The 115,343-nt window shown below is 62.9% G+C and carries 102 protein-coding genes and 3 tRNA genes (2 of these 105 running past the window's edge); 73 read left to right on the top strand and 32 right to left on the bottom strand.

The window, feature by feature from the left end; translation table 11 throughout:
- Positions 1-538: the start of a tRNA (N6-isopentenyl adenosine(37)-C2)-methylthiotransferase MiaB gene (gene miaB, locus C8C92_RS24680; protein ID WP_116745517.1), read on the bottom strand. 830 nt of this gene lie to the left of the window's left edge; the window shows 538 of its 1,368 coding nt (coding positions 1-538); it begins with the start codon at positions 536-538; the stop codon falls past the left edge of the window.
- A gap of 664 nt (positions 539-1,202) precedes the next feature.
- Between miaB and C8C92_RS24675 the strand changes: the two genes are divergently transcribed.
- A complete protein-coding gene (locus C8C92_RS24675; RefSeq protein WP_034746769.1) occupies positions 1,203-1,529 on the top strand; it encodes a hypothetical protein in 327 nt (108 codons plus the stop codon).
- A gap of 141 nt (positions 1,530-1,670) precedes the next feature.
- Here the strand turns inward: C8C92_RS24675 and C8C92_RS24670 are convergent, their stop codons facing one another.
- Both C8C92_RS24670 and C8C92_RS24665 read right to left on the bottom strand, forming a co-directional pair.
- Entirely contained in the window at positions 1,671-2,516 is an 846-nt protein-coding gene (locus C8C92_RS24670) for an HDOD domain-containing protein (RefSeq protein ID WP_116745516.1), read from the bottom strand.
- The gene (locus C8C92_RS24665) at positions 2,513-2,851 is read right to left on the bottom strand and encodes a hypothetical protein (protein ID WP_243420349.1); all 339 of its coding nucleotides are present in this window, start codon (positions 2,849-2,851) and stop codon (positions 2,513-2,515) included. Before C8C92_RS24665 ends, C8C92_RS24670 begins: the two co-directional genes overlap by 4 nt.
- 207 nt (positions 2,852-3,058) lie before the next feature.
- Here C8C92_RS24665 and C8C92_RS24660 point away from each other — a divergent pair, with 207 nt between their 5' ends.
- Genes C8C92_RS24660 through C8C92_RS24650 form a run of 3 tightly spaced genes read left to right on the top strand, consistent with a single transcriptional unit; the run spans position 3,059 to position 5,420 of the window.
- Positions 3,059-4,624 (top strand): HAMP domain-containing sensor histidine kinase, encoded by a 1,566-nt coding sequence (locus C8C92_RS24660; protein ID WP_099762195.1) that lies wholly within the window; start codon positions 3,059-3,061, stop codon positions 4,622-4,624.
- 15 nt (positions 4,625-4,639) lie between these two features.
- Positions 4,640-5,221, top strand: coding sequence for a DUF1697 domain-containing protein (locus tag C8C92_RS24655; RefSeq protein ID WP_099762196.1), 582 nt, complete (start codon positions 4,640-4,642; stop codon positions 5,219-5,221).
- A 19-nt stretch (positions 5,222-5,240) separates the two neighbouring features.
- Positions 5,241-5,420 (top strand): hypothetical protein, encoded by a 180-nt coding sequence (locus C8C92_RS24650; RefSeq protein WP_099762197.1) that lies wholly within the window; start codon positions 5,241-5,243, stop codon positions 5,418-5,420.
- A gap of 59 nt (positions 5,421-5,479) precedes the next feature.
- Here the strand turns inward: C8C92_RS24650 and C8C92_RS24645 are convergent, their stop codons facing one another.
- Positions 5,480-5,863 (bottom strand): hypothetical protein, encoded by a 384-nt coding sequence (locus C8C92_RS24645; protein WP_116745514.1) that lies wholly within the window; start codon positions 5,861-5,863, stop codon positions 5,480-5,482.
- A 331-nt stretch (positions 5,864-6,194) separates the two neighbouring features.
- Here C8C92_RS24645 and C8C92_RS24640 point away from each other — a divergent pair, with 331 nt between their 5' ends.
- From C8C92_RS24640 to C8C92_RS24625, 4 genes are read left to right on the top strand one after another with little or no spacing between them, the layout of a single operon-like run.
- Positions 6,195-6,548 (top strand): metalloregulator ArsR/SmtB family transcription factor, encoded by a 354-nt coding sequence (locus tag C8C92_RS24640; protein ID WP_116745513.1) that lies wholly within the window; start codon positions 6,195-6,197, stop codon positions 6,546-6,548.
- An 8-nt stretch (positions 6,549-6,556) separates the two neighbouring features.
- Positions 6,557-6,982: a YeeE/YedE family protein gene (locus C8C92_RS24635; protein ID WP_116745512.1), complete on the top strand. Its 426-nt coding sequence runs from the start codon at positions 6,557-6,559 to the stop codon at positions 6,980-6,982.
- Entirely contained in the window at positions 6,979-7,410 is a 432-nt protein-coding gene (locus tag C8C92_RS24630; RefSeq protein WP_116745511.1) for a DUF6691 family protein, read from the top strand. Before C8C92_RS24635 ends, C8C92_RS24630 begins: the two co-directional genes overlap by 4 nt.
- A gap of 42 nt (positions 7,411-7,452) precedes the next feature.
- Positions 7,453-8,310, top strand: coding sequence for a ChaN family lipoprotein (locus C8C92_RS24625; RefSeq protein ID WP_116745510.1), 858 nt, complete (start codon positions 7,453-7,455; stop codon positions 8,308-8,310).
- Positions 8,311-8,326: 16 nt separating this feature from the next.
- Here the strand turns inward: C8C92_RS24625 and C8C92_RS24620 are convergent, their stop codons facing one another.
- Positions 8,327-9,154 (bottom strand): IclR family transcriptional regulator C-terminal domain-containing protein, encoded by an 828-nt coding sequence (locus tag C8C92_RS24620; protein WP_116745509.1) that lies wholly within the window; start codon positions 9,152-9,154, stop codon positions 8,327-8,329.
- A gap of 165 nt (positions 9,155-9,319) precedes the next feature.
- Between C8C92_RS24620 and C8C92_RS24615 the strand changes: the two genes are divergently transcribed.
- The 6 genes from C8C92_RS24615 (at position 9,320) to C8C92_RS24590 (ending at position 14,913) form a co-directional block, all read left to right on the top strand.
- Entirely contained in the window at positions 9,320-10,018 is a 699-nt protein-coding gene (locus C8C92_RS24615; protein ID WP_099762204.1) for a 3-oxoacid CoA-transferase subunit A, read from the top strand.
- Between the two features lie 10 nt (positions 10,019-10,028).
- On the top strand, positions 10,029-10,670 hold the full coding sequence (locus C8C92_RS24610) for a 3-oxoacid CoA-transferase subunit B (RefSeq protein ID WP_279340949.1): 642 nt from the start codon (positions 10,029-10,031) through the stop codon (positions 10,668-10,670).
- Between the two features lie 34 nt (positions 10,671-10,704).
- Positions 10,705-11,907: a 3-oxoadipyl-CoA thiolase gene (pcaF, locus tag C8C92_RS24605; protein WP_116745507.1), complete on the top strand. Its 1,203-nt coding sequence runs from the start codon at positions 10,705-10,707 to the stop codon at positions 11,905-11,907.
- Positions 11,908-11,997: 90 nt separating this feature from the next.
- On the top strand, positions 11,998-12,693 hold the full coding sequence (locus C8C92_RS24600; RefSeq protein WP_116745506.1) for a fumarylacetoacetate hydrolase family protein: 696 nt from the start codon (positions 11,998-12,000) through the stop codon (positions 12,691-12,693).
- A gap of 18 nt (positions 12,694-12,711) precedes the next feature.
- Positions 12,712-13,035, top strand: a complete 324-nt coding sequence (locus tag C8C92_RS24595) for a thioredoxin family protein (RefSeq protein ID WP_116745505.1) — start codon at positions 12,712-12,714, stop codon at positions 13,033-13,035.
- Between the two features lie 579 nt (positions 13,036-13,614).
- Positions 13,615-14,913 (top strand): MFS transporter, encoded by a 1,299-nt coding sequence (locus C8C92_RS24590; RefSeq protein WP_116745504.1) that lies wholly within the window; start codon positions 13,615-13,617, stop codon positions 14,911-14,913.
- Between the two features lie 108 nt (positions 14,914-15,021).
- Here the strand turns inward: C8C92_RS24590 and C8C92_RS24585 are convergent, their stop codons facing one another.
- From C8C92_RS24585 to C8C92_RS24550, 8 genes are all read right to left on the bottom strand, one after another.
- Positions 15,022-17,499: a TonB-dependent receptor gene (locus C8C92_RS24585; RefSeq protein ID WP_116745503.1), complete on the bottom strand. Its 2,478-nt coding sequence runs from the start codon at positions 17,497-17,499 to the stop codon at positions 15,022-15,024.
- An 83-nt stretch (positions 17,500-17,582) separates the two neighbouring features.
- Positions 17,583-18,575 (bottom strand): FecR domain-containing protein, encoded by a 993-nt coding sequence (locus C8C92_RS24580; RefSeq protein WP_116745502.1) that lies wholly within the window; start codon positions 18,573-18,575, stop codon positions 17,583-17,585.
- A complete protein-coding gene (locus C8C92_RS24575) occupies positions 18,572-19,099 on the bottom strand; it encodes a sigma-70 family RNA polymerase sigma factor (RefSeq protein ID WP_207781045.1) in 528 nt (175 codons plus the stop codon). The genes C8C92_RS24580 and C8C92_RS24575 overlap by 4 nt, the downstream gene beginning before the upstream one ends.
- Before the next feature lie 182 nt (positions 19,100-19,281).
- Positions 19,282-19,358 (bottom strand) — tRNA-Met (locus C8C92_RS24570).
- 60 nt (positions 19,359-19,418) lie between these two features.
- A tRNA-Met gene (locus C8C92_RS24565) sits at positions 19,419-19,495 on the bottom strand.
- A gap of 91 nt (positions 19,496-19,586) precedes the next feature.
- Positions 19,587-20,534, bottom strand: coding sequence for a tRNA (adenosine(37)-N6)-dimethylallyltransferase MiaA (miaA, locus tag C8C92_RS24560; protein ID WP_116745500.1), 948 nt, complete (start codon positions 20,532-20,534; stop codon positions 19,587-19,589).
- Positions 20,535-20,630: 96 nt separating this feature from the next.
- Positions 20,631-22,532 (bottom strand): DNA mismatch repair endonuclease MutL, encoded by a 1,902-nt coding sequence (gene mutL, locus C8C92_RS24555; RefSeq protein WP_116745499.1) that lies wholly within the window; start codon positions 22,530-22,532, stop codon positions 20,631-20,633.
- Between the two features lie 118 nt (positions 22,533-22,650).
- Entirely contained in the window at positions 22,651-23,589 is a 939-nt protein-coding gene (locus C8C92_RS24550; RefSeq protein ID WP_116745498.1) for a peptidylprolyl isomerase, read from the bottom strand.
- A gap of 248 nt (positions 23,590-23,837) precedes the next feature.
- Between C8C92_RS24550 and C8C92_RS24545 the strand changes: the two genes are divergently transcribed.
- Together C8C92_RS24545 and C8C92_RS24540 are read left to right on the top strand one after the other, a co-directional pair.
- Positions 23,838-24,488 (top strand): VTT domain-containing protein, encoded by a 651-nt coding sequence (locus C8C92_RS24545; RefSeq protein ID WP_071075583.1) that lies wholly within the window; start codon positions 23,838-23,840, stop codon positions 24,486-24,488.
- Positions 24,489-24,696: 208 nt separating this feature from the next.
- A complete protein-coding gene (locus tag C8C92_RS24540) occupies positions 24,697-25,689 on the top strand; it encodes a carbonic anhydrase family protein (RefSeq protein ID WP_243420348.1) in 993 nt (330 codons plus the stop codon).
- On the opposite strand, the gene C8C92_RS24535 is transcribed toward C8C92_RS24540, so the two are convergent.
- Genes C8C92_RS24535 through tsaE form a run of 3 tightly spaced genes read right to left on the bottom strand, consistent with a single transcriptional unit; the run spans position 25,686 to position 28,385 of the window.
- A complete protein-coding gene (locus C8C92_RS24535; protein WP_243420347.1) occupies positions 25,686-26,522 on the bottom strand; it encodes a D-hexose-6-phosphate mutarotase in 837 nt (278 codons plus the stop codon). The two genes, C8C92_RS24540 and C8C92_RS24535, sit on opposite strands and share 4 nt — an antisense overlap.
- Before the next feature lie 13 nt (positions 26,523-26,535).
- Positions 26,536-27,933 (bottom strand): N-acetylmuramoyl-L-alanine amidase, encoded by a 1,398-nt coding sequence (locus C8C92_RS24530; RefSeq protein ID WP_116745496.1) that lies wholly within the window; start codon positions 27,931-27,933, stop codon positions 26,536-26,538.
- Entirely contained in the window at positions 27,897-28,385 is a 489-nt protein-coding gene (gene tsaE / locus C8C92_RS24525; RefSeq protein ID WP_034780043.1) for a tRNA (adenosine(37)-N6)-threonylcarbamoyltransferase complex ATPase subunit type 1 TsaE, read from the bottom strand. Before tsaE ends, C8C92_RS24530 begins: the two co-directional genes overlap by 37 nt.
- A 78-nt stretch (positions 28,386-28,463) precedes the next feature.
- Between tsaE and queG the strand changes: the two genes are divergently transcribed.
- On the top strand, positions 28,464-29,555 hold the full coding sequence (gene queG / locus C8C92_RS24520) for a tRNA epoxyqueuosine(34) reductase QueG (RefSeq protein ID WP_116745495.1): 1,092 nt from the start codon (positions 28,464-28,466) through the stop codon (positions 29,553-29,555).
- Between the two features lie 7 nt (positions 29,556-29,562).
- On the opposite strand, the gene C8C92_RS24515 is transcribed toward queG, so the two are convergent.
- On the bottom strand, positions 29,563-29,907 hold the full coding sequence (locus C8C92_RS24515) for a DUF3052 family protein (RefSeq protein WP_165829540.1): 345 nt from the start codon (positions 29,905-29,907) through the stop codon (positions 29,563-29,565).
- 146 nt (positions 29,908-30,053) lie between these two features.
- Between C8C92_RS24515 and C8C92_RS24510 the strand changes: the two genes are divergently transcribed.
- Entirely contained in the window at positions 30,054-30,695 is a 642-nt protein-coding gene (locus C8C92_RS24510; protein WP_116745494.1) for a PadR family transcriptional regulator, read from the top strand.
- A 22-nt stretch (positions 30,696-30,717) separates the two neighbouring features.
- Entirely contained in the window at positions 30,718-31,545 is an 828-nt protein-coding gene (locus C8C92_RS24505) for a siderophore-interacting protein (protein ID WP_116745493.1), read from the top strand.
- Between the two features lie 203 nt (positions 31,546-31,748).
- Here C8C92_RS24505 and C8C92_RS24500 read toward each other — a convergent pair whose 3' ends face one another.
- Positions 31,749-32,333 (bottom strand): response regulator, encoded by a 585-nt coding sequence (locus C8C92_RS24500; protein ID WP_116745492.1) that lies wholly within the window; start codon positions 32,331-32,333, stop codon positions 31,749-31,751.
- An 18-nt stretch (positions 32,334-32,351) separates the two neighbouring features.
- Complete coding sequence (locus C8C92_RS24495) at positions 32,352-34,337, bottom strand: PAS domain S-box protein (RefSeq protein WP_099762238.1); 1,986 nt, start codon at positions 34,335-34,337, stop codon at positions 32,352-32,354.
- Between the two features lie 179 nt (positions 34,338-34,516).
- Between C8C92_RS24495 and C8C92_RS24490 the strand changes: the two genes are divergently transcribed.
- The 7 genes from C8C92_RS24490 to C8C92_RS24460 all read left to right on the top strand — a co-directional run bounded on the left by C8C92_RS24490 (position 34,517) and on the right by C8C92_RS24460 (position 41,057).
- Positions 34,517-35,515 carry a TRAP transporter substrate-binding protein gene (locus C8C92_RS24490; RefSeq protein WP_099762239.1) on the top strand — a complete coding sequence of 333 codons (999 nt, stop codon included), beginning with the start codon at positions 34,517-34,519 and terminating at the stop codon, positions 35,513-35,515.
- Positions 35,516-35,630: 115 nt separating this feature from the next.
- The gene (locus tag C8C92_RS24485) at positions 35,631-36,203 is read left to right on the top strand and encodes a TRAP transporter small permease (RefSeq protein ID WP_116745491.1); all 573 of its coding nucleotides are present in this window, start codon (positions 35,631-35,633) and stop codon (positions 36,201-36,203) included.
- Complete coding sequence (locus tag C8C92_RS24480; protein WP_116745490.1) at positions 36,200-37,480, top strand: TRAP transporter large permease subunit; 1,281 nt, start codon at positions 36,200-36,202, stop codon at positions 37,478-37,480. Before C8C92_RS24485 ends, C8C92_RS24480 begins: the two co-directional genes overlap by 4 nt.
- A 425-nt stretch (positions 37,481-37,905) precedes the next feature.
- A complete protein-coding gene (locus tag C8C92_RS24475; RefSeq protein ID WP_116745489.1) occupies positions 37,906-38,406 on the top strand; it encodes a methylated-DNA--[protein]-cysteine S-methyltransferase in 501 nt (166 codons plus the stop codon).
- Entirely contained in the window at positions 38,406-39,320 is a 915-nt protein-coding gene (xerD, locus tag C8C92_RS24470; protein WP_207781109.1) for a site-specific tyrosine recombinase XerD, read from the top strand. Before C8C92_RS24475 ends, xerD begins: the two co-directional genes overlap by 1 nt.
- Positions 39,321-39,400: 80 nt before the next feature.
- Complete coding sequence (locus tag C8C92_RS24465) at positions 39,401-39,613, top strand: hypothetical protein (RefSeq protein WP_099762243.1); 213 nt, start codon at positions 39,401-39,403, stop codon at positions 39,611-39,613.
- A gap of 289 nt (positions 39,614-39,902) precedes the next feature.
- Complete coding sequence (locus tag C8C92_RS24460; protein ID WP_116745488.1) at positions 39,903-41,057, top strand: acyltransferase; 1,155 nt, start codon at positions 39,903-39,905, stop codon at positions 41,055-41,057.
- A 137-nt stretch (positions 41,058-41,194) separates the two neighbouring features.
- On the opposite strand, the gene C8C92_RS24455 is transcribed toward C8C92_RS24460, so the two are convergent.
- The 3 genes from C8C92_RS24455 to C8C92_RS24445 are packed head-to-tail and all read right to left on the bottom strand — an operon-like array spanning position 41,195 to position 46,680.
- Positions 41,195-42,472 (bottom strand): TolC family protein, encoded by a 1,278-nt coding sequence (locus C8C92_RS24455; protein ID WP_116745487.1) that lies wholly within the window; start codon positions 42,470-42,472, stop codon positions 41,195-41,197.
- On the bottom strand, positions 42,459-45,563 hold the full coding sequence (locus C8C92_RS24450; RefSeq protein WP_116745486.1) for a CusA/CzcA family heavy metal efflux RND transporter: 3,105 nt from the start codon (positions 45,561-45,563) through the stop codon (positions 42,459-42,461). Before C8C92_RS24450 ends, C8C92_RS24455 begins: the two co-directional genes overlap by 14 nt.
- Positions 45,556-46,680, bottom strand: coding sequence for an efflux RND transporter periplasmic adaptor subunit (locus tag C8C92_RS24445; protein ID WP_116745485.1), 1,125 nt, complete (start codon positions 46,678-46,680; stop codon positions 45,556-45,558). The genes C8C92_RS24450 and C8C92_RS24445 overlap by 8 nt, the downstream gene beginning before the upstream one ends.
- A gap of 228 nt (positions 46,681-46,908) precedes the next feature.
- On the opposite strand from C8C92_RS24445, the gene C8C92_RS24440 reads away from it, so the two are divergent.
- Together C8C92_RS24440 and C8C92_RS24435 are read left to right on the top strand one after the other, a co-directional pair.
- A complete protein-coding gene (locus tag C8C92_RS24440; protein ID WP_099762248.1) occupies positions 46,909-47,589 on the top strand; it encodes a response regulator transcription factor in 681 nt (226 codons plus the stop codon).
- Positions 47,582-48,979 (top strand): ATP-binding protein, encoded by a 1,398-nt coding sequence (locus tag C8C92_RS24435; protein WP_116745484.1) that lies wholly within the window; start codon positions 47,582-47,584, stop codon positions 48,977-48,979. Before C8C92_RS24440 ends, C8C92_RS24435 begins: the two co-directional genes overlap by 8 nt.
- Here the strand turns inward: C8C92_RS24435 and C8C92_RS24430 are convergent.
- From C8C92_RS24430 to C8C92_RS24415, 4 genes are all read right to left on the bottom strand, one after another.
- Entirely contained in the window at positions 48,971-49,279 is a 309-nt protein-coding gene (locus C8C92_RS24430; protein WP_116745483.1) for a hypothetical protein, read from the bottom strand. The genes C8C92_RS24435 and C8C92_RS24430 overlap by 9 nt on opposite strands.
- A complete protein-coding gene (locus C8C92_RS24425) occupies positions 49,279-50,001 on the bottom strand; it encodes an MgtC/SapB family protein (protein WP_099762251.1) in 723 nt (240 codons plus the stop codon). The genes C8C92_RS24430 and C8C92_RS24425 overlap by 1 nt, the downstream gene beginning before the upstream one ends.
- 360 nt (positions 50,002-50,361) lie before the next feature.
- Positions 50,362-53,475, bottom strand: coding sequence for an efflux RND transporter permease subunit (locus tag C8C92_RS24420; protein WP_116745482.1), 3,114 nt, complete (start codon positions 53,473-53,475; stop codon positions 50,362-50,364).
- A 3-nt stretch (positions 53,476-53,478) separates the two neighbouring features.
- Complete coding sequence (locus tag C8C92_RS24415; RefSeq protein WP_116745481.1) at positions 53,479-54,711, bottom strand: efflux RND transporter periplasmic adaptor subunit; 1,233 nt, start codon at positions 54,709-54,711, stop codon at positions 53,479-53,481.
- A 395-nt stretch (positions 54,712-55,106) separates the two neighbouring features.
- Here C8C92_RS24415 and C8C92_RS24410 point away from each other — a divergent pair, with 395 nt between their 5' ends.
- Complete coding sequence (locus C8C92_RS24410; protein WP_116746111.1) at positions 55,107-57,641, top strand: EAL domain-containing protein; 2,535 nt, start codon at positions 55,107-55,109, stop codon at positions 57,639-57,641.
- A gap of 20 nt (positions 57,642-57,661) precedes the next feature.
- Here C8C92_RS24410 and C8C92_RS24405 read toward each other — a convergent pair whose 3' ends face one another.
- The gene (locus C8C92_RS24405; RefSeq protein WP_116745480.1) at positions 57,662-58,624 is read right to left on the bottom strand and encodes an endonuclease/exonuclease/phosphatase family protein; all 963 of its coding nucleotides are present in this window, start codon (positions 58,622-58,624) and stop codon (positions 57,662-57,664) included.
- A 37-nt stretch (positions 58,625-58,661) separates the two neighbouring features.
- Here C8C92_RS24405 and ybaK point away from each other — a divergent pair, with 37 nt between their 5' ends.
- The 22 genes from ybaK to C8C92_RS24295 all read left to right on the top strand — a co-directional run bounded on the left by ybaK (position 58,662) and on the right by C8C92_RS24295 (position 81,997).
- Positions 58,662-59,153, top strand: a complete 492-nt coding sequence (gene ybaK, locus C8C92_RS24400) for a Cys-tRNA(Pro) deacylase (RefSeq protein ID WP_116745479.1) — start codon at positions 58,662-58,664, stop codon at positions 59,151-59,153.
- Between the two features lie 97 nt (positions 59,154-59,250).
- Entirely contained in the window at positions 59,251-59,895 is a 645-nt protein-coding gene (gene plsY, locus C8C92_RS24395; protein ID WP_243420346.1) for a glycerol-3-phosphate 1-O-acyltransferase PlsY, read from the top strand.
- A gap of 90 nt (positions 59,896-59,985) precedes the next feature.
- Positions 59,986-60,666 (top strand): DsbA family oxidoreductase, encoded by a 681-nt coding sequence (locus C8C92_RS24390; RefSeq protein ID WP_116745478.1) that lies wholly within the window; start codon positions 59,986-59,988, stop codon positions 60,664-60,666.
- Between the two features lie 69 nt (positions 60,667-60,735).
- On the top strand, positions 60,736-61,026 hold the full coding sequence (locus C8C92_RS24385) for a DUF427 domain-containing protein (protein ID WP_116745477.1): 291 nt from the start codon (positions 60,736-60,738) through the stop codon (positions 61,024-61,026).
- Positions 61,027-61,063: 37 nt separating this feature from the next.
- Entirely contained in the window at positions 61,064-62,029 is a 966-nt protein-coding gene (locus tag C8C92_RS24380; RefSeq protein ID WP_116745476.1) for a DUF2157 domain-containing protein, read from the top strand.
- A complete protein-coding gene (locus tag C8C92_RS24375; protein WP_116745475.1) occupies positions 62,026-63,687 on the top strand; it encodes a GDYXXLXY domain-containing protein in 1,662 nt (553 codons plus the stop codon). Before C8C92_RS24380 ends, C8C92_RS24375 begins: the two co-directional genes overlap by 4 nt.
- A 102-nt stretch (positions 63,688-63,789) precedes the next feature.
- Positions 63,790-65,034: a metal-dependent hydrolase gene (locus C8C92_RS24370; RefSeq protein WP_116745474.1), complete on the top strand. Its 1,245-nt coding sequence runs from the start codon at positions 63,790-63,792 to the stop codon at positions 65,032-65,034.
- Between the two features lie 231 nt (positions 65,035-65,265).
- Positions 65,266-67,017, top strand: a complete 1,752-nt coding sequence (locus C8C92_RS24365) for a cation:proton antiporter (RefSeq protein WP_116745473.1) — start codon at positions 65,266-65,268, stop codon at positions 67,015-67,017.
- A 92-nt stretch (positions 67,018-67,109) separates the two neighbouring features.
- Positions 67,110-68,018 (top strand): ion transporter, encoded by a 909-nt coding sequence (locus tag C8C92_RS24360; RefSeq protein WP_071075614.1) that lies wholly within the window; start codon positions 67,110-67,112, stop codon positions 68,016-68,018.
- A 32-nt stretch (positions 68,019-68,050) separates the two neighbouring features.
- On the top strand, positions 68,051-69,031 hold the full coding sequence (locus C8C92_RS24355; protein ID WP_116745472.1) for a 3-oxoacyl-[acyl-carrier-protein] synthase III C-terminal domain-containing protein: 981 nt from the start codon (positions 68,051-68,053) through the stop codon (positions 69,029-69,031).
- A 10-nt stretch (positions 69,032-69,041) separates the two neighbouring features.
- Positions 69,042-70,079, top strand: a complete 1,038-nt coding sequence (locus tag C8C92_RS24350; RefSeq protein ID WP_099762264.1) for an SDR family NAD(P)-dependent oxidoreductase — start codon at positions 69,042-69,044, stop codon at positions 70,077-70,079.
- Positions 70,072-70,902 carry an MBL fold metallo-hydrolase gene (locus tag C8C92_RS24345; protein WP_116745471.1) on the top strand — a complete coding sequence of 277 codons (831 nt, stop codon included), beginning with the start codon at positions 70,072-70,074 and terminating at the stop codon, positions 70,900-70,902. The genes C8C92_RS24350 and C8C92_RS24345 overlap by 8 nt, the downstream gene beginning before the upstream one ends.
- Entirely contained in the window at positions 70,899-72,194 is a 1,296-nt protein-coding gene (locus C8C92_RS24340) for a F390 synthetase-related protein (protein ID WP_116745470.1), read from the top strand. Before C8C92_RS24345 ends, C8C92_RS24340 begins: the two co-directional genes overlap by 4 nt.
- A complete protein-coding gene (locus C8C92_RS24335; RefSeq protein ID WP_116745469.1) occupies positions 72,191-72,829 on the top strand; it encodes a phosphatase PAP2 family protein in 639 nt (212 codons plus the stop codon). The genes C8C92_RS24340 and C8C92_RS24335 overlap by 4 nt, the downstream gene beginning before the upstream one ends.
- Positions 72,826-73,941 (top strand): sterol desaturase family protein, encoded by a 1,116-nt coding sequence (locus C8C92_RS24330; protein WP_116745468.1) that lies wholly within the window; start codon positions 72,826-72,828, stop codon positions 73,939-73,941. The genes C8C92_RS24335 and C8C92_RS24330 overlap by 4 nt, the downstream gene beginning before the upstream one ends.
- Entirely contained in the window at positions 73,938-75,056 is a 1,119-nt protein-coding gene (locus C8C92_RS24325; RefSeq protein ID WP_243420345.1) for an acyl-CoA desaturase, read from the top strand. The genes C8C92_RS24330 and C8C92_RS24325 overlap by 4 nt, the downstream gene beginning before the upstream one ends.
- Before the next feature lie 67 nt (positions 75,057-75,123).
- On the top strand, positions 75,124-75,681 hold the full coding sequence (locus C8C92_RS24320) for a GbsR/MarR family transcriptional regulator (RefSeq protein WP_096237725.1): 558 nt from the start codon (positions 75,124-75,126) through the stop codon (positions 75,679-75,681).
- Positions 75,678-76,322 (top strand): DUF4166 domain-containing protein, encoded by a 645-nt coding sequence (locus tag C8C92_RS24315; RefSeq protein WP_116745466.1) that lies wholly within the window; start codon positions 75,678-75,680, stop codon positions 76,320-76,322. The genes C8C92_RS24320 and C8C92_RS24315 overlap by 4 nt, the downstream gene beginning before the upstream one ends.
- Positions 76,319-77,779, top strand: coding sequence for a TIGR01777 family oxidoreductase (locus C8C92_RS24310; protein ID WP_116745465.1), 1,461 nt, complete (start codon positions 76,319-76,321; stop codon positions 77,777-77,779). The genes C8C92_RS24315 and C8C92_RS24310 overlap by 4 nt, the downstream gene beginning before the upstream one ends.
- A 74-nt stretch (positions 77,780-77,853) precedes the next feature.
- Positions 77,854-79,248 carry an ethanolamine ammonia-lyase subunit EutB gene (locus C8C92_RS24305; RefSeq protein WP_116745464.1) on the top strand — a complete coding sequence of 465 codons (1,395 nt, stop codon included), beginning with the start codon at positions 77,854-77,856 and terminating at the stop codon, positions 79,246-79,248.
- Between the two features lie 62 nt (positions 79,249-79,310).
- Positions 79,311-80,753, top strand: a complete 1,443-nt coding sequence (locus C8C92_RS24300; protein WP_116745463.1) for a pyridoxal-dependent decarboxylase — start codon at positions 79,311-79,313, stop codon at positions 80,751-80,753.
- A gap of 11 nt (positions 80,754-80,764) precedes the next feature.
- Positions 80,765-81,997 (top strand): RimK family alpha-L-glutamate ligase, encoded by a 1,233-nt coding sequence (locus C8C92_RS24295; RefSeq protein ID WP_243420344.1) that lies wholly within the window; start codon positions 80,765-80,767, stop codon positions 81,995-81,997.
- Here the strand turns inward: C8C92_RS24295 and C8C92_RS24290 are convergent, their stop codons facing one another.
- On the bottom strand, positions 81,998-82,933 hold the full coding sequence (locus C8C92_RS24290) for a hypothetical protein (protein ID WP_116745462.1): 936 nt from the start codon (positions 82,931-82,933) through the stop codon (positions 81,998-82,000).
- An 83-nt stretch (positions 82,934-83,016) separates the two neighbouring features.
- Between C8C92_RS24290 and eutC the strand changes: the two genes are divergently transcribed.
- Positions 83,017-83,805: an ethanolamine ammonia-lyase subunit EutC gene (gene eutC, locus C8C92_RS24285; RefSeq protein WP_207781044.1), complete on the top strand. Its 789-nt coding sequence runs from the start codon at positions 83,017-83,019 to the stop codon at positions 83,803-83,805.
- A 108-nt stretch (positions 83,806-83,913) separates the two neighbouring features.
- Here the strand turns inward: eutC and tsaD are convergent, their stop codons facing one another.
- Positions 83,914-84,954, bottom strand: a complete 1,041-nt coding sequence (gene tsaD / locus C8C92_RS24280; RefSeq protein WP_099762275.1) for a tRNA (adenosine(37)-N6)-threonylcarbamoyltransferase complex transferase subunit TsaD — start codon at positions 84,952-84,954, stop codon at positions 83,914-83,916.
- A gap of 209 nt (positions 84,955-85,163) precedes the next feature.
- Here tsaD and C8C92_RS24275 point away from each other — a divergent pair, with 209 nt between their 5' ends.
- Positions 85,164-85,571, top strand: coding sequence for a nitrite reductase (NAD(P)H) small subunit (locus tag C8C92_RS24275; RefSeq protein ID WP_116745460.1), 408 nt, complete (start codon positions 85,164-85,166; stop codon positions 85,569-85,571).
- Between the two features lie 117 nt (positions 85,572-85,688).
- Here C8C92_RS24275 and C8C92_RS24270 read toward each other — a convergent pair whose 3' ends face one another.
- Positions 85,689-86,750 (bottom strand): 3-deoxy-7-phosphoheptulonate synthase, encoded by a 1,062-nt coding sequence (locus C8C92_RS24270; protein ID WP_071075628.1) that lies wholly within the window; start codon positions 86,748-86,750, stop codon positions 85,689-85,691.
- A 195-nt stretch (positions 86,751-86,945) separates the two neighbouring features.
- Here C8C92_RS24270 and ybiB point away from each other — a divergent pair, with 195 nt between their 5' ends.
- The 8 genes from ybiB (at position 86,946) to C8C92_RS24230 (ending at position 95,801) form a co-directional block, all read left to right on the top strand.
- Positions 86,946-87,938 carry a DNA-binding protein YbiB gene (gene ybiB, locus C8C92_RS24265; RefSeq protein WP_116745459.1) on the top strand — a complete coding sequence of 331 codons (993 nt, stop codon included), beginning with the start codon at positions 86,946-86,948 and terminating at the stop codon, positions 87,936-87,938.
- Between the two features lie 56 nt (positions 87,939-87,994).
- A complete protein-coding gene (locus C8C92_RS24260) occupies positions 87,995-89,209 on the top strand; it encodes an NAD(P)/FAD-dependent oxidoreductase (RefSeq protein ID WP_116745458.1) in 1,215 nt (404 codons plus the stop codon).
- Between the two features lie 150 nt (positions 89,210-89,359).
- Positions 89,360-89,965, top strand: coding sequence for an FxDxF family PEP-CTERM protein (locus tag C8C92_RS24255; RefSeq protein ID WP_099762279.1), 606 nt, complete (start codon positions 89,360-89,362; stop codon positions 89,963-89,965).
- A gap of 155 nt (positions 89,966-90,120) precedes the next feature.
- On the top strand, positions 90,121-90,333 hold the full coding sequence (gene rpsU, locus C8C92_RS24250; protein WP_008451879.1) for a 30S ribosomal protein S21: 213 nt from the start codon (positions 90,121-90,123) through the stop codon (positions 90,331-90,333).
- Positions 90,334-90,527: 194 nt separating this feature from the next.
- Positions 90,528-90,980 (top strand): GatB/YqeY domain-containing protein, encoded by a 453-nt coding sequence (locus tag C8C92_RS24245; protein ID WP_099762280.1) that lies wholly within the window; start codon positions 90,528-90,530, stop codon positions 90,978-90,980.
- Between the two features lie 129 nt (positions 90,981-91,109).
- A complete protein-coding gene (dnaG, locus tag C8C92_RS24240; RefSeq protein ID WP_096237713.1) occupies positions 91,110-92,906 on the top strand; it encodes a DNA primase in 1,797 nt (598 codons plus the stop codon).
- A gap of 464 nt (positions 92,907-93,370) precedes the next feature.
- On the top strand, positions 93,371-95,611 hold the full coding sequence (rpoD, locus tag C8C92_RS24235; RefSeq protein WP_099762281.1) for an RNA polymerase sigma factor RpoD: 2,241 nt from the start codon (positions 93,371-93,373) through the stop codon (positions 95,609-95,611).
- 111 nt (positions 95,612-95,722) lie between these two features.
- Positions 95,723-95,801: transfer RNA gene (locus tag C8C92_RS24230), tRNA-Ile, on the top strand.
- Positions 95,802-95,915: 114 nt separating this feature from the next.
- Here C8C92_RS24230 and C8C92_RS24225 read toward each other — a convergent pair.
- A complete protein-coding gene (locus C8C92_RS24225; protein ID WP_116745457.1) occupies positions 95,916-97,121 on the bottom strand; it encodes a site-specific integrase in 1,206 nt (401 codons plus the stop codon).
- Positions 97,122-97,128: 7 nt separating this feature from the next.
- A complete protein-coding gene (locus C8C92_RS24220) occupies positions 97,129-97,638 on the bottom strand; it encodes a hypothetical protein (RefSeq protein WP_133250825.1) in 510 nt (169 codons plus the stop codon).
- A gap of 129 nt (positions 97,639-97,767) precedes the next feature.
- Between C8C92_RS24220 and C8C92_RS24215 the strand changes: the two genes are divergently transcribed.
- The 12 genes from C8C92_RS24215 to C8C92_RS24160 all read left to right on the top strand — a co-directional run.
- On the top strand, positions 97,768-97,998 hold the full coding sequence (locus tag C8C92_RS24215; protein ID WP_116745455.1) for a helix-turn-helix domain-containing protein: 231 nt from the start codon (positions 97,768-97,770) through the stop codon (positions 97,996-97,998).
- A 230-nt stretch (positions 97,999-98,228) separates the two neighbouring features.
- Positions 98,229-98,501 (top strand): hypothetical protein, encoded by a 273-nt coding sequence (locus tag C8C92_RS24210; RefSeq protein WP_116745454.1) that lies wholly within the window; start codon positions 98,229-98,231, stop codon positions 98,499-98,501.
- Positions 98,502-98,804: 303 nt separating this feature from the next.
- Positions 98,805-99,833: a toprim domain-containing protein gene (locus C8C92_RS24205; protein WP_243420435.1), complete on the top strand. Its 1,029-nt coding sequence runs from the start codon at positions 98,805-98,807 to the stop codon at positions 99,831-99,833.
- Positions 99,834-100,223: 390 nt separating this feature from the next.
- Positions 100,224-100,535, top strand: a complete 312-nt coding sequence (locus tag C8C92_RS24200) for a hypothetical protein (RefSeq protein ID WP_133250824.1) — start codon at positions 100,224-100,226, stop codon at positions 100,533-100,535.
- 1 nt (position 100,536) lies between these two features.
- Positions 100,537-102,036, top strand: a complete 1,500-nt coding sequence (locus tag C8C92_RS24195) for a DEAD/DEAH box helicase family protein (protein WP_116745451.1) — start codon at positions 100,537-100,539, stop codon at positions 102,034-102,036.
- On the top strand, positions 102,033-102,893 hold the full coding sequence (locus C8C92_RS24190; protein ID WP_116745450.1) for a hypothetical protein: 861 nt from the start codon (positions 102,033-102,035) through the stop codon (positions 102,891-102,893). The genes C8C92_RS24195 and C8C92_RS24190 overlap by 4 nt, the downstream gene beginning before the upstream one ends.
- Positions 102,894-103,827: 934 nt before the next feature.
- Complete coding sequence (locus C8C92_RS24185) at positions 103,828-104,136, top strand: hypothetical protein (RefSeq protein ID WP_116745449.1); 309 nt, start codon at positions 103,828-103,830, stop codon at positions 104,134-104,136.
- A 40-nt stretch (positions 104,137-104,176) separates the two neighbouring features.
- Positions 104,177-104,389 (top strand): DUF2280 domain-containing protein, encoded by a 213-nt coding sequence (locus C8C92_RS28020; RefSeq protein WP_116745448.1) that lies wholly within the window; start codon positions 104,177-104,179, stop codon positions 104,387-104,389.
- Between the two features lie 137 nt (positions 104,390-104,526).
- On the top strand, positions 104,527-107,442 hold the full coding sequence (locus C8C92_RS24175) for a DEAD/DEAH box helicase (protein ID WP_116745447.1): 2,916 nt from the start codon (positions 104,527-104,529) through the stop codon (positions 107,440-107,442).
- A gap of 15 nt (positions 107,443-107,457) precedes the next feature.
- Positions 107,458-112,494 (top strand): class I SAM-dependent DNA methyltransferase, encoded by a 5,037-nt coding sequence (locus C8C92_RS24170; protein WP_116745446.1) that lies wholly within the window; start codon positions 107,458-107,460, stop codon positions 112,492-112,494.
- Positions 112,491-113,261 (top strand): hypothetical protein, encoded by a 771-nt coding sequence (locus C8C92_RS24165; RefSeq protein WP_207781043.1) that lies wholly within the window; start codon positions 112,491-112,493, stop codon positions 113,259-113,261. Before C8C92_RS24170 ends, C8C92_RS24165 begins: the two co-directional genes overlap by 4 nt.
- A gap of 56 nt (positions 113,262-113,317) precedes the next feature.
- On the top strand, positions 113,318-115,343 hold the 5' end (the start) of the coding sequence (locus tag C8C92_RS24160; RefSeq protein ID WP_116745445.1) for a DEAD/DEAH box helicase. The gene runs 4,358 nt beyond the window's last position; 2,026 of the gene's 6,384 nt are visible here — the first part of the coding sequence; it begins with the start codon at positions 113,318-113,320; its stop codon lies off the right edge, out of view.

Here is a 115,343-nt window from a genome sequence, read left to right as displayed (position 1 = left end):
CTTCGAAGCGGCGCGACACTTCCTCGCCGCGCGTGTAGGGCACGACGCAATAGCTGCAATATTTGCTGCAGCCTTCCATGATGGAAACAAACGCCGACGCGCCGTCCACCTTGGCCGGCGGCATGTGGTCGAACTTTTCGATTTCCGGGAAGCTGATGTCGACCTGCGAAGCGCCGCTGGAGCGGCGCAACTCGATCATTTGCGGCAGGCGGTGCAGGGTTTGCGGGCCGAAGACCATGTCGACATACGGCGCGCGCTTGACGATGGCGTCGCCTTCCTGCGAGGCCACGCAGCCGCCCACGCCGATCAAGAGGTGCGGTTTGGCCAGTTTCAGCTCGCGCAGACGGCCCAGGTCGGAAAACACTTTTTCCTGTGCCTTTTCGCGCACGGAGCACGTGTTGAGCAGGATCACATCGGCATCTTCCGGCGTGTCGGTGCGCACCAGGCCGTCGGAAGCGCCCAGTACGTCGGCCATCTTGTCCGAGTCGTACTCGTTCATCTGGCAGCCGAAGGTTTTAATGAATACTTTTTTCTGCATGGAGTCGGATGCTTATCGGTAAATGTGGCGGCAAACAAGTGGGACAAATAAGTGTGGCGGCAAGTAAGCCGGGCAGGGAGCTTGCGCCGTGCGCCGCTCGGGGCGGGAGGCGCTGGATCACCGGCCGGGCGCCTCTGGCTGCCCGCTGGCAGGCTCGCTGCAAGTTCAGGCCATAGTTTAGCGTAAATCGCCGGGACGGGCCATGTTGTGCTGAGCATGCCGACAAGATTGCAGCGTGAATACGGCGCCCGGCACGGCGATGCCGTAAAGCATTTATTGCCGTGCGACACCATTGATTTGTAACAAGTTGCTGCAAAGCCTTGTGTGCGGCCGCTGGCATCCTAATGTGTTGAAATAGCATCGTTGGCAAGCCAACTAGCAGCTTGATTGATATTTAACAATCAGGAAGTTTGCGCGAGGCGCAGATGCCGCCTGTTTGGACTAGTATATTGCCTTATATGCAATTCATTTCAGTGGGTTGCAGTGCATTTACTCACGCGGCAAGCTGCGCACGTTGGCTGTGCGAGTCCTGTGCAGGCAGTGCGACAAGGAGGGAAGGCGGAGGGGAGGCTGAGTCCGATGGAAAGACGTTTATTTAAACACTCTAAGCCAGCCTTAAGTTCGTATCGGCATTCTTTGAACATTCACTAGACGAGGAAAAATCATGGCACATCATGCATTAGCATCGCAAGAGAGTTACAACCCGAATCACCTGCTGGATATTCTGCTGAGCAAGATGCAGCTGAAAAACGACGCAGCCCTGTCGCGCTTGCTCGAAGTGGCGCCACCCGTCATCAGCAAGATCCGCCATCACCGCTTGCCGGTCGGCGCCTCGCTGCTGATCCGCATGCACGAAGTGACGGGCATGAGCATCCGTGACCTGCGCGATTTGATGGGCGACCGCCGCACCAAATATCGTCTGTCCGACGCCCAGGGCCGTCCAAAAGCGGAAGACCGCGGCGATGCGCAAGAATCGAATTACGCGCACTGATGTGGCGGTTGCACGCTGACTGTGCCGCTTGCGTCACTGCTGGCGGCAACAGGCTGGTGTGGACCGGGCAGCATGGAGACACCGCAGTACCCATAACGGCTTTCGCTTCGCGGCGAGAGCCGTTGGCATGTGGCGCGGCGTTTAGCTCAGCAGTGCCGAGGTAATTTCGTCGTAGCGCAGCTCCGTTTCGCGGAACAGTTGCAGATACGTCTCTTCGCTCAGGCCCAGCGCATCCCAGGCCACCGACGAGACGCGCGGCACCATGTCGTCGCCCGCCTGCGCCAGGTCCAGCGCGCACACAATCGCATTGGCCACGTGGATCAGCGCTGCCAGGAAACCTGCGCCCGGCGTTTCCGGCTGCAGGTAGTTGGCCAGCGCCAGGCGCATGGTGTCGGAAAAATTCCAGTGTTCGGCCAGTGCCACGCCCGCCTGCACATGGTCCACGCCCAGCACGGCCCGCTCCGCTTCGAGCAGGCTGCAATCGTGCGCCGCCTGGTACACGATGACTTGCGCGTAGTGTGCGGGAAAGCTGCTGACCAGCACCAGGCGACCGATGTTATGCAGCAAGCCGGCCGTGAAGGCGTAATCCTGGTTGAAGCGGATCTGCCGCGCCAGCACCTTGGCGCAGCCGGCCGTCGCTACCGAATGGCGCCAGAAGGCCTTGTCGTCGAAGCCGGGGCAGCGCCCTTCCGGGAAGCAACCCGTGATGGCGGCCGAGGTGATCAGGCTGCGCGTGGTCTGGAAACCCAGGTAGGTGATCGCCTGCTGGATGGTGGTGGCCTTGACCTGCAAGCCATATTGCGAGGAGTTGGCCAGGCGCAGGGTTTTCGCCGTCAGCGCCTGGTCGTAGGAGACTTTTTTCGCCAGCACGGAAATATCGACGTCTTCCTGGTCTATGCTGTTGAGCAGCTCCATGACGACGGCAGGCAAGGAAGGCAGGTCATCGAGGTGGGCGACGATATCGTCGAGCGTCAGCTGGGTGCTCATGCTGGCTCTCCCGTGCCCAGGCGGTATTGCGTGACATAGTTGCGCAGCAAGGTCGTGGCGGTGTCCTCGGGATCGTCTGGATCATGCTTGCGGAACAGGTAGGCCAGCCGCGCTCTATCGGCCGCCTGCTGCGCGGCCACTTCCTCTGGCGAAGGGGGCGGCGCCTGGATCGGCAGCATGGCGATGCCGTGGCGCGGCATCAGGGACAGCATGTTTTCCGTCAGTACCGCGCCTTGCGGCAACAGCACTTGTCCATGCGCGTCGAGCAAGACATCCGACAAGACCATGCCAGGACGCACTTGTTCCAGGGGGAGATGTTGATGTATGACCGCCATGACGACTCCTTAGATGATTGCGGGATATTACCATTGCCATGACGCAATGTCTCAACCTGTATCAACGCCCCTGTCGAAAACGGAGGCGCTGTAAATCTTGCCAATCAGCATGTCATACCGTACATTTGATACAGGCAGTTGCATTGCTGACGTATCTGCGCCCGCGCCGCGGGCCGGCGGCTGGCCTGGCCCGGGGAGTGTTGATCGATGGTGAGTATCCAAGTCCGGCTGACCCTGCTTTTTGTCGTGATCGTCACCCTGGTGCTGGGCATTTCTGGCAGCTATACCCAATATACACTGAGCCAGGAACTTGAATCGGGCAGCGCGCGCCTGCGCAGCGGCGTGCTCACGCGCTTGCAGACCAGCTTGCCTTCGGCCCTGTGGGATCTCGACAAATCCAAAGTCGACAGCATTGTCGCGGCCGAAATGCTGCCGCCGGAGCTGGTCGGCATCCGCGTCTACGACGCTTCCGTGGGCCTGTTCGCCGGTGAAGTGCGCGACGCGGCCGGCACCCTGGTACCTTTGACCTCCGACGTGGCCATGGGTGGCACGCCCGTCGAGGCGCCGCTGGTGTTCCGCGACGCCGTGGCCCTGGCCTCGGGCGGCAAGCCGGTGATCGTCGGCAAGGTCATCGTCAATTTCAGCCGCGCGCAGATCGATGCGGCCCTGCGCGGCGAAGTGTGGCGCAAGGTGCTGGAAGTATTGCTGCTTGACATCATCCTGGTGGGTGCCCTGGCGCTGAGCCTGCGCATCGTCTTCGATCCCTTGAAACAGTTGCGCGACGGCTTGATCGACCTGGCCACGCGCGGCAGCGACGAGGTCGAAGAATTGCCGGAAAACCGGCGCGACGAACTGGGCGACGTGATCCGCGGATTCAATGCCGTGCAGCGCAAGCTCAAGTCCATCATCGAGGGCAGCCGCGAGGCGGAAGACATGGCGCGTCGTTCGCAGCAGGAGACGGCGCAGGCGATGGACGAGCTGCGCCGCGCGCAGGAATCGTTGCTGCAGTCGGAGCGCCTGGCTTCGCTGGGCAGCCTGGTCGCCGGCGTGGCGCATGAAATCAATACGCCGGTCGGCATTGCGCTGACCAGTGCCTCGGTGCTGAAGGAAGCCACCGATCACATCAGCGCAGCGGTGGCCGGCGGCAGCGTGAAGAAAACCGATATCGTGCGCTACCTGGAAACGGCCGGCGAGAGCGCGCGGCTGATCATGAACAACGCGTATCGCGCCGCGCACCTGATCCACAGCTTCAAGCAGATCGCCGTCGACCAGGTCAGCGAGGCGCGCCGCTTGTTCGAATTGCGCGACTATATCGGGGAAGTGATCTCGAGCCTGCAGCCGACCCTGAAAAAGACGCGCATCCGCATCGAAATCGATTGCCCGCCTGACATCATGCTCGACAGCTATCCGGGTGCGCTGGCGCAGGTGCTGACCAACCTGGTCTTGAACTGTGTCGAGCATGCCTTCGATGCGGACACGGCCGGCAACATCCATATCGGCGTGCGCCGCGACGGCGAGTGGATCGCCATGCAGGTGCGCGATAACGGCCGCGGCATCGCGCCCGACATGCTTGACCGCGTGTTTGACCCGTTTGTCACCACGCGGCGGGGGCAGGGCGGCACGGGCCTGGGCTTGAATATCGTGTTCAACTTGATTGCCAAGCAGTTTGGCGGCACCATCACGGTCAGCAGCACGCTGGGACAGGGCGCAACATTCCTGCTGCGCCTGCCCACGGTGACGCCGTTGCCGGACAGCACCAGCAGCCCGGCATAGGCAAGGAGAACAGACATGGCACAGCCAGAAAACAGTCAGCAAGTGGCGCTTTTGCGCGGGATCAATGTGGGCCGCGCCAAGCGCGTGGCCATGGCCGACCTGCGCAAGCTGCTGGGCGACCTGGGTTTTGCGCAGGTACGCACAGTACTCAACAGCGGCAACGTCGTGTATGAGGGGGGCGCGGTGGCGCCGGCCGAGGCCGCTGCCCGCATCGAGGAAGCGCTGGTGCTGAAACTGGGCGTCGCGGCCCGGGTGACGGTGCTGTCGGCTGGCCAGTTTGCCGAACTGATCGAACAAAACACCCTGGCGCCGGCGGCCGATGCGGCCCGTCTGCTGACCTTGGTGCTGAACAATCCGGCCGACGTGCAGCGCCTGGCGCCGCTCTTGCAGCGGCCGTGGCAGCCGGAAGCGCTGGCGCTGGGGCAATGGGCAGCGTATGCCTGGTGTCCCGATGGCGTGCTGGCCAGCAAGGTGGTGGCGGCGCTGGGCGTGCTGCTGGGCGATGGCGTCACCTCGCGCAACTGGGCCACCATGCAAAAATTACATGCGCTGCTGAACGGGCCCGAGGCGGTAGCCACCTCAGCCAAGGAGCACTGATGCCGGCCATCGAGACGCCATGAACTGGGATATCGTCAAGGGCGTGCTGATCCTGCTGCTCGCCGTCAGCGCCCTGGGCACGGCCTTCGTGCTCATGTCCGCCTCGGGCCCTGACAAGGCGGGCTGCATCGCGCGCGCCCTGAAGTCGGGTATTCCGGTGGGCAATATCGAAAGGGTGTGCCGCTTGCTGGACAAGTAAAAAAATTCCGCGCAAGGCGGAATTTTTTTAATGCAAGGGCATCCGCCGCCGAAGTAAAGTCAGCCATCGAATTTTTCCTGTTTTTCACCGTGCATGCTCAAGGCCAGCAAACCCAGTCCCACCAACAACATCGAGACCATGCTCGCTTCGGGTACGGGCGGCGGCACGTTCGGCTGTTGTACGGCAGGCGTGGCGGCGGTGGTGGGGGGCGCCAGTGCGCTTTGGCGCGCACCGGCGTTGAGCCAGCGCGGGGTCGCATTGAGCGTCGAGTGCTGCGTCAGCAGGCGTGCATATGGCAAGTCTGGCGTTTTCCAGGTGGGATAGTCCGTCATGTTGTTGAAAGCGAGACTGTCGTCGCTCACGGCAGGCGCGCTGGCGGCCACATTGCCGGCATACGCCGACAGTGCCAGCACGGCCACGCATAGCGGCTGAAAGATCTTCATCGTTGACTCCCTGGTTCACCGTGCGGCGTGGCCGAAACCGGCCTGCGCCTGGACGGAAAATGCGCCTGTACGGGGGCGTATCACAATTTTTCTGATGAGGTCTTATTACAGCACAAGTCGTGGCAATTTTGCTACGAATATTTGCTTTAAATTACGAATATTTATCATTTTGATAGCATGATGGCTATCGCTGCCGCACACTTGGCATGAGCACGCTATCACTGAAAAATACTGTTGTTTTTTTGTACGAATCGCCAGCAGGAAAACAATATATTGATTAGTATATTGTTTATCGCATGATGATGAATATGACCGCCTGTGGGAGGGCAAGATGGAGACAGTTACAGCACAACACGCCGAGTACAACCTCGACGCCATGCGTGGCTCGGCCTATAAGGCCAGCTCGCTGCTCAAGGCCATGGGCAATGCCGACCGTTTGATGCTGCTGTGCCAGCTATCGCAGGGCGAACATTGCGTCAGCGACCTCGAACAAAAAGTGGGCATCGGCCAGCCGACCCTGTCGCAGCAACTGGGCGTGCTGCGCGAAGAGATGCTGGTGGCCACGCGGCGCGATGGCAAGCAGATTTATTATCGCGTCGCCAGCGCGCCCGTGCTGGCCGTGCTGCAAGTGCTGTACGCGCAGTTCTGTGCGCCGCGTCTGCCGTTCAACGACGAAGCGGACTGAGGCCGACCATGACTATTGCTTGGCAGCACTTCACACCGTGGGCCTCGCTGGCGGGCGGCATGCTGATCGGCCTGGCGGCTGCGCTATTGATCCTGTTCAATGGGCGCATCGCCGGCATCAGCGGCATCCTCGGCGGCTTGCTGCGCCCGCGCCAGGGCGACCTGGGCTGGCGCATCGCCTTTCTTGCCGGCCTGATCGGCACGCCCCTGCTGTGGCAGTTGTGGCAAGTCTTGCCGCCCGTGCAGATCGAGGCGGGCACGTTGGCCCTGATCGTGGCGGGCTTGCTGGTGGGCGTGGGCGTGCGCTATGGCGCCGGCTGCACCAGCGGCCACGGCGTGTGCGGCCTGTCGCGCCTGTCACCGCGTTCGCTGGCGGCCACTTGTGTCTTCATGGCGGCCGGTTTCCTCACCGTCTATCTGTTGCGCCACCTATGAGTAAACTACTCCTTTCCCTGTTGAGCGGCCTCGTCTTTGGCCTGGGCCTGATCGTCTCCGGCATGAGCAACCCGGCCAAGGTGCTCGGGTTCCTCGACCTGGCCGGCGCCTGGGATCCGTCCCTGGCGCTGGTGATGGGCGGCGCCATCGCCGTGGCCATGCCCGCCTTCTGGCTGGCAGGACGGCGCAGCACGGCGCTGTTGGGCGAACCCATGCAATTGCCGGCGTCGCGGCGCATCGACCGGCGCTTGCTGCTGGGCAGCCTGGCCTTTGGCGCAGGCTGGGGCATCGCCGGTTTCTGTCCCGGTCCCGCCCTCGTCTCCCTGCTGGCGGGCCAGCCGAAGGCCTGGCTGTTTGTCGGTGCGATGCTGGCCGGCATGCTTCTGTTTGAAGTGCTGGAGCGCCGCAAGCTGTCCGCGCCGGCCTGAGACGGTACAATCTGGCGCATCGCCACTTTGGATACCGCTTACATGACAACCGTGATTTTCCGCGTCGGCGCGCGCGCCGCCCTGCTGTGCAGCGTGCTGGCATTGGCCGCCTGCGGCAGCTTGCTGAAGAAGGAAGCCCCGCCCGCTCCCGCACCCGCGGCCGACACCTTGCCCAATCCGCAAGTGTTGCTGCTGGGGGAAGTGCATGACAATGCACAAGGCCAGCGCTTGCGCGTCGCCGAGTTGCAGCGCCGCCTGGCGGCCGGCTGGCGTCCCGTGATTGTCATGGAACAATTCGACCGCGAAAACCAGGCCTTGCTGACGCGCGCCGCGCGCGATTGCGCCGACCCCGATTGCATCATCCGCGTGATGGAACAGCCGCGCTGGGACTGGAGCTTGTACCGGCCCGTGCTGGACCTCGTCATCAGCTATCAATTGTCCCTGGTCGCCGGCAATCTGTCGCCGGCCGATGCCTCGCGCATCGTGCGCGACGGCATCCAGTGGTCGATGCCGCCCGCCATGGTGGCCACCTACCTGGCCGCGCCCGTGCCGGCCGATATTCTGGAAGGGCAACAGAAGGAAGTGCAGGCGGCCCGCTGCAATATGCTGCCTGAGATGATGATCAAGGGCGTCGTCAACGCCCAGGTGGCGCGCGATATCTGGATGGCCAAGCTGATCCGTGACCAGGCGCCGCGCGACGTGGTGCTGATCGCCGGCAATGACCATGTGCGCAAGGATATCGGCGTGCCCCGCTGGCTGAAGCTGGCTGACCCGCAACTGAACCTGCGCAGCATCGGCTACCTGGAGCAGGGCGGCAGCGGCTACAAGGGGACGTTCGACCTGACGCAAACGATGCCGGCGCAGCCGCGCCCGGACCCGTGCGCCAAGTTCAAGAAATAAGGTTCAAGAAATAAGCCTACTGCTGCACCCGCACCAGGGCGCTGACCCGGCTTGCCGTATCGAGCAGTTTCGGCAAGCTGTGTTCCAGCAAATGCGCCACGGATGGCCCCGCCGTCTGGCCGCTGACATTGATCGCCGCCACCACCTTGCCGGCCCGGTCGAACACGGGGGCGGCCAGGGCGATCAAGCCCTGTTCCAGCTCTTCCTGCACCAGGCACCAGCCCTGGCGCCGCACTTGCGCAATCTCTTCCATCAAGATCTCGATATCGACCTTGGTCGCCGGCGTGACTTTCAGCAGCGCCATTGTCGACAGCCGTTCGCGCAGCACCTCGGGCGCCAGGCCCGACAGCAAGACACGTCCCATCGAGGTGCAGTAGGCGGGCAGGCGGCTGCCGATGCCCAGGTTGATCGACATGGTGCGGTGCGCTGACAGGCGCACGACATACACGATGTCGTCGCCGTCGAGCACGGTGGCCGAGCACGACTGGCGCAAGGTCTGCATCAATTCTTCCAGCAGCGGCTGCGCCTGCGTCCACACGGGCAAGGACGACAGATAGGCGTAGCCGAGGTCGAGCACCTTGGGCGTCAGGCGGAACAGCCGTCCATCCGCTTCCACATAACCGAGATGCAGCAAGGTGTGCAGGATGCGCCGCGCGCCCGCGCGCGTCAGCTGCGCCCGCTCCGCCACTTCGCTCAGGGTCTGCTGCGGCGCCTGCGCGCCAAAGCTGCGCAGCACGGCCAGGCCCCGCGCGAACGATTGCACATAGCTGTCGCCGGGACGGGGGGCGCCGTCGGTATCCAGGCTTGCTTCGGCGGAAAGGGGCGTGCTGCGGCGGTCGGTCATGGCAATTCCAATGGGGCAAGGTGGCAATTATAGCCATGGAGGTGGTGAAAACGGCAAATTGACAAGCGCGCCGATCAGGCATATTCTCACGAATAAGTTCTAAATGCGAATATTTGTTCGTTATACGAACAAATGAATTGTAGGTTTGATTTGGAGGAGACAGCAATGATCGACAAACTGCGTTCCAGCGTGCTTGATGCGCTGGCCGATATCCACGATGGCGCCACCGTCATGATTGGCGGCTTCGGCGGCGCGGGCCAGCCGGCCGAGCTGATCGACGGCTTGATCGCCCAGGGCGCGCGCGACCTCGTCATCGTCAACAACAATGCGGGCAATGGCGACACGGGCCTGGCCGCCCTGCTGAAAAACGGGCAGGTGCGCAAGATCATCTGCTCGTTTCCGCGCCAGGCCGATTCCCACGTCTTCGACGCGCTGTACCGCGCGGGCAAGCTGGAGCTGGAATTGGTGCCGCAGGGCAATCTGGCCGAGCGCATCCGCGCCGCCGGCGCCGGCATCGGCGGCTTTTTCACGCCCACGGGCTATGGCACGGACTTGGCCAAGGGCAAGGAAACACGCGAGATCGATGGCCGCATGTATGTGTTCGAGTCCCCGATCCACGCCGATTTCGCGCTGATCAAGGCGGAGCAGGGCGACCGCTGGGGTAACCTGACCTACCGCAAGACGGCGCGCAACTTCGGCCCGATCATGGCCATGGCCGCGACAGTCAGCATTGCTTCCGTGCACGAGGTGCTTGACTTGGGCAGCATCGACCCCGAACACGTCATCACGCCGGGCCTGTTCGTGCAGCGCATCGTGCAAGTGCCGCGCACGGCCACCGGCCCCGCCGGCTTCAAAGCTGCCTGAGGAGTATCAAGTGAATAAATGGAATCGAGATCAAATGGCGGCCAAGGTGGCGGCCGACATCCATGAAGGCAGTGTCGTGAACCTGGGTATCGGCTTGCCGACCCTGGTGGCGAACCACTTGCCGGCCGGCGCCGACATCATCCTGCATAGCGAAAACGGCGTGATCGGCATGGGCCCCGCGCCGGTGCCGGGCGAGGAAGACTACGACCTGATCAATGCAGGCAAGCAGCCCGTCACATTGCTGCCCGGCGGCAGCTATTTTCACCATGCCGACAGCTTTGCCATGATGCGCGGCGGCCACCTGGACATCTGCGTGCTGGGGGCGTTTCAAGTCTCTGCCACGGGCGACCTGGCCAACTGGCACACGGGCGCTCCGGACGCCATTCCCGCCGTGGGCGGGGCCATGGACCTGGCCATCGGCGCGAAAAAAACCTGGGTCATGATGGAATTGCTGACCAAGACGGGTGAAAGCAAGCTGGTGCAGGCGTGCACCTATCCGCTGACCGGCATCGCCTGCGTCAGCCGCATCTACAGCGACCTGGCCGTGCTCGACCTGGGGCCAAACGGCGCCACGGTGGTCGAACTGGCCGATGGCTTGAGTTTTGCGCAACTGCAAGCGTTGACGGCCGTACCGCTGACGGATGCCCGCTAATTCAACATCAAACAACTTTCTTGGAGGAAAGAACATGACCCACGCATACATTTGCGACGCGCAGCGTACGCCCTTTGGCCGCTACGGCGGCAGCCTGTCCGGCGTGCGCGCCGACGACCTGGGCGCCGTGCCCATCCGTGCCTTGATGGCGCGCAATCCAAATGTGGACTGGACTTTTGTTACCGACGTGCTGTACGGCTGCGCCAACCAGGCGGGCGAAGACAACCGCAACGTGGCGCGCATGGCCGCCTTGCTGGCCGGCTTGCCCGACAGCGTGCCGGGCGCCACCCTGAACCGCCTGTGCGGCTCGGGCCTGGATGCCATTGGCAGCGCCGCGCGCTTCATCAAGAGCGGCGAAGCGGGATTGATGATTGCCGGCGGCGTGGAAAGCATGAGCCGCGCGCCATTCGTCATGGGCAAGGCGGACAGCGCCTTTGCGCGCGGCATGAAAATGGAAGACACGACCATCGGCTGGCGCTTCATCAACCCCTTGATGAAGGCGCAGTACGGCGTCGATTCGATGCCGGAAACGGCGGAAAACGTGGCCAGCGATTTTGGCATCAGCCGCGCGGACCAGGATGCGTTCGCCCTGGCCAGCCAGGTCAAGGCGCTGGCAGCGCAGCAGGCAGGCGTGTCCGACAGTGAAATCTGTCCTGTCAGCATCGCCCAAAAGAAGGGCGATCCCATTATCGTTTCCCGCGACGAGCATCCGCGCGCCACCACGCTGGACACCCTGGCCAAATTGAAACCCGTCGTGCGCGCCGATGGCACGATCACGGCCGGCAACGCATCCGGCGTCAACGATGGCGCGGCGGCGCTGCTGCTGGCCGACGAGGCGAACGCGGCCCGTTTTGGCCTGACGCCGCGCGCGCGCGTCGTGGCCATGGCGACGGCCGGCGTGGCGCCGCGCATCATGGGCATCGGCCCTGCGCCCGCCACCCTGAAAGTGCTGGCCATGACGGGTTTGAGCCTGGCCGACTTCGACGTCATCGAACTGAACGAAGCGTTTGCCGCGCAAGGCCTGGCCGTGCTGCGCCAGCTGGGCTTACCCGACGACGATGCGCGCGTCAACCCGAACGGCGGCGCCATCGCCCTCGGCCATCCGCTGGGCGCCTCGGGTGCGCGCCTGGCCATGACGGCTGTCAACCAGCTGCACCGCACGGGCGGGCGTTATGCGCTGTGTACCATGTGCATCGGCGTGGGGCAGGGCATTGCGCTGGTGCTGGAACGCGTCTGACCCTGCTGAAATAAAGTTACCGTAAAATGGGGGACACTGCGGTGTCCCTTTTTCATCACCGCCTTTTTGTCGTGCCGATCAGGAGTCTTCATGTCGTATGTCATTCCCGCAGCCATCCAGCCCAGCGTTCCCGTCACCGGCAGCGTTGACACGTTTCCGGTGCACCGTATCTATTGCGTGGGCCGCAACTATGTCGAGCACGCCAAGGAAATGGGACACACGGGCCGCGAGGCGCCGTTTTTCTTCATGAAACCAAACGACGCCGTGCTGCCCGTGCCAGCCGGCACGACGGGCGAGTTGCCGTATCCGGCGCAAACGCAGGATTTCCAGCACGAGATGGAACTGGTGGTGGCCATCGGCAAGGGCGGCAGCGACATCGGCGTGGCCGATGCGCTGAGCCATGTCTGGGGGTATGCGTTGGGCCTGGACATGACGCGCCGCGATGTGCAGGGCGCGGCGAAAAAGCAGGGCCGTCCGTGGGAGACGGGCAAGGCGTTCGAGCACTCGGCGCCCATCGGCCCCATCACCCCGACCGCGCTGGCGGGCGACGTCAGCCATGCTGCCATCACCCTGCACGTGAACGGTGAACTACGTCAAAGCAGCAGCGTCGACATGCTGATCTGGAACGTGGCCGAAACCATCGCCGACCTGTCGACCTATTTCACCTTGCAGCCCGGCGACCTGATCTACACGGGCACGCCGGCCGGCGTGGCGGCCGTGCAGCGCGGCGACGAACTGCTGGGGGCCATCGATGGCCTGGGCACTTTGCGCGTGAAAGTGGTCTAAGCTGTCAAGGAGACTGGCATGATGAACGACACGTATTCTGTAGCACAACCCACGTGCGCCGAGATCGACGCCCTGGCGGGGCCGGCCCTGCTGGAATTCGGCACGGGCTGGTGCGGCCACTGCCGCGCCACCCAGGCGCCGCTGGCCGCCGCGTTTGCGCAGCACCCCGCGGTGCCGCACCTGCGCGTCGAAGACGGCCCCGGCCGTGCGCTGGGGCGCCACTTCCGGGTCAAGCTGTGGCCGACCCTGATCTTTTTGAAAGATGGCCAGGAAGTGGCGCGCCTCGTGCGTCCGCTCGATAGCAGTGAAATTGAGCGGAGTTTTGCATTGATTGATGCATAGGTCGTTTTAAACCCAACGGCAGATGCCGGGGTCGGACCCTCAGGGTCCGACCCCAGTCCTCGCTGTTGGGGTTTGCACGCCATCATTTCTTGCCGCACTGCACCACTGCGCGTATGATAAGCCGCTTACAGCAAGATCAACCGCATCCTTCGTGATGCAGCGCGATCATCGCCGGCCCGCTCCACCCGGAGGGGCCGCAGGCAAGGATTCACCACAAATGACCGATGCCGCGATGCCGACGCGCGGGTCTGGTACGGAATGCCTGGCGATACGCCGGGCCTGATACACGTCGCCCATCCCCTGACGCCTTTCCTGCCGTGCCCCGGGTAACCGGATGGCGCACGACCGTTGTTTCTCTAAATCAGCACTGATCACGGCGCGTTGGCGCGCGTTGCCGGTAGTTCGCTACGGCAACAAAAACCGTTGTTTTTTTGTTTGCAAATTGAATAGCAAATGCGCGGCAAATGCATGCACGCAAGGCTATGATATGCGAACGACACGGAGACAACGTGCTGTGCTGCTGCCTGAAAAAACATCCAGAGAATGGCCTTTAGACACCCTCCCCAAGGAGCGCAGTAAATGAGCAAGCCCCCGAGCACCCCCCCCAAGAAAAATTCCCCCGGCACGGTGCTGTTCGCCAGCCTGATCGGCACCACCATCGAGTTCTTCGACTTTTATATCTACGCCACCGCTGCCGTGCTGGTGTTCCCGAAACTGTTCTTCCCTGCCGGCGACCCGTCGGCCGCCGTGCTGCAGTCGCTGGCCACGTTCGCCATCGCCTTCTTCGCCCGCCCCATCGGCTCGGCCGTGTTCGGCCACTTCGGCGACCGCATCGGCCGCAAGGCCACTCTCGTGGCGGCCTTGCTGACCATGGGTATCTCGACCGTCATCATCGGCTTGCTGCCGACGTATGCCGCCATCGGTACCCTGGCGCCGTTGCTGCTGGCGCTGTGCCGTTTCGGCCAGGGCCTGGGTCTGGGCGGAGAATGGGGCGGCGCGGTGCTGCTGGCCACGGAAAACGCGCCACCGGGCAAACGCGCCTGGTACGGCATGTTCCCGCAGCTGGGCGCACCGATCGGCTTCTTCCTGTCGGGCGGCATCTTCCTGCTGCTCAGTGAAACCCTGACCGATGAGCAATTCTTCAGCTATGGCTGGCGCATCCCCTTCCTGGCCAGCGCGCTGCTGGTCATCGTCGGCCTGTATGTGCGTCTGAAGATCACGGAAACACCGGACTTCCAGAAAGTCATCGAGAAGAACGAAGTCGTCAAACTGCCGGTCGCCACCGTGTTCCGCCAGCATGGCCGCATGCTGTTCCTGGGCACCATCATTGCCCTGGCCACCTTCGTGCTGTTCTACCTGATGACGGTGTTTGCCTTGAGCTGGGGCACGACCAAGCTGGGCTTCACGCGCAAGGAATTCCTCGTTGTGCAGCTGTTTGCCGTGCTGTTCTTCGCCCTGACGATTCCGTTTTCGGCCGTGCTGGCCGACCGCCGCGGCCGCCGCGCCACCATGATTTGGGTTTCCGTCGCCATCGCCATCTTCGGCCTGGTGCTGGCGCCCATGTTCGGCTCCGGCGTGACCTGGGAAGTGACGCTCTTCATGGCTGTCGGCCTGGGCCTGATGGGCATGACCTACGGACCGCTGGGCACCATGCTGTCCGAGCTGTTCCCGCCCGAAGTGCGCTACACGGGCGCCTCGCTGACGTTCAACCTGGCCGGTATCCTCGGCGCCTCGCTGGCGCCGTACATCGCCACCTGGCTGGCCACCAACCATGGCTTGCAATACGTGGGCTATTACCTGTCGCTGGCAGCCTTGCTGACCCTGGGCGCGCTGCTGATGGTGGGCAAGCCGAGGGCAGGCAAGGAAGCGTGGGAATAAACGCCCGCGCCCATCCCCTTATGTAAAAAACCCCGGAAGCTCGATGCCAGCTTCCGGGGTTTTTTTATGGCGCCTGCACCACGCCATCATCCTGGCCGACAGACCTGCTTACCACTTCGGCGTGTACTTCAGGGTGAACTGCACGTTGCGCGGGTCGCCAAAGTGGTTATTGCCGCCCGTGTCGTTATACGACGGGATCACATAGCGCTTGTCGAACAGGTTGTTGACGTTGACGGCCAGCGACAGCTGCGGCGTGGCTTGCCAGGCCAGGCGCGCGTTCCACAGCGAGAAGCCGGCCACGTCGAACGAGCGGCCGAAGTCCAGCGTATGGCTTTGCATGTTCACGCCGGCGCCGACACTGAACTTGCTCCACTCGCCGGGCAGGGTATAGCCGGACCACAGGCGCAGCATATGCTTCGGCGTCCAGGTCGAGAAGACCTCGCCCTTGTTATCTGGATCGTCGAGATAGGTCGTCGTCGTATAGGCATAGCCGGCCGACAGCTGCAGGCCGCGCGCCACTTCGCCCGATACTTCCGCTTCCAGGCCCTGGCTGCGCACCTTGCCCGAGGCGCGCGAGCAGTACCAGCCGTCGCAGGCGAAACCGGCCGCGTAATCGTTGACGGCGCGGTCCTTGTGTTCGTAGCGGAACACGGCCAGCGAGGTATTGACTTTACCGTCCAGCAGTTCGGCCTTGACGCCCGCTTCGTAGCTGTCGCCCGTGATCGGCTTGAGGATCTGGCCCGCCGCGTTGCGGTTCGTCTGCGGCTGGAACACGCCCGCATAGCTGGCGTAGGTGGACCATTGCGGCGTCAGCGCATACAGCAGGGCTGCCGATGGCGTGAACTTGGCCGTGACACGGGTGGTGTCCGCTGTGCCACCCATTGGGGCATACACGAAGTCATACCAGCTGAAACGCCCGCCCAGCAGGGCTTTCAGATGGCTTGTCAGCTGGCCGTTCCAGCTGCCGTACAGGCCTTTCTGGCGCATGTCGTAAGTGCTGCTGGAGCTCACGCCGCGCGCGGCGATGGTGTCGAAATCCTGCCATGGGCGGTGATGATCGATATTGAAGATCTGCGCGCCTTGTGTCCAGGCGCGCGCATAGCGGTCGTCGGAATGGAACTTCACATAGCTGGCACCGACGACGACTTCCTGCGCGATGCCCAGGCCATCGAATTTGCCGCGCACAAAGGCGTCGATGCCGCGCTTCTGGTTCTTGAAATCGGTGGAGAAGTCGCCGTACATGGAACCGCTGCCATCGGCCTTGATGGTGCCGGCCATGCGCTGGTGGGTCGAATTGGTGCTTTCATTGACGCCCAGCGCGGCCGTCTTGAAGCTCCACTGGCTGTTGAAGTGGTGCTCCAGGTCCAGGTTGACAGTGGTCTGTTCCACCTTGCTGCGGTTCCAGTCGGCGCCCGTATAGGTCGAACGAGGCAGTCCCAGTTCGCTGCCGTCGGCGTAGCGCGCCAGGCCGACGAACATCGGGCGGCCACGCCCGTTGACGTTGCTCACAGCCAGACCCAGGGTGGTAGCGGGACCGAGGTCGTAGTCGAGCGCCGCATACACGGTGCGGTTCCTGATCCAGACCTGGTCGATGAAGGAGTGGGTATCGTCTTCATCGACGATGGCGCGTCCGCGCAGGCTGCCGTCCGCATTCAGCGGCGTGCTGACGTCAAGCTGGGCGCCGTAATGGTCCCACGAGCCGGCGCGGGCCGTGAACGCGACCTGGCGCGTGGCCAGCGGACGCTTGCGCACCAGGTTGACGGAGCCGCCAGGGCTGCCCCTGCCTTCGAGCAGGCTGGAAGCGCCGCGCAGCACTTCCAGGCGGTCGTAGATGACCATGTTTTCCTGGCCCCAGTTACCCAGCGCATAGGTGTTGCGGTCGATCGGTACGCCGTCGTACTGCCACTGGTCGATCTGGAAGCCGCGCGCCGTGATCACCACGCCCGGCCCCACGCCATGCACGCCCACCACGCCGGTGACGTTGTTGACGGCTTCGCGCAAGTCCGTGATGCCCTGGTCGTCCAGGCGCTGGCGCGTCAGCACGCTGACCGATTGGGGCATGTCCTTCATCGCTTGCTCGCCCTTGCCGAGGGTGATTTTACGCGCCGTGTAGGAGCCGCTGCCTTCCGTGGTGGCGCCTTGCTCGGCCTGGCCGACGATGGTAATCGCGGGCATGGTGCGCTCGGCCGCCGAAGCGCTACTTGCCGCTGCCGTGGGAGTGGCGACTGCAGGCGCGGCCACCAGCACATAGCCGGTCGCCGTCTTGCCGATGGCGTAGCCGCTGCCGCGCAGCAGCATGGCGAAACCGTCCTCGATGGCGTAGCTGCCCTGCAGCCCGGCACTGGTCAAGCCCTGGACCTTGGCAGCATCGATGACGATGGACACGCCCGCCTGCTGCGCATAGCGGTTCAGGGCGCCGGCCAGCGGACCGGCGGGGATGCTGTAGCTGGCGGTTGCCGGCGCCGTTTGCGCAACTGCCTGGGCGTGCAGGCCGGCGCTGGCGAGCAGCAGGACAGCCAGGGCGAATGGATGCAGCCGCGTGCGCAGCGCGCGCGGTGAGGAAACGGTAACGATAAGAGCGGACATGGTGACAGCCTTTTTTGATTGATCTCAGCTGCCTTGACGCACGAGATGCGCAAAGTGGAACCACGCACGCGAAATAATGCGCACTATTTTTTGGCCGGAGCGTCCACCATCACCAGATAGCGCGTCAGCATGCGGATGCGCAGCTGCGGGAAATTGTCGATGAGTAGCTGCAGCGCCTTGTCCGTATCGTCCAGCGGCAGCACGGCGGCCACGCGGATGCCGGCGATCTGCGCGCGGTCGTAGTGCAGCTGGCCGGGACGGTGACGCGCCAGTTCGTCGAGCACCTCGGCCAGCGGCAAGTCGTCGACCACCAGCTGTCGCGCGCGCCAGGCATCGTGCACGCTGGCCGCATCGATGCTGGTCAGCGGCCCGACGCCATCGTCCGTGATGCGCGTGCGCTGGCCCGCCTGCACCACGACGGCCGGATGTTGCGGCACCTGCGCCAGCACTGTGGATTCCAGCATGCTCAGGATGGTGGCGCCGTCTTCGCTGCGCACGGTAAAACGCGTGCCCAGCGCGCGGATCGCCGCCTGCTTGCTGTCGACGATGAAAGGGCGCTGCGCATCCTTGGCCACGTCGACGAGGATGTCGCCACGCACCAGCTCCACATGCCGCTCGCCCGCATTGAAATGCACGTTGACGGCGCTGCCGCCGGCCAGGGTGAGGCGGCTGCCATCGGCCAGCGTATGCGTGGACCATTGCCCGGTGGGGCTGCGCAGGTCGGCCAGCAGGTAGGCGGGGCGCTCGCCGAGAGCCAGCGCGCCGGTCAGCAGCATTACGGCCACGGCGCTGGCGGCGGCCACCTGGCGCAGACGCTGGCGGGGACGCTCGGGCGCGATGGCGGCCAGGGCGGCGCGCGCGGGTCGATGGTCGCCGCCGGCCGGCTCGCGCACGGCGCTCAATTGACGCAGCAGGTTTTCCATGCCGGCGGCCGCGCTCGCGTGCCGCGGGTCGGCCGCCTTCCACGCGGCGAAGCCGGCCTGTGCGGTGTCGCGCTCGGCCGGGTCGTCGGCGCTCAGGCGCACGATCCAGCGGGCGGCCAGTTCGGCGGCGATATCCGCGCGGGGGCTATTCATGCCGCCATGGCCGGGCAGGCGTGGCGGCAGGCCAGCAAGGCTTGCACCAGGTATTTTTGCACCATGCGCGTGGAGACGTTCAGTTGCGCGGCGACGGCGGCCTGCGGCAGCTCTTCCAGGTAATGCAGCAAAAAGGCGTCGCGTGCCTTGCTGGACAAGCCGTCCAGCGCCGTGGCGATTTGCCCGAGCGCCTGCACGGCCATCAGGATCTCGTCCGGCGACGGCGCGCCGGGCAGGCTGTCGGCCAGCAGGGCCAGTTCCGCCAGATAGCTGCGCTCGAGTATTTGCCGGCGCGCGCGGTCGAGCAGCAAGCGCTTCGCCGTGGTGGACAAGTAGGCGCGCGGCTCGCGCATGCCGAACAGCGCGTCGCGCGAGGCGATGATGCGTAAAAAGGTATCTTGCGCCACATCGGCTGCGCCATGCGGGCAGCTGAGTTTTTTGCGCAGCCAGCCGACCAGCCAGCCGTGATGCTCGCTGTAGAGCGTGTGCACTTGCTGCTGCAGGCTGGGCTGGATGGCGGACATGAGAGGCATTAATATGAATGAGAATTATTCTCATTGTAAGCGGCAGAGGCGGCTTGCCACAATCCCCGATTGCATGCGGATGGGGCAGGTGTTGCGCGCAGGCCGCATGCGTGGTGCTGCCGGAAATGAAAAAACCCGCCGCTGCACGGGGCAGGGGCGGGTTTATCAATACTGCAAATTCTTGGTGGTGATAGGTGGACTTGAACCACCGACCCCAGCATTATGAATGCTGTGCTCTAACCAACTGAGCTATATCACCAAACAGACCGGTCAGACCGGATGCTGGTTTTGATCAGTAAAAAACCTGATCGATGTTCTTTGGTGGTGATAGGTGGACTTGAACCACCGACCCCAGCATTATGAATGCTGTGCTCTAACCAACTGAGCTATATCACCCAACAGCCGAGCATTATCCAGTCTTCCGATTTCCTTGTCAATGCCGGTGCAAAAAAATGTGCGGATTTTTCTGCGTGCGCATCGGTGGTGGTTACTTTAGCAATGGCTGGATTTGTGCCAGCATGGACGAGGCTGGATCAGTGCCCAGGCAATCGATGACGCTGCGTTCCGGCATCGAGCGCAGCCAGGTCAGCTGCCGTTTGGCCAGCTGGCGCGTGGCGATGATGCCCGTCTCGCGCAAGGTGGCGCGGTCGATGCGGCCATCGAGGTATTCCCAGGCCTGGCGGTAGCCCACGCAGCGCATCGAGGGCAGGCCTGGATGCAGGTCGCCGCGCCGGCGCAGCTGTTCCACTTCATCGAGCAGGGCATCGTCTTTCAGCATGAGGTCGAAGCGCGTGGCGATGCGCGCGTGCAGCACGGCGCGGTCCGACGGTTCCAGCGCGAACGATTGCAATTGAAATGGCAGCACGGTCTTTTCGCGCCGGGCCAGCAGGGCCGACATGGGCTGGCCGGACAGGGCGATGATTTCCAGTGCGCGGCCGATGCGCTGCGCGTCCTGCGGCGCCAGGCGCGCGGCCGTGATGGGGTCTTGCTGCGCCAGACGCGCATGCATGGCGGGCCAGCCGATGGCGGCTGCATCTTCCTCCAACTGGGCGCGCAAGGCAGGATCGGCGCCGGGCAAGTCGTCGAGGCCATCGGCCAGGCCCTTGAAGTACAGCATGGTGCCGCCGACCAGCAGTGGCAGCTTGCCGCGCGCGCAGATTTCGCTCACCAGGCGCAGCGTATCGTTGCGGAACTGTGCCACGGAATACGCATCGAGCGGATCGATGATGTCGATCAGATGATGCGGTACCTGGGCCAGTTCTTCCTGCGACGGCTTGGCCGTGCCAATATCCATGCCCCGGTAAACGAGGGCGGAATCGACGGAAATGATCTCGGACGGGATGGCTTGCGCGATGGCCAGCGCACTGGCCGTCTTGCCGCTGGCCGTGGGGCCCATGATGGCGACGGCCAGGGGGAGGTGTGGAGTGTTTTTCATGGTGCTCTATGTTTTGTGTGATGCACACCCCAACGTCAAAATACCGGGGTCGGACCCTGAGGGTCCGACCCCAGCCCTTGCCGTTCGGGGTGAAAGTTATTGCCCGCGCAGGAACAATTTATCGAGCGCGTTAATTTCGACCTGCACCCACGTCGGCCGGCCATGGTTGCACTGGTCGGCGCGCTCCGTGCTCTCCATCTGGCGTAAGAGGGCGTTCATCTCCTGCACCGACAGAATGCGGTTGGCGCGCACGGCGGTGTGGCAGGCCAGGGTGCCCAGCAATTCGTTCTGGCGCTCGATGAGCACGCGCGAGCCGCCATATTCGCGCACGTCGCGCAGCACGTCGCGCGCCAGGGTTTGCGCGTCGGCGTTTTTCAGCAGGGTCGGCACGGAACGCACGGCCAGGGTGGTGGGCGACAGGGCGGCGATGTCGAAGCCCAGCGCTTTTAATGTGTCCTGGTTTTCATTTGCCGTCGACACCTCGATCGCGTCCGCATAAAACGTCACGGGGATCAGCAAGGATTGCACCTGCATGTCCTGGCCCGACACTTGCGCCTGCAGCGCGTTCTTCAGCTGCTCGTACAGAATGCGCTCGTGCGCGGCGTGCATGTCGACCAGCACCAGGCCCTTGGTGTTTTGCGCCAGGATGTAGATGCCGTGCAGCTGGGCCAGGGCAAAGCCCAGCGGATATTCTTCGCGCGCCATCGCTTCGGGCGAGGCGATGTACGGTTCCACCTGCGTGATCGGCGAACTGGCGGCGCCACCGAACAGGGCACCGTAGGCCGCCGTGTCTTGCCCCACGCCTGGCGCGTCGGCAAAGAAGGGGCGGGCCGCGCCGGGTGCCGCTGGTGCGAAGGTATTCGTGAATTGTGTGCCGAACGAGGTTTGCGTCTGCTCGCGGCGCCAGATGCCTGGGCCGCCCGTGCCCGAGCCGCTGTCGCCACTCAGACTGGAGGCGGCCGGCAGGGGCGCTGGCACGCTGCCAAACGCCGTGGCCGACGTTTGCGCCAGCGCGCGCTGCACCGCATGGAAGACGAACTGGTGCACGGAGCGGCTGTCGCGGAAGCGCACTTCGATCTTCGACGGGTGCACGTTGACGTCGACCAGCGCCGGGTCGAGGTCGAGCGCCAGCACGTACGATGGAAAACGGTCGCCATGCAGCACGTCCTGGTAGGCCATGCGCACGGCATGCACCAGCAGTTTGTCGCGCACGAAGCGCCCGTTGACATAAAAGAACTGGCCATCGGCGCGTGCCTTCGATGCCGTCGGCAGGCCGGCAAAGCCGTGGATGCGCAGCGTGCCGGCCGACTCGTCCAGCGCCAGGCGCGCTTCGGCGAAGTCATTGCCGAGGATGTGGGCGCTGCGCTTGGCCAGTTCGCTGATATTCCACTGGTCGATGGTGCGCCCGTTGTGCGACAGCGAGAACGACACGTCGGGGCGCGCCAGGGCGATGCGGCGCACGACTTCGGCGCAGTGGCCGTATTCCGTTTGCTCCGATTTGAGGAATTTGCGCCGCGCGGGCGTGTTGAAATACAGGTCTTGCACGTCGACCGTGGTGCCGTGCGCGCCCGACGACGGCGAGACGCTGCCATTGTGCGAGCCGACGATTTCCCACGCATGGGCGGCGTCCGCCGTGCGCGAGGTCACGGTGACGGCGGCCACCGAGGCGATCGAGGCCAGCGCCTCGCCGCGAAAGCCCAGGGTGCCCACGTTTTCCAGGTCGTGCAGCGAAGCGATCTTCGACGTGGCGTGGCGCGCCAGGGCCAGCGGCAGCTGGTCTTTATCGATGCCGCGCCCGTTGTCGGTAATGGCGATGCGTTTCACGCCCCCTTCTTCCAGCCGTACCGTGATCTGCGTGGCGCCCGAGTCGAGCGCGTTTTCCAGCAATTCCTTGACGACAGCCGACGGCCGCTCGACCACCTCGCCAGCGGCGATTTGCGAAATCAACTGGTCAGGCAGGGCCTGGATCGGGCGGTGGGGCGTAATGGGAGCGTTCATGCCCTGATTATAACGGGTTCGCAAGGGGAGGCGCTGCTGTGCTGATGCCCGAAACCCAAAACGAAGGCCGGGGTCGTACCCTGAGGGTACGACCCCGGAATTTGCCTTTCGGGTCGCTTTACTTCCCCACCTCCCGCACCGGTATCGGCGCATTGCACAGGTCGACGTGGCCGGCCGTGACCTTGCTCCACGGGCCGCCGCGGTGGCGCTGGGCTTCCAGCACGGCCTGGTAGGCGGCGCTGTCGGTGCGCATCACCTCCAGGTTCACGCGCTGTGCCAAAGGCACGCTGGCGGCCAGGCGGACGGCCTTGATCGGCACGTTTTTCTCGGGGCTGTCATAAAAGCCCATGGGCGCCGTGCCGCGCGGCAGGGTCGACAGCAATGGCATGCCGGAGACGACTCTGCCGACGACGGTGATGTCGCGGTCCAGGTGGCGCGGCGACTGGCCGATGACGGCGTACAGCTCGGTGCCGCCGCCGCTGTCGCTGGCGCTGTCGCGGCCCACGCCGACGGTGGCATAGCAATGCGTGAGCCAGGCCGTGCCGGTTTTCGGATCGCGCGCGGACGGGAAACCGTTCGAATGACCCACTTGCGGCGCATAGCCATCGACGTCAGGCAGGCGCGTGAAGCTCTTGATGTTTGTCAAAGGGACCGTGAATTCGCCGGGCAGGGTGCGCCGGGCATGCTGGATCGGCTTGGGATTTTTCTCGTTCGGATCGCCCCACTGCGCCACCCAGTTGTCCTGCGCGCGCGTGATGGCCAGGCCGTCGTAATACTGTTCGGCGACCAGTGCCTTGATATTGGCCACGTGCCTGGGTGCGAAGTCGGGCGCCAGTTCGATCACCACGCGGCCGGCGGGAATGTCCATGTACAGGGTGTTGTCCGGGTCCAGCGCACGCCAGTCGGACGGTTTCGAAGCCTTGATCACGTCGGCCAAGGTCGCCTTGGCGGGCAGTTCGGCGGGTGCCTTGATCTGGATGGGCGCCGCGTGGGCGGACAACTGGGCAAGGCCCAGCACGCTGGCCATGCTCAGGCCGCTCAGTGTATGCAGATACATATTCTCTCCTGGTCGGCGCGGATTGCACCGGTCAGAAAGTGTATACCGGAATGGCAATATTTCGTTGGAAAAACATTGCAGATAGCAATACTGAGAGTGGCCTGCCGAGGCGGCGTTTCCTTAACCTTTACTTAAATTGCCACACGCGCAAGGGCAGCACATAATTAATCCTGAAATATCGGGCAGGGGACTGCCGTTGCGCTGGCCGGGTGGTGTATGATTCCGCCGCTACCTTTAGGGAAAAATATATGGATTTTGTGCAATTCCTCGACATGATCGTGCATGTCGACAAGACGCTGGGTCTCTTGATCGAGCAGTACGGTACCCTCGTGTATGCAGTGCTGTTTGCCATTATTTTTTGCGAGACAGGCCTCGTGGTGCTGTTCTTCTTCCCTGGGGATACCTTGTTATTTATCGCCGGCGCGTTTTGCGCGACGGGACAGATGCACCTGGGCTTGCTGATTGCCTTGCTGGTGACGGCTGCCGTCACGGGCAATACGCTCAATTACTGGATAGGCGAGGCCATCGGGCAAAGGGTGTTTACCCACGATTACCGCTGGATTAACAAGGATGCCATGCGCCGCACGCATGAATTTTTTGAAAAGCACGGCGGCAAGACCATCATCCTGGCCCGTTTCGTGCCGGTGGTGCGCACCTTCGCGCCGTTCGTGGCCGGCATTTCCGACATGACGCATGCGCGCTTCCAGATGTACAACGTGACGGGCGCCCTGTTGTGGGTGGTCGGTCTGGTGACGGCGGGCTACTTCTTCGGCAATATCCCGTGGATCCGCGACCACCTGACCTTGATCGTGCTGATCGGTGTCGGCGCCGCCGTGGTGCCGGTGGTACTGGGCGGCATGTGGAAACTCTACAAGCGCATGGTCGGCAAGTCGGCGTAAGGCCGCATGGATACGGGGCAAGCGCGCTGCGGCACAGTCCGCAGCCGGCCCCGGATCCCGTTTTTCTCTGCCTCGTTTCTGTTTTACTCCCCCGCTGATTCAAGTTTTGTTGCTTTCCAGCCGTAAACCAGAGGGTGTTCTCTCTTTCTGGATTTCCATGCGACATTTGAGCGCCCTGTTAGCTTGCAGCCTTGCCGCGATGGCGGTCATGGCAAGCGCCAAAGATGCCCCCGCTGCGGCGAGCGCCAGCGCGTCCGCGCCGATGTCGGCGTCGGCGCGCGCGGCCGCCATGAAAACCCTGACCGAATCGGTGAAGGGCAAGGAGGGCAAGAAGGAGGTCAAGGCGCCTGTCGTGGTCGCGCCCACGGCGCGCGAGAAGGAAGAAGCGGCCGAAGTCGACCTGTCCGAACGTATCGCGGCGCGCCTGGCGGAAATGCGCGCCACCCAGGCGGCCCGCGCCGCCGCCCGCGCCAAGCGCGCTGCCGTGGTGAAAGCGGCGCCACCGCCACCACCTCCCGTGGCGCGCGGCACGCACTGGTCGTACGAGGGCGACAGCGGCCCGGCCAACTGGAGCAAGATCAATGTCGACTGGGCCAAGTGCGGCAATGGCAGCCGCCAGTCGCCGATCGATATCCGCGACGGCATGAAGGTGGAACTCGAACAGATCAGCTTTGACTACCGCCCGTCGTCGTTCAGTGTGGTCGACAATGGCCACACGGTGCAGGTGGGCGTGAGTGGCGGCAATTACATCACGGTGCAGAACCGCATGTTCGAGTTGCAGCAATTCCATTTCCACCGCCCGTCCGAAGAGCGCATCAATGGCAAGGCGTTTGAAATGGTGGTGCACCTGGTGCACCGCGATGCGGAAGGCCGGCTGGCCGTGCTGGCCCTGCTGCTGGAACGCGGTGCGCCGCAAGCGACCATCCAGACGGTGTGGAATAACCTGCCGCTGGAAAAATTCGAGACCATGCAGCCGACCATCCTGCTCGATCCGGCCGAGATGCTGCCGGTGCGGCGCGATTACTACACCTACATGGGATCGATGACGGAGCCGCCGTGCAGCGAAGGCGTGCTGTGGCTGGTGATGAAGCAGCCGGTGCAGGCGTCGCCGGCGCAGATGGCGCTGTTCAGCCGTTTGTATCCGTTAAATGCGCGTCCGATTCAACCAGCCAACGGACGCATCATCAAGGAATCGAATTAAACGAATTCGAGGTGCTGGCGGCCGGTCCATTGCGCCCCAGCAGCGAGCGTATCGGGCTGGATCAGGGCCGGCTCGATGCAGATGAAGCGCTGGTATTCGTCGTCGGCCAGGTCGGGCAGGGCGGCCGCGTCTTGCGCGCCCGGGTTCCATACGACGGCATCGGTAAAGCCCTGCTGCTCCAGGCGCAGGGTGTGGTTGCCAGACTGCAGGGTCAAGGCGCCCGGCAACTGGTAGTAGATGCGATCGAGCTTGTCCGCGAATTGCAACAGCTCTTCCGCCTGCAAGGCATCTTGCGGCGTCTCGTCCGAATAGCGCACGCGCTGCAGGCCGCCTATGCGCGCCTCGCTCAATTGATCGATCGCAAAATAGCTGTGCAGGGCGGCCGAGAACGGAAACGCCTGCTCGCCCGTGTTGTGCACGGACAGGTTCAACTCCAGCGACTGCGCCTTGACGGCCACGCGCAGGCGCAGGGTGAAGGCCCAGGGCCAGGTGGTGGCGATTGCATCCGGCAGGTCCGTGTGCTGCAAGGTAAATACCGCATGGGCGGCGCCATCGGCGTCGCCGGTCGATTCCAGCTGCCAGGTCGCCACGCGCGCAAAACCGTGGCGCATGCCCGTGCCGCGCGCGCCGAACTGAGGGAAGATCACGGGTACGCCGCCACGGATGGCGCGGCTGCCGTCGAGGGCGGAATCGCGGCTGCAGAACAGGCGCTCCTGGCCATCGCTGGTCTGCCACGCGACCAGGTGGCCGCCATACAGGGTGACGGTAGCCTGCGCGCCATCGGCGGCACGGATGGTCACGGCAGGCAATTGGCCAAAAGTACTCTCGTTCATGCGGGTGTCCATGTCAGGTCAATCGGCTTTTCGCCAGCGGCGGATTCTTGGCAAAGTAATTCTTGATGCCCGTGACGATGGCGTCGGCCATCTGGTCCTGGTAGCCGTTGTCGGTCAGCTTGGCTTCTTCTTCCGGATTCGAGATGAAGGCCGTCTCGATCAGGATGGAAGGGATGTCCGGCGCTTTCAGCACGGCGAAGCCGGCTTGCTCGACGGAGCCCTTGTGCAGGCGGTTGATGCCGCCGATTTCGCGCAGCACGGCCTTGCCCAGCTTCATGCTGTCATTGATCTGCGCCGTCGTCGACAGGTCGAGCAGCACGCTGGCCAGCTGCTTGTCGTGGTTTTTCACGTTCACGCCGCCGATCAGGTCGGCCTGGTTTTCCTTGTTGGCCAGCCAGCGCGCAGCCGTCGAGGTGGCGCCCTTTTCGGACAGCACGAAGACGGACGAGCCGCGCGCCGTCGGCTGGATGAACGCGTCGGCGTGGATCGAGACGAACAGGTCGGCCTGCACCTTGCGCGCCTTTTCCACGCGCATGCCCAGCGGGACGAAGAAATCGGCGTCGCGCGTGAGCATGACGCGCATGTTCGGTTGCAGTTCCAGCTTGGTTTTCAGGCGCTTGGCGATGGCCAGCACCACGTCTTTTTCGCGGCTGCCGCGGCTGCCCATGGCACCCGGGTCTTCACCGCCGTGGCCGGGGTCGAGCGCAATGGTAATCATGCGCACCACTTTCTGGCCCGGCAGGGGGCGCGCTTCGGGGCGCTGTTCCGGGCGGATATCGGGCACGGGCGGCACGATGGTCGCCACCGGCGGCGCGATGGCCACGGGCGGCTTGCCGCTGTCGGGCAGGGGCAGCGCGGGTGGCGGCGTATGCGTGCCGGCCATCGGTGGCTTGGCCGGGTCGCTCGACCAGTCGCCCTTTTCGATCATCTGCGCGATCAGGTCCGGCTCGTGCACGGGATACAGGTCGAAGATCAGGCGGTGGTTGTATGAGCCGGCCGGCGGCAGAGTAAACAGCTGCGGCGTGACTTCCTCTTTCAGGTCGAACACCAGGCGCACGACGTTTGGCCGGTTCTGGCCCACGCGCACCTGCTTGATGTACGGGTCGTTCGACTGGATCTTCGCCACCAGGCCTTTCAAGGTGGGATTGAGCTCCAGTCCTTCGATGTCGACCACCAGCCGTTCCGGGTCCTTGACGATGAAGTGGGTCGCCCTCAGGATGCTGTCGTTTTCCAGCGTGACGCGGGTGTAGTCCTCGGCCGGCCAGACGCGCACGGCGAGAATTTGCGCCGCCATCGCCGACATGGGCGCGAACACGGACAACAGCAGGGTGCCGCCGGCCTTGAGTACCGTGCGCCGGGTGATGGGCGAGGAGATCAAAGGTTCGGGGCGAATTTGAGACGGTGAAGGCATGACAGACCCAATTCAGAAGACGCTTGCAATTCTACATCACGTCCTGTACCCGCAACGTTCAAATAAATATTCAGGTCGGCCGGCGGCAGCACCGGTTCGGCTTTCTCGGGCCATTCGACGATGCAGATATTGCGGCCGTCGAAGTCTTCGCGAAAACCGGCGTCGAGAAATTCCTCGGCGCTGCCCATGCGGTACAGGTCGAAGTGGATGACATTGACGCTCTGGCCATCAAGCTGCACCGTGTACGGTTCGGACAAGGTGTAGGTGGGGCTTTTCACGTGGCCCGCATGGCCGGCTGCGTGCAGCAGGGCGCGCGTGAGGGCCGTCTTGCCGGCACCCAGGTCGCCGTGCAGGTAGATCGCCAGGCCGGGCGCCAGTGCGCGCGCCAGCGCGGCGCCCAGCGCGGCGGTGCCGGCTTCGTCGTGGAGGTGGGCTTTGAAGTGTTCGGTCATTATCTTCGGTATCGCATAAAATGGAGGCTGCTGTCATTGTAACCGCCCGCGCGCCTGCCGTTTTCCGTAAAGTCCCCTATGTCCGCCACCGTCACCGATCTCGCCGTCCTGGCGCGCACCATCAAAGAATGGGGGCGCGAGCTCGGTTTTGCCGAGGTGCGCATCGCCGATGTGGACCTGTCGCACATGGAAGCGCCCTTGCAAGCCTGGCTCGATGCAGGGTATCACGGCGAAATGGATTACATGGCCAGCCACGGCATGAGGCGCGCGCGCCCGGCCGAACTGGTGCCGGGCACGGTGCGCGCCATCAGCGCGCGCATGAATTATCTGCCGCCGGCGCTGGGTCCCGACTGGCGCACGCACGAGGCGGCGCGCGACGCCGATCCGTCGGCGGCCGTCATTTCCGTGTATGCGCGGGGCCGCGACTACCACAAGGTGATGCGTTCGCGCCTGCAGCAGCTGGCCGAGCGCATCAAGGGCGAGATCGGCGACTTTGGCTACCGCGTCTTCAGCGATTCGGCGCCCGTGATGGAAGTCGAGCTGGCGCAAAAGGGCGGCTTGGGCTGGCGCGGCAAGCACACCTTGCTGATCAACCGCCAGGGCGGCTCCTTTTTTTTCCTCGGCGAGATCCTCATCGACGTGCCGCTGCCCGTCGACCCGCCGGAGACTCCGCGCTGCGGCCAGTGCTCGGCGTGCATCACGGTGTGCCCGACGCAAGCCATCCTGGGGCCGTACCAGCTCGACGCGCGCCGCTGCATTTCCTACCTGACGATCGAATTGAAGGGCGCCATTCCCGTCGAGATGCGCCCCTTGATCGGCAACAAGGTGTACGGCTGCGACGATTGCCAGACCGTCTGCCCGTGGAACAAGTTCGCCCAGCGTGCCGTGGTACCCGACTTCGACGAGCGCCACAGCCTGGGCAGCGCCGGCATGGTGCAGCTGTTCGCCTGGACGGAAGAGGAATTCAACCGCCGCATGGAAGGCAGCGCGATTCGCCGCATCGGCCACGAACGCTGGCTGCGCAACCTGGCCGTCGGCATGGGCAACGCGGCCGCCAAGGCCCGGGGCCAGGCCGACATCGTCGCGGCCCTGCTGTCGCGCCGCGAGCACCCGTCGGCCATCGTGCGCGAACACGTCGAATGGGCGCTGGCGCTGCACGGCGTCGCCTGACCTGCGTTTAAACTTGTTTCAGGCGCAGCGCCGACCACTCACTATCGATGGCGACCATCGCCACGCTGTCGAGCCCTATCGTTTGCGCAAAACTGCGGATATCGTCGCGGTGGATGTCGCTGCCCGCTTTCGCGCCGCCCTTGCGGTACGCCACCCAGACCGCGCCGCCGGGCGCCAGGCGCGCCTGCGCCAGCGGCAGATACTGCTCCAGTTCCGCACGGCTGCGCGCGAACAGCAATAGCCAGTCGGCATTTTCACCATCCCGTGCCAGCCGCTCCGCCGGCAACTGCGCCAGCAGGGCCGCATGCTCGCTGCCGTCATTGAGCACGGCCAGGGCCTTGGCATTTTTCACAACCATTTTCTCAAAGGCGGTTTTGTCAGGCATGGCATGGGCGTGTGGAGTGGGAAAAGGAGAGCATAACAAATTTCTCCTTGACTTATCGATATATCGTTATAAAATGGCGATACCTACTAACGATATATCTTTAAAGAGAAAACATGAGAAACTCACATCACGCAGAACACGGCCATTGCGGCCAACATCACCACCACCATCACGGCGAACACCGCCACGAATACTTCATGCACGGCCGTGGTCCGCGCGGTTTCGACGAGCGCGGCGACGGCATGGGCTATGGCGGCCCCGGTGGCCCCGGTGGACGAGGTCGCGGTGAGCGGGCCGAGCGCGTCTTCGGCCGCGGCGACCTGCCGCTGATCGTGCTGGCGCTGATCGAAATCAGCCCCCGCCACGGCTATGAAATCATCAAGGCCATCGAAGAGCGTTGCGGCGGCGCCTACGCCCCCAGTCCGGGCGCCGTGTATCCGACCCTGACCTTGCTGGAAGAGCAGGACCATGTTACGTCCTCCGAAAGCGCCAGCGGCAAGAAGCTCTATACGATCACGGAGCTGGGGCGCGCGTATCTCGACGAGAACCGTGCCCAGGTGGACGGCATCCTGGCCCGCCTCGACATGTTTGCCCGCGTCCAGGCGAAAAACGCCTTGCCCGAGCGCGTGCGCCAGGCCATGCACACGCTCAAGCATGCGCTGTTGCTGAACAAGAGCAGCTGGAGCGACGCCGAAGCCGAGCGCGTCTCCGCCGTGCTGGAACAGGCGGCGAACGCCATCGTCGATGGTCACTGAGCCCACTTTACAAGGACAAGCAATGACTAACGCATCACCTGCAACGCCACGCCCGCACGCCATCGAGCGCGTGCGGCATGACTTGACACTGCGCGTGCTCACCGTCGTGCGCACCGAGCAACTGACGCCGCACATGCGCCGCATCACCCTGGCGGGCGACGACCTGGACGGTTTTGTCTCGCCGGCGCACGACGATCACGTAAAACTGTTCTTCCCCGCCCCGGGGCAGGCTACTCCCGTGTTCCCCGTGCTGGGCAATGGCGCCAACCCGATCCAGTATGCGCCAGGCGCGCGTCCCATCGCCCGCAACTACACGCCGCGCCGCTATGACGCCGAGCGGCGCGAGCTGGAAATCGATTTTGTACTGCATGGCGATGGCCCTGCATCGCTGTGGGCGGCGCAAGCCGCGCCCGGCCAGACTCTGGGCGTGGGCGGACCGCGCGGCTCGATGCTGGTGCCGCTTGATTTCGACTGGTATGTGCTGGTGGGCGACCAGACGGCCTTGCCGGCGATTGCCCGTCGCCTGGAGCAGTTGCCGGCCACAGCACGGGCGATGGCCGTGATTGAAATCGTCGAAGACGGCGAACAGATCACGCTCGAGTGCGCCGCGCAGCTGGACGTGCGCTGGGTGGCGCGCAATGGCCGCAGCGGCCCCTTGTTACTGGAAGAATTGGCGAAGGTCGCGCTGCCGTCTGAGGGCGACGGCTATGTGTGGGTGGCGTGCGAGCATGCGCAGGTGCAGGGCTTGCGCGGGTATTTTATCGACGCCGGGGTGCCGAAGCAGCACCTGCATGTGGCCAGTTACTGGAAGCATGGGGCGGCGGAGCATCACGAGCATCATGATGAGTGATGGCGGTGGCGGTGGCGGTGGTGGTGGTGGTGATTGTGGTGGTGTCGGGTTACGCGCGTTGCGCTAACCCGACCTACATTGCAATGTAGGTTGGATTAGCGGCGCGTCAGCGCCGCGTAATCCAACATCACCTAACCCGACCTACGCTGCGAATGAGATCGTAGGTCGGATTAGCGCCGCGTAATCCGACATCACCCGCAGCATCACTTCAACAACCCCGCCAGCTCCACCGCCGTCTTGACCTGCATCTTGTCAAAGATATGCGCGCGGTGGACTTCCACGGTGCGCATGCTGATGCCCAGCTTGTCGGCCACCACCTTGTTCATCTTGCCCGCCAAAATCAGGTCCAGCACTTCGCGTTCGCGCGATGACAGGGTAGCCAGGCGCGCGTGCACGGCGGCCAGTTCGCCCGCCTGGCGCGAGTTGGCCAGGCCCTGCTGCACGCGGTCCATCAGGTCGTTGTCGTTGAACGGCTTTTCAAAGAAATCGAAGGCGCCCCGTTTCAGGCTGTCGACGGCCATCGGCACGTCGCCGTGGCCGGTGAGGAAAATCACCGGCAGGCGCGCCGTCAGGTCGCGCTTGACCAGCTGGTCGAACAGGGCGATGCCGTTCATGTCGGGCATGCGCACGTCGAGCAGCACGCAGTCGCCGGCGACGTCGAAGTTGCCGTCGAGGCTATCGAGGAATTGCTGGGCGCTGGCGTAGATGCGCGCGTCGATGCTGCGCGAGGCGGCCAGCCAGGACAGCGAGTCGCGTACGACCTCTTCGTCGTCGATGATGTGTAGCATGGTGTCTCCGGCTCGTCGTTATTGGTTATCGGTTAGTGCTTGGTGCTGAATGCGCGGCGCGGCCGGCACGCTGAATGTAAAGATCGTACCGCCAGCGGGGTTGGCGCCGAAGGTCAGCGCGCCGCCGTGAAATTCAATCGCGGTGCGGCAGATGTTCAGGCCCATGCCCATGCCTTCGGACTTGGTCGAGAAAAACGGCGAAAACAGCCGCTCGGCCACGTCCTGCGCAATGCCGTGGCCATGGTCGATCACGTCCACCGTCACCATGCCCTGCTGCGCGTCGTGGCTGGCCCGCAGGCGCATGATACGCCGTCCGGGCGCCGCGTCCTGCATCGCCTCGATGGCGTTGCGCGTCAGGTTCAGCAGTACTTGTTCGATCATCACGGGGTCGGCGCGCAGCAGCGGCAGGTCCGGCGGCAGCTCTTCCTGGATGGTGACATAGTATTTGCGTGCCTGTAGCTCGATCAGCGCACGGATGCCGTCGATCACGGTGCGGATGGCGATATCCTGGCGCTGCGGTTCGCTCTTGCGCACGAAATCATGCACGCTGCGGATGATCTGGCCGGCCCGCTGCGCCTGCGCGCTGGCCTGTTCCAGCGCCGGCTTCAGGGTGTTCGGATCGACGGGGGCGTCGTGCTCGATGGCGCGGCGGATCAAATTCAGGGCCCCTGTCGTGTAGCTGGAAATGGCCGCCAGCGGCTGGTTCAGTTCATGTGCCAGCATCGAGGCCAGCTCGCCCATGGTGGCCAGGCGCGAACTGGTTTGCAGTTTTTCCTGCTGCTGGCGATTCAGTTCCTCGACCCGTTTGCGGTCCGAGATGTCGAGCACGGAGCCCATCCAGCCTGTCTGCTTGCCGTTCTTGTCCACCAGCGGCGCTTCGAAGATCAGCACGGCCACGCGCGTGCCGTCGGGGCGCTGGAAATAGGTTTCGAACTGCGGCGTGGGATTGCCGGCCAGCGCCTTGACGAAGCGCTGCTGGTACTCCTCCAGTGCTTCCGGCACCCAGTAGGGCATGGGTGGCAAACGGCCCAGGATTTCCTCGGCCGGATAACCGACGATCTGGCAGAAGGCGGGATTCACGTAGGTGACTCTTCCTTCCAGGTCGCGCGCGCGCATGCCCGTCACCAGCGAGTTTTCCATCGCCGTGCGAAACAGCATCTGCTGGCGCAGCGCCCCTTCAGCCACCAGGCGGCGCGAAATATGCCGCCACAGTGCCAGCAAGCTCCACAGCAAACCCAGCGACAGGGCGATGACGGAGCCGACCAGCAAATTGGGCAGCAGCTTGGGCTGGCTTTTCACGCTGTCGGTAAACAGGATGATGGTGGCGCCGGGCACGTCGAGCGCGCGCTTGTGCGTGTACACGCCGTGGCCGGGACCGGCGGCGGCGCGCCGCGCCAGCACCTTGTCGTCGCGGTCGATCAGCGAAATCTGGTTATCCTGGGCAAACCACCACGGTACCATTTCATCGAGCAGGCTGCTGATCTGGTAGGTGGCCACCAGGCTGCCCACATAGCGCTGGCCATCGAACAGGGGCTGGTGGTAATCCATCAGCATGGCGCCCGGCGGCGCGTCGGGAAAACCGCTTTGCTGCGAAGGCTGGGCGTACTGGCCCCGGTGCAGGCGGCGTGCATTGTCGGCCGCCGTCAGTGAAGCCGGTGAAAACGCCAGCGCGTGCGGCAGATTGCTGTCGCTGCTGGCCAGCACCTTGCCGCTGGTGTCGAGCCACAGCACGCGCTGCAATTCGCGGCCATTGCGCAACATCTGCTGCAGCCGTTCGTGCACTTTTTCCGCGCCCAGCGAGGCGCTGGCGATGTCCACACCCAGGTTGAACAGGCTTTCCTCGTTGCGCGCCAGCTGGAAGCGGATGGTTTGCTCCACCCACAGGGTGTCGGCGATCAGCTGCTCCTGGCGCTCGTTGCTTTCCATCTGGCGCGCCTGCCAGGGCAGCCAGAACAGGATGGACAGGAACAGCAGCAGCAGGATGACGGGCAGTAGCCAGCGCATCGGGCTCGATAGCTTGAAGCGGCGTGCAAGGGTGGGGGGAGTCGGCATGGCTGGCAGGGTAGCGGCTTATCGGGAGCTGGCTATTGTGGTTAACCACAATAGCCGGGACAGTTTCTTTGGCACAATATTGAAGTAGACAAATAATAAAGTTTTTTTCAAAAACCATCCAGGAGACAAAAATGCAGATGAAAACCATGTTCGTCGCGCTGTGCGCAGCCATCGGCGCCACTGCCGGCGTCCACGCTTATGCGCAAGCCCCCATCGTCATCAAGTTCAGCCACGTCGTGGCGACCGACACGCCGAAAGGCCAGGCCGCCGAGCGCTTCAAGCAGCTGGCCGAAAAAGCCACGAATGGCAAGGTCAAGGTTGAACTGTACCCGAACAGCCAGCTCTACAAGGACAAGGAAGAACTCGAAGCGCTGCAACTGGGCGCCGTGCAGATGCTGGCGCCGTCGCTGGCCAAGTTCGGCCCGCTGGGCGTGAAGGAATTCGAAGCCTTCGACCTGCCTTACATCTTCCCCACCAAGACGGCGCTGTACAACGTCACCGAAGGCGAAATCGGCAAGAGCCTGCTGAAGAAGCTGGAACCCAAGGGTATCACGGGCCTGGCTTACTGGGACAATGGCTTCAAGGTGATGTCGGCCAACAAGCCGCTGCACAACCCGGCCGACTTCAAGGGTTTGAAGTTGCGCATCCAGTCGTCGAAGGTGCTCGATGCGCAAATGCGCGCGCTGGGCGCCAATCCGCAGGTACTGGCCTTCTCGGAAGTGTATCAGGCGCTGCAGACGGGCGTGGTCGACGGCACGGAAAATCCGCCATCGAATATGTACACGCAAAAGATGCATGAAGTGCAAAAGCACGTGACCATATCGAACCACGGTTACCTGGGCTATGCCGTCATCGTCAACAAGAAATTCTGGGATGGCTTGCCGCCCGATATCCGCGGCCAGCTGGAAAAAGCCATGCGCGAAGCGACCACGTTTGAAAAAGCCATCGCCCAGCGCGACAACGACCAGGCCCTCGAGGCCATCAAGAAATCGGGCAAGACGCAGATCTATACCTTGACGGTGCAGGAACAGGCCGAGTGGCGCAAGGCCCTGGCGCCCGTGCAGAAGGCCATGGAAGGGCGCATCGGCAAGGATCTGATCTCGGCCATCAACAAGGAAAGCGCGAAGTAATTGCGCTGGCCGCGCCACCCGGCGCGGCTGTCAGGGACATCCTGTCTTTCTGTAGCAACGGCACCTGCGCGTCCTGCGCGGGTGCCAGCGTACCCGCATTCTTTGAAAGTCCACCATGAAATTTCTGGATCACCTGGAAGAGTGGCTGATCGCGTCCCTGATGGGCGCAGCCACCTTCATCATCTTCGTCGCGGTCGTGCACCGCTACCTGGCAGGCTTGCCGATACCGGTCGTGCAAGACTTCCTGATTCAAATCAATACCAGCTGGGCCCAGGAACTGTGCATCTATATGTTCGTCTGGATGGCCAAGTTCGGCGCCGCGTATGGCGTGCGCACCGGCATCCACGTGGGCGTCGACGTCTTGATCAACCGCATGAACCCGCGCTGGCGCGACCGTTTCGTCGTCTTCGGCCTCGGTGCCGGCGCCCTGTTTACGGGCATCGTCGGTACCCTGGGCGCCAGCTTCGTGTGGTCGATCGGCCACACGGACCAAACCTCGGCCGACATGGAAGTGCCGATGTGGCTGGTCTACCTGGCCGTGCCGCTCGGTTCTTACCTGATGTGCTTCCGCTTCCTGCAGGTGATGGTGCATTTTATCAAGACGGGCGCCTTGCCCAAACACGACCACTCGCATGTCGAGGGGCTGGAAGAGGAATTGACGGCAGAAGAAAAAGGAGCCAAGGCATGAACGCGCTGATTATTTTTGTGTTGCTGCTGGCGCTGATGCTGACCGGCATGCCGATTTCCATTTCGCTGGGCCTGACGGTGCTCACGTTCCTGTTTACCATGACCAGCGTACCTATCGAATCGGTAGCCCTGAAGATTTTTACGGGCATCGAGAAGTTCGAGATCATGGCCATTCCGTTCTTCATTTTGGCGGGTAACTTCCTCACGCATGGCGGGGTGGCGCGGCGCATGATCAACTTCGCCAGCTCCATGGTAGGCCACTGGCATGGCGGTCTGGCGCTTGCCGGCGTGATGGCGTGCGCGCTGTTTGCCGCCGTTTCCGGCTCCAGCCCCGCCACCGTGGTGGCGATCGGCTCCATCATCCTGCCGGCCATGGTCAAGCAGGGCTATCCACGCGGTTTTGGCGCCGGCGTCATCACCACCTCGGGCGCGCTGGGCATTTTGATACCGCCGTCGATCGTGATGGTGATGTATTCGGTCAGCACCAACACCTCGGTGGGCAAGCTGTTCATGGCGGGCGTGATTCCCGGCATGATGCTGGCCATGCTGCTGGGCCTGACCACGTGGTTTTTGGCGCGCAAGCACAACTATCCGCGCATGAAGAAGGCTAGCTGGGGCGAACGCTTCGTCACCTTCAAGAAGAGCGCCTGGGGCCTGCTGCTGATCGTCATCGTCATGGGCGGCATCTACTCGGGCGCGTTTACGCCCACGGAAGCGGCCGCCATGGCTGCCGTGTACGCCTTCATCATCGCCGTCTTCGTCTACAAGGACTTGAAGATCAAGCAAGTGGGCAAGGTCTTGCTCGATTCGGCCGCCATGTCGGCGATGCTGTTGTACATCATCACGAACGCCGTGCTGTTCTCGTTCCTGATGACCAGCGAAAACATCCCGCAAGCGATGGCCGAGTGGATCACGGGCAAGGGCTTGGGCGTGATCAGCTTCTTGCTGGTGGTCAACGTGCTGTTGTTGTTGGCGGGTAACGTCATGGAGCCGTCATCGATCGTGCTGATCATGGCGCCGATTTTGTTCCCCGTCGCCATGAAGCTGGGCATCGATCCTGTGCACTTCGGCATCTTGATCGTGGTCAATATGGAGGTGGGCATGTGCCATCCGCCCGTGGGCCTGAATCTGTACGTGGCGTCCGGCATCACCAAGATGGGCATTTCCGAATTGACCGTGGCCGTGATGCCATGGCTGCTGACGATGCTGGCCTTCCTGATGCTGATTACCTACGTACCACAAATCTCGCTGTGGTTGCCAAATTTAATTTACAACTAAAACAGTTGTCCCCGTCATGGTGCAAAAAAAGTCGATCCGGCCGAATAAATGCGCTATGATGGGCAGCCTTAAGGGGGAAAACGTAGTTGCTTATACGCCCTGGTAGCAAGGCTGAAATACAGAATTGGCAACAAGGTTGGTGGGGGAGTAGTCTATAAAAACGGTATTGATACCGGGGATATATTGAGGAGACACACGTTTCACAGAAGTTGTTGAGTCATCGCTGTCTGCCGCCACAAGCCGGCACCGGCGGACCCAAACGACCGGGAACGTGAAGCAATATTTGAAGCGCACCGATTGGTGCGCTTTTTTTTCGTGCGCGGGAAACGTCCGCCCACCTGTCCGAAGACGGTGCATAATCGCCAGAGTGCACCATCGTGTGCCTGCAGGTTGTATATTTGCCACACTTGAATAATGATCAGCAGATGAAAAAACAACAGGACAGTGAACTGTTCAGTGCCATCGTGGCCGCGCCGTTCGGTGCCATGGGGGTGCGCGCGCGGGATGGCCAGTTGCGTGAACTGGTCTACCTGCCGCCGCACTTCGCCGAAAAGGCGGCGCAGGATGCCGTCTCCGAGCGCGCGTGCGTGCAACTGGCGCGCTATTTCCGCGACCCCGATGCGCCGTTCGACTTGCCGCTGGCCGAACTGGGCAGCGCCTACCAGCAACGCGTATGGGCGGCGATTGCCGGCATCCCGCGCGGCCGGGTGCGCACCTATGGCGACGTGGCGCGCCTGATCGGCTCGGCGCCGCGCGCCGTGGGCCAGGCCTGCGGCGCCAACTGGTATCCCGTGGTCATACCTTGCCACCGGGTCACGGCCGCTGGCGGCCTGGGCGGCTTTGCCCATCACGACGATGCCAGCGGCTTTCACCTGGGCGTGAAGCGCTGGCTGCTGGCGCATGAAGGCGTGGCGGCTTACCTATGATGAACAGCCTGCTGGCGCCCGATAACGCCACCCTGATCGATGAATTCTGCGACAGCCTGTGGCTGGAAGACGGCCTGTCGAAAAACTCGCTGGACGCTTACCGGCGTGACATGCGTCTGTTCGCGCGCTGGCTGGAAGTGGCGCGGCCCGGGCGTGAGGGCCTGTACGAGGTGTCCACGGCCGATATCGAAGCGTATTTCGCCGCCCGCCACGACGAGAGCAAGGCGACGTCGTCGAACCGGCGCCTGTCCGTGCTCAAGCGCTTTTACCAGCTGGCCTTGCGGCACAGGCATATCGCCGCTGACCCGTGCCTGAAGATGGTCTCGGCCAAGCAGCCAGCGCGCTTCGTGCACACGCTGAGCGAAGCGCAGGTGGAAGCGCTGCTGGCGGCGCCCGACGTGAGCACGCCGCTGGGCCTGCGCGAGCGCACCATGCTGGAACTCATGTATGCGAGCGGCTTGCGCGTGTCGGAACTGGTGGACTTGAAATCCGTCGAACTGAGCCTGAACGATGGCGTGCTGCGCATCACGGGCAAGGGCAGCAAGACGCGGCTGGTGCCGTTTGGTGAGCAGGCGCGGCTGTGGATCGAGCGCTACCTGAAGGAGGCGCGCGGCGTCATCCTCGATGGCCAGATGGACGATGCGCTGTTCGTCACGCGGCGCGGGGGCGCCATGACGCGGCAAATGTTCTGGGTCATCATCAAGAAACATGCGCTGAACGCCGGCCTCACGGCGCCGCTGTCGCCGCACACCCTGCGCCACGCGTTCGCCACGCATTTGCTGAACCATGGCGCGGACTTGCGTGTTGTGCAATTGTTACTGGGACACTCCGATATTTCCACCACGCAGATTTACACGCATGTGGCGCGCGAACGGCTGAAACTGCTGCATGCGCAGCATCATCCGCGAGGCTAAATATTTGGTGTTTGGTCCAATTACGTCATAATGTGTCTTATGTGCTTATCTGTAACATCTAAAAACTAAAGAGGTAGTAAATGGCCAAGACAAATTTCCAATACGAAAAACGGCAAAAAGAGCTGGAAAAGAAGAAGAAAGCCGAGGAAAAAGCCAGGCGCAAGCTGGAAGCGAAAAACAATCCCAAGGCTGCCGATGGCAGCGAGGGCGATGAGCCGGAAGCGGACGACGCCGACGCCGACGTTGACGCTGATCCGGCCGCCGAAGGCGACGCTCCTGCCCAGCCGCAATAATTGCCCGTTCCTGACGACCGGTGCGGCACCGCCGCGCCGGCATCTCTTCGTTCTACCTTTCCCCCTCCCGCTATAAGCGCGCCTGCAATCTGCCCTGGCAGGTAGCGTCGCCACTGCCCGCAGCTCCGGCGTGACACCGTTTCTGGTCGACAACATATCGTCTCGCTCGCGCTGCTGCCAGTTGGAAGGCAGGATGAGGCGCATGGACAACAGTTATCCAATTTATAATCAATCGGACATGTTGTAATGTTACCATCCGTGTACTATATTTTAATAAGATGCACGGCTAATGAATAATCGCACCCAGCTTAATCCCCGTCATGTCATCGGACTCGATGCGCTGCGCTTCATTGCCGCCATGCTGGTGGTGGCCTACCACTACGGTTTCTGGTTCTGGGTCAATCCGTCGCCCGTTTCCTCGCCCGGCCTGCAGCATCTGATTTCCTTCCCTGAACTGTTTTCCTCTACCCATTTCGGCTGGGTCGGCGTGCAAATATTCTTTGTCATTTCCGGCTTTGTGATCGCGTTTTCCGGCGAGCGGGCAGGCGCGTATGCGTTTCTGGTCAGTCGTGTGGTGCGCCTCGGGCCCGGCGTATGGATATGCGCTAGCGCGACCCTTGTAGCTGTGCTGATCGGCGGCGAATTGAGTGTCTACCACACGCTGCGGGCTTATTTGCATAGCGTATTGTTTATCCCGGTCGCGCCGTGGATCGATTACGCCTATTGGACATTGGGCATCGAAATCGTCTTTTACTCGCTCGTTTTCCTGCTGGTCTTGCGCGGGAAATTTGTCTGGATCAACCGCCTCGCCATTGTTGTCGGCCTGGTCAGCGCCCTGTTCTGGCTGATTGCATGGATGGCGAGCGTCGGGGATGCAGGGCCATTCGCCCAGCTGATGCAGCAATTGCGCCGCTCCAGAATCCTGGCATTGTTGCTGGTACATCACGGTATCTTCTTTGCGCTCGGCATTTTTCTGTGGCTGGCGCTGGTCAAGCACCGCAGCCGCGAAAACCAGCTGTGGTGCGTATTCTTTTGCGTCGCCGGCTGCCTGCAGATTGCCCTCACTGCGGCGGCGACGAACCAGACGACGGGCAGTGTCTTTTCAGCCTGGACGCCAGTGCTGTTCTGGCTGGGGGCGGTGGTCTGGGTGGTGCTTTCCGTGCGCAAGAATCATCGCGTGCACGCGCTGCCGCAGTGGTTTTTGCGTTTGTTGAAAACGGCCGGCATGATGACATTTCCCTTGTACCTGCTGCACCAGGTGGCGGGCGCGCAACTGATGAGCAGCCTGGTGCAAGCCGGTGCCGGGCGCTGGGTCGCGCTGGGCGGCGCGCTGCTCTTTTCCCTGTGTGGCGCATGGCTGGTGGCCGTGCATGCCGAGCCGACCCTGCAGCGTCTGACGAAGCAGGTGCTGCTGCGCGTCGGGACGCGTTTCAGTTTTGGCTAGGACGGCGATTTGCACGATGTCATCACGCCCCCCGCTCGGCGACAAATTCCGCGTTATTCACCAACGAACTGACGCGAGATGGTGCGAGAGGCACGCGACGGCGTGCGCTGGTGCGAGGCTGTCATACTTACCTCCCGCTACAGGGTGGGCCGCTGGCCGATGGCCAGTTGCAGCTGCGTGCTGGCGATAGCCACGTCGGCGCGCGCCTGCAGATAGCCCTGCCAGGCGTCGTCGGCCGAGTGCTGCGCGGCCAGCCATTCCAGCAGCGAGGCATTACCACTGAAGTAGGACAGGCCGATGCCGTCAACCACCTTTTGCGCATCGGCTAGCACGCCGTCGCGGTAGCGCGCCAGCCGCTCCTGCGCCGTGCGCAGATGCAGCTGCGCCGCGCGCACGTCCGTTTCCGCTTTCAACTCGGCCTGGCGCAAGGCCAGCATCGCTTGCGTCACGCCGGCCTCGGCCTGCACCACGTCGCCCTTGTCGCGCCGCGACAGCGGGATGGGGATGGCCAGCGAGATGGACAGCGCGCGCGAACGGGGCGACCCTTCCACCGGTGCGCCATGGGCATCGATGCCGTCGTGGTAGCCGCGCACGGCGGCCAGGCCCAGCGTCACGGTGGGATCGACGGAGCGGTTGGCGCGCACCAGCGCCGCGCCATCGTGCAGATTGTCCAGCGTGGCGCGGGCGATGCGCACATCGCTGCGTTCGCGTAGCGCCTGCGGCACGAGGGTGCCGGTTTCGCCGCCCGCAAAGGCGGTGAAGTCGCAGGCCAGCTGCGCTTCGGGAAATAGCGCGTCGAGCTGGCGCCCCAGCGGCGGCGACAGTTCCAGCATGGCGCCCTGCGCCTCGCTGCGTGCCTGTGCCAGTTCGGCCTGGAACTGGTCGCGTTCCACGCGCGACTGCAGCAGCTCGATGCCGCCCACGTCGCCCGCCTTGCGCCGCACCACGTTCGCCTCGACCACTTTCGAAAGGGCCTCCATGGTGTGCTCCTTGCGCGCCAGTACCTCGCGCGTGCGGCACGCTTCCGTGAACGCGGCCGCGGCCGCGCCATACAGTTCGCTCCTGAAGCCGGCCACCGTTTCTTCGGCCAGCGCGACATTGCTCTGCGCCGCCTTTAAGCGCGCGGCGCGCTTGCCGCCCGTCTCGATGGCCATGCTGATGGCCGGCGTCCAGGTAATGGGACGGCGTTCGATCGCACGCGGCGTTTCGCGCGCGGCGCCCAGGGTCAATTCCGGATCGGGGCGCAGGCCGGCGATGCCGATGCCGGCCCTGGCCGAGCCGATGCTCTCGTTCTGCGCTTTCAGCTCCAGGCTGTGCGTTTCCACGGCGCTCAGGTAGGTCTCGAAGGTCAGGGGCGCGGCGAAGGCGCAGGGGGCGATCAGCCAGGCTGCCAGCAGCAGATTAAAACGTGTCATGGGTTTCTCCTTCGGTATCGGTCTGGCGTTTTTGCAGGTGCGCTTCGATCAGGTAATACAGGGCCGGCAACAGCAGCAGGGTCAGTGCGGTCGCCGTCACCAGGCCCCCCACCACGACGGTGGCGAGCGGGCGCTGCACGTCGCTGCCCAGGCCTGTTGCCAGCATGGCCGGTGTCAGGCCCAGCGCGGCCACGGTGGCCGTCATCAGCACGGGGCGCATGCGGTCGCGGGCCCCTTCCAGCACGGCGTCGCGCAAACTGCGGCCTTCGTCGGCGCGCAAACGGTTGATCTGCGCCAGCATCAGGACGGCATTCAATACCGCCACGCCGAACAGGGCGATGAAGCCGACGGCGCTTGACACGTTCAAGGTCATGCCGCGCAGGTGCAGCGCGGCCAGGCCGCCCAGCATGGCCAGCGGCACGGCCAGCAAGACCAGGGCCGGCTGGCGCAGGTTGCGGAACTGGCCGAACAGCAGCAAAAACATGGCGCCCAGGGTCATCGGCAAGATGATGGCCAGGCGGCTTTGCGCGCGCTGCAGGTTTTCAAACTGGCCACCCCATTCGACGCCGATGCGCTGGTGCTCGTCGGCGACGGCTTGCGCCACCAGCGGGCGCGCTTCGGCCAGGAAGCCGGCCAGGTCGCGTCCGCGGGCATTCAGGCGCACGATGATGTGGCGCCGTCCCATCTCGCGCACGATCACGCTCTCGCCCGAGGTGGTGCTGATGCTGGCCACCTGCGCCAGCGGGATCTTCGCGCCATTCACCGCCGTGAGTTTCAGGTTGGCGATGGCGTCCGGGCTGGAACGCGTGGCGGGCGGGAAGCGCACGGCGATGTCGTAGCTTTTCTCGCCCACGTAGACCTGGCCGATGGGCGCGCCGCCGATGCCGGTGGAAATCAGGTCGGCCACGTCGGCCGCGTTGATGCCGTAGCGGGCCGCCTTGGCCCTGTCCAGCTCCACCTTCAGGTTGGGCAGCGGCGGCTCCACGTCCACCGCCACGTCGGAGGCGCCAGGGACAGTCTTCAGGACATTGGCCACCCTGCCGGCGATGGCGCGCACTTCGTCGAGGTCGTCGCCGAAGATCTTCACCGTCAGGTCGCTGTGCGCGCCCGACAATTTATCCTGCACGCCGTCGATCATCGGTTGCATGAAGGCCACCGTGACACCGGGCATGCGGGCGAAGCGCTCGCTCATTTTGCCGATCAACTGCTGCTTGTTCATGCCCGACTTCCAGCTTTTATAGGGATGCAGGCCCACGCTGGCCTCGATGTGCGACGGCGTCCAGTAATCGGTGCCGTCGTCGTTGCGCCCCGTCTGCGTGACGATGGTCGACACTTCCGGGAATTCCAGCGCGGCGCGGCGCAGTTCGCTGGCCATCTCGGACGCCTTGTCCAGGGTGATCCCGGGCGGCATCTGCACTTGCAGCCACAAGGAACCCTCATCGAGGTACGGTAAAAAGTCGCGCCCGATGCTGCCGCCCAGAATGGCAAGCGCTGCGAGCGATCCTGCGCACACCATCGCCACCCAGCGCTTCTTGCCCACCATGCGCTCGAGGAAGCGGCCATAGGCTGCCGCCAGCTGTTCCAGCACGCGGTTATGGAAGGTGCGGCGCGGCTTGCGCAATGCCAGCCAGGCCAGGCCCGGTATCAGCACCAGCGCCACCACCAGCGCGCCCACGAGTGCCGCACCGACCGCATACGCCATCGGCGAGAACAGCTTGTATTCGATGCGCTGGAAGGCGAACAGGGGTAAATAAGCGGCGATGATGACGGCCATGCCGAACATGATGGGGCGCGCCACTTGCAGGGTGGCGTCGATGGCGTCCTGCACGGTGAGGGGCCGCTCCTGTTCCCGTTCACGGCGGCGCAGCATGTTTTCCAGCACCACCACGGAGCCGTCGACGAGGATGCCGAAGTCGATCGCGCCCAGCGACAGCAGGTTGGCGGGAATTTTAAAATGGTGCATGAAGATGAAGGCGATCAGCAGCGCCAGCGGAATCGTCAGCGCGACGATGGCGGCCGCGCGCGGGCTGCCCAGGAACAGCAGCAGCACCAGCGCGACCAGCAGCATGCCTTCGCCCAAGGTATAACTGACCGTGTGCAGGGTGGCGTCGATCAGCGCGCTGCGATCCAGGTAGGCGACCACCTTGACGTCTTTCGGCAGCAGATTGTCATTCAGATCGTCCACGGCCGCATGGATGCCCGCCAGCGCCTCGGACGGGTTGAAATCCTTCAGCAGCAGGGTGATACCTTCGATGGTGTCGGGATTGTTGTCCTTGCCGAGGATGCCGCGCCGCTCCACGTTGCCGTAAGCGAGCTTGCCCAGGTCCTGCACCAGCACGGGTACGCCATCCTTGCTGCTGACGACGACGTTGCCCATGTCGCCCAGCGAATGCAGCAAGCCCACGCCGCGCACCACGTACGATTGCTGGCCGCGGTCGATGACGCTGCCGCCGCCGCTGATGTTGTTGGCGTTGATGGCGTCCTTCACCTGCACCAGCGAGAGGCCGTAGCTGTCCAGTTTTGCTGGATCGAGTTCCAGCATGAATTGCGTCGTCAGGCCGCCGAAATTGCTGACGTCAGCCACGCCGCGTACTTTTTGCAGGCGCGGGATGACCGTCCAGAACTGCAGCTCGGACAGTTCGCGCAGGGAGCGTGTTGTTGATTCCAGCGTGTAGCGGTAGATTTCGCCTGTGGGCGAGGTGTAGGGATCGAGCCCGGGCTTGGCGTCGTACGGCAGGTTCACGCTGGCCAGGCGCTCCTGCAAGCGCTCGCGCGTGAAGTAGCCATCGCTGCCATCTTCGAACACGACCGTGATCAGCGACAGCGCGAACAGGCTGCGCGTGCGCAGCACATGCATGCCGGGCGTGCCCAGCAGGGCGCGCTCCAGCGGTATCGTGATCTGCTGTTCGATTTCCTCGGCGCCCAGGCCCGGCACCTGCGTGACGATCTGCGAGGTAACGTCGGCGATGTCGGGATAGGCTTCGATGGGCAGCTGCTTCCAGCAATACACGCCGTAGGCGGCAACGAATAGCAGCACGAGCCAGACGATGCCGCGCCGCTGGCAGCAGGTGGCGATGAAACGATCAACCATTGAGCAGTACTCCTTCCTTGATGACGATGCGTTCGCCCGCCTTCAGGCCGGAGACGATTTCCACCTGGTCGCCCCGGCTGGCGCCCACCTGCACCACGCGCGCCTCGAAACGCAGCGGGCCGCGTTCGACCATCACGCGCGTCACCAAGCCGCTTTGCAGCAGCGCCGCTGCGGGTACCATCAGGCCGCGCCGCGTGGCACCGGCGAAACCGGCGTGGGCGAACATGCCCGGCTTGAAAATGCCGCTGCGGTTGTCGATGGCCACGCGTACCTTGACGGTGCGCGTCTCGCTATCGAGCACGGCGCCTACATAGGCGACCTTGCCCTCAAAATCTTTGCCGGGCCAGGCGTCGAGCGTGATGCGGGCCGCCTGGCCGACGGCCACCTGCGCCAGGTCCCTTTCGGCCACGTTGGCCGACAGCCACACGGTGGAGAGATCCGCCACCGTCATGACGGGCGCGTTGATATCGTTCCAGTAGCCGCCCTGGGCGCCTTCCATGGCGATCACGGTGCTGGCGATCGGCGAGCGCAGGACGTAGTCGCGGCGCGAGCCGCCGGCGCTGGCGCCGTACTGGGCCAGCTTGTCGGCAGTGGCCTGCGCATCGCTATTGGCCTGCTCGAAGGCCGCCTGGGCTGCCTCGTAATCCTTGCGCGCGGCGATTTCCGCCTCGAACAGGGTTTTTTGGCGCTGCAGTTCCTGGCGCGCCTGCAGCAGGGCGGATTTCGCCTTGCTATCGTCCGCGTGCGCGGCGCTCAGCTCCGCCGAATCCAGGGTGAACAGGGCATCGCCGGCCTTGACGCTGTCGCCCAGGGCGCGCTGCAGGCGCGTGATGCGGCCCGACAGGGGCGGCGTGATTTTCACCAGCTTTTCCGGCATGGCTTCGATGCTGCCCGGCGCCTCCGTCTGCGTGGCGATTTCCTGTTCCTGCACGTGCGCGATCTGCAGGCGCTGGCGCAGCGGCGACATCTTGTCGACGGTGATGCTGCCGTCGTCCAGATGCATCGATTGGGCGGGCGGCGTGGCCGCCGCCGTCGGTTTGGCGCAGCCGGCCAGGGCCGAGCAGGCGAGAGCGAGGGCGCAGCTGGCGCCCAGGGCGTTGCGGGTGGTCGTGTTCATCCCGTGTTTCCTTGTTATTGATGGTGAGGGGGCATGCGTGGATGCCGTGCCCAGGCGGGCGGTCAGAGGGGAGCGCGGGCAGTATCACTACAGCGCCGGGAAAGCATAGCAATGTGCTCCTGAAGAAGCGCCCAAGAACGCCTGAATCATTCTTCAGGTTCGGTGTGCGCACGCTGCGGCGCGGTAAAATGCCAGCATGGAAAACAAGGCGCGACGCGAAGGGCAGGCATGAGAATCCTCCTGGTGGAAGACGACCGCAAGGCGGCGCGCCTGCTGGCGCGCGGCTTGCAGGAAGAGGGCTTCGTCGTCGACGTGGCGCACAGCGCGGAAGAGGGCGAGGACGAAAGCTATGCCGTCGCTTACGACGTGATCGTGCTCGACTGGATGCTGCCGGGCAAGCAGGGCATCGATTTTTGCCGCGATTTGCGCGCGCGCGCCATCCAGACGCCCGTGCTGATGCTGACCGCGCGCGATGCCACGGCCGACCGCGTGGCGGGCCTGAACATGGGCGCCGACGACTATCTGACCAAACCGTTCGAGTTCGAGGAACTGCTGGCGCGCATCCGCGCGCTGCTGCGCCGCTCCGACATCAGCCGCCCGCTGGTGCTGGCGCTGGCCGACCTGACGCTCGATCCCGTCAGCCACCAGGCGACGCGGGCCGGCGCGCCGCTGGTGCTGACACCCAAGGAATATGCGATTCTGTTGATCCTGCTGCGCCAGGCGGGCGAGGTGGTCAGCCGCGCGCGCCTGGCCGAGCAGATCTGGCAGGCGGACCTGATCGGCATCGATAACCTGATCGACGTCCATGTGCGCAATTTGCGCGGCAAGGTCGATGTGCCCGGTCTGCCGCCCTTGATCCACACGGTGCGCGGACGCGGTTTCCGCCTGGCGGACAACGACGGTGGCTAGCTTTCGCAAACGCCTGCTGCGAGTGCACCTGGCCGTCATCCTTGTCATCGTTGCCTGTACGGCGCTGGCCGGCTACTGGGGCCTGTCGCGCGCCGTGCATGGCCAGCTCGATGCGGCCCTGCTGGCGCTGGCCGAGACGGAAATGGCCATGCTGCCGGCCGCGCCGCGCCAGCCCGTGCAGGTGCACGAGGTGGCGCCGGGCCTGGCGCCGCCTTCCCTGACGCGGCTCGACCGCCTGGTGCAGATCATCGATGGCGAAGGCCGCGTGCTGGCGCGCAGCCGCAACCTGGAGGCGGCGCAACTGCCGGCGCCGCCCATTCTGCTGGCGCGCCTGGCCGCTGGCGAGACCGTCTTCGAAACCCTGCCCAAGTTCGGCGAGGAGCCGCTGCGCATGGTGTCCATCCCCGTACCTGCGTCCGGCTTGCACCTGGCGGTGCAGGTGGCCGGTTCGCTCGATGACGTCAACCACGTGCTGGCTGCGGCCACCGTGCTGTTTGGTGCCATGGCGCTGGCCTTGCTGGCCGCCGTCGGGTTGGCTGGCGAAATGCTCACGCGCCGCGTGCTGGGCGCCATCGACGATGTGGTGGACCAGGCGCATTCGATCGGCGAAGCCAGCCTGCACCAGCGCCTGCCCCATCCCGGCACGCCCGATGAAATCGGCCGCCTGGTCGATACCCTGAACGCCATGCTGGAGCGCCTGGAACACGGCTATGATGCGCAGCGGCGCTTCACGGCCGACGCCTCGCATGAATTGCGCTCGCCCCTGTCGCGCCTGCGCACGGAAATCGAAATCACCCTGCGCCGCCCGCGCGAGGCAGCTGAATATGTCGAGGCGCTGGCGTCCTGCCTCGATGAAGTGCAGCGCCTGACGACCCTGGTGGAAGAATTGCTGATGCTCACACGCCTGGACGTGGGGCAGGAGCGCAATGCCGTGGAAACCATCGCACTCAATCCGCTCGTGCAGGCGGCCGCGCAGCGCCTGGAAAAGGCGGCAGCGCAGCGCGGCATCCGCATCGTCTTCGATGACGGCGTGGTCGTGCACGCGCGGGTGGCGGCCGGCCCGGTGGACCTGGTGCTGGCCAATCTGCTTGATAACGCCGTGAAGTTTTCGCCGCCCGGCAGCAGCATCAGCGTGCATGTGGCGCGCGAGGGTGAACATGCGCTGGTGGGTGTGAGCGACGCGGGACCGGGCATCGGCGTGGAAGACTTGCCGCATCTGTTCGAACGCTTTTACCGTGGCGCCCGGGCGCGCGCGGGCGAGGCGCCCGGTTTCGGCCTGGGCCTGGCCCTGTCGCAAGCGATCGTGCACGCATACGGTGGCAGTATCGAGGCGCAGAACCGCCCGGAGGGCGGCGCGCTGTTCCTCCTGCGCCTGCCGACGTCAGATTGACGGCGCCACGCCTTCCCAGCGCACTTGCCGCACTTGCGGCCAGGCGCCCGCACGGTTGACGAAGCGCACCAGCACGGCGCGCTGCACGGCCTGGCACAGCACCGTGGCGATCAGCTGCACCACCTGCCGGGCCTCGTCCCAGCTGCGCAGCATCTGCGACGGGACCAGGCCAGCGCCTTTCAGTTCGGCCAGCAGCAGGCGCACCACGTGGTCGGCCTGCGCAGGCGGACAAGTGACGGTCAGGCGGTAGGTGGCCATGGCAGGACCGCGCCTGGCAAACCAATGGAAAAGTTTTTTCATCACACTCCCCGTTCGGCGACAAATTCCGCGTTATTCACCAGCGCCCAGCGCACGGCCGAGACGCTGCCTTCCAGGCTCACCTGGCTGACGATCTGCTCCAGCAATCCCAGGCTGGACAAGGGCGTGAGCAGGTCGGCGCGCACTTCGATGCGCCCGGCCTGCGCCGCGTCTTCGCTGTGCAAGGATTGCAGCATCAGCGCCGGCATGCCGCTGATCAGGCGCAGCATCAGCTTGCGCACCTGCACTTCCTGCTCCGCCTCGCACACGGCCGTCACGCGGTAGATGCTTTCCGTCTCGATGCCCGCCTCGCTGCCGTGCGCGTTGATGCGTTGCGCCAGGTGGCGCAGCACCAGGTTGGCGACCAGCACGAAGCCCGTGCCGATGGCCGCTTCCAGCGCAAACCCGAGGCCGCACAGCACGCCGATGGCGGCCGAGCACCACAGGGTGGCGGCCGTGTTCAGGCCACGCACCGTCATCCCTTCGCGCATGATGACGCCGGCGCCCAGAAAGCCGATGCCCGACACCACCTGCGCGGCGATGCGCAGGTGGCCGTCGGGATCGCCTTCGAGCACGGAGACCATCACGAACAGCGAGGCGCCGACGGACACCAGCGCGTTCGTGCGCAGACCCGCCATGCGCTGGCGCAGCTGGCGTTCGGCGCCGATCATGGCGCCCAGGGTCAATGCTGCGGCAACGCGCAGCGCAAAGTCAAATACCACCATCAGTTTCTCCCGGCTGGGGAGGAACAGGCGAGTGCAAGGCGAAGACAATTCGCCCCGAAAGGGGGCAGCAGACGATAACGGTGGAACGATGAGGAGGGAAGTGGCGGCGAATGGACATCGCCGCTGGTAAAACCGCACCTTGCCATGGGCCAGGCGGGCGGAATGCGCGCGTCTTGCCTAAGGCCGATCGCCGATGGTCAATCGACTACTGTCACTGGAACAAGCACCCACGAGTCACTCCATATCATTGATAACGGGGGACAGTCTAGCCAGTGGGGCCGCTTTGGTCAACTGAAGCTCTCTTCAGGAAGCCGCCGCGTCGTCCCCGCCAATGCGGGGACGGTGAAGGCGACCGGTCTATCAGTGGGCGTGTGCTTTGCCATCGTCGGTGGATTCAGCATGTTCGCCGCCACCGAAAAAGCGCGCGGCGCGCTTGCCCAGGCTATCTAAATAGGTGTAGGCGACGGGCACCACCACCAAGGTCAATAGCGTCGAGGTGATCACGCCGCCGATGACGGCGCGGCCCATCGGCGCCTGTGATTCGCCGCCGTCGCCCATGCCGATGGCCATCGGCAGCATGCCGAAGACCATCGCCAGGGTCGTCATCAGGATGGGGCGCAAGCGCACTTGCCCCGCTTCCATCAACGCTTCGAACTGTCCCAAGCCCTCGCGCTGGCGCTGGTTGGTGAAGTCGACCAGCAAGATCGCATTCTTGGTGACCAGGCCCATCAGCATGATGAAGCCGATCACGGAGAAGATGTTCAGGGTGCTGCCCGTCATGAGGAGGGCCAGCAGCACGCCGATCAGGGAGAGCGGCAGCGACACCATGATGGCGATCGGCTGCAAGAAGCTGCCGAACTGCGACGCCAGCACCAGGTAGATGAAGATCACGGCAATGCCCAGCGCCATCATCGCGCCGCCCATGGTTTCGGCCATCTGCTGCGCATTGCCGGCCACGTCGAAGCGCACGCCCGGTGGCAGGTCGATGGACTTGATGGCTTTCTGCACGTCGGCGTCGACGTCGCCGGCAGGACGGCCCTGCACGCCCGCATAGATGGCGACGCGGCGCTGCAAGGCCTGGCGTTTCAGCACTTGCGGGCTGGACGAGGGCACGAATTCGACCACCTGGCGCAGCGGAATCATGACCGGCTTGCCGTTCGCGTCAAACTTGCTGGACGCCAGCGACAGGTCGGCCAGGTCGGCCACCTTTTGCCGGCCCGACTTCGGCAGCTGCACGTTGACGTCATAGTTTTGCCCGTCGCTGGCTAACCAGTGGCTGACCGTGTCGCCCGCCACGAACGGACGCAGGGCATTGCCGATCTGCTGCACCGACAATCCCAGGTCGCTGGCCAGTTCGTTGTTGATCTTCACCGTGGTCGACGGATTGGCACCTTCCTGGCTGTATTCCATGTCGGCCAGGCCTTTGATGGTGCGCATCTTGTCCATCAGGCGGTGTGCCACCGCATCGAGCTTGCCTTCATCCGTGCCGAGGATGGCGATGAAGATGGGGCGGTTGCCGACCGACAGGGTGATGCCGGCAATCGGCGCCAGGCGTTCGCGGATCAGCTTTTCCAGTTCCTGCTGCGAGCGGCGCTTGTGCGTCTTGATGTCCGTCAGCTTCAGGTTCACCTCGGCCGCGTTGCGTCCATCGGGCGTGCCGATATTGGCCACCAGGCTGTCGATCTCGGGAAATTCCTTCAGCGCCGTTTCGATTTGGCGCACCTTGCTATCCGTGTATTCGAGGCTGGAGCCGACGGGCGTCTTGAAGCGCAGGTTGACCCAGCCCTGGTCCGTCTCGGGGAACATCTCGCCGCCGATCATGGGCACGAGCATCAGGCTGCCCGCGAACAGGGCGAAGGCGGTGGCCAGCGTGGTCTTGCGCCAGCACAGGGCCACTTTCAGCACCTTGCCATACCAGACGTGCAGGCGGTCGATGCCCGTCTCGATCCAGGCCATGAAGCGGCCCAGCCACGGCACGTACTTGAAACGGTCCTTGACGGGGTCGCGCCAGACGGATGACAGCATGGGGTCAAGGGTAAAACTGACGAACAGCGACACGAGCACGGCGACGGCCACGGTGATGCCGAACTGCAGGAAGAAGCGGCCGATGATGCCGTCCATGAAGGCGACGGGCACGAACACGGCGACGATGGCGAACGTGGTGGCCATCACGGCCAGGCCGATTTCATTGGTGCCGTCGTTGGCCGCCTGGTAGTGGTTCTTGCCCATGCCCAGGTGGCGCACGATGTTTTCACGCACCACGATGGCGTCGTCGATCAACAGGCCGATGCACAGGGACAGCGCCATCAGGGTCAGGAAGTTCAGCGTGAAGCCAAACGCCTTCATGGCGATGAAGCTGGCCAGCACGGAGATCGGCAGGGTCAAGCCCGTGATGATGGTCGAGCGCCACGAGTGCAGGAACAGGAAGACGATCACCATGGTCAGCACGGCGCCTTCGATGATGGTGCGCTTGACGTTATTGAGCTGGCTTTGCACGCGCTCCGATTCGTCGTCCAGCACGCGCAGGGTGATATCGGGCGGCAGGGTCTTTTGCAGGTCCGCCGCCACCTTCAAGATGCCGGTGCCCACTTCGACCACGTTGGCGTCCTGCACCTTGGTGATTTCCATGGTCACGGCTTGCTGGCCGTTCATGCGCGAAATCGACAGTTCTTCCTGCTCGCCGTCGACCACGGTGGCCACCTGGTCCAGGTAGACTGGACCGACGGCGCGGCGCGCGACGATGATCTTGCCGAATTCGCGCGCATCCTTGATCTTGCCTTCCACGCGCACCAGCTGTTCGGCCGCGCCATGGCTGATGGAGCCTGCCGGCAGATTGGTATTCGTCGCCTGGATGGCGCGAATCACTTCATCGACGCCGATGCCCTGGGCATTGAGTTCGATCGGCTTCATGCTGATGAGGATCTGCCGCGCGCGCAAGCCGCGCAGCTTGACTTGTCCCACGCCGGCCACGCCCTGGAAGCGCTTGCTGATGACCTGCTCCGTCATGGTCGACAGCGAGCGCAGGTCATGCCCGGTGGAGGTCAGCACGATGGTGGCGATGGGGCGCTCGTTGTCGCCCTCGGCGCGCGCGATGAACGGGTCCTTGGCTTCTTTCGGGAAGCGCGGGCGCACCAGGGCCACCTTGTCGCGCAAGTCCTGCATGGCCTTGTCCATGTTGGTCGACAGCTCGAATTCCAGGTAGACGCCGGCGCGTCCTTCCCACGAGTTGGCGCGGATGGTCTTGATGCCGCTGACGGTGTTGACGGCATCCTCGATAGGGCGCGTGATGTCGTTTTCCACGGCTTCCGGCGAGGCGCCCGGATAGTTCACTTCAATGGCGGCGAACGGGAACTGCACGCTGGGCATGCTTTCCACGCCCAGGCCCCGGTAGGAGAAGATGCCCAGCACCACCAGCGCCACCATGACCATGGTGGCGAAGACGGGGTTTTGTATGCTGACTTTGGTCATCCACATGGCTTAATCCTTCCGTGCCAGCACGGCCGCCGGCGCGGCGGGCGCGGTGGCGGGCGCGGCGAAGGTCACGCTGTGGCCCGGCTTGACGCCATCGAGTTTGGCGACGATGACTTTGGCGCCCGGCACCAGGCCGGATGTCACTTCCGCATAGCCTTCATCTTCGTTGCGCAGGCCCAGTGTGACGGGCTGGGCGACCACCTTGTTGTTTACCAGCGCATACACGACGGGGCCCTGCTTTTCATGGCGCACGGCCGTCAGCGGCACCAGCGGCGCCACGCTTGATCGCTCGGTGACGATGCTGCCCTTGGCGAACATGCCGCCGCGCAGCGCGCCATCGCCATTGTCGACGGCGATGTAGACCAGCATGGCGCGCGAGCCGCTCTCGGTGGTGGGGTTGATGCGCGTGACCTTGCCGGCAAAGTCGCGCGCGCCGAAACCGTCGACCTTGAAGTGCACGTCCTGCCCCAGCTTGATGCGGGGGATTTCCGCGCTGGGCACGGGCGCTTCCAGGGTCAGCTGGGCCAGGTTGACGATGGTGTAGACGGGCATGTCGGGCGAGACTTTTTCGCCGGCCTGCAGGTGGCGCTTGCTGACGATGCCGGCCATCGGTGCGCGGATCACCGTGTCGGCCAGCGCGATGCGGGCGATATCGACCATGGCGGCGGCGGACTTGACGCTGGCGCGCGCCAGATCGACCGAGTTTTGCGTGGTGTCGTAGGCTGTCTGCGAAATGTATTTTTGCTTGAGCAGGGCCTGGCTGTTCGCCTCATTCTTGGCCGCCATGGACAGGCGCGCCTGCGCTTCGTCGAGCATGGCTTGCTGCTGCGTCAGGCGGGCGCGCAGGTCGGCCGCATCCAGGCGCACGAGGATTTGCCCGTTGGCCACTTGCTGGCCTTCCTGCAAGGTCGTTTCCTGGATCACGCCGGAAACCTTGGCCTTGATGGTGGCCTGGGTCACGGGCGCCAGCGAGCCGGACAGGGGCAAGCTGATTGCCAGCGCGCGCGCATCGATGGCGGCCACGTCGCCCTGCGCCAGTTCATGCACGGGCGTCTTTTCCTGCTGCTTCTTCTTGCTCGCTTGCTGTTCGGCCGCCTTGGCCGCCTGTTGCTTCGACTGCATCACCGTCCAGCCGCCGCCGGCCAGGCCCAGCACGACGAGGATCAGCACGGGGGTGCGCCAGCGCCGGCGGCGCGTGGCGGCAAGGGGAGAGGCGGGGGGCAGGGTCTCGTTTTTCATAGATTTTTTTTTCAGGAGCGGCGCAGGGACTTGGCGCCAGGTCTCGGTGCGGACCCGGCCTGTCGCTGGCCGGGAGGGAATTCGGGTAGCGCATCGCCGTGGCGGCCGCAGGCAGCACGCCTGCCGCTGTGGCCGTTCACGGCGATGCGCATGTTGCCACTTTAGGAAGATTCAAGTCCGGCCGCCATCGCCGTGCGACAGATTGCACAAAATCGGGGCTGAAATGCAAAAAACGGCGACCAAAGACCACTGCCAGCATGCATGCCGTGCATGTAACGATGCTTGCGCATGCTCAAGAAGCCGATTCGCCAGCGCGCAAGAATGGTCGGGATGGTTGCGCCACCGGACAGGCCATACGCCGCCGGTTGTCGCGTCGCCACGCCACGGGGGGCCTGATGTCTGATCGGATTGTCGGAGCCACGCCGTCGCCGGGGCGCCTGCTTGCCGCAGCCGAACCGCAGGCGGGGCCGGCCGCCAAGGCGCTCGATCTGCTGTCCATCATCGTTGCCGCCGTCGAACAGGCGCCTGGCCTGGCCGTGCGTGGCATCGACCGCGACGGCATCGTGCGCTACTGGAGCACCGGCGCGGCGCGCCTGTATGGCGTGGCGGCCGAGTTGGCGCTGGGCCAGGCGTGGGTCAGGGTGGCCGCTTCGCTGCCGGAGGCCGCCAGCCTGGCCGAGGAGGGGGCAGGCGAACTGGCGACCGTGTGGGAGAGTGGCAAGGCACGCAGCACACGCCTGTGGAAGCTGGACGCCGACGGGGCCGCGCCGCGCTGCATCTGTTCCACCGTGTTTCCTGTCATTCAGTCCGGACGTGTGCGGCAAGTGGTGTGCATCGATGTCGACATCACGGCCAGCGGCCAGGATGGCGCCGCGCAGGGCGCCTTGCTGCTGATGGGCGACAATTTTCGCCAGCTGTACGACAAGTCCGCCGACGCCATCGTCTTGCTGCGCGACGAGTACATCGCCGAAGCCAATCCGGCCGCCATTGCCCTGTTTCAATGTGAAGACCGGCCACGGCTGCTGGGGCGCCGCCTCAGCGATTTTTCGCCGCTGCGCCAGCCCGATGGCGCCTTGTCATCGTTGCGCGGCACGCAGCTGGCGGCGCAAGCCCACGCCGACGGCAACTGCCGCTACGACTGGCGCTATCAGACGTGCGCGGGCCAGCTGTTCTGGGGCGAAGTGCTGCTCACGTCCGTCACGCTCGACCATACCTATCTGTTTTACGCCGTGATCCGCGATATCTCCTCGCGCAAACTGGCCGAGCGCGACCTGTACCTGTCGATGCAGGTCATCGAGCATGCCAGTGTCGCCATCGTCGTGATGGACCCGCAGCAGCGCGTCGTCAGCATGAATCCCGCGTACAGCGAAATCAGCGGCTACAGCCTGGACGACATGCTGGGCAAGCCTTTCGTCCAGCACGGCGTGGAGCCGGATGCGCCGGCGTTTTTCGAGCACGTGTGGGACGAAGTCGAGGCCAACGGCTATTGGCAAGGCGATATCGCGGGCCAGCGCAAGGCGGGCGGGCGCTACCCGGCCTGGCTGTCGCTGACGGCCATCCGCGACTCGCAAGGGCAATTGAGCAATTACCTGGCCATCCTCAGCGATATCAGCGAGCGCAAGAAAAACGAGGAGCACACGCGCCACCTGGCCGAGCACGATTTCCTGACCGACTTGCCGAACCGGGTGCTGCTGCTGGACCGGCTGTCGCTGGCGCTGGCGGCCGCGCGGCGCAAGCTGAGCATGCTGGCCATCCTGTACCTGGACCTCGACCACTTCAAGCACATCAATGACAGCATGGGCCACCACGTGGGCGATTTGCTGCTCAAGGAAGTGGCGCGGCGCCTGGTGCGCTGCGTGCGCGGCGTCGATACCGTCAGCCGGCATGGCGGCGACGAGTTCGTCATCATCCTGGCCGAGGTGGGCGGCATCGACCAGGTGGCCCATGTCGCGTCCAGCCTGCTGCACGCCGTCACGCAGCCTTATCAGCTGGGCGAATATGAGCTGCAGGTATCGACCTCGATCGGCGTGGCCATCTTTCCCAGCGATGGCGACAGCATCGAGACCCTCGTGCACAACGCCGATATCGCCATGTACCATGCCAAGGAAAGCGGGCGTAACAATTTCCAGTTTTTCAATGCCGAGATGAATGCGCAAATCATCGAGCGGGCCAGCCTGGAGCAGGGCTTGCGCGCCGCGCTGGGCCGCGATGAATTCGTGCTGGAGTTCCAGCCCGCGCTCGATGTCGCCAGCGGGCAGATCGTCGGCGCCGAAGCGCTGTTGCGCTGGCGCCACCCGCAACTGGGCATGTTGCCGCCCGAGCGCTTCATCGCCGTGGCCGAGGAGTGTGGCTTGATGGTGTCGATCGGCAACTGGGTGCTGCAGCAAGCTTGCCGGCGCGCACGCGCCTGGCACGATGCGGGCCAGGCCTGGAGAGTGGCCGTGAACCTGTCGCCGGCGCAATGCCTGCACAATAATTTATTGCTCAGCGTGCAAGAGGCGCTGGCCGCGTCGGGTTTGCCTGCCGGTAGCCTGGAACTGGAAGTGACGGAGTCCTTGCTGATGAAGGGCGGTGCGCGCCTGGCCGGTGTGCTGGCGCAGTTGCGCGCGCTGGGTGCCAGGCTGGCCATCGACGACTTCGGCACCGGCTATTCGCGCCTGGCCAATCTGCGCCATTACCCGGTGGATAAACTCAAGATCGACCCGTCGTTCCTGCCCGCCGTGGCGGACGACGCTGCGGGCGAGTCCGACACGATGGTCGCCGCCACCATCATCGCCATGGCGCGCGAACTGCAATTGACGGTGATCGCCGAAGGCGTGGAAACGGCGCAGCAGCTGGCCTATCTGCGGGGGCAGGGCTGCCAGCAATACCAGGGGCGCTATGCCAGCGCGCAAGTCGCGGGCAGTGTTCTGGCGAGGTTGCTACATTAGTTGCTGCATTAATTATTGAACTAGTCAATATTTCCCAGCAGCTTGATGCGCGCCAGCACCTGGCCATGGTCGGAGGCGTGCGGCAGGCCCAGCAGCAAATGGTCGTTGAGATAAGTCACTTCCTGCAGCACGCCGATGGCGCGCGGCGAGGCGGCATGAAAATGCTCGGATACGAGGATGTGGTCGATCGTCATGTAGGCGCTGTCGTGGATATTCGTGTAGCCCGCGTGGCGCGCCGCATCCTGGCGCAGGGCGATGGCGTTGGCATCGTACAGGCGTTCTCGCATTTCCATGCCGGGTTCGCACGGTGCGCCCGCGCCCATGACGATGGCCGTGGTGACGGCATTGGCGATGTCGTTGAAGTCACCGAGCACGATGCGCGGACGGCTACTGTGGCCCAGTTCACTTGCCAGCACGCGCAGGGCCACCGCTTCCGCGCCGCGCCGCTGCAGCGAGCGCAGGTTGGCCAGCGCGTAGCTGGCCGCATCGTAGCCGTCGCCATGGCGGTAATCGGGCCGGCGCGATTTCAAGTGCACCACGACGACGTCGGTGAGTTGTCCGCCCGGTAAGATGACCTGCACATGCAGCGGCGCGCGGGCGAAGCGGCAGGTGTTGTCGTCGGCCGACACGCTCACGCCGGCCGGAAAATTTGTCCAGGCAACGCCGGCGCCGGCCAGCGGCAGGCGCGACACCAGCGCCACGGTGGGCAGCATGCGTCCGGCGGCGTCCATCGCATCGTGGCCGGCCAGGGCGGCTGTGCGGTAATGGCGCGTGCGCGACAGCACGTCGCGCAAGGCCGCTTGCGAGAAAATTTCCTGGAAACCGATCACGTCGGCGTCGAGCAAGTCGATTTGCCGCGCCGTCCATTCCGCCTTGGCTTCGTATTGCGCCGGGCTCAATGGGTCCAGGTTGTCATACAATTTCGCCCCGGCGGGGGCAAGGTTGCAGACATTGAATGTGGCAAAGCGGATTTCTTGCTGCATAATTAGCACTCCTCACTGAACGATCAGCGTATCACGCATGGCTAAAAAAGAGCATATTTCCGAAACCCAGGCGACGCAGCTGCTGCGTAAGCATCACGTTTCCTTCGATGAACACCCGTATCCGTACGAGGAGCACGGCGGCACCAGCGTCTCGGCGCGCGAGCTGGGGGTGCCCGAACATGCGGTGATCAAGACCCTGGTGATGCAGGACGAGGCGGCCAAGCCGCTGATCGTGCTCATGCATGGCGATTGCAAGGTGTCGACCAAGAACCTGGCGCGCGCCATCGGCTGCAAGTCCGTCGAGCCGTGCAAGCCCGAAGTGGCGCAGCGCCATTCAGGCTACATGATCGGCGGCACCTCGCCGTTCGGCACCAAAAAAGCGATGCCCGTGTACGTGGAGCAATCCATCCTGGACTTGCCGCGCATCTATATCAATGGCGGGCGGCGCGGTTTTCTCGTCTCGCTGGCGCCGCAGGTACTCATGGATTTGCTCAAGGCCAAGCCGGTGCAGTGCGCGCTGCAGGATTAAGGAAATCGTCCAAAGCCTGTTGCGGGGCATCGAGCATGGTGTATATTCTGCTGCGCCAGCCTTGATGCTGGTGCAATAAACATAACAAAGGGAAGAAATGAATCCAGTAATCACAACCGTGGCAATGACAGTGGCCGCTTACTTGCTCGGCTCGATATCGTTTGCCGTGGTGATGAGCAAGGTCTACGGCATTGCCGATCCGCGCACCTATGGCTCGAAAAATCCGGGCGCCACCAACGTGCTGCGCAGCGGCAACAAGGGCGCCGCCGTCATGACCTTGCTGGGCGACGGCGCCAAGGGCTGGCTGGCCGTGTTCCTGGCCGACCATTTTGCCAGCGCCCTGGGCGTGGGCGACACGGCCGTGGCCCTGGTGGCCATCGCCGTCTTCCTCGGCCATCTGTGGCCCGTGTTCTTCCGCTTTGTCGGCGGCAAGGGCGTGGCCACGGCCCTCGGTGTGCTGCTGGGCATCAATCCATGGCTGGGCCTGGCGACCCTGGCCACCTGGCTGATCATCGCCTACGCGTTTCGCTATTCTTCGCTGGCAGCGCTGGTGGCGGCCCTGTTCGCGCCGTTTTACTATGGCTTGCTGTTCGGCGTCGATCCTATCTTGCTGTCTGTCATCGTCATGAGCGTGCTGCTGGCCTACCGCCACAGCCAGAACATCGCTAACCTGCTCTCTGGCAAGGAAAGCAAGATCGGCGGCAAGAAGGATGCGGCCAAGGCCGCTGGCAAGAAGAAGTAAGCGCTTGATTTCCGGCGGCCCGCACGCATATGCTGTGCTTGCGGCGCCGCGCGGTGCGGCCGCCACCGACTCGCGCAAAGGCTGCCCACCATGACTCTTTCCACCTCCTCCACCTCCTCCGCCACACCCGTTCCCATCCGTATCGATTTCGTTTCCGACGTTTCCTGCCCCTGGTGCGTGATCGGCCTGAAATCGCTGGAGCAAGCCTTGGACAAGCTGCAAGATACCGTCCAGGCCGAGATCCACTTCCAGCCCTTCGAGCTGAACGCCAACATGCCGGCCGAAGGCGAGGATGTCGGCGAACACATCGCCCGCAAATACGGTTCCACCCCGGAACAGATGGCGCAGTCGCGCGAAGCGATCCGCGCGCGCGGCGAGCAGCTGGGCTTTACCTTCGCCATGGACAAGCGCGGCCGCATCTACAACACGTTTGATGCGCACCGGCTGCTGCACTGGGCTGGGCTCGAAGGGCGCCAGAAGGCACTCAAGATGGCGCTGTTCGATGCGTATTTCACGCAGGGCCAGAATCCGTCCTCGCACGAGGTGCTGCTGGCCGTGGCCGGCAAGGTGGGCCTCGATAGCGCGAAAGCGGCCGCAGTGCTGGCCTCCGATGCCTATGCGGACGAGGTGCGCGCGCAAGAGCAGTTCTACCAGCAGAACGGCATCAACTCGGTGCCGGCCGTCATCATCAACGAGCGCCACCTGATTTCCGGCGGCCAGCCTCCTGAAGTGTTTGAGCAAGCCTTGCGCCAGATCATCGCTGGCGCTTGAGCGGGGCGCCAATGGCGCGCGCCATGGCGGACTTTTTGCGCTACACTCGGCGCAGAGGAGGATAGTCAAATGCCAACAGCCAGCTGGAATGGCGCCGTCATCGCGCAAGCCACCGATGCGCAGGTGCAAGTCGTTGAAAACAATGTGTATTTTCCTTTAACGGCGGTGACGCAGGAGTACCTGCGGCCCAGCAGCCACACCAGCATCTGCCCATGGAAGGGCACGGCCAGCTATTACGACCTCGTCGTCGATGGACAGACAAATGCCGACGCCGCCTGGTATTACCCCCAGCCCAAGGATGCCGCCATGCAAATTGCCGGCCACGTTGCCTTCTGGCGCGGCGTGAGCGTCGAGCGCTGACCTGACTCCCCCTATTTCCTGACAAAGAAAGCAGACGATGGACTTACGCCTCGCCGTGTACCAACTCGCCTCGGCCCATGCGCTCGATGCCCAACAAACCCGGCAGTTGCAGGAAGTGGCCGGCTTCCAGCGCGAACCCGCGCGCCTGGCCTACTGGCTGCCGCGCGGCGTGGCCGTGCTGGGCGCCGCGCTGCTGGGCATGGGATTGATCTGCTGGGTGGCCGCCAACTGGGAAGACCTGGGTCGCATGGGCCGTTTTGCCCTGCTGCAAGGCGTGTTGGCCGCCACCTGCGTGGGTGCGTTTGCCGTACCCAAGGCGAGAGTCCCTTTGTTGCTGCTGGCCTTGCTGGCCATCGGCGGCCTGTTCGCGTATTTCGGTCAGACGTACCAGACGGGCGCCGATCCGTGGCAGCTGTTCGCCGTGTGGGCCGCGCTGGCCTTGCCCCTGTGCCTGGTGGCGCGCAGCGATGTGCTGTGGACACCGTGGATGCTGATTGTTTCGACGGCCGCCGCCTTGTGGATGCAGGCGCATGCGCACCACAGCTGGCGCATCAGTTCGGCCGACTTGTCCATTTTCGTCAGCGGCTGGCTGGCCGTGCTGCTGGCCTGCGCGTTTGTCTCACCCCTGCTGGCGCGCTGGACGGGTGCGGGCAGCTGGGCCTTGCGCCTGGGCCTGGTGCTCGCCACCATCCTTATCACGGGCACGGCCGTCAGCGCCCTGTTCGGCAGCGAAGTCGGGTCGCCGTACTGGGCCGGGCTGGGCTTGCTGGCCGTCGCCGGCGTCCTGCTGGCCACGCGCCGCTTGTTTGACGTGTTCGGCCTGAGCGCCGTCGCGCTGGGCCTGAACACCCTGCTGGTGTGGGGGCTGGGATACGTGCTCTTCAATGGCGGTGGCAATGGCGATGGCATCGGCAGGCTGGTGATGCTGGGATTGGTCGCTGCCGTGCTGCTGGCGCTGACCGTGCAAGGCATTTTGTGGCGCACGCGCCAGGAGGCGGCATGAGCAATATCAACAGTCAACGAGCCGATGCGCTCGCCACCCTGATCGACGACGCCACGCGCGCCGGTTTGTTGCCGTCGGGTACCAGCCGTCCCGTGCAGGATGTCCGGCCGTGGCCGCTGGTGCTGATGACGGCCTTCGGCGCCTGGCTGGCTGCCATCCCCTTGGTCCTGGCGCTGGGCGCGGGCCTGGAGAGCGTGGTGCGCCATGGTCCCGGCGCGTACATCGTGGCCGCCATCGTGCTGCTGGTGTCTGTGCTGCTGATCCGCATGCGCGGCGTGCCGCTGTTTGTCGAGCAGCTGGCCGTGCCCTGCCTGCTGGTGGGCGGCAGCTTGCTCGGCTATGCCCTGTACCGCGATTGTTCCACGCAGACGGCATCGCTGCTGCTGTGCCTGGCCTGCCTGGCGGTGGCCGCCGCCTTGCCGCGCGACTGGCTGCGCGTGCTGCTGGGGCTGGTCGCCTGCGGCTTGCTGGGACTGGGCATCATCGATAGCACGCGCGACTGGATTTTCGAGAACGACCCCACGCAACTGTATCTGGCCTGGATGCTGGCCCTGGCACTCTGGCTGGGCGCGCACTGGCTGCAGAAGCAGGCCTTCAACGATGGCCGCGGCGCGCCCGTCGCCGCCTTCCTGGAATCGCTGTCGACGGGGTGGGTCCTGGCCATCTTGCTGGGCCTGGTCTTCTGGTCCGGAATGACCTTCATGCTGGGCGGTGCGCTGGGCAATGGTGTTGCCGGCGACGTGGCGCGCGAAGTCACCCGGCACCAGGCCGGCGCCTGGTATGCGCAGGCGTTAAATGGGGTGTCGCTCGTGCTGGCCACGGCGGCGGCCGTCTGGACGGGATGGCGCTGGCCGGCCTTGCGCCAGTTGCCCGCCATCGGCGTGGCGCTGGTGCTGGTCGTGCTGGCGTGGTTCATGCCGGCGCTCGGTCCCGTGCTGCTGATCCTTGCGTATTGCGTGACGAGCGGGCGCACGCGCGTGGCCGTGGCGGCCGCGCTGGCGGCGGCGTGGATCATCGGCAGCTTTTATTACCAGCTGGCCTGGCCGCTGGCCAGCAAGGCGGCGCTGCTGGCCGTGGCCGGCGCCGTGCTGTGCGCCCTGTCGTGGCTGGCCACGCGCGGCGCCGTGCTGCACCTGGTGGAAAGCAAACCATCGGGCGTGGCGGCCGAACATCGCGCCGTGCGCCTGGGCGTGCTGGGGGGCTTGCTGCTGGTGCTGCTGGTCGCCAATGGCGGCATCTGGCAGAAAGAGCAGCTGATCGCCAAGGGGCAAGCCATCTTCGTGGCGCTGGAACCCGTCGATCCCCGTTCGCTGATGCAGGGCGATTACATGCGCCTCAATTTCGTCAACCTCGGAGTGCTGAGCACCCTGGCCAGCGTGGACAGGGCGCCAGGCCGGCCCCTCGTGGTGGCCAGGCGCGATGCGCGCGGCGTGGCAGAACTGCTGCGTCCGTACACCCAAGAGGCGCTGGCGCCCGGCGAATTCCTGCTCGAGCTGACGCCGAAGGATGGCAACTGGGTGCTGGTCAGCGATGCCTGGTTCTTCAAGGAAGGCGAGGCGGCGCGCTGGGAAAAGGCCCGCTATGGCGAGTTCCGCGTGCTGCCAGATGGCCGCGCCTTGCTGGTGGGCATGCGCGGGGAAGATTTACAGGCGCTGTAGCCGCTTGATTGAACAAACCCAATGGCAGAATCCGGGGTCGTACCCTGAGGGTACGACCCCAGCCTTTGCTCTTGGGGTGGCCGCATCCTGTAAAATTGCCCGATGGATAATATTACGCATTCGGTCATCGGCCTCGGGGTCGGTGAACTGCTACACCGCAGCCTGCCGCCCGAGCCGCACCCCCCCGCTCAGCGCACCCGGCGTGCGCTGTTTCTGTTTACGGCCTGGTTTGCCAGCAACGCGCCCGACCTGGACCTGGTGCTGACCAAGCTGCTGCCGCGCCCGTTCGGCTACATGTTGCACCACCGTGGCCACACGCATACCTTGCTGCTGGCCTTGCCGCAGGCGCTGCTGTTGCTGGCCTTGCTGTGGCTGCTGTGGCCCGGCGCACGCCGCTTGCTGAAAAGCAGTGTGCCCGCCCGCGTGGGCCTGGCGGCCTGTCTGTTGCTGGGATTTTGCTTGCACATGGGTATGGATTTCCTCAATTCCTATGGCTTGCACCCGTTTTATCCGTTCGACAGCCGCTGGCTGTATGGCGACATGGTCTTCATTGTCGAACCCATGTTCTGGGTGCTGCTGGGCGTGCCCGTGATCATGTCCTTGCGCTACGGCATCGTCAAAAGCGTGCTGCTGGCCGCGCTGGCGGCGGCCCTGTGTTTCTTCACCTATCAATCCTACCTGGCGCCTGCCTCGCTGGCCGTGCTGCTGGGGCTGGGCGTGGTGCTGGCCGTGCTGCAAGGGCGGGCCGGCGAGCGGGGACGGGGAGCGCTGCTGCTGGCCTTCGCGCTGGCGGCCACCTTCATCGGCACGCAGGGCGTGGCCTCGGCCATTGGCCGTACGCGCATCGAGGCGGCCGTGCAGCGCCTGGACCCCGGCACGCGCGTGTGGGATGTGGCGATGACGGCGTTTCCCAGCCACCCGCTGTGCTGGATCTATGTCTCGCTCGACAGCAAGACCGACGTGTACACCCTGCGGCGCGGCACTTTGAGCCTGCTTCCCGAGTCGCTGGCGCCTGCCGCCTGCCCGGCCGGGCTGGCCGAGACGGGCAAGCAAGGACAGCAGTTGGCGCCCGGCATTACCGTCTCCGCGCAGGCGGCAGGCAGCCTGGCCGCCTTGCGCACCCTGCAGGAAGACAATTGCTATGTCGACGCCTGGTTCCGCTTTGCCCGCATGCCCAGGTTGCATGCGGACAAGCTGACGGACGTGCGTTTCAACCCCGGCATGCTGCCCAATTTTACGAGTGTGGAACTGCAGCAGTTCCGTAGCCGCCCTTGTCCCGCCTACGTGCCGGGCTGGGACCGCCCCCGTGCCGACATGCTGGCGCCGCCGCAAGCGGATCGCCGGTAGCGAATTTGTTGCCTTGTGGAAAAATATCGTGTGTGCACTTACTTCCTTGTCGCCCAGCATGTGATAATTGTAAATTCGGCATGAGTAATATTTACAACGCCTGGCAAAACCGTAGCGAGCGGATGTGAGTTGTGGTTGAGAAGCGGAGCTGTGCGAATGCACAGTGAGCATCGGAGACCGCAAATCGCGCCGCGCAGTAGGTTTTGACAGGTGTTCTTAGTTAGGATTATTTTGGAAGAACAACACGCCTTACCTTACTTGCGCGAAACCCTGCTGTTTCTCGCCCTGGCCGGGATTTTTATTCCGCTATTGCAACGCCTGAAAGTCAACCAGGTGCTCGGCTTCCTGGCCGTCGGTGCCCTGTTCGGCCCGTTCGGCTTCGGCTTGTGGGCCGGCGATTTCACGTGGCTGACGTATTTTTCGTTCGTGCGTGCCGAGCAGGTCAGCGGCCTGGCCGAGCTGGGCGTGATGTTTTTGATGTTCATGATCGGCCTGGAACTGTCGACGGAACGGCTGTGGGCGCTGCGGCGCTGGGTGTTTGGCGCGGGCGTGGGGCAGGTGGCTGTCAGCGCCTGCCTGATCGGCGGCGTCGCGTATTACTTCGGCTTGTCGCTGGAAGCGTCCATCGTGCTGGGCCTGGTGCTGTCGCTGTCGTCCACGGCCGTGGTGATGCAGCTGCTGACCGACCAGCGCTCGCTGCAGACCCCAAGCGGCCAGGCGGGCTTTTCCATTTTGATGTTCCAGGATCTGATGGTGGTGCCGCTGTTCATCCTGATCGACGTGTTCGCCAGCGGGCGCAGCGACGACCTGGCGTATCTGCTCAGCTTTGCGGCCGTGAAATCGGCGGGTGCCATCCTGCTGATCTATCTGTTGGGGCGCCGCGTGATTCGCCCCCTGTTCCAGTTTTTCGTCAAGAAGCACCAGCCGGACGTGTTCATGGCCCTGACCTTGCTCAGCACCCTGGGCATCGCGGGCCTGACGTATCTGGCGGGCCTGTCGATGGCGCTGGGCGCCTTGCTGGCCGGCTTGCTGCTGGCGGAGACGGAATTTCGCCACGAAGTCGAAGTGACGATCGAGCCATTTAAAGGTTTGTTGATGGGCTTGTTCTTCATGTCCGTGGGCATGCAGATCGACGTGCGCGAAATCTTCAAGTCCCCGGTCTTGATTCCGCTAGCCGTGCTGAGCCTGTTTGCCTTGAAAACCCTGGTCATCAGCGTGATCTTCCGCATTGGCGGCTTTCACTGGGGGCGCGCCGTGGAAACGGGCGTGCTGCTGGGGCAGGGTGGCGAATTCGCCTTCATCGTCGTCGCGTATGCGCTGGGTACCAAGCTGATCGGCCCGCATGTGGCGCAGTTCGTCATGCTGGTGGTGGGCCTGAGCCTGTTTGCCACGCCGGCGCTGGCCAAGGCGGCGCGCGCGTTCGGCAACTGGTGGGAACGGCGCCACCACCATCAGCTGGCCGACCTGGCGCACGGCGCGCCGCCGCCGCAGGGCAGCACCGTCATCATCGCCGGTTTTGGCCGTGTGGGGCAGTTGCTGGCGAAGGTGCTGACGGAACAGGATATCGCCTATGTGGCGATTGAAAATGATGCGCGCCTGGTGACAACCCTGCATCCGCGCGGTTTCCCCGTGTATTTCGGCGATGCGTCGCGCGCGGAACTGTTGCAAAAAGTCAATGCCGACCGGGCTGCCGCCGTGGTGCTGACCATGGACCATGCGGCCTCCGTGCTGCATGCCGTGAAATCGATCCGCCGCGAATATCCGCTGCTGCCCGTGTATGCGCGGGCCCGCGACGAGGCGCATGCGGTGGCCTTGATACAGGCGGGCGCCACCCTGGTCGTACCCGAGGCGCTGGAGTCGGCGCTGCAGCTGACGGCCACCGTGCTGCACACGGTGGGCCTGTCGGAAGCGCGCACGACGGACATCGTGCAGGCCGAACGCGACCGGCGTAATGCCGTGTTGCTGGCGAAAAAGCTGTCGTAGCGTTGTTGTAGTGAAAGCTGTAGCGCAAGCGTGCGTGTCGCCGTGCTTTGTAAATTATCTATACAATAATAGTATATGAGCACACTACCCACATGAAAGCCGCGACGAAGAGCGCGGCGGCACCCTTGACTCCGCAGCAATTGGCGGCGCAGGAAACGCAGCAAAAATTTGGCAAGCCCGAGCGGGGCTGGCGCGAGCAGGTGTACACCGTCATTTTCGAGGCGGAAACGCGCACGGGCCGCGCTTTTGATTTGCTGCTGATCGCCGCCATCCTGATCAGCGTGACAGTGGTCGTGCTCAGCAGCGTCGCCTCCGTGGCCGAGCGCTATGGCACCTGGCTGACGGCGCTGGAATGGTTTTTCACCATTTTATTTACCATCGAATATTGTGCCCGCCTGGCGTGCCTGCAGCATCCGGTGCGCTACGCCAAGAGTTTTTTTGGCGTCATCGACTTGCTGGCCATCGTGCCGACCTACATCGGCTTGCTGTTGCCGGGCGCGCACGTGCTGATCGACGTGCGTATTTTGCGCCTGCTGCGCATGTTCCGTATCCTCAAGCTCACGTCGTATGTGCATGAATACACGGTGCTGGGGCGGGCCTTGCTGGCCAGCCGGCGCAAGATCCTCATTTTCTTGTCTTTTGTCATGATGGTGGTCTTTCTGTTGGGTACTGTGATGTATGTCGTGGAAGGACCGGATCACGGTTTCAGCAGCATCCCCACGTCGATCTATTGGGCCATCAGCACCATGACCACGGTGGGTTTTGGCGATATCACGCCGCGCACCGACATCGGGCGCACCATCGCTTCGCTGATGATGCTGCTCGGCTGGGGCATCCTGGCAGTGCCTACCGGCATTATCAGTGCCGAAATGACGGTACAGCGCAGTTCCAAGCTGGTCACCACGCGTACCTGTCCCACGTGCCTGAAAGAAGGGCTCGATGATGATGCCAATTTCTGCAAGAACTGCGGTGTCGATTTGCCGCCGCTGGCACGTGATTAATTCATAACCATATTTACTTTGTTAAGGCCAACATGATTCCAGTTCGCCTGATCGCGACGGGCAAAGCCGTGCCGTCGCATAGCGTTACTTCCTCCAGCCTGGACCTGAAATTGGGCCATCCGGCCGGTTACACCCTGCGCAAGAGCGGCGTGCTGTCGCGCTTTGTCGCCGCGCCCGATGAATCGCAAAGCCAGCTGGGCGCCGCCGCTCTGCTCGACGCGCTGAAGAACGCCAGCCTGCGTCCGGCCGACATCGACTTGCTGATCTGCGCCTGCGGCGTGCCCGAGCAAGCCTTGCCGAACACGGCCTGCTTCGTGGCCGAACATGCGGGCTTGCCGCCAGGCACGCAAAGCTTCGATGTCAACGCCAGTTGCCTCAGTTTCATGGCCGCCTTCCGCGTGGCCGCGTCCATGCTGGCCGGTGGCGCCTACCGCCGCATCGCCATCGTCTCGTCCGACCTCGCCTCGCGCGGGGTCGACTGGAGCGAGCCGGAAGCGTCGATGATCTTTGGCGACGGCGCCGCCGCCGTCATCGTCGAGCGCGGTGACGGCAGCGCCGGCATCCGCGCCTACAAGATGGGCACGTATCCGGAAGGGCGGCGCTACTGCGAAATTCGCGGCGGCGGCACCGAGCGCAACCCCCGCAACGGCTGCGAACCGGGCGATTACCTGTTCCGTATGGATGGCAAGGCCGTATTCCGCCTGGCCGTCAAGGTGATGCCGGATTTCCTCGCGGAATTGATGGCCGAATCGGGCGCCGGCCTGGAGAAAGTCGATGTGGTCGTGCCGCACCAGGCCAGCCCGCTGGGGCTCGCGCATGCGGCGCGCATCCTCGACGTTCCCGATGCTAAAATCATCAAGATCTTTGAAACGCACGGCAACCAGGTGGCTGCCTCCTTGCCCACCGCCCTGCACGAGGCGGTGATGACGGGGCGGGCCGTGGCCGGCCAGCGTTTGCTGATGATGGGCACGGCTGCAGGCCTGACCATCGGCGGCATGATTCTTGATCTGTGAAGGTGGTGCGATGAGGCGGATACTGGTCACGGGAGCGACGGGCGGCTTGGGGCGCAATGCCGTGCGCACCCTGCTGGCGCAGGGCGTGGAAGTGCGCGCCACGGGCCGCAACGCCGCCGTGGGCCGTGAACTCGAGCGCATGGGCGCGCAATTCGTGGCGCTCGATCTGGCGCAAGCCTCGCCGCGCCAGGTCGATGAGCTGGTGCGCGGCATGGACACCGTCTGGCACTGCGCCGCGCTGTCCTCGCCATGGGGCGCCGAGCGCGACTTCATCGCCGCCAACGTCACGGCCACGGGCCAGCTGCTGCGCGCGGCCGCCAGCTTGCACGTGGCGCGCTTCGTGCACATTTCCACGCCGGCCATGTATTTCGATTACCGCAACCGCTACGACGTGCCGGAAACCTTCCGTCCCGATGCTTTCGTCAACGCGTATGCGCGTTCCAAGGCGATGGCGGAAAAGCTGGTGCAGGAGTCGGTCGACCGCCAGCGCGGCATGACGTGCGTGATCCTGCGCCCGCGCGCCATCTTCGGTCCGTACGACCAGGTACTGATCCCGCGCCTGGCGCGCGTGCTGCAGGAGCGCGGCGGCAAGCTGCCGCTGCCCAATGGCGGCGCGGTCAGCATCGACATCACCTATGTCGACAACGTCGTGCACGCGATGTGGCTGGCCACCGTGCACAAGACCATCGCTTCCGGCGCCGCCTTCAACATCACGAATGGCGAACCGGCGCGCCTGTGCGACATCTTGCGCACGCTGTTTTGCGAGCACCTGCAGCAGCCGTTCCAGATCGTCAGCGTGCCCTACCGCGTGCTGGCGCTGCTTGCCCGCCTGATGCAGTTCGCTTCGCGTTTTACGGGGCGCGAGCCATCGCTCACGCCCTACAGCATCGGCGCGCTCAGTTTCGACATGACGCTCGATAATGCCAAGGCGCGCAAGGTGCTCGGCTACCGTCCCATCGTCAGCCTGCAGGAAGGCATCGCCCTGACGGCGCAGTGGATGCGCCAGGAAGCGGCGGCGCACAAGGTGGGCAAGGAGCGAAATGGCTAGCATCACCGCGTTTCGCGTCGGCCACTGCACGCATCCCTCGTGCATGGTCTTGAAAGGCAGCGGGCTGGCCAGCCGCTGCTTCCCCTCGCGCGCCTATCTGATCGAAACGCGCGCGGGCCTGTACCTGTGGGACACCGGCTACGCCGAGCACTTCCGCGCCGCCACGTCGAAAGGCGTGTACCGCCTGTATGCGTGGGTGACGCCGATTTCGTTCGACGAGAATGAATCGCTGCGGGGCCAGCTGCGCGCGCACGGCGTATCGCCCGGCGACATTCACACCTTGCTGCTGTCGCACTTCCACGCCGACCATATCGCCGGCCTGCGCGACTTTCCCGGCGCGCGGCTGATGGCCTCCCAAACGGGCTGGGACGCCGTGCGCGGCCTGTCCGGCGTAGCCGCCGTGCGCCAGGCCTTCGTGCCCGAGCTGCTGCCGCCCGATATTGCCGACCGCCTGGCTTTTGTCGACAGCGTGCCCGAGACGGCCTTGCCGGCGGCCCTGCTGCCATTTACGCACGGGCGCGACGTCAGCGGCACGGGCGAGATCTACATCGTCGACCTGCCCGGCCACGCCATCGGCCATCTGGGCGCCTTCGTGCTGCAGGACGGCGGCTGGACCCTGCTGGCGTCGGACGCGGCCTGGGTGCCGGAGAGTTTTCAGCAGCTGCGCGGGCCGTCCGAATTGTCCTTCCTCATTCAGCACAAACGCGCGCCGTACTACGCCACCTTGAACCGCTTGCATCAGTTGCACCAGTCGGGCAATGCGCAGATCCGCATCACGCATGAAGATACGCTCGATTATTTGCCTGTGGCGGGCCGCCCGTGAAGCGTATCGTCTGGCTGTTGCTGTCGTACTGGCGCACGCGCCGCCTGCGCTTTACGGATCGCGCGCAGCTGGACGTCTACCAGCGGGAGCAGCTGGCGCGTTTCATCGATGTGCTGTGTGCGCGCAGCCGCTATTTCGCACCGTACCGCAAGCTGCCGCTGGCGCAGTGGCCCACGATGAACAAGGCGCTGATGCTCGAGCATTTCGACGCCATGAACACCGAGGGCGTCACCCTGGCGCAGGCGATGGACGCGGCCATGGCGGCCGAGCATAGCCGCGACTTCACGCCCGCAGTGGGCGACATCACGGTGGGCCTGTCGTCGGGCACCTCGTCGCGGCGCGCCGTGTTTACCGTCAGCCCCCGCGAAAAGGCGCAATGGGCGGGCGTGATGCTGGCCAAGGCGCTGCCCGACGGCCTGTTTTCCGGCGAAAGAGTCGCGCTGTTCCTGCGCGCGAACAGCAATCTGTACACGGCCGTGCGCTCGCCGTGGCTCACGTTTGCCTTCTACGATCTGTTCGAACCGTTCGACAGCCTGTGCGCGCATCTGGCGCGCTATCAACCAACTGTAATCGTCGCGCCGGCCCAGGTGCTGCGCCAGCTGGCCTTGCGCGTCATCGATGGCAGTCTGGCGCTGGCGCCGAAAAAGGTCATCTCGGTCGCCGAAGTGCTCGAAGCGCAGGACCGCGCGCTGATCGTGCAGGCGTTTGGCGCCGTGCATGAAATCTACCAGGCCACCGAGGGTTTTCTTGCCAGCAGCTGCGAACACGGCGTGCTGCACCTGAACGAGGAATACGTGCACATCGAGCCGCAGTGGCTCGACGCTGAAGAACGTCGTTTTGTGCCCGTGATTACGGACTTCACGCGCATCACGCAACCCATCGTGCGCTACCGCCTCGACGATATTTTGCTTGCGCGCGCCACGCCATGCCCGTGCGGCCGCGCCACGCGCGCCATCGATGGCATCGAAGGGCGCTGCGACGACATGCTGCTGCTTCCCTCTGAACGCGGCGGCGCCCCCATCGCCGTGTTTGCCGACGTGCTGACGCGCGCCTTCGCGCAAGCCTTGCCGCCGGATGCAGACTACCGCCTGGTGCAGTCGGGCGACAGCGCCTTGCAGCTGCATGCTGCCCTGGACGACGCTGGCCTGGCGGCCTTGCGCGCACATCTGGCAGTGGTGCTGCGCGGGCTGGGCGTGGCCGTCGATGGCCTGGCCTGGACGGTGAGCGGCGAACTGCCTCCCTTTGACCCCACCATGAAACGGCGCCGTATCCGGCGCCTTGCGACTGCATGAATCCTTCTTCCATGACCGTACGCTGCCGCCTGCTGCATCTGCTGGCTGGCTGGGGCAGCGTCGGCCTCGTGTATTTTTCCAGCGATGTGCTGCAAGGGCAGGGCGTGCTGCTGCCGGAAACGGCATTGGATCGCGCCATTCCCTACAGCGACGCCGCCATCTGGCTGTATCTGTCCTTCTTCATCCTGATCCCGTACGCCTACCTGGTGGCCGATGCAGCGCGCGTGCGCTGGCTGGCGCGCGCCATGGCGCTCTCCGCGCTGGCGTGCGGCGTGGTCTTCCTGCTGTACCCGACCACGCTCGCGTATCCGCCCGTGGGTGACGGCAGTGCCTGGAGCACGCAGGCGCTGCGCATGCTGCAGGCGGCGGACTCCGCGCAAAACTGCCTGCCGTCGCTGCATGGCGCACTGACATTGCTGTGCGTGTGGGCCTTGTGCGACAAACGCCACCTGCTGCGCTCCGCGCTGTCCCTGGTGCTGGGCGTGGCCATCTGCTACGCCATCATCGCGCTGCGCCGGCATGTCAGCATCGACCTGGCCGCTGGCCTGGCTGTTGGCATCGCTGGCGGCATGCTGGCGAAAATGCAGGTATTCTGGCTTACCCGCCGCGTCATTTCCATCAAAACCGCATCATGATGAATCCCTTTGCCCTGTCGTTTTTGATCATGCTGGCCTTCGTGCTGGCCGAACTGCTGATCCTCAAATGGGTGCGCAAGACCCCGGTGCCGTGGAAAGACGTCATTTTCAACCTCAATTCCGGCCATATCCTGATGTGGGTGTTCCGCGGCGTGGAAGTGGCCGCGTTTGCCCTGCTGCTGCGCCATGTGAACCTGCACATCGTCGACCAGTGGCCCGTGGCCGTGCAATGGGTCTTCGCTTTTTTTGCCTGGGACCTGTGCTTTTACTGGATGCACCGGCTGCACCATAAAATCCCCCTGCTGTGGGCCGTGCACGTGGTGCACCACCAGGGCGAGCATTTCAACCTGTCGCTGGGCGTGCGCAATTCCTGGTATTCGTCGCTGACGAATTTCCCCTTCATCGCCATCCTGGCCGTGCTGGGCGTGCCGCTGGAAATCTTCCTCGTCGTCTCGTCGCTGCATTACACGGTGCAGCTCTATAACCACAATGCGCTGGTGAACAAGTCCGGCATCCTCGATCGTTTCATGATCACGCCGTCGCACCACCGCGTGCACCACGGCACCGATAAACGCTACATCAACCGCAATTTCGGCGGCACCCTGCTGTTGTGGGACCGGCTGTTCGGCAGCTTCCAGCCAGAACTCGAGGGCGTGGAAATGCGCTATGGCGTGAAGGGCATGACACCCACGCACAACCCGCTGTTGGCCAGCAACGGCAAATTATTTACCTGGCTGCGCGCGCGCTTTCCGCACTGGCAGTCGCGCGGTACTTTTCACGTTCCCGAGCTGTTCATCGGCATCGGCGGCGTGATTCTGTTTGGCCTGGTGATCTATTACGTCAACCATGAAGCGGTGCTGGCCGGCGCACAGCAGGCGATCCTGTTCGCGCTGATCTTCGGCGGCACCCTGGCGCTGGGCGGCCTGTCCGATGCGCGCCGCTGGGGCGCCATCGCCTGGGTCGCCATCGCCGTGGCCACGCCGGTCCTGTATCTGGGCTGGTATGGCGCGCGCGACGCATGGGGCATGGTGTTTTTGGCCGCGCTGCTGGCGCATGGCCTCGACGGCGCGCGCCGCCTGTGGTGGCCGGCCGCGGCAGGGACGCGCGCGTGACGCAGCCTGTACCTTCGTTGCCGCCGCTGCGCTTCCAGCCCGCGCGCGATTCCGCCTTCCGCCGCGAACTGCGCGCGCGCGCCGATGCCTACCTGGCCAGCGAAGGAAAGCACCGCTTTGGCGACCTGCGCATGCACGCGAAAGCCGTGTTCCTGGCCGCGCTGACGGCGGGGCTGTATGCGCTGGCCTTGAACTCCGACAGCACCTGGCCGTTTGTCGCCAGCTATGTCGCCTGCCTGGTCGCGGCCATGGCGCTGGCCATGAATACCCTGCACGACGCGGCCCACAGCGCCGTCTTTCGCCAGGGACGCCTGAACCGCATGCTGATCCGCCTGGTGGGCTTGCCCGTGGGCGTGGACACGGATTTCTGGACCATCCGCCACGTGCACTTCCATCACACGTATGCCAACGTGGAAGGCTATGACCTCGACACGGAACCGAACCCCTTCCTGCGCCAGACGCCGTTCCAACGCTGGTCGCCCCAGTACCGCTATCAATACCTGTACTGGCCCGTGGTGGCGGCCTTGTCGCTGCCGTATTTGAACTGGTATGGCGACTGGCTCGATCGCTTCGACAAGACGCCCGTGGCCGCGCACAGCCGCCTGCAGGGCTGGCGCGGCTGGTTGTCGTTCCTGGGCTGGAAGCTGGGCCACGTGGCGCTGGTGCTGGCGCTGCCCATGTGGGTGCTGCAGCAGCATGGCATCGGCTGGGGCGTGGTGCTGGGCGCGTATTTCGTGGGCCAGATGCTCGCCTCGTGCGCGCTGGTGGCGCTGATTCTCGGCACGCACTGGGCCGAGGTGGAATTCTTCCAGCCGGGCCAGGACGGCACCTTGCCGCACGACTGGTATCAGCACACCTTTTATACGGCCTGCGACTGGACGCCGCAACCGCGTCGTTTGCGCTGGCTCGGCTACTGGCTCGGCGGCCTGAATCTGCACCTGACGCACCACCTGTTCCCCACCTGGAACCACCGCCACTACCCGGCGCTGGCGCGCATCATCGCCGAACTGGCGCCACGCCATGGCCTCGTCTACCGCGAACTCGGTTATGGCCAGCTGCACGCCTCTCAGCAAGCCTTCCTGCGTGCCATGGGCCTGCCGCCCGCAACGTCCTGATGAATCGCGCTTGACTGGGCTTCTGTTTCGTCTTACATTTCTGTAACGACAGAAATAAGAGAAAATCATGGAACTGAGTCCGACCACGCAAAAGTACATTCTCCATTGGGGCGAAATGGGCACGCGCTGGGGCGTCAACCGCACCGTGGCGCAGATCCACGCGCTGCTGTTCCTGGCCAACGAACCCTTGACGGCGGAAGACATCGCGGCCAGCCTGAACGTGGCCCGCTCGAACGTCAGCAACAGCCTGAAGGAATTGCAAAGCTGGGGCCTGGCGCGCATCACGCACGTGATGGGGGACCGGCGCGACCACTTCGTCGCCCTGCAGGATGTGTGGGAAATCTTCCGCGTCATCATGGAAGAGCGCAAGCGGCGCGAGATCGACCCCACCCTGACGGTGCTGCGCGAATGCGCGATCGAGGGTGAACAGGATGCGGCGATACCACCAGAAACGCTGGCGCGCATGGGCGAAGTCCTGGCCTTTCTGGAAATGCTCAGCAGCACCTACAGCGACTATAAAAACCTGCCGCCGGCCACCCTGCAGCGCATGCTGTCGATGGGCGGCAAGGTGGCCAAGTTCCTCAGCCCGGACGACAAGCCGGGCAAGCCAGGTAAAAAACCATGAACGGCCCCTCGGAAGGAGAGCTGTTCAGGAAGGTCATGGGCGAGCAGTGGCTGACGCTGCACCCGGACATCCGCCGCCGCTTCGAGAAAAATCCCGCGCCGGGCCAGCCCCTGTACTACCGGGGCGAGCTCAGCGAGCTGACCAGTTCGCGCCTGGGCAAGGTACTGGGCTGGCTCACGCGCCCCTTCATCGACGGCGCCCTGATTCCGTATGACGACCACGATTTCCCCGTGGATATCGAAGTCTATTCGCGCCCCGCTTGCCCCTTCATCTTCAAGCAGCGCACCTACCGCCTGCATGGCCGCGCGCCGATCCGCTTCACGTCCTACATGGCCGAGAGCGCAAAAGGCGAAGTGCTCGAATACGTGGGCCTGGGCCTGGGCATGAAGCTGCTGTTGCACGTCGAGGATGGCAACCTGCATTTCACCAGCGACGGCTATTTTTGGGATCTTTTCGGCTGGCGCATGCCGCTGCCTGGCGTGCTCACGCCTGGCAAGACCTATCTGTGCCACCGCAATGACACGCCGCAGCAGTTCAACATCCGCATCGAAATTCGCCACGCCCTGTTCGGCACCACGTTTACCCAGGTCGGCGTGTTCCGCGAAAGCGCGGCGCCCGCCCTACACAAGGAGACACCATGAATACGCATCTGCTGGCCCTGCAACTGATGGCGGCGCAAGGCTGCCTGGGCGCCTTCGACACCATCTACCACCATGAAATCACGGAAGCGCTGCCGCAAAAGGCCTCGGCGCGCCTGGAATTGACCATCCATGCCACGCGTGCGCTGATCTACAGCATGCTGTTCGTCGGCCTGGCCGCCTGGGAATGGCACGGCGCCTGGGCCTGGGTGCTGGTGATCGTGTTTGGCGTGGAAATCGTGCTGACCCTGTGGGATTTCGTCGTGGAAGACCAGACCCGGCTCTTGCCTGCCACGGAGCGGGTCACGCACACGGTGCTGGCGATCAATGCAGGCGCCTTCATCGCCCTGCTGGCCCTGAACAGCAGCGAGTGGGCGAACTTGCCGACAGCCCTCGTGTGGCAGCCGTATGGCTGGCTCAGCGTCTTCCTCGCCCTGTGCGGCGTGGGCGTGGGCCTGTCCGGCCTGCGCGACGCGTATGCCGTGTGGCAGCTGGGACGGCGCAAAGAGATGGCGGAAAAAGAGACGGAGGATTTGCAGTTTGCCAGTACACCGCAGTCCGTGCTGGTGACGGGCGCCACGGGTTTCATCGGCCAGCAGTTGGTCAGCGCCTTGCTGGCCGATGGCCATGCGGTAACGGTGCTGACGCGCCAGCCGAAGCAGGCCGCGTGGACCTTCGACGGCCAGGTGCGCTGCATTCGGTCGCTGGATGAATTATCGGATGCGCAGCGCATCGACATGGTGGTCAACCTGGCCGGCGCGCGCATCGTCGGCAAGCGCTGGACGGACGCGCGCAAGGCCGCCTTGCGCCGCAGCCGCGTGGCGCTGACGCAGGAACTGGTGGCGTGGATCGCCCGCGCTCAGCACAAGCCGCGCGTGTTGCTGTCGGCGTCGGCCATCGGCTATTACGGTGTGCAGCCGCAGGGCGACGCGACGGAACTGGCTGAAGACGACGCGCCGCAAGCCATCTTCATGTCGCAGCTGTGCCAGGAATGGGAAGCGGCCGCGCGCCAGGCGGAGAAATTTGGCGTGCAGGTGGGCTGCATGCGCTTTGGCCTCGTCTTCGGCCACCAGGGTTCGCTGCCGCAGATGCTGCTGCCGATCCGCTTCGGCGCGGGCGGCCCGCTCGGTAGCGGCAAGCAGTGGGTGTCGTGGGTGCATGTGCGTGACGTGATCCGCGGCATCGCCCATCTGGCGCGCCGCAGCGAAGAAGGTGCGGTGAACGGCGCGTTTAACTTCTGTGCGCCCGAAGCCATCGAGCAGCGCCGCTTCGCCCAGGTGGCGGGCGCGGTGCTGCACCGCCCCAGCATCATGCCCACGCCAGCCTTCGTCATGCGCGCCTTGCTGGGTGAGCAGGCCGATTTGCTGGTGGAAGGCCAGCGGGTCGCCCCGCGCCGTCTGCTGGCCGACGGCTTTGTCTTCCGCCATCCGCAACTGGAAGGCGCACTGCGCAGCCTGTAGCCGCCGTTCTGAGCGTAGAATGAGGCATGCTCCGGGGTCAGACCCGGCGGGTCTGACCCCATCAGGAGACGCCCATGCCCTCATTCAGCCATACGATAGACAGCCATGTTTACCAGTTCGCCAGCCTGAAAGAGCTGCTGGCCAAGGCCACGCCGCCCCGTTCGGGCGACGTGCTGGCTGGTGTGGCGGCATCGAGCGCGCGCGAGCGGGTGGCGGCGCAGCTGGCGCTGGCGGAAGTGCCGCTATTGACCTTCCTCAATGAGGCGCTGGTGCCGTACGAAGACGATGAAGTCACGCGCCTGATTTTTGACTCCCACGAGCGCGCCGCGTTTGCGCCGATTTCCCACCTGTGCGTGGGCGATTTCCGCGACTGGCTGCTCGATGACGCAACGGATACGCCAACGCTGGCGCGCGTCGCCGCCGGCATCACGCCCGAGATGGCGGCCGCCGTCTCGAAAATCATGCGCCTGCAAGACCTGGTGCTGGTGGCCAGAAAATGTAAAGTCGTCACGGCCTTTCGCAATACCCTGGGCCTCGAAAACCGTTTATCTACGCGATTGCAGCCGAACCACCCGACGGATGACGCCACGGGCATCGCGGCGTCGATCCTCGATGGCCTGCTGCTGGGCAGCGGCGACGCCGTGATCGGCATCAATCCCGCTACCGACAATGTGGCGCAGGTGGTCTCGCTGCTGCACTTGCTCGACGCCGTCATCGACCAGTATCAGATTCCCACCCAGTCCTGCGTGCTCACGCACATCACCAACACCATCGAAGCGATCCGCCGCGGCGCGCCCGTCGACCTGGTGTTCCAGTCGGTGGCGGGCACGCAGGCGGCCAACCGCAGCTTCGGCATCGACTTGTCCCTGCTGGCCGAGGGGCAGGCGGCGGCCCTGTCGCTGGGACGCGGTACCGTGGGTAGCAACGTCATGTATTTCGAGACGGGGCAGGGCAGCGCCCTGTCCGCCGGCGCACACCACGGCATGGACCAGCAAACGTGCGAAGCGCGCGCGTATGCGGTGGCGCGCGCGTATCAACCGCTGCTGGTCAATTCGGTGGTGGGTTTCATCGGCCCCGAGTACCTGTATGACGGCAAGCAGATCATGCGCGCGGGGCTGGAAGACCATTTCTGCGCCAAGTTGTTGGGACTGCCCATGGGCTGCGACGTGTGCTACACCAACCACGCGGAGGCGGACCAGGACGACATGGATGCCTTGCTGACCATGCTGGGCGTGGCCGGCTGCAATTTCATCATGGGCGTGCCGGGCGCGGACGACATCATGCTCGGCTATCAGAGCACTTCGTTCCACGATGCCCTGTATGCGCGGCGCGTGCTGGGCCTGCGTCCGGCACCCGAATTCGCGGCCTGGCTGGCGCGCATGCAGATCACCGATGCACAGGGCCTTTTGCACACGGCGCTGGCGCCGGCCTTCCAGGCGGCCCTGCATCGCCTGGGGTCGCCAGTGTAAATTGACGCCCTGCGCCGCTGCGCTGGTGCGATAATCGTTGCATCTCCCCATCCGACGCCAACATGCTGCCACCCGACCCCGATTCCCTCGATCCACAGGACTGGGACGCCTTTCGCGCGCAAAGCCACCAGATGCTCGACGATATGCTCGACTATCAGCAGCAAATCCGCCAGCGGCCCGTGTGGCAGCCGGCGCCCGACAGCGCGCGTGCCCGCTTCGCGCAGCCGCTGCCACGCGCGCCGGGCGCACTGGCCGACGCCCACGCCAGCTTCCTGCAGGACGTGCTGCCGTATGCCGTTGGCAACGTGCATCCCGGCTTCATGGGCTGGGTGCATGGCGGCGGCACGCCAGTGGGCATGCTGGCCGAGATGCTGGCGGCGGGCCTGAATGCGAATGTGGGTGGACGCAATCAGATGCCGGTCGAGGTGGAGCGTCAGATTTCGCGCTGGATGGCCGAACTGTTCGGCTTTCCAGAGACGGCCAGCGGCATTTTCGTGACGGGCACCTCGATGGCCAATCTGATGGGCGTGCTGGTGGCGCGCACGCAGACGCTGGGCGTGGCCGCGCGCCAGCAAGGCTTGCAAGGCGCGCCTCTGGTGGCCTACACCTCGGCCGCCGCGCATGGCTGCATCGCGCAGGCCATGGACCTGTCGGGCCTGGGCACGGCCGCCTTGCGCCGCGTCGCCGTCAATGCGCGCCAGCAGATCGACGTCGCTGCCTTGGCCCATGCCATCGCCACGGACCGCGCGGCGGGCTTGCATCCCTTCTTCATCGCCGGCACGGCCGGCACCGTCGACACGGGCGCCATCGACGATTTATCGGCGCTGGCCGCGCTGGCCGCGCGCGAACAGCTATGGTTCCACGTGGATGGCGCGTATGGCGCTCTGGGCATGCTCTCGCCCCAGATAGCACCCCTGCTGGCCGGGATCGAACTGGCCGATTCGCTGGCCTTCGATTTTCACAAGTGGGGACAGGTGCCGTATGACGCGGGCTTTTTCCTGGTGCGCGATGGCGCGCGGCACATGGCCGCCTTTGCCGCGCCGGCCGCGTACCTGCGGCGCGAGGCGCGTGGACTGGCCGGCGGTTCGCCATGGCCCTGCGACTTCGGCCCCGATCTGTCGCGCGGTTTCCGTGCCCTGAAAACCTGGTTCACCTTCAAGGTGCATGGCGCCGAGCGCATGGGTGCGGCGATCGCCCACACCTGCGCGCTGGCGCGCTACCTGGCAGAACGCGTGCAAGCCACGCCGGAACTGGAACTGCTGGCGCCGGTGACGTTGAATATCGTGTGCTTCCGCCATCGCGGCGTGGCCAGCGGCGATGACGACGCCTTCAATGGCGAGATCGTCGCCGACCTGCACGAGTCGGGCATCGCTGCGCCATCGACCACCACCATCGGCGGCAAGCTGGCCATACGCGCCGCCATCGTCAATCACCGCACGCGTGCCGAGGATATCGACGCGCTGCTTGCGGGCGTGCTGCGCTTCGGTGCGGCGCGCCTGTCTTGAAGGGAATGTCCATGTACGATTTGATGCAACACGCGGCCACGCCGTATGCGCCGCTGATCGGGCTGGCGCCGTTGATGCGCCACGCCTTTCTGCGGCACGACCTGGCGCCGCTGGGGGAAGCGCTGCTGGCGCGCGCGCAGGCGCATCCCGAGGACGCGCATGCCTATATGGATTTTTCCATCGTGCTGCAGCTGAAAGGCCAGCGTGAGATGGCGCTGGCCGTACAGGCGCAGGCGATCGAACTGCAGCAGTTGTATGCATTGCCCGCGCAAGCGCCGGCATCCGGGCCGGGCATCAAGGTGCTGATGCTGACGGGGCCGGGAGACCTGATGTCAAATACGCCGATTGAATTTCTCGTCGAGCAGTCTGACGTGACGCTCGAACTGCTGTATGTCACGGCAGAGGGGACCTGGCCGGACGAAGTGCCGCAGCATGACGTGCTGCTGGTCGGTGTGGCCGAATCGGATGCGAACCAGCCCTTGCTGGCGCGCCTGGCGCAATTCGTGCGGGACTGGCCGCGCCCCGTCGTCAACCTGCCGCAGCATATCGCGCATACTTCGCGTGATGGCCTGTGCGACAAATTGCAGGGGCTGGCCGGCGTGGCCATGCCGCGCACGGCGCGTATCAGCCGCGAACAGCTGGCAGCGCTTGCATCCGGACAAATGCCGCTCGACGCGGTGCTTCCCGGCGACGCCTTTCCCCTGATTGTGCGTCCTCTCGGTTCGCATGCCGGCCATGACCTTGAAAAGATGACGCAGGCGAGTGACTTGCTCGCGTATCTGCAAAGCGTCGACGCCGAATGTTTTTATATTTCCCGCTTTGTCGACTATCGCAGCGAGGATGGGCAGTTCCGCAAGTACCGCATCGTGCTGATCGACGGCTTGCCATATATCTGCCACTTCGCCGTCTCGTCGCACTGGATGATTCACTACCTGAACGCGGGCATGGATGAAAGCGCGGCCAAGCGCGCCGAGGAAGCGCAGTGCATGCTGAACTTCGAACATGCGTTCGCGCTGCGCCACGCTGCCGCACTGCGCGCCATCGATGCGCGCATGGGCATGCCCTACCTGGGTATCGACTGTGCCGAAACCCGCGACGGCGAGTTGCTGGTCTTTGAGGCCGACAACGCCATGATCGTGCATGCCATGGATGCCGAAGAGATGTATCCGTACAAGCGCCCGGCCATGCACAAGGTATTCACTGCTTTTCGCGCCATGCTGGCGCGGGCGGCGGCCGGTAACTGATCAGCTGCCGAGCAGCTGCTCCAGCAGCCGGCGCTTGGCCGCGCTGCGCCCGGCTTCCCAGTAGTTGTCGAACTGCAGCAGCAGTTTGCCATCGCGGTGAATGCGGATGCACTGCGGTTTGCGCAGCATGATGGCGTGCACGTAGCTGGCGAATGATTCGGCAAAGTCTTCATGCATGCTGGTGGCCGCATACAGGGTGGCGAAGTTCGCGCTGCGCAGCTGCGCGTAGGCGTCCGGCATCTGGCTGGCGGCCAGGCGAGGCGCCTGGTAGTACGCGATATCGCCACGTAGCGGGAAGTCGTTTCCGGACAGGGGCACGACCTGCTTCTCTGGCGTGATGCGCCAGGCCAGGGGCAGGTAAAGGTAGTCGTCCGTCTCGCGCATGGCCTGCGCATCGTTCCACCATTCTGGCAGCAAGCCCCTGCCCGCCGCCAGCACATGGCCGAATTCATGCAGCAGCAGGTATTGCAGCGCGCCTTGGCGGTGATCGTCCTGCGGCGCGGCGATCTGCGCTTCCAGGCGGTAGCCGTGCACTGGCGTGAACGGCGTATTTTCTTTCCAGCTCGCCCAGGCATTCGCCGTGCGCGCCTCGAACGCATCCACATCGAGCGCGACCACCACACCCAGGATCACCCCTTCGGCGCTGGCGACGATATCGCTGATGGCCGAGGAACCCAGTTGCCGCGCAAAACGCACGCCCAGCAGCACGCCGTCGAGCAGGGCCAGCACGCAAGCTGGCATGCCTGCCATCGCCGCGCGCACGTCGGCGTGAAAGTCGGCGCGCACTTCTGTCGAGGCAGGCTTCGCGGCCACGCCGATGGACGCATTGACTTGCGCCACATGGGCGATGATTTCATCCTGGGCGGGACCGAGACGCTCAAGCAGGGGCAAGTCGTATTGCTGGTCCCACAGCGCGGCATCGGCTGCAACAATCATGGCACTCCTCGAATGGATAGGGACGGTGATAACATGCTTAGCGGCGCAGTGTAGCAAGGATACGCATGCGCAGGGAGGATGACATGGCTGACAAGCACACCTTTGGCGACAGTTCCTGGCAAGCCCTGCGCCGGCATACGGCGGCGCGCATCGCGCTCGGGCGCCACGGCGTGAGCGTGCCGACCAGCGCGCAGCTGGCGTTCCAGCTGGCCCACGCACAGGCGCGCGACGCCGTGCACCTGGCGCTCGATGGCGAAGCCCTGGCACGCGCCCTGGCAGCGCAAGGGCAAGACTGCGTGCAGCTGCACAGCGCTGCCGCCACGCGCACCGAGTATCTGCAGCGCCCCGACCTGGGACGCCGGCTTGACGACGTTTCACGCGCGCGGCTGGCGGCCGGTGCTACGCGAGTCGACCTGGCGCTGGTGGCGGCCGATGGCCTGTCGGCGCTGGCGATACAACGCCACGCGGCGCCATTCCTCGCTGCCCTGCACGCACGACTGGCGGCAGAAGCGTGGACGCTGTCGCCGCTACACATCGTGGCGCAGGGGCGGGTGGCCATCGGCGACGAGGTGGGGCAATTGCTGCAGGCGAAGGCTGTGCTGGTGCTGATCGGCGAGCGGCCGGGCCTGAGTTCCCCGGACAGCCTGGGCCTGTACCTGACGTGGGCACCCACAGTGGGCTTGCTGGACGAGCGGCGCAACTGCATCTCGAACGTGCGTCCCGAGGGGCTGGCGTATGCGCAAGCGGCGTACCGGCTGCACTACCTGCTGTCGCAGGCATTTACCAGACAGCTGTCGGGCGTGGGCTTGAAGGATGAAACGGTGGCGGAGGGTAGCGTGGTATTGAGACGGAATTTTTTGCTGGCGGAGTAAAACCCCATAGCAACGACCGGGGTCAGACCCTCAGGGGGGATGTACCCCAATGGGGTACATCCCGATCCTGAAGGACTGACCCCAGCCCTTCGCTTTAGGGGGTCTAGATTAAATTTCCCGGATTTCGTCCAGCGGCCAGCGCGGGCGCACGTTGAACGAGTAATCGTACTTGGCGGCCTGCGGGTTGATCTGCAGGCGCATGGCGCCGGCAAAGGCGATCATGGCGCCGTTATCGGTACAGAATTCCAGCTCCGGGTAATACACCTTGAAACGCTTCTTGGCGGCCGCCGCGTTGAGCGATGCGCGCAGCTGCGCGTTGGCGCCCACGCCGCCGGCGATCACCAGGCGTTTCAAGCCCGTGTGCTTGAGGGCAGCCACGCATTTGGCCGTCAGCACGTCGACGATGGCGTCGACGAAGCCGCGCGCGATATTCGCCTTGTCCTGTTCGCAGATATTGGCGATGACTTTTTCTTCATGGTTCTTCACCACCGTCAGCACGGCCGTCTTCAGGCCGGAAAAGCTGAAATTGAAATCCTTCGAGTGCAGCATCGGGCGCGGCAGCTTGTACGCCAGTGGGTCGCCGAATTCAGCCAGGCGCGAAATGGCGGGGCCGCCCGGATAACCGAGGCCCAACAGCTTGGCCGACTTGTCGAACGCCTCGCCGGCCGCATCATCGAGCGTTTCGCCCAGCATGGTGTACTGGCCCACGCCATCGACGCGCATCAGCTGCGTGTGGCCGCCCGACACCAGCAGCGCGATGAAGGGGAACTCCGGCGGCTCGGACGCCAGCAATGGCGACAGCAGATGGCCTTCCAGGTGGTGGATGCCCAGCACCGGCTTGTTGATGGCCAGGCCCAGGCTGCAGGCGACGGAGGAACCAACCAGCAGCGCGCCGGCCAGGCCAGGACCCTGCGTGTAGGCGATGGCGTCGATCTCGGGCAGGGTGATGCCGGCCTTCGTCAGCGTCTCTTCCAGCAGCGGGATGGCGCGGCGGATATGGTCGCGCGACGCCAGTTCGGGCACCACGCCGCCATATTGCTCGTGCATGGCGACTTGCGAATAGAGGGCGTGCGACAGCAGGCCGCGCTGCGTGTCGTACAAGGCCAGACCGGTTTCGTCACAGGAGGATTCGACGCCAAGAACAATCATGAAGGTGCTAAATAGAGGGAGAGGAAGCCGCCATTGTAAAGGAAAGCCGGGCAGTCCAGCGTGCGGCCGGCGCACCATTTCAGCGGCAGTGTGCACTTGCGCAGTGCGCCGCAGTAGTGTTTTGCTCCCGATCCCCCCTTTCTTTGCCTGTCTTGGCACTGGCACCGCTCTTGCTTAGGTAAGCGTGTGCCTTTTTCAAGGAGCTAGCAATGCCGGAACAATGGAAAATGATTTGCCGCCTGAAGGACATGCCGCAGGCGGGCGCGCGCATGGTGCAGCGGGGACTGGCGTGGCAGGATTTGCCGGGCGTGGCGCTGTTTCGCGCGGTGGATGACACGGTGTACGCGCTGCTCGACACGGTGCCGTGCCTGGGCGGCCCGCTGGCGCATGGGGTGCTGATGGAGAAAAACCTGATGGGGCCGAAGAACAGCTGGATCATCGAGCTCGATTCGGGCCGCCTGGTGGCGCCCGTGCAGGGCATGGCGCGCATGTACGCCGTGCGCATCATGGACGGGCGCATCTACCTGGACGTCAATGAACTCAATATCCCGGCCAGCAAGGCCGAACAGGCGCTGGCGGGATCGTTCGCCGTGCTGCCGCATGTGCAGATGGCGTGATATGCCTGGTGGTGGTGTCGGCTTGCGCGCTGCGCGCTAAGCCGACCTACGGCCGTCCGGGTAGGTCGGATTAGGCCCACAGGGCCGTAATCCGACAACATTGTTGGCCGTAATATTTTACGCCGGGCGATTGAGCAAATGCGCATGCGCATCGCGCAGCATGGTCGCCGTGGTGTCCCAGTCGATGCAGCCGTCGGTGACGGAGCAGCCGTAGGTCAGTTGCGACAGGTCTTGCGGGATCTTCTGGTTGCCGCCAACGATGTTCGATTCGATCATCACGCCCACCAGCGAGTGGTTGCCCTGGCGGATCTGGTTGACCACGTCGGCCATCACCAGCGGCTGCAGTTCGGGCTTTTTATAGCTGTTCGCGTGCGAGCAGTCGACCACCAGGTTGGCCGGCAGCTTGGCTTTGGCCAGCGCCTGTTCGGCGATGGCGATCGAGACCGAATCGTAGTTCGGGCGGCCGTCGCCGCCGCGCAGCACCACGTGGCCGTACGCGTTGCCGCGCGTGCGCACGATGGCCACATTGCCTTCGGCGTTGATGCCCAGGAAGGAGTGCGGGTGCGCCGACGACAGGATCGCGTTCACCGCAATGCTGATGTCGCCATCGGTGCCGTTCTTGAAGCCGACTGGCGTCGACAGGCCGGACGACATTTCGCGGTGCGTCTGCGATTCGGTGGTGCGCGCGCCGATGGCCGTCCAGGCGATCAGGTCGCCCAGGTACTGCGGCGAGATCGGGTCCAGCGCTTCGGTGGCGGTCGGCATGCCCAGTTCGCACACGTCGAGCAGGAACTGGCGCGCCTTTTCCATGCCTTCGTTGACCTTGAACGAATCGTCCATGTACGGGTCGTTGATATAGCCTTTCCAGCCCGTGGTGGTACGCGGTTTTTCGAAATACACGCGCATCACCAGCAGCATCGTGTCCTTGACTTCCTCTTGCAGCGCTTTCAGGCGGCGTGCGTAATCGAGGCCGGCGACGGGGTCGTGGATCGAGCACGGACCGACGACAACGAACAGGCGCTGGTCCTTGCGGTCGATGATGTTGCGCAGCGCTTCGCGGCCGCGGCTGACGGTGTCGAAGGCACTCTCCGACAGCGGCAGTTTGGCGTGCAATTCGGCCGGTGTCGGCATGGGCGCGAAGGAAGTGACGTTGATATTTTCGATGTCTGGCGTATTCATGATTCTGGCTCGGCTTTCGCTATTGCGTTCTTTAAGAGGCAATAGTGTAGCGGAAATGCGGCCTGGCGGCGTGGCTGGCCGCCAAATGGCAGCGGATGAGTTGTTATTGTGGCAGGCTGCGCTTCCTGGGGCGCCACGCCCGCGCTTCCGCTTGCCCGGCTGTTGCATCGGCGCCAATCCGTGTAAGCTGGCGCCATGACGACTGTTTCCATCCCCCATACCGATGTGGCCGGTGAGCCATTCCCCGCTGCACGTTTCATCAAAGAAATAGGACGCGGCAAGAACGGCGCGCGCAGCATGACGCGCATGGACGCTTGCGCCCTGTACCGCGCCATGCTCGAGGGCCGCGTGTCGGACCTGGAACTGGGCGGCATTTTGTTGTCCATGCGCATCAAGGGCGAGTCGGTGGACGAGATCGCCGGTTTCCTCGACGCTGCCGAAGCCTCGTTCGCCCCGCTGGCCGCGCCGGCCGGTGAATTCGCCCCGATCATCATTCCCAGCTACAACGGCGCGCGCAAGATGGCCAATCTGACGGCCTTGCTGGCGCTGCTGCTGGCGCGTGCGGGCGCCCCCGTGCTCGTGCATGGCGTGACGAGCGACCCGGGCCGCATCACGACGGCCGAAGTACTGGCCGCGCTGGGCGTGCCGGCCTCGGCGGACCATGCGCAGGCCGAGGCCGCCATGATGCGCGGGGAAGTCGCCTTTTTGTCCATCGAAGCGCTGGCGCCGCGCCTGGCACACATGCTGTCGCTGCGGCGCGTGCTGGGCGTGCGCAATTCCACGCATACCCTGGTGAAGATCATGCAGCCGTTCACCGGGCCGGCCCTGCGCCTGGTGTCGTACACGCATCCGGAATACCTGGAAATGCTCGGTGAATATTTCCTGACGGCTTCTGATCCTGCGCGCGGCGATGCTTTCCTGATGCGCGGTACGGAAGGCGAGACGGTGGCCAACGCCAACAAGGCGCAGCAGATCGACTGGTTTCATGGCGCAGAGCGCACGGTGCTGGTGGAAAAGCAATTGCTGGTGGAACAGTTGCCACATTTGCCCGCCGAGCGCGATGCGGCCACCACGGCCGCCTGGATCGCTGCCGTGCTGCGCGGCGAGGTGCCCGTGCCGCCGTCGATCGCCGGGCAAGTGGAGCAATGCCTGATGGCATCGCGGCAGATTGCTGCACGGCCACGCTAGCCGCGTCGCCGCAGTTTACAATGGCGTCTTTGTAATCAGCGGTGAGCGGAATTCTTATGGCAAAACAATTTGATGTGGCAGTGATCGGCGCGGGCGCGGCCGGCATGATGTGTGCGGCTGTTGCCGCCCAGCAAGGCAAGCGCGTGGTGTTGATCGATCACGCGGCCAAGCTGGCCGAAAAGATCCGCATCTCGGGTGGTGGGCGGTGTAATTTCACCAATATTAACGCCACCCCGCAAAATTTTCTCTCGGAGAATCCGCATTTCTGCAAGAGCGCGCTGTCGCGCTACACGCCGCAGGATTTCCTCGCGCTGGTGAAAAAATACCGAATCGGCTACCACGAGAAGCACAAGGGCCAGCAATTCTGCAATGAATCGGCCGAGCAGATCATCGACATGCTCAAGGACGAGTGCGCCTCTGGCGGCGTGCACTGGCGCATGCCGTGCAAGATCGACAATGTTACCCAGCAAGCTGATGGTGGCTTCGTGCTGCAGACCGATGGCGGCGACATCGAGACGGCCAGCATCGTCATCGCCACGGGCGGGCTGTCGATCCCGAAGATCGGCGCCACGGATTTTGCCTACCGCATCGCCAAGCAATTCGATCTGATGATGGTCGAGCCGCGTCCGGCCCTGGTGCCGCTGACATTCGATGCGGACAGCTGGGCGCCGTTCGCGGAACTGTCCGGCATCGCGCTGGAAGTGGATGTGGAAACGGGTAGCCTGAAAGGCCGCAAAGCAACGGGTGCGCGTTTCCGCGAAGATTTGTTATTTACCCATCGCGGCCTGTCCGGTCCGGCGATTTTGCAAATTTCCAGCTACTGGCTGCCGGGCGAGCCCATCGTCATCAACCTGTTGCCGGAAGTGGACGTGGCGCAGACCCTCATCGAAGGCAAGGGCACCCTGAAGAAGCAGTTGGGCAATATCGTGGCGCAATGGCTGCCGCAGCGCCTGGCTGACTGCTTGCTGGCCGTCAACGGCCTGGCGCCCGATGCGCGCATCGCCGACATGCCCGACGCCCAGCTGCGCAAGCTGGGACAGGCCATCAATGCCTGGTCCATCGTGCCGAACGGTTCCGAAGGCTACCGCAAGGCCGAAGTGACACGCGGTGGCATCGATACGCGCGAACTGTCGCAGCAGACCATGATGGCCAACAAGGTGCCAGGCCTGTATTTCATCGGCGAAGCGGTCGACGTGACGGGCTGGCTGGGCGGCTACAACTTCCAGTGGGCCTGGGCATCGGGCGTGGCGGCAGGAATTGCCCTGCAGTAATACTTGGTTGTTGCGTGGCCGCAGTTTGTGACCGCAGGTGATAATTTTCTTGACTTCAATGAAACGGTGTTGAATACTTGGCATGTAAATTGACTTCCAGACATTTTTTGTGTCTGATGGCAATTAAATAAACATTACCCTGGAGTCACCATGAAACGCCTGATCGCCGCCGCTGCAGTTGCCTTGCTCAGCACCAGCGCCTTTGCCAGCACGCCCGTGCTGAGCAATGGCGGTTTTGAAAACAATACCGTCGGTGGCGGCTATGTCTATGGTGACGTGGCGCCGGGCTGGAGCTTCACGGGCAGAGCCGGCGTGTCGGCCAGCAACACGGCCTGGAATGGTGTGGCGCAAGAGGGAAATGCCTTTGCCTTCCTGCAAAATACGGCATCGGTCTCGCAAAGCTTCGTCAGCACGGGTGCGGCCAATTACACCTTCGCCTTCAATCTGGCGCTGCGCCCTGGTTACGACCAGGGCCAGTCCGTGACGGTTAGCCTGGATGGCACGCAGCTGGGCCAGTATGGCGTGAGCAGCACGGGCTGGACCAGCTTCAATGTGAACGCACTCAATATCGGCGCAGGCAGCCATACCCTGAGCTTTGCCGGCACCAATCCGGGCAATGCCCACGATACATCGGCCTTCCTGGACGGTGTCAGCATGAATGTCAGCGCCGTGCCGGAACCGGGCACGTATGCCATGCTGCTGGCTGGCCTGGGTTTGCTGGGTTTCATGGCGCGCCGTCGCAAGATGGCCGTTTAAGCGATGTTGCCGTCCGCATGCGTGGTTTACGCCACAACCGGGCGGCAATCTCAGGCTGCATGCCGCACGCAAGTGGGGGAGGGGCTTCCCTTTCCGAATAAAAGCTGCTACTATCTATCTCTTCCTATACACCACCTCAACGGTTTGAATTTTACATGACCACTATTCGCCTTAAAGAAAACGAGCCGTTCGAAGTCGCAATGCGTCGCTTCAAACGCACCATCGAAAAAACGGGTCTGCTGACCGAATTGCGCGCACGCGAATTCTACGAAAAGCCAACAGCTGAGCGCAAGCGCAAGCTGGCAGCTGCTGTAAAGCGTCATTACAAACGCATCCGCAGCCAACAACTGCCGAAAAAATTATTCTAAGACTGTTCAGTCAGAACCAACCCGGGTAGTTCGGCGCATTGTTCGCCACGGGTTTTGTTTTGATTCGCCTGGAGTGATACTTCAGATGAGTCGCATACCCGCTCCGGTTCGCCGCAGCGGGTTTTCGCTTTTGTGGCTGCCTGCTTGGAGCGTACATATGAATATCGACCCCACTTACCAACACGAGGATTGCCATGAGCTTGAAAGAACAAATTACCGAAGACATGAAAAACGCCATGCGCGCCAAGGAAGCGGGCAAGCTGGGCACGATTCGCCTGTTGCTGGCGGAAATCAAGCGCAAGGAAGTCGACGAGCGCATCGAATTGACGGATGCCCACGTGACGGCCATCGTGGAAAAAATGATCAAGCAGCGCAAGGATTCGATCACCCAGTTCGAAGCCGGTGGCCGTGCCGACCTGGCTGACATCGAAAAAGCCGAGCTGGTGCACCTGGCCGGCTACATGCCTGCCGGACTGTCGGATGAAGAAGTGGTGGCTGAAGTGGCTGCCGCCGTGGCCGCCTCGGGCGCCGCCGGTCCGCAAGACATGGGCAAGGTCATGGCCATCGTCAAGCCGAAGCTGGCCGGTCGCGCCGACATGACGGTGGTGTCCGCCCTGGTCAAGAAAGCCCTGACGCCGGCCGCGTAAGCAGTCATCGTAGTCATCGGCTGCCGGCCCATGCTGGCAGCCGCTCAAATCGCCCACACGTTGACCTGGCTCAACCTCAGGCCACGTGCGGTAGTATAGTCTGACCTATAACAAGACCCGCCCTAGCCAGTGATACCTCAATCCTTCATTTCCGATTTGCTCAACCGCGTCGATATCGTCGATGTCGTGGGCCGCTATGTGCAACTGAAAAAAGGTGGCGCCAATTTCATGGGCTTGTGCCCGTTCCACAGTGAAAAATCGCCCAGCTTTACCGTCAGCCCCACCAAGCAGTTCTACCACTGCTTCGGTTGTGGCGCGCATGGCACCTCGATCGGTTTCCTGATCGAATACTCGGGCATGGGCTTTGTCGACGCCGTCAAGGACCTGGCGCAGAACGTGGGCATGGTCGTGCCGGAAGCCGATGACAAGATCCCGCCGGCCCAGCGCGCGCAGATCCAGGCGCAAAGCATGGCCCTGTCCGACGCCATGACGCAGGCTTGCGATTACTACCGCGGGCAGTTGCGCCACGCGCCGGAAGCCATCGCCTACCTGAAGAACCGGGGCTTGACGGGCGAAGTGGCCGCTCGCTTCGGCATGGGTTTTGCGCCCGGCGGCTGGGACAATTTACGTTCCGTCTTCCCCGATTACGACGTGACGGCCCTGGCCGAGGCCGGTCTCGTGATCGACAAGGTCGATGAAGAAGGCAATAACCGCAAGCGCTATGATCGTTTCCGCGAACGCATCATGTTTCCGATCCGCAATACCAAGGGGCAGGTCATCGCCTTTGGCGGGCGCGTGCTCGACCATGGCGAACCGAAATACCTGAACTCGCCGGAAACCCCCTTGTTTTCCAAGGGTTTCGAACTATATGGGCTGTTCGAGGCGCGTCAGGCCATCCGCGATGCCGGCTATGTGCTGGTGACGGAGGGTTACATGGACGTGGTGGCGCTGGCGCAGATGGGTTTCCCGCAGGCGGTGGCGACCCTGGGCACGGCGTGCACGCCCACCCACGTGCAAAAACTGCTGCGCCAGACCGATAACGTGATTTTCAGCTTTGACGGCGACAAGGCTGGCCGCCGCGCCGCGCGCCGCGCGCTGGAAGCGAGCCTGGCCCACGTGTCGGACAATAAAACCATCAAATTCCTGTTCTTGCCGTCGGAACACGATCCGGACAGCTATATCCGCGAATTCGGCACCGAAGGTTTTGAGCAGCAAGTGCATGAAGCCATGCCGCTGTCGCAATTCTTGCTGAAAGAAGTGTCGGGCGAGCATGATTTGTCGGAGCCGGAAGGGCGTGCCCGCGTGCAGTTCGACGCCAAGCCCCTGCTGCAACTGATGGCACCGTCGTCCTTGCGCCTGCAAATCGTGCGCGGCCTGGCGCAGCTGACGCAATCCACGCCGGCCGAGATCGAAGCCCTGTTCGAGCTGGCGAAACCCGTTGCCGTGGCGCGCCGCGCGCCGCCGAAATCGGGCCGCCCTGTGCCCGTGGGCCTGGAATTGAAGATCATGCGCATGCTGGTGGCGCATCCGCCCCTGAGCCTGCGCATCGACGAGGCGGCGCTGACCGCTTTCCAGCACCTGGGGCCGGATGCAGCCCACAGCCTGGGGCAGCTGGTGGCCGTGGGCCAGGCGCTGGGCGAGCACGGCAGTTTTGCCGCGCTGGCGCAGCAATTGAAGGAGCTGGGCAGCGAATACGACGAGATCATCGGCGAGATCGCGGCCGGCACAGAATCCGATTACGACAGCGAATTGTCGTGGCTGGTGAGCACCATCCGCGAGATCAAATTGAATGCCTTGAAGGCGGAATTGCAGCAATTGTTTGCGTCGGGTTTGCCATCGGAGAAAATTGGTGTACGCTACCGCGAAATCACGCAGGAGCAAGGCGAGTTGGAGCGTGAGCGCGATGCCGAGTTGGTGAATCGCTAATCTTGCTCTGAGGGTATGGCGCGCACTGGAAAAACATTTTTCGCGTGCTATAATTAAATGCTAAGTATTGTGTGCTTTGGCAAGCTAGTTCTGTTTCGTAAATAGTATTTGTTTTCAGTAAGTTAGGCTCTTGATCGGCGCGGTGGATCGTGTCGGCAGCCAGGGCCAACTGGCGTTTTCGGCGTTGCGGGCAAGGCTCGCAGACGCTGGCAAGCCGCGCCAGGCTCTCGCTCCCAACGCGGTCGATGCAGGAATTTTTGCCGAGACGGCTGGCAACAGCCGGTGGACAGGAATTGCTGCGCTTCCCGCGGATCGTGGCCGATGAGGTGTAAGTAACGTAACAGTGTCGGATTTGCGTTGTCGGCAGGTTCGAAGATGGTGGTTCCCGCAGGTAGACAGGGAACTGGCAGCAAACTTTATCCTAATCCACCGTAAAGCAAGTCGTTGTGTAATCGAAAGCGCCTGTGCCAATCAAGAAACCCGAATCCAAAGCGGCTGTAAAGCCCACTAAAGTTACCACGAAAGCCGAAAAGGCGCTCGACCGGCCAGAAGCGCGCGTGACCAGCGCGCCCGTGGTCAGCCAGACCACCGACGCTGCCACCCTGGCGGCCATCGATACGTCCGGGTATGTCTTGCCGTCGGTAAAAGTACCAGGCCGCCGCGGCCGCAAGCCAAAAGAATTCCAGCCAGAAAATGATGAAGTCGCCGCCCTGAACGCCGTCGAGCGGGCCGAACTGAAGGCCGTCGACAAGGCCAAGGCCAAGGACCGCAAGGCGAAGGAGCGCGCGCTGCTGAAAGACGCCTTCTCGTCCGATACGGAAGCGAGCGAGGAAGAACTCGAGCGCCGGCGCCAGAAACTCAAGACACTGATCAAATTCGGCAAGGAACGCGGTTTCCTGACCTACGCGGAAATCAACGATCACTTGCCTGAAAACATCGTCGATCCGGAAGCCATCGAAGGCATCATCGGTACCTTCAATGACATGGGCATCGCCGTCTACGAACACGCGCCTGATGCGGAAACGTTGTTGCTGTCCGATAACGTTGCCGTCGTCACCAGCGATGACGAGGCGGAAGCGGCGGCCGAGGCCGCATTATCGACCGTCGATTCCGACTTTGGCCGCACCACCGACCCCGTGCGCATGTACATGCGCGAAATGGGCTCGGTCGAGCTGCTGACGCGCGAAGGCGAGATCGAGATTGCCAAGCGCATCGAAGATGGCTTGAAAGACATGATCCAGGCCATTTCCGCCTGTCCCGTGACGATCGCCGAGATCATCGCCGCCGCCGACCGCATCGCCAACGAAGAGATCAAGATCGACGAAATCGTCGACGGCCTCGTCGATGAAAGCGAACCGGTCGCCGCCGCGCCTGTCGTGGCCGCTCCCGTCGAAGAAGACGAGGAAGAAGGCGAAGCGGAAGAAGAGGAAGTCGAAGAAGAGGAAGAGGCGAACGCTTCCGGCGCGGCCGGCTTCTCTGCCGAGCAGCTGGAAACGCTGAAACGCACGGCGCTGGAAAAATTCGCCGTCATTTCGCAGCAGTTCGACAAGATGCGCCGCGCTTTCGAGAAAGAAGGCTACAACTCCAAGCCCTACGCCAAGGCGCAGGATGCCATTTCGCAAGAGTTGCTGGGCATCCGCTTCACGGCCAAGGTGGTGGAAAAGCTGTGCGATACCCTGCGCGGCCAGGTCGACGAAGTGCGCCATATCGAGAAGCAGATCCTTGACGTGGCCGTGAACCGCTGCGGCATGCCGCGCGCCCACTTCATCAAGGTCTTCCCCGGCAATGAAACCAACCTCGACTGGGTCGATGGCGAAGTCAATGCAGGACACGCGTACAGCGCCATCCTGGGCCGTAACATTCCAACCGTCAAGGAACTGCAGCAACGCCTGATCGACCTGCAGGCGCGCGTCGTGCTGCCGCTGCCGGACTTGCGCAACATCAACCGTCAGATGGCGGCCGGTGAAATGAAGGCGCGCAAGGCCAAGCGCGAAATGACGGAGGCCAACTTGCGCCTGGTGATTTCGATCGCCAAGAAATACACGAACCGCGGCCTGCAATTCCTCGATCTGATCCAGGAAGGCAACATCGGCCTGATGAAGGCCGTCGACAAGTTCGAGTATCGCCGCGGCTACAAGTTCTCGACCTATGCGACCTGGTGGATACGCCAGGCCATCACGCGCTCGATCGCCGACCAGGCGCGCACGATCCGCATTCCCGTGCACATGATCGAGACGATCAACAAGATGAACCGGATCTCGCGTCAGATCCTGCAGGAAACGGGTGCGGAACCCGATCCGGCCACCCTGGCGATCAAGATGGAAATGCCCGAGGACAAGATCCGCAAGATCATGAAAATCGCCAAGGAACCGATCTCGATGGAAACGCCGATCGGCGACGACGACGATTCCCACCTGGGCGACTTCATCGAGGACAACAACACCCTGGCGCCGGCCGACGCAGCGCTGCATGCGTCCATGCGGGGCGTGGTCAAGGACGTGCTCGATTCCCTGACGCCACGCGAAGCGAAAGTGCTGCGCATGCGTTTCGGCATCGAGATGTCCACCGACCACACGCTGGAAGAAGTAGGCAAGCAATTTGACGTGACGCGCGAGCGCATCCGCCAGATCGAAGCCAAGGCGCTGCGCAAGCTGCGCCACCCATCGCGCTCCGACAAGCTGAAAAGCTTCTTGGAAGGCAACTAGAAGCCAATAGGGCTTGACGTGCGCCCCTGATACCCCTATCCTCGCGTGTCCGTTTCCAAAACGGCCGCGCGAGGCGGGCATCAACAGCGCCGCCACGCCGCAGTCCCCCTTGGGCCTCTAGCTCATGCTTGGTTAGAGCAGCGGACTCATAATCCGTTGGTGCCGTGTTCGACTCACGGGAGGCCCACCAGAATTTCGCTTTAGATTCAACCTCTTACGGAGGAAGTTGGATCGGTCTACCAAGATCGATCCAATGCTTCGTGTAATTCCTGTGTAATCCTGCCGGGAGAAATACAGTTCAATGCTAGTGCAGGCGCTTTTCCAGTTTGTCCATAGCAGCGTTGACATGCTCATCGTTCAGATGCACATACCGTTCGACCATTGCCATCGTCTTGTGTCCGCTGATCCTTTTAATGGTGGACAAATCCACGCCTGCTTGGACCAGATGGCTGATCGTTGTGTGCCGTAAGGTATGGCGTAGCACTTCGCGCGGGTCGAGTTCGGCGGCGATGACAGCTTTGATGAACGGTGTTCGGATGTCGACCGCATGCCCTGATCGTGACGAGGCGGATGGAAAGAGCCATGGTTGTAGCGGGGAAGTCGCAGCCATGTGCATATCCAGAAAATTCGCTAGATACGCTGTGATTGGCTGGTCGCGCGGGCCTGCCTTTGCATTCGGTATGTGAATCAATCGTTGTGCAATATTGATGTTCTCTTTCCGGATCGATAGTATTTCCATCGTTCGCATCGAAGTATCAAGGGCGACGACGATGTATGGATAAAGGTGGCGGCTATCTGATTCCTTCGCGCATCCGATCAGCCGTTTCACTTGTTCGACGGTCAGGTAGACTAAGCGCCCCTTTCCCTCGGGGAGACGCGTGATCCTAGGGCCGCGCTTTTCGATCCAGCCCCATTCGACAGCTTTGTTCAAAAGATGTGACAGCGCGGCCAGTTCCCGGTTGATAGTCCCAGGAGTGCACTTGCCAGCATTGTCGCGCGCGATTGCTCCATTCTGCCTGGCCTTAGTGCTGACCCGATCTCCCCCGCGCAACGAAGTCTGCTGCAAACGGAGCTGCTTGTACTGATCCACATCCGAGCCGGTGATTTGCGAGATCGGCTTCGCGCCAAAATATGGTACAAGGTGCAGCCGCAGTCGTGACGCTTTCATTTTCATGTCTTTGCCACCTTCGACCGACAGCCTGGCAAGGTACGCAAGGACGGCGTCGCGAAACGAAAGCGAAACCTTGCGGCCTTTGGGCAAACTCAGGCGATCATGTTTTGCATCGGTGCGCAACTTGGCTATGAAGTCTTCGACCTGCGTGCGTGTTGTCCCATCCGACTCCCTTCCCACCACCCTGTGGATACGTCGTCCGTCCACCATTACATTGACCGAAAAGAGGCCGTCTCCGCTGCACTCACGCTTGAACGTGACGCCGTGCTCGGAAATGGTGGTGTCGGCGGTCAGCTTGCGCATGGCTGGACGAGTGAGTTTGCTAAAGTTCTTTGCCATAGTGTTGTCATCCTGTCTCTAGGTTAGTCTCATCACTGTCGGTGCATTTGCTTTTGTTGGTAAGCCTATCTATACGGGAAAGACCGTCGGCGTCGACCAATGCCTCCCAATTTTTTCTCATCGATTCCATAAGCGCCATAAACTCCCCAACACCTCCCATGGTTCGGCTAAAAGAGATACCGGTTATCTGACTCTCTTCAAATTCTTTCCATCGAACTTGTTCTTCGTGAGTAAGCAGGTGCGGGTGTCGGCGTGCGAGTTTCGCAAACCTGTCTAGCGCATTTACGTCCCAAAGGTTTTCTGCCTCGTCTGCCACCGTGCGCGCCCCATCAACATTTAGAACCTGCGTGTTGAGCGCCATCTCTATTGACCACTCGATGAAACTGGACAGGGTGCGTCGCTGAGCGCGGGCCGCTACCTCGGCCAAATATCTAAGTCTAGGATCCAATCGGACCGTTACAGTTTCTGACCGAGACAGCTTTCCACCGCCGGATTTAGAGCTTTTCGTCGTTCTCATGTATGTCCTTTGCGTCCAATGTTCTGTGAAATTCCCAATTTTCATTATATATGCAAATTTGTGCTCTAATACAGCACATGTATTGATATAGTTATCGTTTTCCACCTCTTTGTAAAAAGGATTCTCCCGATGAGCATTTCAAGCCCTTCAATTACTGTACTTGCAGATGGCCGGATGAGCCGCAAGGATGCTGCTCTGTACCTCGGACTGGCTGCCAAAACCTTGGCGATGTACGCGACCAAAGGAAGTGGGCCGAGTTTCGTCAAAGGTGGCCGGATTTGGTACCGGCAGGACGATCTTGATGCGTGGCTGTCTGATTTGAAGGCAAAGAGCACGGCACAGGCACGTTTGAAGCCTTAATCGTATCAGGTCCCCTAAACAGGAATATCCGATCGGAAAGCCGATGTTCGCGTCGGCGACAGTTTGCATCGACGCTATTCGGACATAGTGTCGCAAGAATAAACGTTGCTTTGCCTCGCGGTCTTGGCTGTGCACCCTATATTCATTTTGATGCGCTGACGTCAGCACCGCCGCATGCACTTCCATCACCGTTAATTTCCTCACCACATGAGAAAGTAGGCCACATCGTCATGAAATATTACACAGTGAAAAACTGGAAAGAATTTCAGCACTACACCAAGCGTAATCCGCCGTGGATCAAACTTCACCGCGCCATGATGGATGACTACCACTTCTGTTCGTTGCCGGATGCCGCGAAAGGCCATCTAATTCTGCTTTGGCTGTGTGCCAGTCAAAACGGTGGTCTCGTACCCGCTGACCTACCGTTCCTGGAGCGCAAACTCTCCATTACCGATTTGGATTTACAAATTTTCGTCCAGCGCGGTTTTCTTATAGAAACCTGATGCTCGCGGCGAACACATCAACCTACCAATCTGTCCATGCACGCCGCTAGCTTCTCGCTAGCGTCTGGTATGGCAGCCAGAAGACTGCGCTTGCGGCTTGGCTGAGTCTGAGAAGAGAAGAGTAGAGGAGAAAAAGCAGTACCCCGGAAATTCGCCTAGCCAAGGGGATGGCATTGAAACCGACCCCGGTCTGCAGGGATTTCGCATAGTAGTTGCGGTGCGGTTTAAGCAAATTCTTGGCAGGGGATGGGGGCTTACGAGGGTCGAACGACATCCAAGCGGAATGCAGAGGAAAACGTTTTGATGGCAGCAACGGCACGTGTTGCTTTTCAGCGAACACATGGGAGTGGTGCCCACGAGAATAATAGTGCGGTGACGATGAATGTTGATGAGATAGAACTGATAAAAAGAGGGAGTCAAAGCATGCAATTGAAAAAACCTTCAACGGCAAGCATAGCAAAAGGGCGCTGGCTGCATATCCTGCCCGCCTTGGGTATTGACCCGAAATATCTGACTAAGCGACATGGGCCATGCCCGATGTGTCATGGGAAGGATCGGTATCGTTTCGATGACTTAGATGGACGGGGCACTTGGATCTGCACGGGGTGCGGTTCGGGAGATGGCTTCTCGTTGTTGAAAAAAATGTTTGGTTGGACGTTTGCGGAAGCAGCAAGGCAGGTAGATCAAGTCGCCGACACATTTCAGTCTGGCACTATTGTTCAAGAGCGCACTGATGAGCAGAAAATCGCCGCGCTCCGCCGAATTTGGGAATCGAGCGTGAAAGTCACTTACGGCGATCCAGCTTGGCTGTACCTCAACCGCCGTACAGGCATCGAAACAGTACCCGACGATATCAGGTTCCATCCCGCGATGTCACATACGGAAGGTGGAGTGTATCCGGTCATGCTTGCGTTGTTAAGCTACCCGGACGCTACGATCGTGTCGCTGCATCGAACATATCTGACCGATGGCGGATACAAGGCGCCCGTCAGCGACGTCAAGAAATTTTTGCCAGGGCGCTTACTTAATACTGCAGCAGTGAGAACTGGACCAGTTGCGCAGCGCCTTGGTATTGGCGAAGGCATTGAATCGGCCCTCGCCGCGCAACATCGATTTGGGTGCACGGTTTGGGCTGCCACCAACGCAGGTTTGTTGGCGACCTGGGTGCCGCCGTCAGGGGTGAAGGAAGTGCTAATTGCGGGCGATAACGACGCCAGCTTTGCCGGTCAAGCGGCTGCGTACACACTGGCGCAGCGTCTTGTGCGGGATGGCTTCGCGGTAGAGCTTCAAATCCCCTCTGTGACCGGGACCGACTGGGCCGATGAGCATTGACGCGACCGTCCATGCCTAGCGGAGAACGATTGAACTCCTGATGAAAACGAAAGCATCCTTCCCTGTTAGACCTTTCGGCGAATTTGAACTCATTAACAGGTGAGGCGCTTATCCAGCACTTCCTTTGCGCTCCATTACGCTGGCATGCCATTTATCAATTCTCAAAGCTGTAACCGCAAATGGCAGCCAATGCCAATGTGCGATTTTTTGTAAATACACGGAGGGCAATATATGAATGATTTCGAAGCTAGCGCAACGAACGGTGCCTCGATGCATAATGATACGGGGCAAAAGGTCTTCACAAGTGTCGCCGCCGAGGCCGTTTTCGTGCCTATGATGGCGGCATCAAGGGGGCTGAGCGCTCCAGATGCAGTGCCACCTGCAGCGTGTATGACCTCAGACATGTTGGACGAGCTGGTCACGCTGCGCGAGGAAAACGCCGCCCTGCGCGAGGAACTGGACGATGTGAAGGCCAGCTTCGCCGAGACGCTGGCTGACAACGAGAACATGGGCCGAGTGATCGACGCCGCCGACCAACTGAAGGCGGCGATGGACGAGGCCAAGCGCTTGCGTGCCGTGGCCGACAGCGCCGAGCGCATGCTGCGGGCCAAGTCGGGCGAGGTCGCCGAGGCGATCCGTACCGCGAAATACTGGAAGAATCGCGCCGAGAAGGCCGAGAAACTGTACAACGCGGCGGTCTGATATGCGCGTCACCTACGCCAGCGCGCGTTTCCCCGAGCCGCGCCCGTTCCAGAAGACCGCCCGCGAGCTGCTGCGCGCCGGCTTCGTCGCCGGCCACCGCTGCCAGATGGTGATGAGCCCGACCGGCTCGGGAAAGACCATCCTGGCGATGTTTTTGATCCATGAGGCGCTGCTGCGCGACAAGCGGGTGATCTTCGTGGCCGACCGCCGCACCCTGATTAGCCAGACTTCCGAGGTGGCCGACTCTCTCGGCTTGATCCAGCATAGCGTGATGATGGCCGATTCCTGGCGCTATGCCCCCGAGCTGCCGTTCCAGATCGCCAGCGCACAGACTCTGGCCATGCGCGACTGGCCGGACGCCGACCTTGTCATCATCGACGAGGCGCATACGCAGATGAAGGTCTGGACCGAGCATATCCAGACTTGCCGAGGCGCGGTGATTGGCCTGTCGGCGACGCCGTTTTCGCCCGGTCTGGGCAAGTTGTTTTCCAACCTGGTCAATGCCACCACGATGGCCGAGCTGACCGCCTCGGGTGTGCTGGTACCAATGCGTGTGATGTCGTGTACTAAGGTTAACATGACCGGCGCGGCCACCGCCGGTGGCGAGTGGACCGACCAAGCCGCCTCCCAGCGCGGCATGGAGATTATCGGCAACGTAGTGCATGAATGGGTGACGCTGGCCGAGAACCGCAAGACTATCGTGTTCGGCGCCACAATCGCGCACTGCGAGGCAATGTGCGCGGAATTTACCGGCAACGGCGTGATGGCGGCCTGTTTCACGGCTGAAACGGGCGACGCCACGCGCGCCGCCCTACTTAAGGAATTCCGCCTGCCCAATTCGATGCTGCGCGTGCTGATCTCGGTCGAGGCGTTGGCCAAGGGTTTCGATGTGCCGGACGTGGCCTGCGTGTGCGACGTGCGCCCGCTGCGCAAGTCCTTGTCGACGGCGATCCAGATGTGGGGGCGTGGCCTGCGCGCTTCGCCATCTACCGGCAAGACCGATTTGTTGCTGCTTGACTTCTCAGGCAACATCGTGCGCTTTTCCGAGGACTTTGAGGTGATCTATCACAGCGGTCTATCTTCGCTCGACATGGGCGAAAAACTCGACAAGGTGGTTCGCAAGGACGATGATGAGGGTGAGGAGCCGAGCGGTTGCCCGAATTGTCAGTTTAAGCCATTCATGAAGCGCTGCATGTCGTGCGGCTTCGAGATCGTCAAGCGCAACCTACTCGAACATGAAGCTGGCCAGATGGTCGAGTTCAAAGTCGGCCAAGTCAACGTCGGCGACATGGCCAGCGTTTGGGCACAGTGCGTTTCGTTGATTCGCACTGAAGGCAATGTTGAGACAGCACCGCAGCGCGCAGCACACCTGTTCAAGAGCATCACCGGCTCATATCCGCGTAACCTCCCCGACTACAATCAGGTCGAGAGCGTCACCGTCACGCGCGGCGTGATGAACAAGCACAAAGCGAACAAGATCGCCTACAGGAGGGCGGCATGACGTTTGCCGACTTCGCCGGCCTGTATGGGCTGATGCTGCCGGACCTGTACCCGAGTGAACGGGTACGCCGCTGCCCGACTGAGCAGCATCCGCGTACCAAGGACGGCGCCTACTTTTGGGATGGTCGCCGGGGCTGGGTGTCGGACTGGTCGAACGGCGCCGAGATTTACTGGTATGACAACCCGGATACGAAGGGTTTCACCGCCGAAGACAAGCGCGCCTGGGCCGAGCGCAAGAGCGCTCAGGAGCGCCGCCAAGCCGAGGTTCACCGCCAGGCCAGCATCAACGCCGCCGCCATGCTGCGCGCGTGCAAACCGTGCGAACACGTGTACCTGCGCAGCAAGCAGCTGCCCGATGTGCTGGGCTTGGTCAACGACGAGCGCGAGCTGATCGTGCCGATGCGTACCGTGGACACGAACCAGCTGGTCGGTGCGCAGGTGATCCGCTGGCTGATGGAAGAACGCGCATGGCAGAAAAAGATGATTTACGGTACCCGCGCCAAGGGGGCGGTGTTCCGCTTGGGGAACCCCCGTGCGCTTGAAAGCTGGCTGGTCGAGGGCTACGCCACCGGCTTGACGCTGGAACTGGCGCTGCGCCAGCTGAACCAGCAGGCGCAGGTATTGATCTGCTTTTCGGCCAGCAACCTTGTCCACGTCGCCGCCCAAGTAAAGGGGCGGAAGTTCGCCTTCGCCGACAATGACAAGAGTGGCACTGGCGAGCGCGCCGCGCAGCAGGCCGGTCTGCTGCACTGCATGAGCGAGATTGAAGGCGAGGACGCGAACGATCTGTATGCGCGCGCTGGCCTGATGGCGGTGTGCGCTCTGATCATGTCCACCCGCAGCCGGGCACCGGCGTGAGCTGAGCAGTTCTTGATCGGCGAACTAGACGGATCGGAAGCGACGCACCCCAGGCTTGGTTACGATAGCAATGTTGGCCATGACCCATTGACTCACCGTGACGAACTGAAAGTACTTTCCTGGCAGAAAACTATTGGCTCATCAATGAATGAAGCTCCGCACCCTTAGGGCTTGACCTCAGAACGCCGCGCCCGACAAGCGGCGGCGATCCATGGTTGGCGACCCTGAGGCAGCGCGACTGGCCCAACGACATTTCTCGGCAAGTCGATTGCGAGTCGTAACGCCGACCGCCCCGAATTAGTCAGGTGTCAACTGAAAGTAATCACAACCGATCTGAAACGTATCAAACACTGGGTGAAAATCGTGGCCACACGGCATGAACGATAAAGGGCTCAAGCGGGGATGAATAGGCTGGTACGCAGCAAGGTACGCACCCCTACGCGCGCGCAGCAGCAACAGCCGATACCTCCATTACTGAGTCATCCGGTGGCCTTTTCCCGACTTACTCGCCGCGCACGGCGAAGACCATGCCGGTGCGCTCTCTAACTGGTTCGTATATTGGTTCGCACCCTCTATCGGCCCTTTCAGAGCCAGTGTTCGCACCCTTGTTCGCAGGCCCTACGCGCGTGCGCGCGAAGTGTGCGGCACGGTAGTCAGACGAGGTAGTCAGGATGCCTCACTATCCACGGTTGCGGAGGAGTCCCCACCTGGCCGAATTTGTTGGTCGTCGAATACCGTTATCCCGGCAGTAAGTGGCCATGGCCATTTTTCGCCGGCGCGTCATCCTAGCACTGCACTTCTCAATCCGCAGAGCCATCAGCACGGTTCATTTCGAGGCTAGGATTACACTTTGGCCGTGTGTAACGGTCACCACAGCTCGGCTGTCTCGGCGCCACGGCGCGGTTTCGGGCCTTGCTACTTAAATGGAGATGATATGCAGAACGACTTACAACTGACACATGCTGCTTTGCTATGGCATACCGCGCATGAACGTCGGATGTCTATCGGCACTGAGAAACGACGTCTCGATAAGGAAATTAAGGCTGAGGGTAACGGTTGCCTTTTCTCGCCGCTGTACCAGCAGCAGCTCAACATAGGGCGGCAACTCACCAAAGCCAAGCGCAAAGAGCTGGCGGCGCTGCGCCTGCTGGCCAAGGCGTGTGCTAAACAGCGCGGACATTTCGACCTGGCCGATATCATCGACCTGGATGGTGCCATAACCCTGCTGCCTGGTGCTGAATGAGCGCCGTGCCGCTTTACCTTGACGGCTTTAGATTAAATCGATGGCGACTCTGCCCACTTCCGTAAAACTGCATATCGTCACTGTGCTGGCGTGCTTCGATTCGCCCGCCCAGGTGGACAGATCCGTTAAAGAGCGGTATCCGCAGCGTTGTAATCCAGATTGGACCATTGACAGGTCAGACAGTTCGGCAAAGATGAAGATCAGCACTAATCAATATTTAAATTATGCAATGCCCATATTTGGTAGCATTTGATGCTGTTTTTGATTGGTAATCATGCTATGGTGCAATCAAAATGAGACTTGCTGCCGCGGAATAGATTGCCTGTACGCAGCGGCACGCAGCCAGGTAAATTTGAATGCCGAAACAACGAATTAAGTAAAGAAAACTGAATGAATTTACACGCACCGGGTTCGCGCGTCGTCATCCGCGATGAAGAATGGCTGCTACGTCGGGTCGACCCTTCAAATGATGGTGGACAGCTTCTCACATGCGACGGCATTTCCGATCTGGTCCGGGGACGTTCTGCGCTGTTTTTGACTGAACTGGAAGGCCCGATCGAAATCCTTGATCCGGCCAGCACGCAACTGGTGGTCGATACCAGTCGTACATACAACGCGTCCTTGCTCTACCTCGAAAGCCAGCGCCGCCGCAGCACTCCCAATGACGCGGAGATACACCTCGGCCATCGTGGTGTGATGAATCTGGTGCCGTATCAGCTCGACCCTGCCTTGCAGGCGCTGCGCCAGCCGCGTTCCCGCATCCTGATTGCGGACGCCGTGGGCTTGGGCAAGACGTTGGAAGCGGGCATCCTCGCCACCGAGCTGATTCAGCGCGGGCGCGGCAAGCGCATCTTAGTGGTGACGCAAAAAAGCATGCTGACCCAGTTTCAGAAAGAGTGGTGGAGTCGTTTTTCGATTCCGTTGGTCAGGCTCGATTCGGTCGGGCTGGCGCGCGTGCGTAACCGCATCCCAGCCAACCATAATCCGTTTAATCACTTTGACCGCAGCATTATTTCGATCGACACGCTCAAGAGCAATCTTGAATACCGCAATTATCTGGAAAATGCGTGGTGGGACATCATCGTCATCGACGAATGCCACAACGTCGCGGCCAGGGCAGGCGAGCAGGGCGTTTCCCGCCGCGCCAAGCTGGCGCGCATGCTGGCCACGCGCTCCGATACGCTGATGCTGCTGTCGGCAACTCCGCACGATGGTTCGGCGCGCAGTTTTGCTTCCCTGATGAGTCTGCTGGACCCGACCGCGATCAGTGACCCCGACGACTACACTCCCGACGACTTCCGCCACAAGGGCCTGGTGGTGCGCCGCTTCAAGAAGGACATCAAGGATCAGGTATCGAGCCAATTCCAGGAGCGCACCACTACCTGCTTGCGTCAGCATGCGAGCGTGCAGGAAGAGGCGGCTTACCGAGCCTTGCTGGAAATTCCATTCACACAGGGCGGCCAGCACCGCGCCGGTCTGCAGCAAGAGTTGCAGCGGGTGGGCATGCAAAAGGGCTTATTTTCAAGCCCAGCAGCGGCTCTCAAGGCAACAGAAATTCGTATCGCCTTGCTGTGCAATAAGGCATCAGCCAGCGCCGACGAACATGCGGAAATCGATGGCTTGACGGTTTTTGCCGAAACCCTGCGCGCCATCACGCCCGCTGCTTTCAGTAAGTACCAGCGCTTCGCCAAACAACTCAAGGACCCCATCTTCGGCTGGACCGCCAGCGATGGCGCCGACCGCATCGTCATTTTTTCAGAGCGCATTGAAACGTTGAACTGGCTGTCGATGCAGATGACATCCGATTTCGGCCTGAAGCCCAAGCAGCTCGCCGTGCTGCACGGCCAGATGACCGATACTGAACAGCAAGACTTGGTCGATCGCTTCGGACGCCTTGACGACCCGATCCGGGTATTGCTCTGTTCCGACGTGGCGTCTGAAGGCCTGAACCTGCATTATTTTTGCCACCGCCTGGTGCACTTTGATTTGCCTTGGTCGCTGATGGTCTTCCAGCAGCGTAATGGCCGTGTGGATCGCTATGGACAGGCATTCCAGCCTCAAATCGTTTATCTTTTCACAGAAACCGACGTTGAAAAAATACGTGGGGATCTGCGCATTCTTGAAATTTTGGAAAGAAAAGACGAACAGGCCAATGTGAACCTAGGCGACCCGGCCTCTTTTCTGAACGTCTATGATCCCGACAAGGAAGCCGATAAGGTGTCAGGATTCATGGCCAAGGGCCTGAGCCCCGAACAGGTCGAAATCACGCTAGATACGGAGCAACAGTCGGACTCCGAAAACGGAGGCGACTGGCTGCTGAAATTGTTTGGTGGAATCGACGCAACTGAAGGGGGCGGCGACAGTGCAGCTCCGGTTACGCCCAATAGCCTAGCTTCCATTGTCGCACCGGTTTCGTTGTTTACCGGCGAGTATCACTTCGCCAAGACCGCGCTTACGCAGCTTTGCTTGCCTAATCCGATCGTACAATGGAGCTATGAAGACGCTGCGCAAACCATCGCAATCACGGCGCCGCTAGACTTGCAAGAGCGTTTGCGGCAACTCCCACGCGAAGTGCAGGCTTCAAATGACCAGTATGTGCTATGCGCCAGTAGCGATCGCATGGCGCAAGCCATCGAGCAAGCCCGCCAAGCCAAGGCCGAAGACGACACATGGCCTCAGCTGCATTATCTCTGGCCGCAACACCCTATCGTCGAGTGGCTAGGGGATAGGGTGCTGACGGCTTTCGGGCGCCACAGCGCGCCCGTGCTGCAAAGCCCGAAGCTGGCCACCGGCGAGAAGGCTTTCATCTTAATGAGCCTGGTACCCAACCGCAAAGGCCAACCGCTGTTGGCAGAGTGGCAGGTCGCGTGCCGCAGCGGTGCCACCGGTAGCTTCAGGCTGGAATCGTTCGACAACTTCATCGCTCGCGCCGGATTGCAAGCTGGCACGCTCGCCAATTCGAACAAGACGTTGCCGATGGAGGAGTTGCAATTGGCGCTCCCGGGTGCAGTAAATGCGATGCAAGCGCACATGACCGAGCTGCAGCGCGCTTTTGCCGCCGAAATGAAAACGCGGCTGGAAGGCACGCTGGCCGACCTCGAGCGGCTGCAGTCCAAGCAGGTGGTGCAGCTGACGCTTCAATTCGAACGCGTGATCGAAGGCGTGGCGCGCTCGCGCTTCGAACAGCGAACCCGGCAGATCAACCGCGTTTTCGACGATTACCGGCTATGGGTAGCAGACACGCTGACTACCGAACCGCAGCCTTACATCCAGGTACTTGCCGCCGTATGCGGCCCAGTCCAATAAGAACGAAAGATATTCATGGCAGTCTCTGGTGCGCCCATCCTGGCAGTTCAAACTTTTGCTGGCATTGCCAACGAAAACGAGTTTTACAGCCACCATTACCTGGCCGAGGTGTTCAAGGGCGATATCAAGTCCCGCCTCGACGCGTGGCTGGCGGCTGAAGAGCTGGATGCCAGTCAAAAGGCACCGTTCAAGCAATTGGGTGCGTGGTCCGGCCGCTGGTTCGCGCTGCGCAACGCGTTTGCAAAGCAGCGCGGCGAGGCAGAGCAGCTTGCCATTTTCATGCAATTGCAGCAAGGCTTGCTGCAAGCGCTGGGCTACGAACTGCAGCCGATCCAGGTGGAATTACAGGCCGGCTCGCCGCTGCCCGCCTGGGTGGTGTTGGGCGAAGCGCACAAGCCGCCGCAGTTGATCATCGTGCCAGCATACAACCCCGGCCAGGAAGACGACGACGTCCTCGACCAGCAACTGTCCGAATACCAGTATGCGGCGTTGCCTGTGCCAGGCACTCGACCGCCCGCGCTCAAGGGCGAAACCATGGCTGATATCGCGTCAGATGCTTTGTTCGGCGCGGATGCGCCGCCACGCTACGTGATTCTGGCCGGCCTCAATGAATGGGTGCTACTGGACCGGTTCAAGTGGCCCAGCAACCGGGCGCTGCGCTTCGACTGGAACGAGATCATCGACCGCAAGGATGGCGCCACGCTCCAAGCTGCGGCCGCATTGCTGCACCACGACAGTCTGGCACCCGGCGCCGGGCCCAGCCTGCTTGATGCGCTCGATGAAAACGCGCACAAGCACGCCTTCGGGGTCAGCGAAGACCTGAAGTACGCGCTGCGTTCAGCGATCGAAGCGCTGGGAAATGAAGCCGCCAGCCAGTTGCGCCGGCAGGCCAGCGACCAGAAAAAAGGATTCTTTTCCGGCAAAGACCAGCTCGACGAATCCGACCTGAGTCTGGAATGCCTGCGCATGGTGTACCGTCTGCTATTCATGTTTTACATCGAAGCCAGACCCGAACTGGGTTACGTGCCCATCCTGAAAAGCGAGGTCTACCTGAAGGGCTACAGCCTGGAATCGCTGCGCGACCTGGAACTTAGACCGCTTAATACTCCGCATGCCAGGGAAGGCAGCTATTTCGATGCAACGCTGCGCCGGCTGTTCTCGCTGGTCGCCAATGGCTGCGGCCTGGACGGTCAATTGCACCTGGCAACGGCCAGCATGAAGGAAGGCTTTGTGCTGGCCCCGCTGGACAGCCGCCTGTTCGATCCGGCCGCCACGCCATTGCTGAACAAGGTCCAGTTTCCGAACAGCGTGTGGCAGCAAGTGATACGCCTGATGTCGCTGTCCGGTGCCAAAGGCAAACGCAAGGGCAGGGTTAGCTACCAGTTGCTGTCGATCAACCAACTGGGCGCCGTGTACGAAGCCTTGTTGGCGTACCGGGGTTTTTTTGCCAATGACGATCTATACGAAGTGCAGCCGGAACCCAAGAAAACCGCTGCTTCTTCGGACGACGACGATGAGGATGGCGACGGCGAGGCCTCCGGCAGCAGCAGCGGCAGTGACATGCTCGACAATGCCTGGTTTGTGCCCGCCAGCCGGATTGGCGACTACAAGCCATCTGAAAAAGTGCACGACATCGACGCCGCCGGCCACCGCAAGCTGCGCTTTTACGCCAAGGGCACTTTCATTTACCGCCTGGCAGGGCGCGATCGCGAAAAATCTGCCAGTTATTACACGCCGCAGGTGCTGACTCGCTGCCTGGTCAAGTACGCACTGAATGAACTGCTTGTCGATAAAACTGCCGACGACGTCCTGCATTTGAACGTCTGCGAACCGGCGATGGGCAGCGCGGCCTTCCTGAACGAGGTCGTCAACCAGCTATCGGAAGCTTACCTCGAACGTAAGCAGGCCGAACTGGGTCGGCGGATTGCACACGACGACTATCCGCGCGAGCTTCAGCGCGTGCGAATGGTGCTGGCAGATCGCAACATGTACGGCGTCGACCTGAACCCGGTCGCCGTCGAACTGGCCGAAGTGTCGCTATGGCTGAACGCGATCTACGGACAGGCGGAGCAGGATGACGATGGCAATCCGCTGGCCCCGCGCCCGGCGCACGTTCCATGGTTCGGCTACCAGCTGTTCGCCGGCAACAGCCTGATCGGCGCCCGGCGCGAGGTGTTCCGCTCCAGCAGCCTGAAGGCGAAGGCGAAGCCCGCATGGTACGAGGAGGCGCCGCGCCGCGTCAACGTCCAACAGCCCGATCGCGCCGCAGATGAAATCTATCATTTCCTGCTGCCGGACCCGGGTATGGCGAATTACACCGACAAGGTGGTCAAGGTGCTGTACAAGGACGATTTCGACCGGATAAAAATTTGGCGAAAAGAGTTCATGCGCCCGCTGGAACCGCATGAGCTGAGCCGCCTGCAGCAATTGAGCGCCCGGATCGACGAGCTGTGGGCCGAGCATGCACAGTGGATGGCGCGCGACCGCGCGCTGACCGAGGATGCGCTGACGGTCTGGCCCGCTCCTGAGAGCGATGCGCCCAACATCGCGCGCGCGCAAAAGGAAGACATACGCCGGCGCGGATTGCTTAATGAAGACTCAGACCTGGCCACGCCATTCCGGCGCCTGAAGCTGGTGATGGATTACTGGTGCGCGCTGTGGTTCTGGCCGATCCAAGGCAGCGCCACCTTGCCCAGCCGCGAGGAATGGTGGATGGAAGTGGGCGCTGTGCTAGAAGGCAACATCGTCGACTTGACGCCGCAGGTGCGAATGGATTTCTCTACGCCGCCAGAGGTGATCGTGCCACCGGTTCGGCAGGCTCTGTTGGTGCCTTTGGTGCAGCCCGCGTTCGAAGGTTTTGAAAACCAATTGTCGCTCGTTATCAATCAGGAGCCAGCTAGCTTGCTCGACAAGTTTGGCCAGCTGCGTATCAGCAAGCTGCGCACCGCCTTCGCCCGCATCTCGCTGGTGGAAGGCATCGCCGGCCAGCGTCGCTTCATGCACTGGGAATTGTGCTTTGCCGATGTCTTCGCCAGCCGGGGCGGCTTCGACCTGGTGCTGGGCAATCCGCCGTGGCTGAAGGTGGAATGGAACGAGTCCGGCATCCTCGGCGAAAGGAACCCGCTGTTTGCGATCCGCAAGGTCAGTGCATCGGACCTGGGAACCTTGCGCGCCGATGCCTTTGCCAGTTTTCCCGGCTTGCAAGCTGCGTGGACCGGCGAACTGGAAGAAGCCGAGGGGATGCTGAGTTTTCTGAACGCGGTGCAGAATTACCCGCTGCTGAAGGGCGTGCAGACGAATCTGTACAAGTGCTTCATGCCGCTGGGCTGGCGGCTGGCAGGAACGCGCGGCGTGACGGCGCTGCTGCATCCGGAAGGGCCGTACGACGATCCGAAGGGCGGCGCGCTCAGGGAATCGGTGTATGCGCGGCTGCGGGCGCATTTCCAGTTTCAGAATCAGGAAATGCTGTTTCCTATCGGGGATCGGGTCAAATACAGCATCAACATCTACGGGCCTGAGAAAGGCGCCCCGCGTTTCGACCAGATTGCAAACCTGTTTACTCCGACCACGGTCGATGCCTGTTATCAGCATGACGGAACGGGTTTGCCTGATGGCATAAAAAACGATAACGGTCAGTGGAATACCGTCGGCCACCGCGACCGCATAGTGCGTGTCGATGATGCGGCGCTGGCCGTCTTTTCGCAGCTCTACGATGCACCTGGGACGCCGCCGCGCAGAGCGCGCCTTCCTGCTCTGCATGCAGGTATGCTGAACAGCGTGCTTGGCAAGCTTGCCGCCTGGCCGCGCCGCCTCGGCGACCTAGGTGACGGTTACATGTCGAGTGAGATGTGGCACGAAACCATGCAACAAAAGGATGGCACCATTGCCAGACGTGCTATCGGCGACAACGGCTTCGTCGCCGACCCGGCTGGCTGGGTGCTTTCCGGCCCGCACTTCTTCCTGGCCAATCCTTACAACAAGACTCCACGCATTATTTGCAGCGAAAAGGGACACTACGACGCGATCGACCTCGAAACGCTGCCTGAAGATTACCTGCCGCGAACGAATTACCGACCGATGGCCGAATATGCGCGCCGCACGCCGAAAGTCGGGTGGGTCGAATCCGGCGAAGCTGGCGCAAAATTGGTGACTGACTACTATCGATACATGCACCGGCGACGCATCAGCATCAGCATGGAACGGACATTGATTGCTACTCTGGTGCCGCCGGGTCCCACGCACGTAAATACTGTTTTGTCGCTGACGTTCCGCGATCCACAAAAATTGATTTCGCTACTTGGATTATCGCATTCGACGGTTATGGATGCCTTCATTAAATCGACAGGCCAAGGCGATCTCTATGAATCAACGCTGGCTCGGTTGCCATATGTTCAAGTAATTGACATGACTGTAAGAACGCTCGTCCTCAATTGCCTGACCAGCCATTATGCCCCGCTGTGGGAAGAAGTCTATGACATCGCATTCACCGATCAGGGCTGGAGCCAGCCCGGCAATCCGCGCCTGAAGCAGGATTTCTTCGCAAACCTAACCAGCGACTGGACGCGCGATTGCGCGCTTCGCTCCGACTATGAGCGCCGCATAGCGCTGGTCGAAATTGACGTGTTAGTGGCTCAGGCGCTGGGTCTGACTCTAGATGAATTGCAGCTGATTTACCGCGTGCAATTCCCGGTAATGCAGGGCTACGAGCGCGACACCTGGTACGACATCGATGGACGTATCGTCTTCACGGTCAGCAAGGGGCTGGTCGGTGTCGGTTTGCCTAGAAATGCCGCGCGCAGTGACAAGCCGCTGACGCTGGTCTTCCCCGACGGAAAACGAAGGAAAGACACGCTTGGCTGGAGCGACATCAAGGCGCTGATGGATGCCGGCCAGCTGCCGGATGGCACGCGCATTGAACGCCAAGTCATCGACGACACGTTGCCTGGCGGTCCGACCGAGCGCACGCGGACTTACACGGCGCCCTTTGCGCTGGCTAGCCGCGAAGACGATTACAGGACCGCGTGGGCATTTTTCGAGGAGCAAGCCACATGAGCAATGGCATGTATGACCAGGTGTGGACGCCCAAGGTGACGGTTCCGGTGCGCCGGGTCGGAAAAAACTGGGAGTTCTTTTATGGAGGAGACGTGCCGGTGTGCGATGGCGCGATCGGCGACCTTATCATCGATGCTTCAGAGATCACGGATGAGAGTTTCCTTGCAATAGTCAGCGCAGAGACGGTGGCAAAAATATTCAATCAGGGCACTCGGTTACTGGTCGCGCTGAGCGACCAAAGCGCCGGGCGGGCGCGCGTGGGCAATTTGCCTTGGCCGGATGTTCCGTTTGAAAACGTACCGATGGGCACCACTAGGTTCGAATATGTCTTGATTGGCCCGCCAAGGCCGTCTAGTTCGCGCCAGCAGGAATTGATCGCGAAAGAATTTGAAGGCGGATTGTGGCTGCGGCTGAAAGGATTGGAGCGCTCGGAATTGGAGTGCAGTACGGTCATCTTGCCTGAGGGGCTGCCTGAAACCAGCGCGGTCAGTCTCAATCATGCATTCACGCTGCTGTCACAACTCTATGAACAGCACCGTATCTCACACACCGGTAATGTATACAGTCGGATCTTTTATCAGGAAGATAACGGTAGATGGTATCCATTGGCCCATCTGCGTGAAGGGGTGCGCGTGCGTGCCGAGAGGGGCGTGATTTCGTCGATTTGGGGCCAGATCGAAAAAAAGCTGGGCTGGTGTCGATTGCCGGCAGAGCCAAAGCAGACTCTGGGGCGGGGGCGATCACGTAAGAGTAATCAAGGTGATTAACCAGCTATCCAGTCCCATTTGGTACCAGAAATTAAAAATTCAATAAATAAAAACTCATGCTTCCATCCCTTTTAGTCCGCGATATCCAGACTGGTATCAAGCAATTTCTTGTGACCGGGTTCGAACCTTCGGACGATTTTTTCCATGGCTTGATGCAGCGATTCGTCGACAAGGAAGGCGACTGGATGAAGGGGCCTTTTTTGCAGATCGGCTTGCCATTCCGGCATGGCGCTAGTGGCAAGACCTTCTTCGGCGATTTCGAGACGCAGAATTCGGGTTACACGCATCAGGAATCGGCGTGGAAGCGGCTTGCCAGTGACCAGGGTGCGGCAAATACGCTGGTGGCCACCGGCACCGGCAGCGGCAAGACTGAGTGTTTCCTTTATCCTGTGCTAGATCACTGCCTGCGGGCAGTCAAGCTGGGCGAGCAAGGTGTGCTGGGAATCAAGACGCTGGTGATTTATCCGATGAATGCGCTGGCCACTGACCAGGCGCGGCGCTTCGCCGAGGTGATCGCCGCCACGCCAGCCTTCGCCGGGCTGCGGGTTGGCCTATTTGTCGGGGGACGCATCGGCAGCCCGGGCTCGGGCACGGTGATGACCGCCACCGGTGTCATCACCGACCGCGACACGCTACGCAAGAACCCGCCGGACATTCTGCTAACCAATTACAAGATGCTCGATTACCTGTTGCTGCGCCCGAAGGACCGGAAACTGTGGGTGCATAACACGGCGACGACGCTGCGTTATGTCGTCGTCGATGAATTGCATACCTTCGATGGCGCACAGGGAACGGATCTAGCGCTGCTGCTGCGCCGGCTTCGCGCCAGGTTGAAGGTTCCCGACGGGCATTTGATCTGCGTCGGGACGTCAGCGACGCTGGGAGCAGCGGCGGGTGCAGGGGGGGAATCGGCCAGTGCGCCGCTCCGCGAATATGCGCGCCAAGTGTTCGGTGCGCCATTTCCCGAGGATGCGGTGATCACTGAAGACCGCTTGTCGGTCGCGGAATTCCTGGGCGACGGCACCATCGACCACTTTTTCGAAGCCCCGGCGGATATTGCGGAGCGCCTCGACCCGAGCCGCTACATGAACCAGCAACAGGCGGTCGCCGCATGGTTCGTGCTGTTTTTTCCAGAGCTTCCCGCGCCGATCTCGCCGGTTATCGTCGATGACCCCGCCTGGCGCGTTGCGCTGGGTTTTGGCTTGAAAAAACACCTGCTGTTTGTGAACTTGCTCAAGCTGATGAAGGGTGGGGTGGTCGATTTCGCCGAGTTGCAACAACAGATGCAAGGTCCGTTGCGCGCTAGTGTACGCCCCCATATCCGGGCGGTGCTAGATGCCCTCCTTGTGCTGGTGGCTTGGTCCAGGGCGCCCGGCAACGGCAACTGGCCATTGGTCACGCTGCGAGTGCAGGTATGGATGCGGGAACTGCGACGCATGGTCGCTAAAGTGGACGCGGTGCCGGAATCGGTGGACTTGCGCGCTTCGGTTGACCTGAAATCCAGTCCGGGCGGGCTGTACCTGCCCCTGATCCAGTGCAGCGAGTGTCACACGACAGGATGGTTGTCGCGCCTGCCCCAGGGCAGCAACAAGTTGTCCAGCAAGCTCGATGAAATCTACAACACCTGGTTTGCCGCACGGCCCGAGGCCGTGCGCTTGTATCCTGGCAAGGATATCAGGCAACCCCAGGTCGAAGGCGTGCGTCAGCAGTTGTGCACCTCGTGCGGCAATGTGCAGGGCTCCGGGGACCAGTGCCACGCCTGCGGCCACAATGAGCTGGTGACAGTGTTCCGGAGCACAGCCACTCGCAGCAGCGTGCGCGGGCAACTGGCATCAACGTGGCATGACAATACGTGTCCAGCTTGCGGCGGCCGCGACCGCCAGATCTTGCTGGGTGCACGCGCCGCCACACTAGGTTCGCAAGTGGTCGAGCATAGCTGGGCGAGTCCGTTCAACGACGACAAAAAGTTGATCGCTTTTTCAGACTCGGTGCAGGATGCGGCCCACCGCGCCGGCTTCTTTGCCGCCCGCACATACGCCAACACGATCCGCACGGCGTTGGCCAGGGCGATCGATGAATTGG

Source organism: Janthinobacterium sp. 78, assembly GCF_003096775.1.
Classification (GTDB): domain Bacteria; phylum Pseudomonadota; class Gammaproteobacteria; order Burkholderiales; family Burkholderiaceae_D; genus Janthinobacterium; species Janthinobacterium tructae.
Note: the sequence above shows the minus strand (reverse complement) of the source record. Positions and strands in the feature narration are given on the sequence as shown.

Coding starts and splice junctions, on each gene's coding strand:
- C8C92_RS24320 (WP_096237725.1), top strand. CDS start 75,124: ATGGAACTGAGTCCGACCACGCAAAAGTACATTCTCCATTGGGGCGAA.
- C8C92_RS24630 (WP_116745511.1), top strand. CDS start 6,979: ATGAGTAAACTACTCCTTTCCCTGTTGAGCGGCCTCGTCTTTGGCCTG.
- C8C92_RS24380 (WP_116745476.1), top strand. CDS start 61,064: ATGGACTTACGCCTCGCCGTGTACCAACTCGCCTCGGCCCATGCGCTC.
- C8C92_RS24245 (WP_099762280.1), top strand. CDS start 90,528: ATGAGCTTGAAAGAACAAATTACCGAAGACATGAAAAACGCCATGCGC.
- C8C92_RS24580 (WP_116745502.1), bottom strand. CDS start 18,575: ATGAATAGCCCCCGCGCGGATATCGCCGCCGAACTGGCCGCCCGCTGG.
- C8C92_RS24465 (WP_099762243.1), top strand. CDS start 39,401: ATGGCCAAGACAAATTTCCAATACGAAAAACGGCAAAAAGAGCTGGAA.
- C8C92_RS24590 (WP_116745504.1), top strand. CDS start 13,615: ATGAGCAAGCCCCCGAGCACCCCCCCCAAGAAAAATTCCCCCGGCACG.
- ybaK (WP_116745479.1), top strand. CDS start 58,662: ATGGCTAAAAAAGAGCATATTTCCGAAACCCAGGCGACGCAGCTGCTG.
- C8C92_RS24190 (WP_116745450.1), top strand. CDS start 102,033: ATGACGTTTGCCGACTTCGCCGGCCTGTATGGGCTGATGCTGCCGGAC.
- C8C92_RS24375 (WP_116745475.1), top strand. CDS start 62,026: ATGAGCAATATCAACAGTCAACGAGCCGATGCGCTCGCCACCCTGATC.
- C8C92_RS28020 (WP_116745448.1), top strand. CDS start 104,177: ATGGCGACTCTGCCCACTTCCGTAAAACTGCATATCGTCACTGTGCTG.
- C8C92_RS24450 (WP_116745486.1), bottom strand. CDS start 45,563: ATGGTTGATCGTTTCATCGCCACCTGCTGCCAGCGGCGCGGCATCGTC.
- C8C92_RS24220 (WP_133250825.1), bottom strand. CDS start 97,638: ATGAGAACGACGAAAAGCTCTAAATCCGGCGGTGGAAAGCTGTCTCGG.
- C8C92_RS24225 (WP_116745457.1), bottom strand. CDS start 97,121: ATGGCAAAGAACTTTAGCAAACTCACTCGTCCAGCCATGCGCAAGCTG.
- C8C92_RS24185 (WP_116745449.1), top strand. CDS start 103,828: ATGCAGAACGACTTACAACTGACACATGCTGCTTTGCTATGGCATACC.
- C8C92_RS24455 (WP_116745487.1), bottom strand. CDS start 42,472: ATGACACGTTTTAATCTGCTGCTGGCAGCCTGGCTGATCGCCCCCTGC.
- C8C92_RS24255 (WP_099762279.1), top strand. CDS start 89,360: ATGAAACGCCTGATCGCCGCCGCTGCAGTTGCCTTGCTCAGCACCAGC.
- C8C92_RS24195 (WP_116745451.1), top strand. CDS start 100,537: ATGCGCGTCACCTACGCCAGCGCGCGTTTCCCCGAGCCGCGCCCGTTC.
- C8C92_RS24200 (WP_133250824.1), top strand. CDS start 100,224: ATGACCTCAGACATGTTGGACGAGCTGGTCACGCTGCGCGAGGAAAAC.
- C8C92_RS24535 (WP_243420347.1), bottom strand. CDS start 26,522: ATGAACGAGAGTACTTTTGGCCAATTGCCTGCCGTGACCATCCGTGCC.
- C8C92_RS24175 (WP_116745447.1), top strand. CDS start 104,527: ATGAATTTACACGCACCGGGTTCGCGCGTCGTCATCCGCGATGAAGAA.
- C8C92_RS24305 (WP_116745464.1), top strand. CDS start 77,854: ATGCCCTCATTCAGCCATACGATAGACAGCCATGTTTACCAGTTCGCC.
- C8C92_RS24260 (WP_116745458.1), top strand. CDS start 87,995: ATGGCAAAACAATTTGATGTGGCAGTGATCGGCGCGGGCGCGGCCGGC.
- C8C92_RS24425 (WP_099762251.1), bottom strand. CDS start 50,001: ATGGTGGTATTTGACTTTGCGCTGCGCGTTGCCGCAGCATTGACCCTG.
- C8C92_RS24655 (WP_099762196.1), top strand. CDS start 4,640: ATGGCACAGCCAGAAAACAGTCAGCAAGTGGCGCTTTTGCGCGGGATC.
- C8C92_RS24345 (WP_116745471.1), top strand. CDS start 70,072: ATGGCTAGCATCACCGCGTTTCGCGTCGGCCACTGCACGCATCCCTCG.
- C8C92_RS24335 (WP_116745469.1), top strand. CDS start 72,191: ATGAATCCTTCTTCCATGACCGTACGCTGCCGCCTGCTGCATCTGCTG.
- C8C92_RS24620 (WP_116745509.1), bottom strand. CDS start 9,154: ATGACCGACCGCCGCAGCACGCCCCTTTCCGCCGAAGCAAGCCTGGAT.
- C8C92_RS24545 (WP_071075583.1), top strand. CDS start 23,838: ATGGATTTTGTGCAATTCCTCGACATGATCGTGCATGTCGACAAGACG.
- C8C92_RS24615 (WP_099762204.1), top strand. CDS start 9,320: ATGATCGACAAACTGCGTTCCAGCGTGCTTGATGCGCTGGCCGATATC.
- C8C92_RS24650 (WP_099762197.1), top strand. CDS start 5,241: ATGAACTGGGATATCGTCAAGGGCGTGCTGATCCTGCTGCTCGCCGTC.
- pcaF (WP_116745507.1), top strand. CDS start 10,705: ATGACCCACGCATACATTTGCGACGCGCAGCGTACGCCCTTTGGCCGC.
- C8C92_RS24575 (WP_207781045.1), bottom strand. CDS start 19,099: ATGTCCGCCATCCAGCCCAGCCTGCAGCAGCAAGTGCACACGCTCTAC.
- tsaE (WP_034780043.1), bottom strand. CDS start 28,385: ATGACCGAACACTTCAAAGCCCACCTCCACGACGAAGCCGGCACCGCC.
- C8C92_RS24530 (WP_116745496.1), bottom strand. CDS start 27,933: ATGCCTTCACCGTCTCAAATTCGCCCCGAACCTTTGATCTCCTCGCCC.
- C8C92_RS24490 (WP_099762239.1), top strand. CDS start 34,517: ATGCAGATGAAAACCATGTTCGTCGCGCTGTGCGCAGCCATCGGCGCC.
- C8C92_RS24310 (WP_116745465.1), top strand. CDS start 76,319: ATGAATACGCATCTGCTGGCCCTGCAACTGATGGCGGCGCAAGGCTGC.
- C8C92_RS24370 (WP_116745474.1), top strand. CDS start 63,790: ATGGATAATATTACGCATTCGGTCATCGGCCTCGGGGTCGGTGAACTG.
- mutL (WP_116745499.1), bottom strand. CDS start 22,532: ATGAACGCTCCCATTACGCCCCACCGCCCGATCCAGGCCCTGCCTGAC.
- C8C92_RS24170 (WP_116745446.1), top strand. CDS start 107,458: ATGGCAGTCTCTGGTGCGCCCATCCTGGCAGTTCAAACTTTTGCTGGC.
- C8C92_RS24635 (WP_116745512.1), top strand. CDS start 6,557: ATGACTATTGCTTGGCAGCACTTCACACCGTGGGCCTCGCTGGCGGGC.
- C8C92_RS24385 (WP_116745477.1), top strand. CDS start 60,736: ATGCCAACAGCCAGCTGGAATGGCGCCGTCATCGCGCAAGCCACCGAT.
- C8C92_RS24415 (WP_116745481.1), bottom strand. CDS start 54,711: ATGAAAAACGAGACCCTGCCCCCCGCCTCTCCCCTTGCCGCCACGCGC.
- C8C92_RS24660 (WP_099762195.1), top strand. CDS start 3,059: ATGGTGAGTATCCAAGTCCGGCTGACCCTGCTTTTTGTCGTGATCGTC.
- C8C92_RS24300 (WP_116745463.1), top strand. CDS start 79,311: ATGCTGCCACCCGACCCCGATTCCCTCGATCCACAGGACTGGGACGCC.
- C8C92_RS24355 (WP_116745472.1), top strand. CDS start 68,051: ATGATTCCAGTTCGCCTGATCGCGACGGGCAAAGCCGTGCCGTCGCAT.
- C8C92_RS24290 (WP_116745462.1), bottom strand. CDS start 82,933: ATGATTGTTGCAGCCGATGCCGCGCTGTGGGACCAGCAATACGACTTG.
- C8C92_RS24420 (WP_116745482.1), bottom strand. CDS start 53,475: ATGTGGATGACCAAAGTCAGCATACAAAACCCCGTCTTCGCCACCATG.
- C8C92_RS24540 (WP_243420348.1), top strand. CDS start 24,697: ATGGCAAGCGCCAAAGATGCCCCCGCTGCGGCGAGCGCCAGCGCGTCC.
- C8C92_RS24360 (WP_071075614.1), top strand. CDS start 67,110: ATGAAAGCCGCGACGAAGAGCGCGGCGGCACCCTTGACTCCGCAGCAA.
- rpsU (WP_008451879.1), top strand. CDS start 90,121: ATGACCACTATTCGCCTTAAAGAAAACGAGCCGTTCGAAGTCGCAATG.
- C8C92_RS24675 (WP_034746769.1), top strand. CDS start 1,203: ATGGCACATCATGCATTAGCATCGCAAGAGAGTTACAACCCGAATCAC.
- miaA (WP_116745500.1), bottom strand. CDS start 20,534: ATGAAAAACACTCCACACCTCCCCCTGGCCGTCGCCATCATGGGCCCC.
- C8C92_RS24270 (WP_071075628.1), bottom strand. CDS start 86,750: ATGAATACGCCAGACATCGAAAATATCAACGTCACTTCCTTCGCGCCC.
- eutC (WP_207781044.1), top strand. CDS start 83,017: ATGGCTGACAAGCACACCTTTGGCGACAGTTCCTGGCAAGCCCTGCGC.
- C8C92_RS24430 (WP_116745483.1), bottom strand. CDS start 49,279: ATGAAAAAACTTTTCCATTGGTTTGCCAGGCGCGGTCCTGCCATGGCC.
- C8C92_RS24295 (WP_243420344.1), top strand. CDS start 80,765: ATGTACGATTTGATGCAACACGCGGCCACGCCGTATGCGCCGCTGATC.
- C8C92_RS24640 (WP_116745513.1), top strand. CDS start 6,195: ATGGAGACAGTTACAGCACAACACGCCGAGTACAACCTCGACGCCATG.
- C8C92_RS24665 (WP_243420349.1), bottom strand. CDS start 2,851: ATGGCGGTCATACATCAACATCTCCCCCTGGAACAAGTGCGTCCTGGC.
- C8C92_RS24495 (WP_099762238.1), bottom strand. CDS start 34,337: ATGCGCTGGCTACTGCCCGTCATCCTGCTGCTGCTGTTCCTGTCCATC.
- C8C92_RS24410 (WP_116746111.1), top strand. CDS start 55,107: ATGTCTGATCGGATTGTCGGAGCCACGCCGTCGCCGGGGCGCCTGCTT.
- C8C92_RS24485 (WP_116745491.1), top strand. CDS start 35,631: ATGAAATTTCTGGATCACCTGGAAGAGTGGCTGATCGCGTCCCTGATG.
- queG (WP_116745495.1), top strand. CDS start 28,464: ATGTCCGCCACCGTCACCGATCTCGCCGTCCTGGCGCGCACCATCAAA.
- C8C92_RS24510 (WP_116745494.1), top strand. CDS start 30,054: ATGAGAAACTCACATCACGCAGAACACGGCCATTGCGGCCAACATCAC.
- C8C92_RS24595 (WP_116745505.1), top strand. CDS start 12,712: ATGATGAACGACACGTATTCTGTAGCACAACCCACGTGCGCCGAGATC.
- C8C92_RS24210 (WP_116745454.1), top strand. CDS start 98,229: ATGAAATATTACACAGTGAAAAACTGGAAAGAATTTCAGCACTACACC.
- plsY (WP_243420346.1), top strand. CDS start 59,251: ATGAATCCAGTAATCACAACCGTGGCAATGACAGTGGCCGCTTACTTG.
- C8C92_RS24460 (WP_116745488.1), top strand. CDS start 39,903: ATGAATAATCGCACCCAGCTTAATCCCCGTCATGTCATCGGACTCGAT.
- C8C92_RS24350 (WP_099762264.1), top strand. CDS start 69,042: ATGAGGCGGATACTGGTCACGGGAGCGACGGGCGGCTTGGGGCGCAAT.
- ybiB (WP_116745459.1), top strand. CDS start 86,946: ATGACGACTGTTTCCATCCCCCATACCGATGTGGCCGGTGAGCCATTC.
- C8C92_RS24390 (WP_116745478.1), top strand. CDS start 59,986: ATGACTCTTTCCACCTCCTCCACCTCCTCCGCCACACCCGTTCCCATC.
- C8C92_RS24585 (WP_116745503.1), bottom strand. CDS start 17,499: ATGTCCGCTCTTATCGTTACCGTTTCCTCACCGCGCGCGCTGCGCACG.
- C8C92_RS24330 (WP_116745468.1), top strand. CDS start 72,826: ATGATGAATCCCTTTGCCCTGTCGTTTTTGATCATGCTGGCCTTCGTG.
- C8C92_RS24275 (WP_116745460.1), top strand. CDS start 85,164: ATGCCGGAACAATGGAAAATGATTTGCCGCCTGAAGGACATGCCGCAG.
- C8C92_RS24480 (WP_116745490.1), top strand. CDS start 36,200: ATGAACGCGCTGATTATTTTTGTGTTGCTGCTGGCGCTGATGCTGACC.
- xerD (WP_207781109.1), top strand. CDS start 38,406: ATGAACAGCCTGCTGGCGCCCGATAACGCCACCCTGATCGATGAATTC.
- C8C92_RS24670 (WP_116745516.1), bottom strand. CDS start 2,516: ATGAGCACCCAGCTGACGCTCGACGATATCGTCGCCCACCTCGATGAC.
- C8C92_RS24440 (WP_099762248.1), top strand. CDS start 46,909: ATGAGAATCCTCCTGGTGGAAGACGACCGCAAGGCGGCGCGCCTGCTG.
- C8C92_RS24205 (WP_243420435.1), top strand. CDS start 98,805: ATGGCAGCAACGGCACGTGTTGCTTTTCAGCGAACACATGGGAGTGGT.
- C8C92_RS24315 (WP_116745466.1), top strand. CDS start 75,678: ATGAACGGCCCCTCGGAAGGAGAGCTGTTCAGGAAGGTCATGGGCGAG.
- C8C92_RS24475 (WP_116745489.1), top strand. CDS start 37,906: ATGAAAAAACAACAGGACAGTGAACTGTTCAGTGCCATCGTGGCCGCG.
- tsaD (WP_099762275.1), bottom strand. CDS start 84,954: ATGATTGTTCTTGGCGTCGAATCCTCCTGTGACGAAACCGGTCTGGCC.
- C8C92_RS24550 (WP_116745498.1), bottom strand. CDS start 23,589: ATGTATCTGCATACACTGAGCGGCCTGAGCATGGCCAGCGTGCTGGGC.
- C8C92_RS24600 (WP_116745506.1), top strand. CDS start 11,998: ATGTCGTATGTCATTCCCGCAGCCATCCAGCCCAGCGTTCCCGTCACC.
- C8C92_RS24645 (WP_116745514.1), bottom strand. CDS start 5,863: ATGAAGATCTTTCAGCCGCTATGCGTGGCCGTGCTGGCACTGTCGGCG.
- C8C92_RS24505 (WP_116745493.1), top strand. CDS start 30,718: ATGACTAACGCATCACCTGCAACGCCACGCCCGCACGCCATCGAGCGC.
- C8C92_RS24625 (WP_116745510.1), top strand. CDS start 7,453: ATGACAACCGTGATTTTCCGCGTCGGCGCGCGCGCCGCCCTGCTGTGC.
- C8C92_RS24405 (WP_116745480.1), bottom strand. CDS start 58,624: ATGCAGCAAGAAATCCGCTTTGCCACATTCAATGTCTGCAACCTTGCC.
- C8C92_RS24445 (WP_116745485.1), bottom strand. CDS start 46,680: ATGAACACGACCACCCGCAACGCCCTGGGCGCCAGCTGCGCCCTCGCT.
- C8C92_RS24165 (WP_207781043.1), top strand. CDS start 112,491: ATGAGCAATGGCATGTATGACCAGGTGTGGACGCCCAAGGTGACGGTT.
- C8C92_RS24215 (WP_116745455.1), top strand. CDS start 97,768: ATGAGCATTTCAAGCCCTTCAATTACTGTACTTGCAGATGGCCGGATG.
- C8C92_RS24500 (WP_116745492.1), bottom strand. CDS start 32,333: ATGCTACACATCATCGACGACGAAGAGGTCGTACGCGACTCGCTGTCC.